The 112,810-nt window shown below is 69.0% G+C and carries 114 protein-coding genes and 2 pseudogenes (1 of these 116 cut by a window edge); 49 read left to right on the top strand and 67 right to left on the bottom strand.

Going from position 1 to position 112,810, the window contains the following annotated elements:
- The 4 genes in view from E4P42_RS14230 to E4P42_RS14215 are tightly spaced (each overlapping or abutting the next) and all read left to right on the top strand, a layout consistent with a single transcriptional unit that may run on beyond the window.
- Positions 1–777, top strand: partial view of an MCE family protein gene (locus tag E4P42_RS14230; RefSeq protein ID WP_135126714.1) — the 3' portion only. 306 nt of this gene lie to the left of the window's left edge; only the last 777 of its 1,083 coding nucleotides appear in the window; the start codon falls outside the window, past its left edge; it ends in the stop codon at positions 775–777.
- The gene (locus E4P42_RS14225; protein WP_135126713.1) at positions 774–2,249 is read left to right on the top strand and encodes an MCE family protein; all 1,476 of its coding nucleotides are present in this window, start codon (positions 774–776) and stop codon (positions 2,247–2,249) included. Before E4P42_RS14230 ends, E4P42_RS14225 begins: the two co-directional genes overlap by 4 nt.
- Positions 2,246–3,445, top strand: a complete 1,200-nt coding sequence (locus E4P42_RS14220; RefSeq protein ID WP_135126712.1) for an MCE family protein — start codon at positions 2,246–2,248, stop codon at positions 3,443–3,445. Before E4P42_RS14225 ends, E4P42_RS14220 begins: the two co-directional genes overlap by 4 nt.
- Positions 3,445–5,025: an MCE family protein gene (locus E4P42_RS14215; protein WP_135126711.1), complete on the top strand. Its 1,581-nt coding sequence runs from the start codon at positions 3,445–3,447 to the stop codon at positions 5,023–5,025. Before E4P42_RS14220 ends, E4P42_RS14215 begins: the two co-directional genes overlap by 1 nt.
- 70 nt (positions 5,026–5,095) lie before the next feature.
- Here E4P42_RS14215 and E4P42_RS14210 read toward each other — a convergent pair whose 3' ends face one another.
- Positions 5,096–5,611, bottom strand: a complete 516-nt coding sequence (locus tag E4P42_RS14210; protein WP_245234020.1) for a hypothetical protein — start codon at positions 5,609–5,611, stop codon at positions 5,096–5,098.
- Between the two features lie 169 nt (positions 5,612–5,780).
- On the opposite strand from E4P42_RS14210, the gene E4P42_RS14205 reads away from it, so the two are divergent.
- The 4 genes from E4P42_RS14205 to E4P42_RS14190 all read left to right on the top strand — a co-directional run bounded on the left by E4P42_RS14205 (position 5,781) and on the right by E4P42_RS14190 (position 8,119).
- Positions 5,781–6,113 carry a hypothetical protein gene (locus E4P42_RS14205; protein ID WP_135126742.1) on the top strand — a complete coding sequence of 111 codons (333 nt, stop codon included), beginning with the start codon at positions 5,781–5,783 and terminating at the stop codon, positions 6,111–6,113.
- Positions 6,110–6,523 carry a hypothetical protein gene (locus E4P42_RS14200; protein ID WP_167759487.1) on the top strand — a complete coding sequence of 138 codons (414 nt, stop codon included), beginning with the start codon at positions 6,110–6,112 and terminating at the stop codon, positions 6,521–6,523. The genes E4P42_RS14205 and E4P42_RS14200 overlap by 4 nt, the downstream gene beginning before the upstream one ends.
- Before the next feature lie 154 nt (positions 6,524–6,677).
- Positions 6,678–7,502, top strand: a complete 825-nt coding sequence (locus tag E4P42_RS14195) for a hypothetical protein (RefSeq protein WP_245234019.1) — start codon at positions 6,678–6,680, stop codon at positions 7,500–7,502.
- Between the two features lie 29 nt (positions 7,503–7,531).
- The gene (locus E4P42_RS14190) at positions 7,532–8,119 is read left to right on the top strand and encodes a twin-arginine translocation pathway signal (RefSeq protein ID WP_245234018.1); all 588 of its coding nucleotides are present in this window, start codon (positions 7,532–7,534) and stop codon (positions 8,117–8,119) included.
- A 19-nt stretch (positions 8,120–8,138) separates the two neighbouring features.
- Here the strand turns inward: E4P42_RS14190 and E4P42_RS14185 are convergent, their stop codons facing one another.
- The 3 genes from E4P42_RS14185 to E4P42_RS14175 are packed head-to-tail and all read right to left on the bottom strand — an operon-like array spanning position 8,139 to position 10,874.
- Positions 8,139–8,714, bottom strand: coding sequence for a PaaI family thioesterase (locus E4P42_RS14185; protein ID WP_135126710.1), 576 nt, complete (start codon positions 8,712–8,714; stop codon positions 8,139–8,141).
- A 47-nt stretch (positions 8,715–8,761) separates the two neighbouring features.
- Positions 8,762–10,342, bottom strand: coding sequence for an FAD-binding protein (locus E4P42_RS14180; RefSeq protein ID WP_135126709.1), 1,581 nt, complete (start codon positions 10,340–10,342; stop codon positions 8,762–8,764).
- The gene (locus E4P42_RS14175) at positions 10,335–10,874 is read right to left on the bottom strand and encodes a flavin reductase family protein (protein ID WP_135126708.1); all 540 of its coding nucleotides are present in this window, start codon (positions 10,872–10,874) and stop codon (positions 10,335–10,337) included. Before E4P42_RS14175 ends, E4P42_RS14180 begins: the two co-directional genes overlap by 8 nt.
- A gap of 152 nt (positions 10,875–11,026) precedes the next feature.
- Between E4P42_RS14175 and E4P42_RS14170 the strand changes: the two genes are divergently transcribed.
- The 3 genes from E4P42_RS14170 (at position 11,027) to E4P42_RS14160 (ending at position 13,468) form a co-directional block, all read left to right on the top strand.
- Entirely contained in the window at positions 11,027–11,665 is a 639-nt protein-coding gene (locus E4P42_RS14170) for a PadR family transcriptional regulator (protein ID WP_371287034.1), read from the top strand.
- A 73-nt stretch (positions 11,666–11,738) separates the two neighbouring features.
- Entirely contained in the window at positions 11,739–12,998 is a 1,260-nt protein-coding gene (locus E4P42_RS14165) for an NADH:flavin oxidoreductase (protein WP_135126706.1), read from the top strand.
- A gap of 83 nt (positions 12,999–13,081) precedes the next feature.
- Positions 13,082–13,468, top strand: a complete 387-nt coding sequence (locus tag E4P42_RS14160; protein WP_371287037.1) for a hypothetical protein — start codon at positions 13,082–13,084, stop codon at positions 13,466–13,468.
- Between the two features lie 28 nt (positions 13,469–13,496).
- On the opposite strand, the gene E4P42_RS14155 is transcribed toward E4P42_RS14160, so the two are convergent.
- Positions 13,497–15,209, bottom strand: coding sequence for a 3-ketosteroid-delta-1-dehydrogenase (locus E4P42_RS14155; protein WP_135126705.1), 1,713 nt, complete (start codon positions 15,207–15,209; stop codon positions 13,497–13,499).
- A gap of 108 nt (positions 15,210–15,317) precedes the next feature.
- On the opposite strand from E4P42_RS14155, the gene E4P42_RS14150 reads away from it, so the two are divergent.
- The 6 genes from E4P42_RS14150 (at position 15,318) to E4P42_RS14125 (ending at position 19,957) form a co-directional block, all read left to right on the top strand.
- Positions 15,318–16,211, top strand: coding sequence for an SDR family oxidoreductase (locus E4P42_RS14150; protein WP_135126704.1), 894 nt, complete (start codon positions 15,318–15,320; stop codon positions 16,209–16,211).
- 1 nt (position 16,212) lies between these two features.
- Positions 16,213–17,064: a TIGR03619 family F420-dependent LLM class oxidoreductase gene (locus E4P42_RS14145; RefSeq protein WP_135126703.1), complete on the top strand. Its 852-nt coding sequence runs from the start codon at positions 16,213–16,215 to the stop codon at positions 17,062–17,064.
- Positions 17,065–17,077: 13 nt separating this feature from the next.
- Positions 17,078–17,629, top strand: coding sequence for a nuclear transport factor 2 family protein (locus E4P42_RS14140; protein ID WP_135126702.1), 552 nt, complete (start codon positions 17,078–17,080; stop codon positions 17,627–17,629).
- A 79-nt stretch (positions 17,630–17,708) separates the two neighbouring features.
- Positions 17,709–18,851 carry a Rieske 2Fe-2S domain-containing protein gene (locus tag E4P42_RS14135; RefSeq protein WP_135126701.1) on the top strand — a complete coding sequence of 381 codons (1,143 nt, stop codon included), beginning with the start codon at positions 17,709–17,711 and terminating at the stop codon, positions 18,849–18,851.
- Positions 18,848–19,135, top strand: coding sequence for a ferredoxin (locus tag E4P42_RS14130; protein ID WP_135126700.1), 288 nt, complete (start codon positions 18,848–18,850; stop codon positions 19,133–19,135). The genes E4P42_RS14135 and E4P42_RS14130 overlap by 4 nt, the downstream gene beginning before the upstream one ends.
- A 9-nt stretch (positions 19,136–19,144) precedes the next feature.
- Positions 19,145–19,957, top strand: a complete 813-nt coding sequence (locus tag E4P42_RS14125; RefSeq protein ID WP_135126699.1) for an SDR family NAD(P)-dependent oxidoreductase — start codon at positions 19,145–19,147, stop codon at positions 19,955–19,957.
- On the opposite strand, the gene E4P42_RS14120 is transcribed toward E4P42_RS14125, so the two are convergent.
- The 13 genes from E4P42_RS14120 to E4P42_RS14060 form a co-directional block, all read right to left on the bottom strand.
- Positions 19,958–20,740, bottom strand: coding sequence for an SDR family NAD(P)-dependent oxidoreductase (locus E4P42_RS14120; RefSeq protein WP_135126698.1), 783 nt, complete (start codon positions 20,738–20,740; stop codon positions 19,958–19,960).
- Positions 20,741–20,743: 3 nt separating this feature from the next.
- Entirely contained in the window at positions 20,744–21,820 is a 1,077-nt protein-coding gene (locus tag E4P42_RS14115) for a hypothetical protein (protein ID WP_135126697.1), read from the bottom strand.
- Between the two features lie 92 nt (positions 21,821–21,912).
- Positions 21,913–22,896: an alpha/beta hydrolase gene (locus E4P42_RS14110; protein ID WP_135126696.1), complete on the bottom strand. Its 984-nt coding sequence runs from the start codon at positions 22,894–22,896 to the stop codon at positions 21,913–21,915.
- Positions 22,893–24,503 carry an FAD-binding protein gene (locus tag E4P42_RS14105; protein ID WP_135126695.1) on the bottom strand — a complete coding sequence of 537 codons (1,611 nt, stop codon included), beginning with the start codon at positions 24,501–24,503 and terminating at the stop codon, positions 22,893–22,895. The genes E4P42_RS14110 and E4P42_RS14105 overlap by 4 nt, the downstream gene beginning before the upstream one ends.
- A gap of 14 nt (positions 24,504–24,517) precedes the next feature.
- Positions 24,518–25,303, bottom strand: coding sequence for an SDR family oxidoreductase (locus E4P42_RS14100; RefSeq protein ID WP_135126694.1), 786 nt, complete (start codon positions 25,301–25,303; stop codon positions 24,518–24,520).
- A gap of 30 nt (positions 25,304–25,333) precedes the next feature.
- Positions 25,334–26,194, bottom strand: a complete 861-nt coding sequence (locus tag E4P42_RS14095) for an SDR family NAD(P)-dependent oxidoreductase (RefSeq protein WP_135126693.1) — start codon at positions 26,192–26,194, stop codon at positions 25,334–25,336.
- A gap of 4 nt (positions 26,195–26,198) precedes the next feature.
- Positions 26,199–26,681, bottom strand: coding sequence for a nuclear transport factor 2 family protein (locus tag E4P42_RS14090; RefSeq protein ID WP_135126692.1), 483 nt, complete (start codon positions 26,679–26,681; stop codon positions 26,199–26,201).
- A 63-nt stretch (positions 26,682–26,744) separates the two neighbouring features.
- On the bottom strand, positions 26,745–27,782 hold the full coding sequence (locus E4P42_RS14085) for an acyl-CoA dehydrogenase family protein (protein ID WP_245234017.1): 1,038 nt from the start codon (positions 27,780–27,782) through the stop codon (positions 26,745–26,747).
- Complete coding sequence (locus E4P42_RS14080; protein ID WP_135126691.1) at positions 27,779–28,930, bottom strand: acyl-CoA dehydrogenase family protein; 1,152 nt, start codon at positions 28,928–28,930, stop codon at positions 27,779–27,781. Before E4P42_RS14080 ends, E4P42_RS14085 begins: the two co-directional genes overlap by 4 nt.
- Positions 28,930–29,724 (bottom strand): crotonase/enoyl-CoA hydratase family protein, encoded by a 795-nt coding sequence (locus E4P42_RS14075; RefSeq protein ID WP_135126690.1) that lies wholly within the window; start codon positions 29,722–29,724, stop codon positions 28,930–28,932. The genes E4P42_RS14080 and E4P42_RS14075 overlap by 1 nt, the downstream gene beginning before the upstream one ends.
- Positions 29,721–31,139 (bottom strand): aldehyde dehydrogenase family protein, encoded by a 1,419-nt coding sequence (locus E4P42_RS14070; RefSeq protein ID WP_135126689.1) that lies wholly within the window; start codon positions 31,137–31,139, stop codon positions 29,721–29,723. Before E4P42_RS14070 ends, E4P42_RS14075 begins: the two co-directional genes overlap by 4 nt.
- 15 nt (positions 31,140–31,154) lie before the next feature.
- Positions 31,155–32,261 carry a zinc-binding dehydrogenase gene (locus tag E4P42_RS14065; RefSeq protein WP_135126688.1) on the bottom strand — a complete coding sequence of 369 codons (1,107 nt, stop codon included), beginning with the start codon at positions 32,259–32,261 and terminating at the stop codon, positions 31,155–31,157.
- A gap of 11 nt (positions 32,262–32,272) precedes the next feature.
- Complete coding sequence (locus tag E4P42_RS14060; protein WP_135126687.1) at positions 32,273–33,859, bottom strand: acyl-CoA synthetase; 1,587 nt, start codon at positions 33,857–33,859, stop codon at positions 32,273–32,275.
- Positions 33,860–34,024: 165 nt separating this feature from the next.
- On the opposite strand from E4P42_RS14060, the gene E4P42_RS14055 reads away from it, so the two are divergent.
- Together E4P42_RS14055 and E4P42_RS14050 are read left to right on the top strand one after the other, a co-directional pair.
- Complete coding sequence (locus tag E4P42_RS14055) at positions 34,025–35,926, top strand: NAD(P)/FAD-dependent oxidoreductase (protein WP_135126736.1); 1,902 nt, start codon at positions 34,025–34,027, stop codon at positions 35,924–35,926.
- Positions 35,904–36,791 carry an SDR family NAD(P)-dependent oxidoreductase gene (locus E4P42_RS14050; protein ID WP_135126686.1) on the top strand — a complete coding sequence of 296 codons (888 nt, stop codon included), beginning with the start codon at positions 35,904–35,906 and terminating at the stop codon, positions 36,789–36,791. Before E4P42_RS14055 ends, E4P42_RS14050 begins: the two co-directional genes overlap by 23 nt.
- On the opposite strand, the gene E4P42_RS14045 is transcribed toward E4P42_RS14050, so the two are convergent.
- From E4P42_RS14045 to E4P42_RS14005, 9 genes are all read right to left on the bottom strand, one after another.
- Positions 36,788–37,627 carry an SDR family oxidoreductase gene (locus E4P42_RS14045; RefSeq protein WP_135126685.1) on the bottom strand — a complete coding sequence of 280 codons (840 nt, stop codon included), beginning with the start codon at positions 37,625–37,627 and terminating at the stop codon, positions 36,788–36,790. The genes E4P42_RS14050 and E4P42_RS14045 overlap by 4 nt on opposite strands.
- 11 nt (positions 37,628–37,638) lie before the next feature.
- A complete protein-coding gene (locus E4P42_RS14040; protein ID WP_135126735.1) occupies positions 37,639–38,259 on the bottom strand; it encodes a Dabb family protein in 621 nt (206 codons plus the stop codon).
- Positions 38,252–38,599 (bottom strand): hypothetical protein, encoded by a 348-nt coding sequence (locus E4P42_RS14035; protein ID WP_135126684.1) that lies wholly within the window; start codon positions 38,597–38,599, stop codon positions 38,252–38,254. Before E4P42_RS14035 ends, E4P42_RS14040 begins: the two co-directional genes overlap by 8 nt.
- 18 nt (positions 38,600–38,617) lie before the next feature.
- Positions 38,618–39,592: an alpha/beta hydrolase gene (locus E4P42_RS14030; RefSeq protein ID WP_135126683.1), complete on the bottom strand. Its 975-nt coding sequence runs from the start codon at positions 39,590–39,592 to the stop codon at positions 38,618–38,620.
- Positions 39,589–40,440, bottom strand: coding sequence for an IclR family transcriptional regulator (locus E4P42_RS14025; RefSeq protein WP_135126682.1), 852 nt, complete (start codon positions 40,438–40,440; stop codon positions 39,589–39,591). The genes E4P42_RS14030 and E4P42_RS14025 overlap by 4 nt, the downstream gene beginning before the upstream one ends.
- 196 nt (positions 40,441–40,636) lie before the next feature.
- Positions 40,637–42,103, bottom strand: a complete 1,467-nt coding sequence (locus E4P42_RS14020) for an FAD-dependent oxidoreductase (protein ID WP_135126681.1) — start codon at positions 42,101–42,103, stop codon at positions 40,637–40,639.
- On the bottom strand, positions 42,100–43,008 hold the full coding sequence (bphC, locus tag E4P42_RS14015) for a biphenyl-2,3-diol 1,2-dioxygenase (RefSeq protein WP_135126680.1): 909 nt from the start codon (positions 43,006–43,008) through the stop codon (positions 42,100–42,102). The genes E4P42_RS14020 and bphC overlap by 4 nt, the downstream gene beginning before the upstream one ends.
- Positions 43,009–43,025: 17 nt before the next feature.
- Positions 43,026–44,207: an acyl-CoA dehydrogenase family protein gene (locus E4P42_RS14010; RefSeq protein WP_135126679.1), complete on the bottom strand. Its 1,182-nt coding sequence runs from the start codon at positions 44,205–44,207 to the stop codon at positions 43,026–43,028.
- Between the two features lie 88 nt (positions 44,208–44,295).
- The gene (locus E4P42_RS14005) at positions 44,296–45,351 is read right to left on the bottom strand and encodes a ferredoxin--NADP reductase (RefSeq protein WP_209305779.1); all 1,056 of its coding nucleotides are present in this window, start codon (positions 45,349–45,351) and stop codon (positions 44,296–44,298) included.
- Between the two features lie 123 nt (positions 45,352–45,474).
- Here E4P42_RS14005 and E4P42_RS14000 point away from each other — a divergent pair, with 123 nt between their 5' ends.
- The 3 genes from E4P42_RS14000 to E4P42_RS13990 are packed head-to-tail and all read left to right on the top strand — an operon-like array spanning position 45,475 to position 48,730.
- A complete protein-coding gene (locus E4P42_RS14000; protein WP_135126677.1) occupies positions 45,475–47,097 on the top strand; it encodes an NAD(P)/FAD-dependent oxidoreductase in 1,623 nt (540 codons plus the stop codon).
- Complete coding sequence (locus tag E4P42_RS13995) at positions 47,097–47,897, top strand: mycofactocin-coupled SDR family oxidoreductase (RefSeq protein ID WP_135126676.1); 801 nt, start codon at positions 47,097–47,099, stop codon at positions 47,895–47,897. Before E4P42_RS14000 ends, E4P42_RS13995 begins: the two co-directional genes overlap by 1 nt.
- Positions 47,894–48,730 carry a mycofactocin-coupled SDR family oxidoreductase gene (locus E4P42_RS13990; RefSeq protein ID WP_135126675.1) on the top strand — a complete coding sequence of 279 codons (837 nt, stop codon included), beginning with the start codon at positions 47,894–47,896 and terminating at the stop codon, positions 48,728–48,730. Before E4P42_RS13995 ends, E4P42_RS13990 begins: the two co-directional genes overlap by 4 nt.
- Positions 48,731–48,734: 4 nt before the next feature.
- On the opposite strand, the gene E4P42_RS13985 is transcribed toward E4P42_RS13990, so the two are convergent.
- Complete coding sequence (locus E4P42_RS13985; protein ID WP_135126674.1) at positions 48,735–49,589, bottom strand: alpha/beta fold hydrolase; 855 nt, start codon at positions 49,587–49,589, stop codon at positions 48,735–48,737.
- 98 nt (positions 49,590–49,687) lie between these two features.
- Between E4P42_RS13985 and E4P42_RS13980 the strand changes: the two genes are divergently transcribed.
- Genes E4P42_RS13980 through dmpG form a run of 3 tightly spaced genes read left to right on the top strand, consistent with a single transcriptional unit; the run spans position 49,688 to position 52,579 of the window.
- Positions 49,688–50,548, top strand: a complete 861-nt coding sequence (locus tag E4P42_RS13980; RefSeq protein ID WP_135126673.1) for an enoyl-CoA hydratase — start codon at positions 49,688–49,690, stop codon at positions 50,546–50,548.
- A 13-nt stretch (positions 50,549–50,561) separates the two neighbouring features.
- Entirely contained in the window at positions 50,562–51,491 is a 930-nt protein-coding gene (locus E4P42_RS13975) for an acetaldehyde dehydrogenase (acetylating) (RefSeq protein WP_135126672.1), read from the top strand.
- Entirely contained in the window at positions 51,488–52,579 is a 1,092-nt protein-coding gene (gene dmpG / locus E4P42_RS13970) for a 4-hydroxy-2-oxovalerate aldolase (protein ID WP_135126671.1), read from the top strand. Before E4P42_RS13975 ends, dmpG begins: the two co-directional genes overlap by 4 nt.
- On the opposite strand, the gene E4P42_RS13965 is transcribed toward dmpG, so the two are convergent.
- A complete protein-coding gene (locus E4P42_RS13965) occupies positions 52,539–53,165 on the bottom strand; it encodes a TetR/AcrR family transcriptional regulator (protein ID WP_135126670.1) in 627 nt (208 codons plus the stop codon). The two genes, dmpG and E4P42_RS13965, sit on opposite strands and share 41 nt — an antisense overlap.
- A gap of 153 nt (positions 53,166–53,318) precedes the next feature.
- Between E4P42_RS13965 and E4P42_RS13960 the strand changes: the two genes are divergently transcribed.
- The 5 genes from E4P42_RS13960 (at position 53,319) to E4P42_RS13940 (ending at position 58,756) form a co-directional block, all read left to right on the top strand.
- Positions 53,319–54,644 (top strand): MFS transporter, encoded by a 1,326-nt coding sequence (locus tag E4P42_RS13960; RefSeq protein WP_135126669.1) that lies wholly within the window; start codon positions 53,319–53,321, stop codon positions 54,642–54,644.
- Between the two features lie 185 nt (positions 54,645–54,829).
- Entirely contained in the window at positions 54,830–55,768 is a 939-nt protein-coding gene (locus E4P42_RS13955) for a methionyl-tRNA formyltransferase (RefSeq protein ID WP_135126668.1), read from the top strand.
- 11 nt (positions 55,769–55,779) lie between these two features.
- Entirely contained in the window at positions 55,780–56,706 is a 927-nt protein-coding gene (locus E4P42_RS13950) for an ATP-grasp fold amidoligase family protein (protein WP_135126667.1), read from the top strand.
- A gap of 47 nt (positions 56,707–56,753) precedes the next feature.
- On the top strand, positions 56,754–58,076 hold the full coding sequence (locus tag E4P42_RS13945; protein WP_135126666.1) for an MFS transporter: 1,323 nt from the start codon (positions 56,754–56,756) through the stop codon (positions 58,074–58,076).
- Positions 58,077–58,345: 269 nt separating this feature from the next.
- Positions 58,346–58,756 (top strand): hypothetical protein, encoded by a 411-nt coding sequence (locus E4P42_RS13940; protein ID WP_245234016.1) that lies wholly within the window; start codon positions 58,346–58,348, stop codon positions 58,754–58,756.
- A 15-nt stretch (positions 58,757–58,771) separates the two neighbouring features.
- On the opposite strand, the gene E4P42_RS13935 is transcribed toward E4P42_RS13940, so the two are convergent.
- Positions 58,772–59,743 (bottom strand): NADPH:quinone oxidoreductase family protein, encoded by a 972-nt coding sequence (locus E4P42_RS13935; RefSeq protein ID WP_135126664.1) that lies wholly within the window; start codon positions 59,741–59,743, stop codon positions 58,772–58,774.
- A 44-nt stretch (positions 59,744–59,787) separates the two neighbouring features.
- Here E4P42_RS13935 and E4P42_RS13930 point away from each other — a divergent pair, with 44 nt between their 5' ends.
- Both E4P42_RS13930 and E4P42_RS13925 read left to right on the top strand, forming a co-directional pair.
- The gene (locus E4P42_RS13930; protein ID WP_135126663.1) at positions 59,788–60,891 is read left to right on the top strand and encodes an NAD(P)-dependent alcohol dehydrogenase; all 1,104 of its coding nucleotides are present in this window, start codon (positions 59,788–59,790) and stop codon (positions 60,889–60,891) included.
- A gap of 43 nt (positions 60,892–60,934) precedes the next feature.
- The gene (locus tag E4P42_RS13925) at positions 60,935–61,891 is read left to right on the top strand and encodes an alpha/beta fold hydrolase (RefSeq protein ID WP_135126662.1); all 957 of its coding nucleotides are present in this window, start codon (positions 60,935–60,937) and stop codon (positions 61,889–61,891) included.
- A gap of 3 nt (positions 61,892–61,894) precedes the next feature.
- On the opposite strand, the gene E4P42_RS13920 is transcribed toward E4P42_RS13925, so the two are convergent.
- Positions 61,895–63,247, bottom strand: coding sequence for a flavin monoamine oxidase family protein (locus E4P42_RS13920; RefSeq protein ID WP_135126661.1), 1,353 nt, complete (start codon positions 63,245–63,247; stop codon positions 61,895–61,897).
- A gap of 151 nt (positions 63,248–63,398) precedes the next feature.
- On the opposite strand from E4P42_RS13920, the gene E4P42_RS13915 reads away from it, so the two are divergent.
- Positions 63,399–64,892, top strand: a complete 1,494-nt coding sequence (locus E4P42_RS13915) for an NAD(P)/FAD-dependent oxidoreductase (RefSeq protein ID WP_135126660.1) — start codon at positions 63,399–63,401, stop codon at positions 64,890–64,892.
- A 340-nt stretch (positions 64,893–65,232) separates the two neighbouring features.
- The gene (locus tag E4P42_RS13905; RefSeq protein WP_245234015.1) at positions 65,233–65,598 is read left to right on the top strand and encodes a DUF4345 domain-containing protein; all 366 of its coding nucleotides are present in this window, start codon (positions 65,233–65,235) and stop codon (positions 65,596–65,598) included.
- Here the strand turns inward: E4P42_RS13905 and E4P42_RS13900 are convergent.
- The gene (locus E4P42_RS13900; protein WP_135126658.1) at positions 65,595–66,734 is read right to left on the bottom strand and encodes a hypothetical protein; all 1,140 of its coding nucleotides are present in this window, start codon (positions 66,732–66,734) and stop codon (positions 65,595–65,597) included. The genes E4P42_RS13905 and E4P42_RS13900 overlap by 4 nt on opposite strands.
- Positions 66,734–67,864 (bottom strand): phosphotransferase family protein, encoded by a 1,131-nt coding sequence (locus E4P42_RS13895; protein WP_135126657.1) that lies wholly within the window; start codon positions 67,862–67,864, stop codon positions 66,734–66,736. Before E4P42_RS13895 ends, E4P42_RS13900 begins: the two co-directional genes overlap by 1 nt.
- Before the next feature lie 44 nt (positions 67,865–67,908).
- Between E4P42_RS13895 and E4P42_RS13890 the strand changes: the two genes are divergently transcribed.
- Genes E4P42_RS13890 through E4P42_RS13880 form a run of 3 tightly spaced genes read left to right on the top strand, consistent with a single transcriptional unit; the run spans position 67,909 to position 70,020 of the window.
- Positions 67,909–68,511, top strand: coding sequence for a TetR/AcrR family transcriptional regulator (locus tag E4P42_RS13890; protein ID WP_135126656.1), 603 nt, complete (start codon positions 67,909–67,911; stop codon positions 68,509–68,511).
- 4 nt (positions 68,512–68,515) lie between these two features.
- Complete coding sequence (locus E4P42_RS13885; protein WP_135126655.1) at positions 68,516–69,202, top strand: PIG-L deacetylase family protein; 687 nt, start codon at positions 68,516–68,518, stop codon at positions 69,200–69,202.
- Positions 69,199–70,020, top strand: a complete 822-nt coding sequence (locus E4P42_RS13880; RefSeq protein ID WP_135126654.1) for an ABC transporter ATP-binding protein — start codon at positions 69,199–69,201, stop codon at positions 70,018–70,020. The genes E4P42_RS13885 and E4P42_RS13880 overlap by 4 nt, the downstream gene beginning before the upstream one ends.
- On the opposite strand, the gene E4P42_RS13875 is transcribed toward E4P42_RS13880, so the two are convergent.
- The gene (locus tag E4P42_RS13875) at positions 70,017–70,790 is read right to left on the bottom strand and encodes an enoyl-CoA hydratase (protein ID WP_135126653.1); all 774 of its coding nucleotides are present in this window, start codon (positions 70,788–70,790) and stop codon (positions 70,017–70,019) included. The genes E4P42_RS13880 and E4P42_RS13875 overlap by 4 nt on opposite strands.
- A gap of 11 nt (positions 70,791–70,801) precedes the next feature.
- Between E4P42_RS13875 and E4P42_RS13870 the strand changes: the two are divergent.
- Positions 70,802–71,935 (top strand): annotated as a pseudogene (locus E4P42_RS13870) (FAD-dependent monooxygenase); the annotation flags it as partial.
- Positions 71,932–72,528: a TetR/AcrR family transcriptional regulator gene (locus tag E4P42_RS13865; RefSeq protein ID WP_245234014.1), complete on the top strand. Its 597-nt coding sequence runs from the start codon at positions 71,932–71,934 to the stop codon at positions 72,526–72,528. The pseudogene E4P42_RS13870 and the gene E4P42_RS13865, both read left to right, overlap by 4 nt.
- Here E4P42_RS13865 and E4P42_RS13860 read toward each other — a convergent pair.
- Positions 72,501–73,346 carry a helix-turn-helix transcriptional regulator gene (locus E4P42_RS13860; RefSeq protein WP_135126651.1) on the bottom strand — a complete coding sequence of 282 codons (846 nt, stop codon included), beginning with the start codon at positions 73,344–73,346 and terminating at the stop codon, positions 72,501–72,503. The genes E4P42_RS13865 and E4P42_RS13860 overlap by 28 nt on opposite strands.
- 88 nt (positions 73,347–73,434) lie before the next feature.
- Between E4P42_RS13860 and E4P42_RS13855 the strand changes: the two genes are divergently transcribed.
- On the top strand, positions 73,435–74,175 hold the full coding sequence (locus tag E4P42_RS13855) for an SDR family oxidoreductase (protein WP_135126650.1): 741 nt from the start codon (positions 73,435–73,437) through the stop codon (positions 74,173–74,175).
- Between the two features lie 22 nt (positions 74,176–74,197).
- On the opposite strand, the gene nuoN is transcribed toward E4P42_RS13855, so the two are convergent.
- The 16 genes from nuoN to E4P42_RS13775 form a co-directional block, all read right to left on the bottom strand.
- Positions 74,198–75,784, bottom strand: a complete 1,587-nt coding sequence (gene nuoN / locus E4P42_RS13850; RefSeq protein ID WP_167759485.1) for an NADH-quinone oxidoreductase subunit NuoN — start codon at positions 75,782–75,784, stop codon at positions 74,198–74,200.
- A complete protein-coding gene (locus E4P42_RS13845; protein ID WP_135126649.1) occupies positions 75,784–77,361 on the bottom strand; it encodes an NADH-quinone oxidoreductase subunit M in 1,578 nt (525 codons plus the stop codon). Before E4P42_RS13845 ends, nuoN begins: the two co-directional genes overlap by 1 nt.
- Positions 77,355–79,235: an NADH-quinone oxidoreductase subunit L gene (nuoL, locus tag E4P42_RS13840; protein ID WP_135126648.1), complete on the bottom strand. Its 1,881-nt coding sequence runs from the start codon at positions 79,233–79,235 to the stop codon at positions 77,355–77,357. Before nuoL ends, E4P42_RS13845 begins: the two co-directional genes overlap by 7 nt.
- 39 nt (positions 79,236–79,274) lie before the next feature.
- Positions 79,275–79,574, bottom strand: coding sequence for an NADH-quinone oxidoreductase subunit NuoK (gene nuoK, locus E4P42_RS13835; RefSeq protein ID WP_135126647.1), 300 nt, complete (start codon positions 79,572–79,574; stop codon positions 79,275–79,277).
- Positions 79,571–80,347, bottom strand: coding sequence for an NADH-quinone oxidoreductase subunit J (locus E4P42_RS13830; RefSeq protein WP_245234023.1), 777 nt, complete (start codon positions 80,345–80,347; stop codon positions 79,571–79,573). The genes nuoK and E4P42_RS13830 overlap by 4 nt, the downstream gene beginning before the upstream one ends.
- Positions 80,348–80,355: 8 nt before the next feature.
- Entirely contained in the window at positions 80,356–80,880 is a 525-nt protein-coding gene (gene nuoI, locus E4P42_RS13825) for an NADH-quinone oxidoreductase subunit NuoI (RefSeq protein WP_135126645.1), read from the bottom strand.
- Positions 80,873–82,111 carry an NADH-quinone oxidoreductase subunit NuoH gene (nuoH, locus tag E4P42_RS13820; protein ID WP_135126644.1) on the bottom strand — a complete coding sequence of 413 codons (1,239 nt, stop codon included), beginning with the start codon at positions 82,109–82,111 and terminating at the stop codon, positions 80,873–80,875. Before nuoH ends, nuoI begins: the two co-directional genes overlap by 8 nt.
- Positions 82,108–84,492, bottom strand: coding sequence for an NADH-quinone oxidoreductase subunit G (locus E4P42_RS13815; RefSeq protein WP_135126643.1), 2,385 nt, complete (start codon positions 84,490–84,492; stop codon positions 82,108–82,110). The genes nuoH and E4P42_RS13815 overlap by 4 nt, the downstream gene beginning before the upstream one ends.
- Positions 84,493–85,809: an NADH-quinone oxidoreductase subunit NuoF gene (gene nuoF / locus E4P42_RS13810; RefSeq protein WP_135126642.1), complete on the bottom strand. Its 1,317-nt coding sequence runs from the start codon at positions 85,807–85,809 to the stop codon at positions 84,493–84,495.
- Positions 85,806–86,642 carry an NADH-quinone oxidoreductase subunit NuoE gene (nuoE, locus tag E4P42_RS13805; RefSeq protein ID WP_209305773.1) on the bottom strand — a complete coding sequence of 279 codons (837 nt, stop codon included), beginning with the start codon at positions 86,640–86,642 and terminating at the stop codon, positions 85,806–85,808. The genes nuoF and nuoE overlap by 4 nt, the downstream gene beginning before the upstream one ends.
- Before the next feature lie 28 nt (positions 86,643–86,670).
- A complete protein-coding gene (gene nuoD, locus E4P42_RS13800; RefSeq protein ID WP_135126640.1) occupies positions 86,671–87,981 on the bottom strand; it encodes an NADH dehydrogenase (quinone) subunit D in 1,311 nt (436 codons plus the stop codon).
- The gene (locus E4P42_RS13795) at positions 87,981–88,607 is read right to left on the bottom strand and encodes an NADH-quinone oxidoreductase subunit C (protein WP_135126733.1); all 627 of its coding nucleotides are present in this window, start codon (positions 88,605–88,607) and stop codon (positions 87,981–87,983) included. Before E4P42_RS13795 ends, nuoD begins: the two co-directional genes overlap by 1 nt.
- A gap of 74 nt (positions 88,608–88,681) precedes the next feature.
- The gene (locus E4P42_RS13790; protein ID WP_135126639.1) at positions 88,682–89,236 is read right to left on the bottom strand and encodes an NADH-quinone oxidoreductase subunit B family protein; all 555 of its coding nucleotides are present in this window, start codon (positions 89,234–89,236) and stop codon (positions 88,682–88,684) included.
- Positions 89,227–89,607, bottom strand: a complete 381-nt coding sequence (locus E4P42_RS13785) for an NADH-quinone oxidoreductase subunit A (RefSeq protein ID WP_135126638.1) — start codon at positions 89,605–89,607, stop codon at positions 89,227–89,229. The genes E4P42_RS13790 and E4P42_RS13785 overlap by 10 nt, the downstream gene beginning before the upstream one ends.
- 192 nt (positions 89,608–89,799) lie before the next feature.
- Positions 89,800–90,201 (bottom strand): response regulator transcription factor, encoded by a 402-nt coding sequence (locus E4P42_RS13780; protein WP_135126637.1) that lies wholly within the window; start codon positions 90,199–90,201, stop codon positions 89,800–89,802.
- Between the two features lie 56 nt (positions 90,202–90,257).
- Positions 90,258–90,638, bottom strand: coding sequence for a nuclear transport factor 2 family protein (locus E4P42_RS13775; protein ID WP_245234013.1), 381 nt, complete (start codon positions 90,636–90,638; stop codon positions 90,258–90,260).
- Positions 90,639–90,699: 61 nt separating this feature from the next.
- Between E4P42_RS13775 and E4P42_RS13770 the strand changes: the two genes are divergently transcribed.
- On the top strand, positions 90,700–91,332 hold the full coding sequence (locus E4P42_RS13770) for a class I SAM-dependent methyltransferase (protein WP_135126635.1): 633 nt from the start codon (positions 90,700–90,702) through the stop codon (positions 91,330–91,332).
- A gap of 12 nt (positions 91,333–91,344) precedes the next feature.
- On the opposite strand, the gene E4P42_RS27425 is transcribed toward E4P42_RS13770, so the two are convergent.
- From E4P42_RS27425 to E4P42_RS13730, 8 genes are read right to left on the bottom strand one after another with little or no spacing between them, the layout of a single operon-like run.
- The gene (locus E4P42_RS27425; RefSeq protein ID WP_135126634.1) at positions 91,345–91,695 is read right to left on the bottom strand and encodes a DUF6285 domain-containing protein; all 351 of its coding nucleotides are present in this window, start codon (positions 91,693–91,695) and stop codon (positions 91,345–91,347) included.
- Complete coding sequence (locus tag E4P42_RS13760) at positions 91,692–92,651, bottom strand: phosphotransferase family protein (protein ID WP_135126633.1); 960 nt, start codon at positions 92,649–92,651, stop codon at positions 91,692–91,694. Before E4P42_RS13760 ends, E4P42_RS27425 begins: the two co-directional genes overlap by 4 nt.
- On the bottom strand, positions 92,648–93,895 hold the full coding sequence (locus E4P42_RS13755; RefSeq protein ID WP_135126632.1) for an acyl-CoA dehydrogenase family protein: 1,248 nt from the start codon (positions 93,893–93,895) through the stop codon (positions 92,648–92,650). The genes E4P42_RS13760 and E4P42_RS13755 overlap by 4 nt, the downstream gene beginning before the upstream one ends.
- A gap of 20 nt (positions 93,896–93,915) precedes the next feature.
- A complete protein-coding gene (locus E4P42_RS13750; RefSeq protein ID WP_135126631.1) occupies positions 93,916–94,530 on the bottom strand; it encodes a TetR/AcrR family transcriptional regulator in 615 nt (204 codons plus the stop codon).
- Complete coding sequence (locus E4P42_RS13745) at positions 94,506–95,435, bottom strand: hydroxymethylglutaryl-CoA lyase (protein WP_135126630.1); 930 nt, start codon at positions 95,433–95,435, stop codon at positions 94,506–94,508. The genes E4P42_RS13750 and E4P42_RS13745 overlap by 25 nt, the downstream gene beginning before the upstream one ends.
- Entirely contained in the window at positions 95,432–96,631 is a 1,200-nt protein-coding gene (locus E4P42_RS13740) for a CaiB/BaiF CoA-transferase family protein (protein ID WP_135126629.1), read from the bottom strand. The genes E4P42_RS13745 and E4P42_RS13740 overlap by 4 nt, the downstream gene beginning before the upstream one ends.
- Positions 96,631–97,818, bottom strand: coding sequence for an alpha/beta fold hydrolase (locus E4P42_RS13735; protein ID WP_135126628.1), 1,188 nt, complete (start codon positions 97,816–97,818; stop codon positions 96,631–96,633). Before E4P42_RS13735 ends, E4P42_RS13740 begins: the two co-directional genes overlap by 1 nt.
- Positions 97,815–98,957, bottom strand: coding sequence for a homogentisate 1,2-dioxygenase (locus E4P42_RS13730; protein ID WP_135126627.1), 1,143 nt, complete (start codon positions 98,955–98,957; stop codon positions 97,815–97,817). The genes E4P42_RS13735 and E4P42_RS13730 overlap by 4 nt, the downstream gene beginning before the upstream one ends.
- A 152-nt stretch (positions 98,958–99,109) precedes the next feature.
- On the opposite strand from E4P42_RS13730, the gene E4P42_RS13725 reads away from it, so the two are divergent.
- The gene (locus E4P42_RS13725; RefSeq protein ID WP_135126626.1) at positions 99,110–99,598 is read left to right on the top strand and encodes an SRPBCC family protein; all 489 of its coding nucleotides are present in this window, start codon (positions 99,110–99,112) and stop codon (positions 99,596–99,598) included.
- On the opposite strand, the gene E4P42_RS13720 is transcribed toward E4P42_RS13725, so the two are convergent.
- Genes E4P42_RS13720 through E4P42_RS13710 form a run of 3 tightly spaced genes read right to left on the bottom strand, consistent with a single transcriptional unit; the run spans position 99,595 to position 101,784 of the window.
- Positions 99,595–100,005 carry a nitroreductase/quinone reductase family protein gene (locus tag E4P42_RS13720; RefSeq protein ID WP_135126625.1) on the bottom strand — a complete coding sequence of 137 codons (411 nt, stop codon included), beginning with the start codon at positions 100,003–100,005 and terminating at the stop codon, positions 99,595–99,597. The genes E4P42_RS13725 and E4P42_RS13720 overlap by 4 nt on opposite strands.
- A gap of 6 nt (positions 100,006–100,011) precedes the next feature.
- On the bottom strand, positions 100,012–101,178 hold the full coding sequence (locus E4P42_RS13715; protein WP_135126624.1) for an acyl-CoA dehydrogenase family protein: 1,167 nt from the start codon (positions 101,176–101,178) through the stop codon (positions 100,012–100,014).
- Positions 101,179–101,217: 39 nt separating this feature from the next.
- Complete coding sequence (locus E4P42_RS13710) at positions 101,218–101,784, bottom strand: TetR/AcrR family transcriptional regulator (RefSeq protein ID WP_135126623.1); 567 nt, start codon at positions 101,782–101,784, stop codon at positions 101,218–101,220.
- 299 nt (positions 101,785–102,083) lie between these two features.
- Here E4P42_RS13710 and E4P42_RS13705 point away from each other — a divergent pair, with 299 nt between their 5' ends.
- A complete protein-coding gene (locus E4P42_RS13705) occupies positions 102,084–103,058 on the top strand; it encodes an esterase family protein (protein WP_135126622.1) in 975 nt (324 codons plus the stop codon).
- Positions 103,059–103,080: 22 nt separating this feature from the next.
- On the opposite strand, the gene E4P42_RS13700 is transcribed toward E4P42_RS13705, so the two are convergent.
- Positions 103,081–104,079, bottom strand: a complete 999-nt coding sequence (locus tag E4P42_RS13700) for an acryloyl-CoA reductase (protein ID WP_135126621.1) — start codon at positions 104,077–104,079, stop codon at positions 103,081–103,083.
- Between the two features lie 87 nt (positions 104,080–104,166).
- On the opposite strand from E4P42_RS13700, the gene E4P42_RS13695 reads away from it, so the two are divergent.
- From E4P42_RS13695 to E4P42_RS13680, 4 genes are all read left to right on the top strand, one after another.
- Positions 104,167–104,709: a hypothetical protein gene (locus tag E4P42_RS13695; protein WP_245234012.1), complete on the top strand. Its 543-nt coding sequence runs from the start codon at positions 104,167–104,169 to the stop codon at positions 104,707–104,709.
- Between the two features lie 156 nt (positions 104,710–104,865).
- Complete coding sequence (locus E4P42_RS13690; protein WP_135126619.1) at positions 104,866–106,311, top strand: PepSY domain-containing protein; 1,446 nt, start codon at positions 104,866–104,868, stop codon at positions 106,309–106,311.
- The gene (locus E4P42_RS13685; RefSeq protein ID WP_135126618.1) at positions 106,308–106,790 is read left to right on the top strand and encodes a copper chaperone PCu(A)C; all 483 of its coding nucleotides are present in this window, start codon (positions 106,308–106,310) and stop codon (positions 106,788–106,790) included. The genes E4P42_RS13690 and E4P42_RS13685 overlap by 4 nt, the downstream gene beginning before the upstream one ends.
- Positions 106,783–107,973, top strand: a complete 1,191-nt coding sequence (locus E4P42_RS13680) for a Dyp-type peroxidase (protein WP_135126617.1) — start codon at positions 106,783–106,785, stop codon at positions 107,971–107,973. Before E4P42_RS13685 ends, E4P42_RS13680 begins: the two co-directional genes overlap by 8 nt.
- 4 nt (positions 107,974–107,977) lie before the next feature.
- On the opposite strand, the gene E4P42_RS13675 is transcribed toward E4P42_RS13680, so the two are convergent.
- Both E4P42_RS13675 and E4P42_RS13670 read right to left on the bottom strand, forming a co-directional pair.
- On the bottom strand, positions 107,978–109,192 hold the full coding sequence (locus tag E4P42_RS13675) for an acyl-CoA dehydrogenase family protein (RefSeq protein WP_135126616.1): 1,215 nt from the start codon (positions 109,190–109,192) through the stop codon (positions 107,978–107,980).
- A gap of 26 nt (positions 109,193–109,218) precedes the next feature.
- Entirely contained in the window at positions 109,219–110,619 is a 1,401-nt protein-coding gene (locus E4P42_RS13670) for an acyl-CoA dehydrogenase family protein (RefSeq protein ID WP_135126615.1), read from the bottom strand.
- Between the two features lie 116 nt (positions 110,620–110,735).
- Between E4P42_RS13670 and E4P42_RS13665 the strand changes: the two genes are divergently transcribed.
- Complete coding sequence (locus E4P42_RS13665; protein ID WP_135126614.1) at positions 110,736–111,311, top strand: SDR family oxidoreductase; 576 nt, start codon at positions 110,736–110,738, stop codon at positions 111,309–111,311.
- Here the strand turns inward: E4P42_RS13665 and hisN are convergent.
- The gene (hisN, locus tag E4P42_RS13660; RefSeq protein WP_135126613.1) at positions 111,308–112,105 is read right to left on the bottom strand and encodes a histidinol-phosphatase; all 798 of its coding nucleotides are present in this window, start codon (positions 112,103–112,105) and stop codon (positions 111,308–111,310) included. The genes E4P42_RS13665 and hisN overlap by 4 nt on opposite strands.
- A 24-nt stretch (positions 112,106–112,129) precedes the next feature.
- Here hisN and E4P42_RS13655 point away from each other — a divergent pair, with 24 nt between their 5' ends.
- Complete coding sequence (locus E4P42_RS13655) at positions 112,130–112,534, top strand: hypothetical protein (RefSeq protein ID WP_135126612.1); 405 nt, start codon at positions 112,130–112,132, stop codon at positions 112,532–112,534.
- Here the strand turns inward: E4P42_RS13655 and E4P42_RS13650 are convergent.
- Positions 112,531–112,810: pseudogene (locus tag E4P42_RS13650) on the bottom strand (HNH endonuclease); the annotation flags it as partial. The gene E4P42_RS13655 and the pseudogene E4P42_RS13650 overlap by 4 nt on opposite strands.

Genomic DNA, 112,810 nt, shown 5'->3' with positions numbered 1-112,810 from the left:
CTGCTGGGCGAGCGGATGCTGACCGTGGAACCGCAGGGCACACAGACGCTCGTCCCGATGTCGGTGATCCCGTTGACCAGGACCGCCTCGCCGTATTCGCTGACCGATGCGGTCAGCGAGTTCACCGCCAACACCGCGGACACCGACACCGCGACGCTCAACCAGTCGCTGGACACGCTGTCGGAGACCATCGAGCGGTTGGCTCCGCAACTGGGGCCCACCTTCGACGGCGTGACCCGGCTGTCGCGGTCCCTCAACGACCGTGACGAGACGCTGGGCAACCTGCTGGCCAGTGCGGCCGACGTCACCGGAATCCTCTCGGAGCGCAGCCAGCAGGTGAACGCCCTGCTGCTCAGTGCCAACGATCTGCTCGCGGTGCTCGAGCAGCGGCGCTACGCGATCGTCAACCTGCTCGCCAACACCTCGGCGCTGGCCCAGCAGTTGACCGGGCTGGTACGCGACAACGAGCAGGAATTGGCGCCGACATTGGAGAAGATCAACTCGGTCTCCGACATGCTCGAACGCAACCGCGACAACATCGCCGAGGCGCTCGCCGGTCTGGCCAAATATCAGGTGACGCAGGGCGAGGCCGTGAACAACGGTTTCTACTACAACGCCTTCGTCGGAAACCTGTTGCCGGGCGCGGCCATTCAGCCGTTCCTCGACTATGCCCTCGGCTTCCGCCGCGGTGTCAACGCCGGACAGCCGCCGGACAATGCCGGCCCACGGGCAGAGTTCCCGTTCCCCTACAACGGTATTCCGGGTGGATCGCGATGAAGAACCGCACTCGTCTCGTCAAGGCGCTGGCCGTTGCGCTGGTGGCGCTGATCGTTGGCGGCGTCGCGGTGGTGGTCCGACAGGTCTACTTCGGACCGCGACACATCACCGCACACTTCACCTCTGCCACGTCGATCTATCCGGGCGACGAGGTCCGGGTGGCGGGCGTCAAGGTGGGCACAATCGAGTCGATCACTCCCGCGGGGGACCAGGCGGTGTTCACCCTGGCTGTCGACCGCGACGTGCAGGTGCCCGCCGACGCCCAGGCGATCGTCGTCGCGCAGAACCTCATCTCTGCGCGGTATGTGCAGTTGACCCCCGCGTACGAGAACACCGGACCGGTGATGGCCGACGGGGCGGTCATCGGGCTCGACCGCACCGCCGTGCCTGTCGAATGGGACGAGGTCAAAGAACAACTGGCGCGGCTCGCCACCGAACTGGGTCCGTCCGGCGGTGTGTCGAGCACCTCGGTCAGCCGGTTCATCGACAGCGCGGCCACCGCGATGGACGGCAACGGCGACAAGCTGCGGGAAACCATCGCCCAGCTGTCCGGGGTGGGCCGCATTCTCGCCGACGGCAGCGGCGACATCGTCGATCTGATCAAGAACATGCAGGTGTTCGTCACCGCGTTGAGGGACAGCAATACTCAGATCGTCCAGTTCCAGGACCGGTTGGCGACGGTCAGCAGCGTCATCGACGGCAGCCGCGCCGACATGGACGCTGCGCTGACGAACCTCTCCGAGGCGGTCGGTGAGGTGAGAAGGTTCATCGAGGGCAGCCGCAACCAGACCTCGGAGCAGGTGCAGCGGTTGGCGAACATCACCCAGAACCTGGTCGACAACAAGACCGAGCTGGAGAACGTGCTGCACGTCGCGCCCAACGCGATCGGCAACGGCTACAACATCTACAACCCGGACACCGGGTCGATGGTCGGCGCGTTCGCGATGGGCAACTTCGCGAACCCGGTGCAGCTGATCTGTTCGGCGATCGGCGCGGTGCGCAATGCGACGGCGCCCGAGACGGCGCGGATCTGCGCGGAGTACCTCGGGCCGGCGCTGAGGCTGCTCAATTTCAATTACCTGCCGTTGCCGTTCAATGCCTACCTGAAGAAATCGCCCAGTCCAGGAAATCTGATCTACGCCGATCCCAGCGTCGCTCCGGGCGGCACCGGTGGCAGCCCGGACGCTCCGGAGCCTCCGCCCGCGGTGTCCGCCTACACCGGTGCCGGGGACGTTCCACCGCCGGCCGGTTGGGGCACTCCGCCCGGTCCGCCGGGTGCCTACGCCCCCAACGGCCTGCCTGCCAACCCGACACCTGCGCTGTTCCCGGGCGCGCCCGTGCCGGCCGGCCCGCCGGTCCCCGGACCGCCCGCGCCGACCAGCCTGCCCGACATGCTGCTTCCCGCCGAGGCGTCGCCGCCGCCGGCACCCGCTCCGGCCGCACCGTCACAGGAAGGGAATCCGCCGTCATGACGGGTCGCCGTTCGATCACCCGCGTCCTCGCCGCGGCTTCTTGTGTCGCGGTCGTCGGAAGCGGTTGCAGTTTCGAGGGATTGAACTCGCTACCCCTGCCGGGCACGGTGGGAACCGGTGACGGGTCCACGACCTATCGCGTCCAGATGGCCAATGTGGGCTCGTTGGAATCGAATTCGCCCGTCATGATCAACGACGTCGTGGTCGGCGCGGTTGGGCCGATGACGGTGCGCGACTGGCACGCCGATGTCGAGATCAGCGTCGAGCCGGACGTCGTCATACCCGCCAACGCGACGGCCACGGTGGGGCAGACCAGCCTTCTGGGCTCCATGCATCTGGCGCTGGATCCGCCGCTGGGGCAGCCGCCGGCCGGCCGGCTGGCACCGGGATCCACCATCGGCCTGAACAAGACCTCGACCTATCCTTCGACCGAGGAGACCCTGTCCTCGCTGTCGGTGGTCGTCAATGGCGGTGGCTTGGGGCAGGCGGGGGACATCATCAGGGAGTTCAACGCGGCGCTGAGCGGTCGCGAACCTCAGCTTCGGGCGCTTCTGCTCCGCCTCAACACCTTCGTGGGACTACTCGATTCACAGCGCGAGGACATCAACGCCTCGATCGCGGCGCTCAACCGGCTCGGCGCCACCGTCGCCGGCCAGCGTGACGTCATCACCAGTGCACTGCAACGGATTCCGCCCGCACTCGACGTCTTGATCCGTGAGCGGCCCCGACTCACCACCGCGCTCGACAAGTTGCGCGTATTCAGTGACACCGCCACGGGGCTGATCAACGACACGCAGGCCGACCTCGTCCGAAATCTGCAGAATCTCGAGCCCACGCTCAAAGCGCTGGCCGATGTCGGACCGGACCTCGGCACGGTGCTGGCCTACGCGCCGACCTTTCCCTACACCCAGGGCTTCATCGACCGGGCCATCCGCGGCGACTACATGAACCAGTTCATCATCTTCGACTTCACGATCCCGCGGCTCAAGCGGGGCCTGTTCCTCGGCACCCGCTGGGGGCAGGAGGGGGCGCCCATGGTTCCGGCGCCCGGGGATCCGTGGTATCTGAACTACACCCTCGATCCGCTCAGCGCGCCGGTGGCGCCACCGACGGAGGTGGCGCCGATCCCGCAACTCTTCGAGACAGAGGACGGGGGCGCGACGGTGGACGACGCTTCCGGCGAAGGCGGGAACTGATGCTCACCCGTTTCGTTCGCAGCCAGCTCGTCATCTTCACGATCGCCGCGATCGTGGCGATGGGTGTGATGATCTTCGGCTATCTGCAGGCACCCCTGTTGTTCGGTGTGGGTCGCATGACGGTGAAAGTGGAACTGGCCGGCACCGGAGGCCTGTACCGGTTCGCCAATGTGACCTATCGCGGTGTCGAGGTCGGCAAGGTCACCGAGGTGCGTCCCACTCGATCGGGCGCGGAGGCGACGCTGTCGTTGGACACCTCCACCGAGATCCCGGCCGATCTGCACGCCGCCGTGCGCAGCGTGTCGGCGGTCGGAGAGCAATACGTCGACCTCCAGCCCCGCACCGACCGTGGCCCGTTCCTCGACGACGGCGCGATCATCAGGCGGGAGAACACCTCGATCCCGCAGCCGGTCGGACCGATGCTCGACCGGGTCAGCGCGTTGCTCGACAGCGTGCCGAAGGAGAAGATCAGCGGGCTGCTCGACGAGACCTTCAGGGGGCTCGACGGCGCTGCCTACGATCTCGGCTCACTGGCCGATTCTTCGGCCACGGTGGTCGGGGATGCGAACGCGGTGTCCGATCAGACGCGGTCGCTGGTCGACGACGGCCGGCCGCTTCTCGAGGGGCAGGCACAGACCGCCGACCAGATCCGCACGTGGGCACGCAGTCTGGCCGGCGTGACCGGACAGCTGGTCGCCAACGACCCCCAGTTCCGCACCCTGCTGGAAACCGGTCCCGGTGCGGCCGACGAGGCATCGCGACTGTTCAACCAGGTCAAACCGACGATGCCCGTGCTCCTCGCCAACCTCACCGCGGTCGGTCAGATCGCCGTCACCTACCACGCGTCGCTGGAACAACTTCTCGTGCTGCTGCCGCCCTACATCGCTGCGACGCAGACCGTCGGCGTGGCAAGGAACAATCCGACCGGGATGTCGATGGGCGACTTCACGCTCAGCATGAACGATCCGCCGGCGTGCACGGTGGGATTCCTGCCGCCTTCGTCGTGGCGGTCACCCGATGACGAGAGCGACATCGACACACCGGACGGTCTGTATTGCAAACTGCCCCAGGATTCACCACTCGCGGTCCGCGGTGCCCGCAACTACCCGTGTATGGAGCAGCCGGGTAAGCGTGCGGCCACGGTGGAGGAGTGCCGCAGCGATCGGCCCTACGAGCCGCTGGCGATGCGTCAACACGCGCTCGGCCCCTATCCCATCGACCCGAATCTGATCGCCCAGGGCATCCCGCCGGATGACCGGGTGGATTTCAGTGAGCAGATCCACGGGCCGCCCGGTGGTACTCCGATGCCGCCGGCTGCCGGCGCGCCGACCGCCGCGCCACCCGCAGGTGAGCCGGCTCCGGCTCCGGCTCCGGCGCCGCCCGGCGGCGGCGGTCCGGTGATCGCCCCCAGTGGCTTGGCTCCGGACGCCGCGGCGGGTCCGTCCGTCGCGATTGCCACGTACGACCCGGCGACCGGGCAGTACGCCACGCCCAGCGGGGCGGTGTTCCAGCAGTCGAACCTCGCGACCGAGACCGAGCCGAACAAGACCTGGCAGGATCTTCTGCCGACAGGCGGCTGACGGCTGGGGCGCGCCGGGGGAACAGGGACGGCGCGTCCCAGCCGTTCAGCTCAGCGAAGTGTGGACGCCTCTAGTCGCTCAGTTTCACCAATTTGAACGGCATCGTGATGAACAGCGGCTTGCTGATGCCGCATGCCCCGCTGGGGCCGGTGGTCTGGTCCTCGCCGACCAGCATGTCCGAGTCGGGGTCGGTCTGGCTGCCGTCCTCCACCGTCGGCACGAACCGGAACACCTGCAGTCCGTCTGCTGCCGTGCCGTCCGGACACGGCTCCCACCGCGGCACGGTGTGCTTGACGTACCAGATGCCGCCCTTCTGGTAGATCGGCGCCTCCCAGCCCTGATCGCTGACGACGGTGCCGGTGCAGTCGGTCGGGTAGCTGCACTGCGTGGTGATCGTCCAGGTGGCGCGCACGACGGCCTCGTCGCGGAAGACCTCGTTCTTCTTCGCCCATTCGCCGTTCGAGGTGGCGGAGTACGTGCCGTTGAGACCCCACTCGTCGTCGGCCGCCCATGCGAGCGCAGCCGGCGCGGCGGCCGCAGCGGCGACGACGGCTCCGGCGAGAGTCAACACGGGCACCAGACGCATGGCGGCTCCTTGGCTCGAAGAGTGTCCGACGGTAATCACCGGTGCGGGGTCCGTCGGGTCGACCGGCCACTGAGTGGGACGGTTCGGCCACCTCCCCGGGCGCGGGTGCCACAGTGCACCAGTGCGCACGCTGGCCATCGCCGTCACTGTCCTTGCGGCCGCAGCGGTGATGACGCCCGCTCGCGCGAGCGCCGAACCGCCGCCGTGTGACGAGCCGTCATGTGTGCCGGGCATCGCCGGACACGTCGTCCTCGGCGCGCCCTGTGCCAACCCCTCGCACTACGTGTTCGGCACCACCGACTGGGGCCGCCTGGTGTTCTGCGGGTCACCGCGGAGATATGCGCCGCGCTACTTCCGTTCCCCTCGGATGGAGGGGATCCGCGTGTTGGACACCAACTGCACGGGCTTCGAGAATTCGGTCGCCCAGGCACCGGACGGGTTGTTCCTGGCCTGCGTGTCGTCCAGCGGCGAGTCGCGCTGGGTGCGGGGTGACAACGCGTGAGTCGGCGCGTCACCGCCTCACTTCTGGCGGCGGGCACCGTCGTGGGCGCTGTCGTCGCGGCGCCCGCGGCCGCGCAGGGGCCGGTTGCGCACCACGTGCGCTACACCGTCACCGCCGACCAGCCGACGTCGGCCGACATCTACTACCGGGACATCGACCCGCCGAGCTGGGCGGACTACAGCCACAACCCGTACGTGTTCAGCCCCAAGGCCGAGGTCACGGTCGGCCCCGACCAGCCGTGGGTGCTCGACGTCATGCTGGTCGATCCGGCCCGCTGGGCGATGGTGACCGCCTCCAACGGCCGCGCAGCGGACCGGCCGAACTTTCGGTGCGAGCTGACCGTCGACGGCGTGGTGGTCGCCCAGAACGAGGGTCCCGGGGGCGCGCTGTGTTCACAGCGCTACTGGTGAGGTCCGGCCACCGCGTCGGGGATGACCGCTGAGCGGGACGACGGCAGAGGCCGCGGTGTGACGCCGATTACCGTGCGCGGGGGGCCCGACCGGGGGACATGGCGCGACGGTGGCGCGCAGGCCCACCAAGGCGGTTGATCGGAAGGAGGCCGTGGTGCCTCACAGCAGGAACACGTTGTTGACGCGCGGTGACGCACAGGACGACGGGACGCCAGACAGCGTCGAGCGGAAACGCGACGCCCTGGCGGCCAGGGCGCTGGCCGAGGAGGCCGAGGCGCAGGCCGCGGAGGCGCTGGCGGCGGCCGCGCAAGCCCGCGCCCGCGCGGCGCGACTGCGCGAACGAGCCGACGGCCTGACGACGCACGACGCCGTTGAAGCCGATGACGTCGCGGCCGACGAACCGACCGTCGGGGAGGCCGACGACGACGCCGACGAACCGGCCGGTGACGAGGAACGGCCGGAGGCAGTCGTTGCCGCCCGGCGGCGCTTCCCGCGTACCCGATGGGGCACGGTCGTGCTGACCCTGACGCTGCTGTGCACCGCCGCCTTCTCGGCGGCCGGCGCGTATGTGGTGTGGCAGCACCGTGAGGCCGTTGCGCACCAACAGCAGTCCGCCGAGTACGCCGCCGCGGCGCGCCAGATCGTCTTCACGCTGATGTCGATCGACGCCGCCAAGGCGAAGGACAACGTCGCGCAGATCCTGGACAACTCCACAGGTGAGTTCCACGACGAGTTCGCCGGTGCCGCGGAGGATTTCGTCAAGCTCGCCCAGGACGGCCAGGTGGTGACCGACGTCAATGTCAAGGCAGCCGCCGTCGAGAAGATGGCTGGAGACACCGCCGAGGTGCTCGTCACCGCCACATCGACGGTGACCAACGCGGCCGGTGCGGACAAGCAGCCGCGAATGTGGCGCTTGAGCGTGACAGTGGTTCGGGACGGCGACCGGCTCAAGATGTCGAAGATGGAGTTCGTGGCGTGAGCGACAGCGTGACGAAGGAGGACTCAGACGTGACGTCCGAAGCAAAGGCGCCTGTCGACGACGCCCGCGCCGAGAACACCGACGAGGCGCACGACGCGGCGCGACCCGCCGGCCCGCGGCGGGTCCGGTCGAAACTGCTGCGGTGGCGGGTCGTGGTTCCCGCACTGGCGCTGACGGCGTCCGCCACGGTGTTCGCCGTCCTGTACTTCACGCAGTACCGGGCCGATCAGCAGACCGGCGACGCCGCAGCAGCGTCGGCGGTACGGGCGGCCTCGGAGGCCACGGTGTCCCTGCTGTCGTACAAGCCCGACACTCTGCAGGCAGACCTGGCGGCCGCAAAGTCGCATCTGACCGGCGAGTTCCTCGACTATTACAGCAAGTTCAGCGACGAGATCCTCATGCCGGCAGCGCGCGACCGGGAAGTCATGACGTCGGCCTCCGTCGTCCGCGCGGCAGACGCCGAAATCCACGCGGACACGGCCAAGGTGCTGGTGTTCGTCAACCAGACGACGACGAGCCGGGAGCGCCCGGAGCCCGCGCAGAATGCCAGCAGCGTCATGGTCAGCTTGGCCAAAGTCGACGGCCGGTGGCTGATGTCGGCGTTCGATCCCATCTAGGTCGGTCCCCGAACTCCGGTCACTCGCCCGGCGTCGGCCGGATGAAGATGCCCTGGGCTTCCACGGTGGTGCGGCCACCGGTGAGCAGGCGCCCGCGGGCATAGGTCTTACGACCCTGCTCGTGCTCCACCCACGCCTCGGCGCGCAGGCGGCCGAGCGGGGTGGGGCGAAGGAAACGCATCTGCAGCGTGCCGGTGTAGGCAGGACGGCCTGCGCGGTGAGCGGTGGCGCCGAGCAGATGATCGAGCACCAATGCGCACACCCCGCCGTGCACGTGCCCTGCGGGTCCTTCGTATGCGGCGCCGAGGTGCACTTCGGTGCTGACCAATCCGGCTGCGTCGCGTTCGATCACCAGCGGGGGAGCGATCGCATTACGCCGCCCGATGGCCACGTTGCCCAACAGCCGCGGTTCGCCGTCGGATGTCCCACCGACACCGAACGAGCCGGACATCAGCTGCTCGCTGAGCAGATCGACGGCCGCTGCAACGTGCGCCTCGGCGGCCGCGATCGTGTCGTCGCCGACCTCGGTGCGGATCACCGCGTCGAGCAGGGTCCGCACCGACTGCGCCAGGCGCTCGTCCGCCGTGCGTGCCACCGCAGGGCCACCGCCGGGCGGATCGACCGCGGCCCGGACCCCCTCGGTCACTTCTTCCCCCGGCCCGCCATGTCCAGGGCGGCGAGATGGCTGAACACCATGGAGGCACCGATCGGGTTGCCGCCGCCCGGATACGTCGTCCCCGAGACCGCAGCCATGGTGTTACCGGCCGCGTAGAGACCGGGTATCGGCGCGCCCGTGTCGTCGAGCACCCGAGCTCGGCTGTCGGTGCGCAGGCCGCCCTTCGTGCCCAGATCCGACAGCCCGAAAGCGGCTGCGTGATAGGGCGGTCGGTCGATCGGCACCAGCGGTGAGCGGCCGCCGGAGAACGCGCGGTCGTAAGGCTCGTCCCCGCGGCCGTAATCAGCGTCGCGTCCGGCGGCGACCATCGCGTTGAAGCGGGCGACCGTGGCGGTGAGCGCTGCCGCGGGCACGCCGATCAGCTCGGCCAACCCGTCGAGGGTGTCCGCGCTGTGCCACAGGCCGGCCGCGCGGTACTGCGCCGGGTCGACCATCGACACATTGGTGGCCTTCACCGGAGGTACGTCACCCTCGCGGTTGTCGTAGACCATCCAGAAGGGTAGCCGCACCGACTCCGCGGCCATCTCGCTCAACACCGCTCGGCCGAGCCGGTCGTACGGCGCGGATTCGTTGACGAACCGCTCGCCGTCCTGGTTGACGAAGATGCCGCCGGTGAACCACAACGCGAACGCCGATCGGCCATCCGGATGGGTGAGGCCCGGAGACCACCAGGCCTGATCCATCAGGTCGGTGGCCGCTCCCAATCGGATCGCCGCCTGGTGCGCCGCACCGGTGTTGCCGCAGCACCCCATGCTGTCCTCGGCCCGTCCGGGCACGCCCCAGAACTGGCGCATGCGCGGGTTCTGCTCGAAGCCACCGGCCGACAACAAGACACCCCGGCGGGCCCGGATCCGGACGATCTCGCCGTCGCGGTCGACGGCGACGCCGGTGACCGCGCCATCCGAGCTGATCAGGTCTACCAACGGCGCATCACGGTAGAGGTGCGTTCGGGGGAAGGCGCCCAGGGCGGCAAGGAACCGGCCGATGAGGGCGCGGCCCCCGATGAGCAGCGACGGCGCGGGACTGCCGAGCCGGTCGGTGTCGAGGGGACCGCGGATCGTCTCCGCCAGGGCGCCCAGCTCGGCGGCCTCGAGTGGCGCCGGCACGATGTGACGTCGGCCATCGGCTCGTGCATCGGCAACCGACCCGTAGTAGTCCGGCCACGGCAGTTCGGCGAATTGGAAGTGCTCGTCGCGTTCGAGGTACTCGATGAGGTTCGGCCCACCGTACACATACGTCTGCTGCAGCTCGAACGGCGTGCGGTCTCCGACCACGGTGTGGAAGTAGTTCAGCGCGGCCTCGGGTGTGTCATCGAGTCCTGCCCGCTGCGCCACCGGATTGCACGGGAACCACATGCCTCCACCGCCGGAGTACGCGGTGGTTCCCCCGAACCTGTCCGTCGCCTCGACGAGGGCGACCGACATGCCTTCCCGCGCGGCCGTGTAGGCGCCCGCGACTCCGGCGCCGGACCCCACGACCACGACATCGACATCCAGGTCGGCGTCGAAGCCGCCCCGATCGTCGATGTCTGCGCTGCGCTCAGGCATCGCCGGCGCTCATCCTGTCGATGCCGCTCGCGAAGCCGCCGAAGTCGCCCCGGAAGAACAGCAACGGTTCCCGCTCCGGGTGGGCGCGCAGCGCCGTCACGCGGGCGACGACGATGGTGTGGTCACCGGCCTCGTGCTCGAACTCGATGTCGGCCTCGATCGAGGCGAGTGTCCCGGCGATGACGGGACTTCCGCCGGCCGCCGGAGCCCAATCGACGCCGGCGAACTTGTCCGAACCGCTCGTGGCGAAGCCAGCGCAAATGTCGCGCTGGTCCGCGGCCAGGACATTGACGCACACGGAGCCGGTCGCGCGAATCAATGGCCAACTGCTCGAGTTGTTCGAGGGACAGAATGAGATGTACGGCGGGTCGAGCGACACCGAGGTCACCGACTGGCAGGTGAAGCCCAGCGGTCGGTCACCGTCGTGTCCGGTGACCACGGCGACCCCGGTGCAGAAGTGACCGAGTACCCGCCGCATCATCGCGGGGTTGGGCGTGCGGTCTTCCGTCGCCGTCGAAACGCTCTCGCCCATTGTCGCCACCCTCCTGATCTGCCGGTCATCACACTGTCGAGCTCCGCGGACACCACAGCAAGGGGTGCTCCCGGTCAGCGGATCCGAGCAGCACAACATCGAGCACGTGTTGTTAGCCTGGAGAAATGTCCTCGCGCAGCGGCAGGTCGAGTGTGACCCCAACGGGTTGGGCGCTGCTCGGTGTGCTCTCCAACTCAGACGAGCTGTCGGGATACGACATCAAGAAGTGGACCGAATGGAGTCTTCGATTCCTCTACGGCAGTCCTGCCTACAGCCAGATCTACACCGAATTGAAGAAGCTGGAGGACGCGGGGCTGCTCACCTCGAGGGTCGCCGGCGACGGCGGCGCCCGCACCAAGCGGCTGTACAAGATCACCTCCGACGGCTCGGCGGCGCTGCGCGAATGGGCGGATGAATCGCCGGTCGACCCGCCTCAGCTCAAGCACAATCCCCTCTTGCGTGTCATCTTCGGTCACCTCACCAGTCCGCGCCGACTCAAAGAGATCATGCAGGAACACGTGGCCTTCGCCGATCGGATGCAACGGGAAGCCGCGGTCGAGGCGCGGTGGGCTGCTGAAGAACCCGCGTGGGCATTCGGCCGAGTAGCCCTGCAGTGGGCAGAGCGGTACTACGCAGCCGAACGCGAGTTGGCGTTGCGGGTGATCAAGGATCTCGACGAAGCGGAAGAGGCGGTCGCCAAGTCGTCCACCGAGACGGTCTGTGGCACGCCGCCGTTGATGCGCGAGCGGTGGTACGAGATCGAGCGCAGGGTCAAAGCCGAAGAGGGGTAGTAGCTCGGCACCGACCGTCCGGTGAGCGGAACACTTCCCCGCTCCCGCGTGCTCTCGACGGTAGGAACAAGCCATGCCGGCGCGCCCCTCGAGCGGACCCGATCCCTTCGCACCCGCCATGCTGGGCCCTGTCCGGCTCCGCAACCGCGTCATCAAGGCGGCGACATCAGAGGGGCGGTCACCGGACGGTCTGGTCACCGACGATCTCATCGACTTCCACAAGCGCTTCGCCGACGGGGGAGTCGGCATGACCACGGTCGCCTACTGCACCGTGGCGCCGGACGCCGCCAGTGCACCGGGACAGATCCTGATGAGTCCGAGGGCGATCCCGGGCCTGCGGAAGTTGGCCGACACCGTGCACGCGTCCGGGGCGGCCGTGGCCGCACAGCTCGGGCACGGCGGGGTCGTGGCTACGCGAAAGGTCAACCGCGTCACCCCGAAGGCGCCCAGCCGCTTCGTCAACCCCCAGTCGTTCGACTACTGCAGGCCCATCACCCGGGACGAGATCCGCGTGGTCGTCGATCAGTTCGGCGACGCCGCACAGGTGGCGGTCGACGCGGGGTTCGACGCGGTCGAGTTGCATCTGGGCCACCTGTATCTGCCCAGTTCGTTCCTCAGCCCACTGATGAATCGACGTAAGGACGAGTACGGCGGCAGCATCGAGAACCGTGCGCGCTTCGCGCGGCAGATCGCCCAGCGGGTTCGGGAAGTCGTCGGTGACCGCATCGGCGTGACGGCGAAGATCAGCATGGAGGACGGGATTCGCGGCGGCATCACGCTCGCCGAGTCGCTGCGTGTCGTGCAACTGCTCGATGTCGACCGGAATCTCGACGCCATCGAGTTGACGCAGGGCTCCTCGGTGTTCAAACCCATGTACCTGTTCCGCGGCGACACCCCAGTGGACGAGTTCGCTGCCGTGATGCCGCCGCCGATGAACCTCGGTGTCCGCGTGGTCGGCAAGTGGGCGTTGGGCACGTTCCCCTACGCGGACCTGTACATGCTTGAATCGGCCCGTCAGTTCGTGCCGGTGGTCGAACACACGCCGCTGATCCTGCTGGGTGGGGTCACCAACCGCGAGCACATGCTCATCGCGATGCGCGAAGGATTCGACTTCGTGGCGATGGGTCGCTCTCTGCTGAGGGAGCCGGAACTGATCAGTCGGCTCATGGCCGAACCGAACACCCGCAGCCTTTGCAACCACAACAACAAGTGCATGGTCACGGTTTTCGGTCGGACCCATTGCGTTCTGGACCCGAGTCAGCGGTACGGGCCGTCCGCCGAGACCTTCTCTCGCAGCGCCGATCCGGTCGGCGCTCCCACCGACATAGCGTAGGGGAGTACACCATGGTCGGTCACCGTCGCGCAGCCGTGAGAGCCGCACTGATCGGCGTCTCGATGGCGCTGGCCGGCGCGCTGATGCCCGCCGACGCCCAGGCCGAAACCCCGTACGGGAATTTCGAACTGAGGATCCAGGGCAGGTACGACTTCCACACCTGGCTGTGGGCCATCTCGAGGTGTCCCGGCGACTGCCTCGAGGTGCAGGCGATCCCGCAACCGATCGCGAAGGCGTTCGCCTATCGGGGCGATGCGAGGCTGATCGATGGCCGGTATACGTTGACCATCGACGTTCCGGACGGACTCCGTTGTGGCAACGTGTATTACGGTCCGGTGATCCCGACGCGCGACGTCTACTCCTGGGATCCAGGGACCCGGATGGGGACGCTCTCGTCGTCCTTTGCCACCGGCTGCGACGGTGCACCGGGCGGCACCTTCACCTATCCCTTTGCCCTGGTTCGGCTATAGCGGTCGGCGGGCTCTTCGAACCTGCCCGTCATCCGCGAGCCCGCGCAGCGTCGTGCGCAGCGATGTAGCCGTAAACCAGTCCTTGAGCGATCGTCGCGCCTGCGCCGGGGTACGTGGCTCCGAACGCGTTGGCGGCCGTGTTGCCGATCGCGTACAGGCCACCGATCGCCGTGCCGTCCTCCCGCAGCACCCGGGCGCGCTCGTCGGCGAGCAGGCCGCCGCAGGTGCCGAGGTCGCTGAGCACCATCTTGACGGCGTAGAACGGCCCACGGTCGAGCGCCCGCAGGTTCGGATTCGGCGTCACGGTGAGATCGCCGTAGTAGCGGTCGTAGGCGCTGCGACCGCGCTGGTAGTCCGAATCCTGCCCGGCGCGAGCCATCTCGTTGAACCGATCGACCGTGGCCGCGAACTGCGACTCGGGCACGCCCATCAGGCGGCCGAGTTCACCGAGGTCGTCGGCGCGGTGCGCGATGCCGGCGTCATACCAGGATTTCGGAATCGGCATCCGAGGGAAGAGCTCAGCCGCGAACACGTAGCCGTTGCGGTACTGCTGATCGAACACGATCCACATCGATTCGACGGGATTGCCTGCGCGATCGCGGTCGAGGACACGCTGTCCGAACGACATGTAGTCGGTGGCCTCGTTGACGAACCGGCTGCCCGTCTGGTCGACGATGAACGACCCTGGCAGCGATCGCTCGGCCAGCATCACCTTGGGATCGGCGCCCGGCAGCGCGGCCACCGCGGGGAACCACCAGGACTGGTCCATCGATTCGATCGCGGCGCCGAGATCCTGGGCGAGGCGAATGGCATCGCCGGTGTTGGACTCGGCGCCGAGGCTGACGTGTGCGCCGAGCCGCTCGGACTGGAACTTCCACCGCATGTCCATGCGGTGATCGAAGCCACCGGCCGCGAGCACGACGCCGCGGCGTGCCGTCACGGTGACCTCCTGCCCCCCGTGGTCGACGACGGCGGCGGTCACCTCGCCGTCGTCGTCGGTGATCAGGCGCTGCAGCGCTGTTCCGGTCCAGACCGGGATGCCGGCGCGTAGCACACCAGCGAAGAGACCGGCCGCCAGTCCCTGGCCGCCGGCGGCATACCGTCGGCCCAGCAGCAGGCCGCCGACGCCTTGTGCGAGCCTCTTGGCGATCAGCGGAAGACCTTTACTGGGCACTCGCGACATCAAGTTCAGCCAGCGGTAGTCGGCCCCGGTGGTCGGCATCGGGATCTTGACTTCCATGACCCCCGGACGCAGCCTCGACCGATATTCCCCGAGCACCGCAGTGTTGAGCGGTCGACATTCGCAGGTGCGGCCCGCAGCCGACCCGCCCGGCTGTTCGGGGTGGTAGTCGGAGTACTCGCGCGCCCAGAACAAGCGCATCGGTGTGGTGCGACGCAGCAGGTCGACGGTGGCGTCCACGTGCTCCAGGAACGCGGTGGACCGAGACCGCGGTGCGGTGCTGTCTACGACGGCGTCGAGGTAGGTCGCCGCCCGTTGCGGCGTGTCGCCACCACCGTCGCCGTTGATGATCTGGCTGGCGGGGAACCACAGCGCACCCCCGGACCGCGCCGTCGACCCGCCGACGAACTCCGACTTCTCGACGACGAGCACCGACATGCCTCGATCGTTGGCGGCCAGCGCCGCTCCGAGCCCGGTTCCCGAACCCACCACGAGCAGGTCGACGGTGATGTCTCCGACGGGAAGGCCGGCCGGGATGGTGCTCTGATACGCCGTGTTCACGGCCCGACGTTAAGCGGAACGAGCCGACTCGCACACCGTCTGTCCTGATGAGCGGAACAGCCGACCTAACGATGAGCGGTCCGGATGCATTGTCTCACTGAGTCGGACATGGCGCTCGACGCACCTCCACGCGACGTAGCGTCGGCAGTACCACGTATCGAAGAAGCGGAACGAACTGAAGGCGGTCAATCGGTGGCGGAGCGAACCAGAACGGATCTCGGGAAGTACGGCCCGTGGGCGGTGATCGCCGGAGGCTCTGAGGGCGTAGGCGCTGAATTCGCCGCAACGCTCGCCGAGGACGGGTTCGACCTGGTCCTCATCGCGCGCAAGCCCGGTCCGCTCGACATGACCGCCGAGCAGTGTCGCCGGCGCGGCGCCAATGTGCGCACTCTGGCTCTCGACCTGCTCGCCGTCGACGCCACCGACCGGGTGGTCGAGGCGACGGCCGACCTCGACGTCGGCCTGTTGATCTACAACGCGGGCGCCAGCACTTGCAACGAACCTTTCCTCGAGGCCGAGCTGACCGAGTTCAAGAAGGTCATCGATCTGAACATGACCAGGATGCTGGAGCTCACACAGCATTTCGGCCGGCGAATGGTTGCGCGATCCCGAGGCGGGATCCTGATGGTCGGATCGCTGTCCGGATACATGGGAGCTGTGCGTCACTCGGTCTACTCGGGGGTCAAGGCGTTCAGCAGAGTGTTCGCTGAAAGCATCTGGCTCGAACTGCGGGAGCACAACGTTGATGTGCTGGAACTGGTTCTCGGCGTGACTCGAACACCGGCCATGGAGAGGATCGGACTGAATTTCGACGCGCCGGGAATGATCGTCAACGATCCGGCTGAGGTGGCCCTGGAGGGCCTCGAACATCTCGGTGACGGACCGGTGCATGTCGCCGGTGGGAACGCAGCGCACGCTGCGCTCAACAGCGGACCCGATCGCGCGAACATCGTGCTCCGCTCGCACGAGGCGATTCAACGACTTACCGGGTCGCGGCACTAGTATGCGCCTCGGGCTCTCGACGCCCGTTGTTGTGCAGGTGCCCGGGGCGGCGTCGTCCTGGGAGGCTGCCGCCGGGCCCGACGACCTGGTGTCGGTCGCCGCGGCGGCCGACAAACTGGGCTTTGAGTTCCTCACCTGCTCTGAGCACGTGGCCGTCCCCGCCGATGCCGCCCCGGCACGGGGGGACGTCTATTGGGACCCGCTGTCCACTTTGAGCTTCATCGCGGCACACACCACTCGAATCAAACTCGCGACAGCGGTGCTGGTGCTGGGGTATCACCACCCACTGGAAATCGCCAAGCGGTACGGGACGCTCGATGTGCTCAGCGGTGGCCGACTGATCCTTGGTGTTGGGATCGGTTCCCTCGCAGAGGAATTCGACCTGCTTGGCGCGGCGTGGCAGCACCGCGCGGCGCGCGCCGATGATGCGATCCGCGCATTGCGCCTCTCCATGTCCCGTCCCGAACCGGAGTATCACGGGCCGTTCTACCGCTACAACGGGATGTCGGTCCGTCCGTATGCGCTGGCCGCCCGGGTTCCCATTTGGGTGGGCGGCAGGAGCATGCCGTCGTTGCGCCGAGCCGCGGATCTCGCCGACGGCTGGATGCCGTTCGGCATCCCTGCGATGAGGGTGCCGGAGATGCTGGCCGATGTCGAGGCGCCGGCAGGGTTCGAGATTGTCCTGCCGTCCGGCCCTCTTGATCCGGCCGCACAGCCGTCGGAGGTCCGTCAGCGGCTCGACCGGTTGCGGGCGTTCGGGGCTACCGTGGTGTCCTGCACCGTGACCGCACGGTCCGCCGCTCACTTCATCGAGCAACTCGAAGTTCTCCGCGAGATCGCCGACACCACGTGAGGAAGGGTGCGCGATGACAACCGTGCCGCAGGCAGACGACGACCGGATCGCCGCCCTCGAAGAACGGTTGTACCGGCTGGAGGCCGAGCGCGACATCCAGCGGCTGATCGCCAGCTATGGCCCGTGCGTGGACGCCGCGAACGCGGCAGGCGCCGCCGAACTCTGGTCGCAGGACGGCAGCTACGACGTCGAGGGCTGGCGCATGAACAGCCGCGACGACGTTCGCCAGATGGTGGATTCGGCGGGACATCGGGAACTGGTCGCGGGCGGCTGCTGCCACTTCCTCGGGCCGACGGTCGTGACCGTCGACGGCGACGACGCGGTCGCCCTCTGCGAGTCGCTGGTGTTGGTGCGCGCGTCCGAGGCCGACCCGCGGCGAGTGGATCGCGCCGCCTGGCGTAATGCGCCGTCGGAGTACGTGGTGTGGCGTGCGGCGGCCAACCACTTCCGGCTGCGGCGGGTTGACGGCCGCTGGCGGATCGCGGCGCGCACGAGCCGCCTGCTCAACGGCAATCACGAGGCCCATGCGCTGCTGACGGCAGGGATCGCCGGGAAATCTCCCTGACACGTCGTTCGCTGACAGGGTCTCCTGTTGAGTGGAACACCTCGCCGCTGGCAGGCGCCGCGCGCTGTAGAACAGCGGTATGACTGCGCATCAGGAATTCGAGCAGATTCGGCAGATCGAGGCCGAGGCGGCTCCAACGCGTTTTGCCCGTGGGTGGCACTGCCTGGGGTTGGTTCGTGATCTGGGCGACGGTCAGCCGCATTCGATCAACGCGTTCGGTCAGAAGTTGGTGGTGTTCCGCGGCGGTGATGGCCGGATCAACGTCCTGGATGCGTACTGCCGGCACATGGGTGGGGATCTGAGCCAGGGGCAGGTCAAAGGTGACGAGATCGCGTGTCCGTTCCATGACTGGCGCTGGGGTGGCGACGGTCGCTGCAAGCAGGTGCCCTACAGCAAGCGCGCGCCGCGCTTGGCGCGTACCGCGACCTGGACGACGCTCGAGCAGGACGGGATGTTGTTCGTGTGGAACGATCCGGAGCGCAAGGCGCCGCCGGAGGGTGTGACGATCCCGCGTATCGAGGGCGCCATTAGCGACGAGTGGACCGACTGGCATTGGTACTCCACGGTGGTCGACACCAATTGCCGCGAGGTGATCGACAACGTCGTGGACATGGCGCACTTCTTCTACATCCATGGATCGCTGCCCACGCACTTCAAGAACATCTTCGAAGGTCACGTGGCGATCCAGTACATGAACAGTGCCGGCCGCGGGGACATGCAGCCGTTGGAGGGGCCGAAGATGCTGGGGACCACCTCGGTGGCCGGGTACTACGGTCCGTCCTTCATGATCGACGACCTCACCTACCACTACGAGAACATCGACCATCGCACGGTGCTGATCAACTGCCACTATCCGATCGACGCGAATTCCTTCGTGCTCCAGTACGGCATCATCGTGAAGAAGTCCGAGGCGCTGACCGACGAGTTGGCCATGCAGACTGCGATCGGCCTCGGCGACTTCGTCAAGATGGGTTTCGAGCAAGACGTCGAGATCTGGAAGAACAAGGCTCGCATCGACAATCCGTTGCTTTGCGAGGAGGACGGGCCGGTGTACCAGCTGCGGCGCTGGTATGAGCAGTTCTACGTCGACGCCGCCGACGTCACCCCCGACATGGTGGACCGCTTCGAATACGAAATCGACACCACCCGCCCGCGCGAGGAGTGGATGAAGATCGTCGAGCAGAATCTGGCGGCGCGGGCGTCCGCCGGAAACACGACATGAGTATCCGTCCCGACAACCGGCTCGCCGACGCGCCGATGGTGCCGGTGTCCTGCCGCGCCTGCGGTGCCGACGTGCTGGCCCGCAAGAGCAGTTGGGAGCAGACCAGTGTGCAGTGGAGCGCCGAGGCGACCGAGACGTGTCCGCAGCGCCGCGAAGCCGAACGGCTCTCCGCGCACAGCAGGTCCGCACTGTTCTTGTCGTGCTCCGAGCTGACCGAGTCGATCCTGGACGCGGTGCGCAGGGGAGCATTGGGAATCGTCGACGAGACGCCGATAGCGCCCTAGCCTCACGGTGTGACTTCCCTTCCCGACCCACCCGTTGCCGTCGTGACCGGTGCCAGCCGCGGCGCGGGCCACGGCATCGCGCGGGCCCTGCTGACGTGCGGGTGGCGCGTGTACGTGACCGGCCGCACCGTGGTGGAGGCCGGCGGCGGTGCGATCGCGGTGCCGCTGGACCACCGTGACGATGCCGCGGTCGCCGCGCTGTTCGCCCGGGTGGAGCAGGAGGACGGTCGGCTCGATCTGCTGGTGAACAACGCCGCCGCGGTACACGACGCGGTCACTGGTCCGAAACCGTTCTGGGAGAAGCCGGTAGACCTGGCCGACATCCTCGACGTCGGTTTGCGATCGGCCTATGTCGCGTCGTGGCACGCCGCGCCACTGCTGCTTCAGAGCAGCGCGGGGCTCGTCGTGTTCACCTCGTCGCCCGGGGCCGTCTGCTACATGCACGGCCCGGCCTACGGAGCCCAGAAGGCCGGGATCGACAAGATGGCGGCCGACATGGCGGTCGACTTCCGCGACACCGCGGTCCACACCGCGTCCCTGTGGATGGGCATCCTGCTGACGGACAAGCTGCGGCGGGCGTTCGACGGCAATCCGCGGGGCCTGCACGAGATGGCACAGCATGCGGAGACCCCGGAATTCAGCGGCCGTGTCATCGATGCGCTCTATCGCGACCCCGACCGTGCGAGGATCAGCGGCCATGCCCTCATCGGCGCCGAGTTGGCGCAGCGTTACGGCATCACCGACGAGGACGGCCGGATTCCACCGTCGCACCGCGAGATGCTCGGGGCGCCGCGGATACCGAGCCAGGTGATCGTGCGCTGATCAGGCGTGCGCGCCGCCGTCGATGCGGATCTCCGTACCCGTGATGAATGCGCCGTCGTCGCTGGCCACCATCGCGATCACCGACGCCACCTTGGCCGGCTCGCCCAGCACGCCGCCGTCGGGCTGCGGCAGGATCGGCGTCTGCTTGGCCCACAGACCGAGGTCATAACCTTCCGGCATCTTGTCGAGCGTGCTCAGCGCCAGCGCGGTCGACACCCCACCCGGCTGGATGTTCACCACCCGCAGACCCTGTTTGGCGTATTCCAATGCGAGGCAATGGGTGAACGCCAGGATGCCGCCCTTGCTCGCCGCGTACGCCGACATGTAAGGGTGCGCGAACGATGCCGAAGTCGACGTGAAGTTCACCACGACGCCACGCCCCGATTCGCACAGCGCCGGCAGCGCTGACCGCACCATCAGGAACGTGCCGGTGAGGTTGACCGCCAACGTCGCGTTCCAATCCGCCAGCGTGTGTTCGTGCGTGTGCGCACACCGCTGGATGGCGGCGGCGTTGATCAGCACATCCAGTCCGCCGAGCTCGCTGACCGCCTGTCCGACAGCGGCATTCACCGCATCCTCGTCGGAGACATCGAGGACGGCGGTGGTGAGCCGCTTGGCCGTACCCGCTTCCTCGGCAGCCGCATATGTCGCCGCCAGCCCGTCGGCGGAGACGTCATAGGCGACGACGGTGCCGCCCTCGTGGAGCAGACGCGCCACGGTGGCCTGTCCAATGCCGGAGCCGGCGCCTGTGACCAGCACCCGGCGATCGCTGAATCGATCCATGACTCAGGCCATCTGGAACGCCGAGAGCGGCGCTTCGTCGGGGTAGGTGGCGGGGCCACCGAGGTCGTAGGCGGCGTTGAGGGTGCGGATGAACTCCGGATCGTGCAGCGGATTGTCCGGCATGGCGAGTTTTATGCCCTGGGCGTTGACGTCTTTGACCATCGTGTCGATGGCCTGCTCGATCGTCAGGTCGTCGGAGTGGTCCATGTTCTTCTTGAGCTCGTCGTAGTCGGCGAACACCTCCGCCGACCAGTGCACCAGGAAGCGCAATTCGTCGGTGTGGTGGCGAGCCACGACGTCGTCACCGTTCTTGAGTAGCCAGTGGTCGCGCGAGGCGGGGTCACCGGTGAAGACGGTGTCGAACGCCAGGCCCTTGGGAGTCTGCTGTTCGATCGGGCCGTTGGCCTCGCCGCGGTGCACCATCATCTCGTTCTGGACGACGACGCCGCGGTTGTTCACCGGCGGCAGCAGGCGCTGCGGCTCCTTGAGCGGGCCGTCGGGCCAGTAGGTGAATCCACTGTTTTCGTCGAGGGAGAACCACGTGATGACCTGAGCCATCTTGATCAGATAGTCCTGAAACAGACCCGACTTGCCCATGACACTGGTCAACCAGGTCGGCGCGTTCTCGTGGCGTACACCGCGGAAGCTGGGGGAGTCAAGGTGGCCCGGGTCGCGGTTGGCGCACGGGCCGTTGATGTTGAACAGCATCAGTTCCGGCTTGGCGTACTTGGCGTTCCAGTAGCTCTTGGCGTGGTTGAGGAACGTCTCGTTGTAGAAGACGTCGTGCAACTCGGGATACAGCACCGCGCCGTAGTTCGCCAGATAGCCCCGGAACGTCGGCGTCAGGAACAGGTCGAGCGACGGCTCGAAGCCCTCGGGGAACGCGCCGCTCATGGTGGCCATGAGCTCGTCGGCCGACGCGAAGTGCTGGGCGATGATGAGCTTCCACGGACCCTCGTTGCGCACCACGTCGAGCAGGCGCTCCCGTTGATCGTCGGCGTAGACGTTGTCGATTTCTTTCGGGGGTGACGCGGGGCGGAGCACATCGGACAGTTCCATGCGCCGATCGTCAGTCAGCATCGGGTCTCCTCTTGTTCCATCGGGCTCTCGGCAGCGCCGTCGATACGCCAATCTTGGGGTGGTGGAGGCCGTGGGGGACCCCACCTGTCCGGTCATCGGGAGGTGAATGCCCGCTCAGCCGGCCGGGCATGGACGAACTTCGCGGCCAGCAGCGCGCCGATCTCGGCGATCGCCAATCGGCCCCTGGCGGTGGCATCCGATCGCATCAAGAAGCCGTGATACGCACCGGGATACCGGGTGAGCGTGGTCTGCACACTCGCGTCGCGCAGTCGGTTCGCGTACCGCTCGCCCCAGTCCCGGATCGGGTCGCAGGCGGCCGTGACGACTACGGCCTGTGGTAGTCCGGTGAGATTCGCGGCGAGCGCGGGAAACCGGTACGGGTCAGGCGGAGTGGTCACTCCACGGTCCGCCAACTCGTGCATGTAGTCGATGTCCGCACGGGTGAGCATCGGCGCATCGGGCATGCTCAAGATTGACTCGCACGTCATGTCGCGGTCCAATCCCGGGTACAACAGCACCTGGCACAGGATCGACGGCCCGCCGCGGTCGCGGGCTGCCAGTGCCACCGCCGCCGCGAGCGAGCCGCCCGCGCTGTCTCCGACGACGGCGACTCGGTCGGCGTCGACACCGAGCGACTCCGCATGAGCGGCGACGTGGGTGGTGGCTGCGTAGGCGTCGTCGAACTGCGCCGGCGCCGGCGCCTCCGGGGCCAGCCGGTAGTCGACCGACACCACCGTGGCTCCGCTGACCGCGGCCAGTGCCCGGGCGAGCGGTTCGAATGAGTGGTTCGACCCGAGCACCATTCCGCCGCCGTGGAAGTAGACCAGGACCGGACCACCCACCGTCTCCGTCGGCCGGTAGATCCGCAGCGGAATGGGCTGGTCCGGGCCGGGTACGAGCCGGTCCTCGATCTCTGCCATCACCGGCATCGCCTCGGGATGCGGCGCTGACTCGATGCTCCGCCGCACCTCGTCGAGGCCACGCTCGCGCATCGGGGGAATCACGCCGAACGCCGCCACGCGCGCGGCGGCGTCGGGATCCAGATGGTAGGCGGCCGCCCCATCAGCCGACGTCATCGAACTCCCGGCGCCCGGTTGTATGTGGCTGCGGCATGAGCACCTGCGCGTCGGCCACTGAAGATGCAGTCCGCGATGGACAGTCCGCTGACGTAACTGTTGGAGCAGATTCCCACCGCATTGCGTCCCGCGGCGTACAAGCCCGGCACCGTGCCACCGGTGCGGCGCTTCACTGCGCCGGTCGCTTCGTCGATCACCAAGCCGCCGAGGGTCAACCCGGGGATCGGGTAGAACATCGAGGAGTCGGCCGAGATGTCGATCGAGTAGAACGGCGGGGTGGTCAGCGGCGGACTGAGATCGGGTTCCTTATGGGCAGGATCGCCTGCGCCGCTGTGAATACCAGCGTTGTACGCGTCGACGGTGCGACGTAAACCAGCGGGGTCGATGCCGTTCCGGGCGGCTATGCCCTCGATCGAGTCGGCCTTCTTGTGCCCGACGGTGAACAGATAGATCAGCTGTATCCGCTGAAACAGTTGCGTCTGCGTTCGGATCTGGTGCTTCACTTTCCGCCACGTCGGTGCGTCATAGATCGCCCACCCCGTACCGCCGAATTCCCGCATCATCACGTTGCCGTGAGTGGCGCCGTACAGGTCCTCGTTGATGATGCGCCGTCCGTCCCGACCCACGGTGACGCCCTCGAGGAAGGCGCTCGGCGGCGCGAGGAACCGCCATGCGGTGACGTTGCCCATCTTGTCGGTGATCCCGCCGGCCTCCACGCCCAGCCTGATGCCCGCGCCGTCGTCACCGGCCGTGCCCAGCGGTGAGATCTTCTTGAACTGAGGCGCGTGTCGCGCCACCCAGTCCCGGTTGAAGATGAAGCCACCGGCCGCGAGGATCACCGACCGCGCGTAAGCCTCGCCGTCGACGGCACCGGCATCCCACAGCCGATCAGCGCGGGCCACCGCGCCCTTGACCATCCCAGGCTGCCAGTTCCCGATCTTGCCGGTGAGTTTCGTCAGCACCCGGTGGCGGCGCGCATTCGGGTGATCGGAGTTCATCGCGCGGTAGCGCACCCCGGTGACGCGTCCGTCGGCGTTGGTGATGAGCTCATCCACGCGGGCAAGCGGGAGGATGTCGACCCCTTTGGCTCTCGCCGCGGAGGCCAGATGCTCGAACAGCACCCTTCCCGAACTCATGCCGGGAGCCAGCACGCGGTGCCCGCGGGGCACCGGCCGGGCACGCTGCGCATAGGGGTACGCCTTCTCGTTGCCCGAGAAGTACAGGTAGTAGTCGTCTGTCGGGTACGACGTCTTGTATGACGACACCTCGCCGCCGCGGAACTCGACGCCTTGAGCCTTCAGCCAGCGGATCATGGACGGGCTCTGCTCGCAGAAGCGCTGGAGGGTCTCGTCGGAAACGGCATCGCCCACCTCCTGCCTCAGGTAGGCGTGCATGTCCTCGGCGCTGTCGTCGTATCCGCCGGCCCGTTGTTCGTCGGTACCGGCGCCGGCATAGATGATGCCTCCCGACAGCGCCGTCGCCCCACCGCCGTACGCCCGGTCGAGCACGAGCACCCGTGCGCCGCGGTCCGCGGCTTCGATCGCCGCGGCAGCGCCCGCGGCGCCGAACCCGACCACGATGACGTCATACTCGTCGTGCGTTGGCATGCCCACTCCTGGCCTCAGAGGACCGATTTGATTTGCTTGGCCACGAAGCGGGTGGCGCGTTGGGGAGAGATGCGTGCCAGCGCGTCGAGCACGTGCGCATCCGTGCCGATGAGCATCCGGAAGCAATCGTTCGCTATGCCGTCGACGATTTTCCTGCCGGCAACTTCGGGCGGCGTGGAGCGAACCTTCCTGTCGCCGGCGTCGAGCATCGCAACGCCGGAGTTCCCGGTCAGATTGGTAGCGATGTTGCCGGGAAACACTGTCATCACATGGACATTGGTGTCGCAAAGTTCCGCGTACAACCCTTCGCTGAATTGTTTGACAGCGCCCTTGCTGGCGCTGTAAAGGGTCTGGCTGGCGAACGGTAGCAGCGCGGAGAGGCTGGACATGTTGGTCAAGTTGGCCTCGGGACGCGCCAGCAGCGTGGGCAGGAATGCGCGGCACATACTCACTGTGCCAATGAAATTCACGGCGATGATACGATCCGTGTCCGCCGCGGACAGCTCGGTGAACGGCGCGAAGCGATGGATGATGCCGGCGATGTTCACCAGTCCATCGATCTGTCCATGGACGTCCAGCAACTGGTCCGGCAACGCGGCGACCGCCTCGAGGTCGGTAACGTTCAGGACATGCGTGGACAAGGGCGCGCTACCCGCTAGTTCGGCCGTACGCGACAGGCCGGCCTCGTCCAGGTCGGCTGCGGCCACTGCGGCTCCGCGTCTGGCCAACTCGAGCGCCACCTGCCGGCCCATCCCGTTTCCGGCGCCGGTGACGACGAAGACCTTGTCGGCGATGTGCACGTTGGCTCCTTGCTGAGGTCGAAAGGCATGTCAGTGCCGCGCGGGGTCGAACCGCTGCTTGGCCTTGAGCGCCGGTGCGCGCTGCGCGCGCAGCACGTCGGCGCGTTCGGCCATCGCCGAGCCGACGTACTCCGGCTGGGTCAACAGGTAGAACCGGCCTTCAGCGGCCTGGTCGAACACCACCTCGGCGGCAGCCAGCGGATCCATCGCGGTGGCCTTGATGTCGAGCATCGCCGATCGTTGTGCCTCGGCCGCTGCGACATCACCGCCGTCGACACCGCCTGCGGACTCGAAGATGTTGGATGCGACGGCACCGGGCAGTACGGCCTGCACGTGGATGTGGCCGTGGCCCGCCAGTTGCACCTCGAGCTGCAGGCACTCGGTCAGCGCGAGAACGGCGTGCTTGCTCATGATGTACGGCGCCTGCAGTGGCACCACGGCGACGCCGCCGATCGAGGACAGGTTCCACACCCACGCCGGTGTGTCGGCGGAGATCATCGTCGGCAGGAACGCGCGCACCCCGTGGAACACGCCGGAGATGTTGATGTCCACCAGGCGCTGCCAGTTCGCGACCGGGGTGTCCCACAGGAAACCGAACTGTTCGACACCGGCATTGTTCACCAGCAACCGGACCGGTCCGGCGTCGCGACGGGTTCGATCGGCCAGTTCCTGCACAGCGTCGAAATCGCGTACATCACACACAATGTCGAGCGCCCGGGCGCCCTGTGCGGTGAGCTCGTCGCGCAGGGCGGCGATGGCGTCGGCGTCGATGTCGGCGAGCACCACCGTCATCCCGAGGCGGGCCGCATGGCGGGCCAGCCCGGCGCCGATACCCGCCCCGGCGCCGGTGATGACCGCGACGCCGCCCGAGAACGTGTCGCGAGCGCTCACCGGGTCAGGCATTGGCGCCGGCGGAATCCGCCGACATCTCGGACAGGAGAACAGAGTTCGTCGTGTCGAGAATGACCTCCATCTCGGTGAACTCCAGCCCGTTGGCGCCCCTACGGACGGTGACGTTGGCCACGCCGCTGGACACCCCGAACGGGACGAAGTTCGCGATTTGGTTGACGTAGATGTAGAAGCGCGCGCGGACGCCTTGGCCGTCCGCTCCGGTGCGGTGCACATTGGTGGCGTGGTGCCGCAGTGGATACGGGCTTTGCTTGCGGTGGTCGGCCAGCCACTCCATGACCGAGTCGCGCCCCTTCAGTTCCGGCGACATGAGTTCTTCGAAGGGGCTGGCGCCGGAGTCGCTACGGCTGATGTAGCGGACATCGTCGGCGTAGGCGAGCGCCATCTCGTCGTAGTGCGCTTCGTCATAGTGGTACCAGAAGGCGGAGATGAAGTCCTGCAGTTCGGCCAGCGTGATGTCGTTGCTCATGCCGGTCAGTCAATCGCCCGATCGCGCTGGTGGCAGCGGCGATGCCCGGTGAGCGGAACACCTTCAGTCGGCGATGAGGTCCCACAGTCCGGCGGCGCCTGCGCGCAGGGCGGCGTCGGTCACCTGCTCGTCCCAGTAGCGGACCGACCCGAATTCCGACCGCCACGCCAGCGCGGCACGGGTGAACTCGCCGAGGCGGTGTTCCCGGGTGGTGCCGATGGCGCCGTGGACCTGGTGGGCGTTGCGCACGACCACCGACGCGGCGTGGCCGGTACAGGAGCGCGCCACCGCGATACGGAAGCCGAGGTCGTCGGCCGACCAGTCCGTGCGCACCGCGACGCCCAGTGCGGCTTCGGTGGCCGCGCGGGCCAGCGCCGCCTCCGCCGCGATATCGGCGACGAGGTTCTGGATCGCCTGAAACCTGGCGAGCGGGCGGCCGAACTGCACGCGGGAGGCGGTGTGGTCGACCGACATCTCGGTGATCCGGTCGAGCACCGCGCAGACCTGGACCGCGCGGACGAGCGCCGCCTTCAGGCGCAGCCGGGTGACGGTGGCGCCGTCGACGGCTGTGCCGTCGAGCGCGGCGAGGTCGACGATCACCGTGTCGCGCGGTTCTCCGATCGTGTTGGCGCCGGGGGCGGTCTCGACGCGGGAGGCCTCGACGTCCGCCGCGCGGTATCCCTCGCCCGCCTGCCACACGACCACGATTCGGTCGGCGCTGGACGCCCACGGAACACCGCGCGCCACTCCCTGCTGGTCCGGTAGGCACACGGTGCGCACCGCGCCGTCGGCGGGCCAGCCCGCGGCCGTGCACACCCACCCGGCCAGCAGATCGTGTTCGGCCAGCGGAACCCGCACACCGTGGCGCGCGGCGGCGGCGATCAGCTCGGCGGCTTCGTACCAGCCGGCGCCGCTGCCGCCGGCCTCCTCGGCTCCGGTGAGGCGCACGAGCCCGAGTTCGTCGAGGTGACGCCACAGCGCCGGGTCACGGTCGGCCTGCCCCGTCGGTGGGTGGTCCTCGCGGTACTCCCGGAACACCGCGTCCATCATCTCGATCAGATCCGGGTCGACGACCCTCGTGTCGGTGCCGGTGGTCGTCATCGCATGCCCAATCCCCGCGCGATCACCCCACGCAGTACCTCGTTGGTTCCGCCGCGCATCGTGAAGCCGGGCCGCTGGTCGGCGGCGGTCGCCACCAGCTCGGCGAAGGCCGAATCGGTCGCGCTGTCGTCGCCGACGAGCAGATCGGCGAAGTCGACCACATCACCCTCGGTGGTGGTGCCGAGCACCTTCACCACCGCAGCGGGCACGTCGGCCGACTCGTGTCGCTCCAGGGCGCCGGCGACCGCGGTCGACATCTGGTGTAGCCCCGCGAGGCGCGCCACGAGGCGGCCGAGACCGGTGTCGGCGGGCAGCTGCTGGGCGGCCATGCGGTCGGCGGCGGCGCCGAGGAGCACGAACGTGGACAGGAACCGTTCCGGACCGCTGCGCTCGAAGCTCAGTTCGGACGTGACCTGCCGCCACCCCTCGCCGATCTCGCCGAGCACCATGGCATCCGGTACGAACACCTCGTCGAGGATGACCTCGTTGAAGTGGTGCGCACCGTTCATGGAGATGATCGGCCGGACATCGACATTCGCGCCGCGCAGATCGACGATGAACTGGCTGAGCCCGGCGTGCCGGTGCGCCGGATCCACCGGCGCGGTGCGGGCGAGCACGATGAACGCATGCGCGTGATGCGCGCCCGAGGTCCACACCTTCGTCCCGGTCAGGGACCAGCCGCCCTCGACCCGGACGGCGCGCGTGCGCACACTGGCCAGATCGGATCCGGAATCGGGCTCACTCATACCGATGCCGAAGAAACACTCACCCCGGACGATGCGTGGCAGGAACTCCGACTTCTGATGCTCTGTGCCGTATTTCAACAACGACGGCACGATCTGGCGGTCGGCGATCCAATGCGCCGCCACGGGCGCCCCGGCCGCGAGCAGTTCCTCCGTGACCACGAAGCGTTCGATGTGCGAGGCCCCGTGCCCGCCGTACTCGGCGGGCACCGTCATGCCGAGCCATCCACGCGATGCCAGTGTGGCGGTGAATTTCTCGTCCCACCCGGTCAGCCACGCATCGACCGAGGGCGTGAAGGCTCCCGCCGCGAGCTGTTCGGCGAGGAACTCGCGGACCTCATGGCGCAGGGCGGTGGTGACCGTGGGGTCGGTGGCCGCGGTCGGCACCAGTCGGGGAAGTGGCATCAGCGTGACCTCCAGCGTGTCAGGCGGTGCTCGTGTTCGGGATCGCGGTGCGCCAACGGCTGCATCGCGGCGGCCATGCCCAGCGTGGACTCGAGCGTTCCGGTGCGGGACTCCTGCAGCAGGCGTTTGGCCATTCGCAGCGCGTGCGGGGGGTTCTTGGTGATGCGTTCGCCGAGGGCGTGGGCCTCGGTCAACAGATCGTCGTGGGGTACCACCCGGCTGACCATGCCCCAGGCCAGCGCGGTCGCCGCATCGATGCGATCACCCGTCAGGGTCATCTCCGCCGCGCGCTCATAACCGATGGCGCGGGGTAGGAACCATGAGCCGCCGTCGCCGGGGATCAGGCCGAGTTGAACAAAACTCTCTGCGAAAGAGGCTTTTTCGGACGCGATGCGAATGTCGCACATCATCGCCAGATCGCATCCCGCCCCGATGGCCGGTCCGTTGACCGCGGCGATCAACGGAACCTCGAGCCGGCTCAGCGCGCGCGGAACCCGTTGGATGCCGTCGATGTAGGCGCGGCGTTGCGGTAGTGCGTCGAGACCGAACATGCCCTCGCGGTCGGCCATCTCCTTGACGTTTCCGCCGGCGGAGAAGATCTTGCCCTCGCCGGTGAGGATCGCCGCGCGCACGGCGGTGTCGGCGTTGGCGGCGTCGACAGCCGCTTCGAGCGCGGCGATGAAACCCAGGTCGGTGATCGCATTGCCGACCTCAGGCATCGCAATGGTCCAAACCTGCGTCGGTCCGGCGGCGGTGATGGTCAGCGGCGAGTTCTCCTCGCGAACGTCACTCATGCGGGCAGCTGCAGCGACTTGGTCTGCAGGAACTCCTCGAAGCCCGCGCGGCCGAGTTCCCGGCCGACACCGGACTTCTTGTACCCGCCGAACGGTGCGATGGGGTTGTACATGCCGCCGTTGAGATCCAGCTGACCGGTCTGCACGTGACGCGCGAAGTCGATCGCGGCGTCCAGGTCGCGCGCCCACACCGCTCCGGAGAGGCCGTACGGAGTGCCATTGGCGATCTGCAACGCCTCGTCGGTGTCGCGGAACGGGATGACGGCGAGCACGGGACCGAACACCTCCTCCTGCCCCAGTTCGGAGGCCGGGTCGACGTCGGCGAAGACGGTCGGGGCGACGTAGTAGCCGACGTCGCGGATCCGGTGGCCGCCGCCGGTGATCAGCCGGGCGCCGTCACGCTGGGCGCGCGCGATGAATCCGCGCACTGTCTCGCACTGCGACTTCGACGCCGACGGCCCGATCCGTGTCGCCGGATCGAACGGGTCACCCACGGTGTATTTCGCCGCCGCTGACTCGATGAGCTCGAGCGCCTCGCCGTAGCGAGACATCGGCACCAGCATCCGGGTCCACGCCATGCACGTCTGACCGCCGTTGAGGAACGCGTTACCCACACCCACCTTCACCGCGGTCGCCAGGTCGCCGCCGTCGAGGATGACGTTGGCGGATTTGCCGCCCAGCTCGAGCGCCACCTTCTTGATCGAGCGCGCCGCGAGCTCTGCCACCCGCTGTCCCACGCCGGTCGACCCGGTGAACGAGACGAGGTCGACGTCGGGGTGCTCGGCGATCCGTTCGCCGACCACCCGGCCGCTGCCGGAGACCAGATTCACCACGCCCGGCGGCAGGTCGGCGGCCTCGAGCGCCTCGACGAACTCGAACACCGAAAGAGGCGCCTCGTTGCTCGGCTTGAGCACGACCGTGCACCCGGCGGCAATCGCCGGCAACACTTTCGCGACGACCTGGTAGAGCGGGTAATTCCACGGGGTGATCGCCCCGACGACGCCGTAGGGCTCGCGCAAGATCAGCGAATTGCCCGCGCGCTCCTCGAATTCGAACGCGTCCAGCACGTCGGCGAAGCCACGGGCAACGGCCAGCGGCACCTTGGTCTGCACGCCCTGTGCGATGCGGATCGGGGCGCCCATCTCGCGTGTGATGGTCTCGGCGATGTCAGGCAAGCGCTTCTCCATCGCGGTGAGGACCCGGGCCAGGCGGTCGCGGCGCTCGGCCACGGAGATCAGTGGATCGAACGCGCGACGGGCCGCGGCCACCGCGGCGTCCACGTCGGCGACCGTGCCGTTGGGCACCGATCCGATCACCTGCTCGGTGGCAGGGTCGATCACCTCGATCACGTCATCACCGGCCGGGGCCACCCATTGACCGTCGATGAACAGGGTCTTACGCGTGTAGTCGTGCATGGGGTTCCTTCTGGGTCAGGGGACGATGCTGGCGCGAACGTCGCGCTTGCCCTCGGCGGCGGCGAATGCGTCGTTGATGTCGTCGAGCGTGTAGTGCGCCGCGGCCAGGCGATCCAGCGGCAACCGGTCCTGGTGCTGTTCGAGGAAGCGCAGCGCCCGGGACAGCACCGACGGTTCGTAGAGCGACACGCCCACCATCGTCTTGTTCCCGAACACGAACCGCGACGGATCGAACTCGAACGTCTTACCGATGTTGATGTTGCCGATCTCGACGTAGCGACCGAACTGGCCGAGCAGTTTGAGGCCCTCGTCGATGGCGGAGGGATGGCCGACCACCTCGACGACCACGTCGGCGCCGTGTCCATCGGTGAGTTTCCGCACGATCTTGGCGCGTTCCTTGACCGTGGTCGCCTCGTTGAGGTCCATCACCGCGTCGGCGCCGAAGGCCGTGGCCAGCTCCAGTCGCTCCGGAACCCCGTCGATGGCGATGACCTGCGCGGCTCCGCGGGCCTTGGCCACCGCGACCGCGTAGAGGCCGAGCGCGCCGGCGCCCTGCACCACAACGGTCTCGCCGAGTTGCTGGTCGACCCGCTCGAGGCCGTACATCACCTGCGAGAGTGCGCAGTTGGCTCCGGAGGCGGCCTCGTCGGACACGGCGTCGGGAACCCGGTACACCACCGCACCGGCGGGGAGTAGGAAGTAATCGCCGTAGCCGCCGACGAAGTACGGCGGCTCGTCGGCACGTCCGAGCATCGCCATCTTGAGATTCAGGCAGGCGTTGCGCCTGCCCACCAGGCAGTTGCGGCACCGGTGGCAGGAAAAGAAGTAGGGGAACACCACCCGGGTGCCTACGGCGAGCGGTGACCCGTTGGAGTCCGCGTTGACGCCGTCGCCGAGCGCCTCCACTGCACCGACCATCTCGTGGCCGAGAACGGTGGGCAGTTGACCGCCCAGTCCACCGGTGTTGAAGGTGCCGTGCCAGGCGTGGAGGTCGGATCCGCAGATGTTGGTCCGCGTGACCTTGATCAGGATCTCACCGGGGCCCACTTCGGGCAGGGTGACGGTCTCGATCTCGAACGGTTCTCCCGGCGCGTCGAAACGGGCGATCCTTCCCTTGAACAAGAAGGTTCCTTTCAGTGGCTGTGTTCGAGGCTGAACCGCTGGCGCAGATCGCGCTTGAGCAGCTTGCCGCTGGGGTTTTTGGGCAGTGTGTCGACGAAGAACACTCGCTTGGGCGTCTTGAAGCCGGCGAGGTGCTCGCGGCAATGGGAAATGACGTCGTCCTCGGTGAGGTGTACGCCGGCACGGGGCACGACCGCGGCGACGACGGCTTCGACCCAGACGGGGTGTGTCAGGCCGAACACCGCGACCTCTTGGATTCCGCTGTGCCGGTAGAGAACCTCTTCGACCTCCCGGCTGGCGACGTTCTCGCCCCCCGTCTTGATCATGTCCTTCTTACGGTCCACCACGTGCAGCAGGCCGTGTTCGTCGTAGTAGCCGAGATCGCCCGAGTGGAACCAACCTCCGCGGAACGCCTCAGCGGTCTTGGCGGGGTCGTCGAGGTAACCGAGCATCAGATGAGGGCTGCGATGGGCGATCTCGCCGACCACGCCGGTCGCGACCGGTTCGTCGTGCTCGTCGAGGATCGTCGTCTCGACGTTGACCACCGGCCGTCCGGCGGACCCGGCGTGCGTGTCCTGCTCGTCCGGGCCGAATGCGGAGGCCAGCGGCGCCATCTCGGTTTGACCGTAGAAGTTCCACAGCCGCAGATTGGGCAGGCGCTCACGGATCTCGGCGAGGATCTCCCTGGGCATCGCCGACGCGCCGTAGTAACCCTTACGCAGACTCGACAGGTCGACCTCGTCGAAGACGGGACACCGCAGCAGGCTGATCCACACCGTTGGCGGTGCGAAGTAATTCGTCACGCCGAAGCGCTCGATCGTGCGCAGCACCAACTCGGGATCCGGCCGAGGCAAGATGATGCTGGTCGCGCCCAGGTAGATGTCGGTGGCCAGGAAGTTGTCCAGCTGCGCGCAGTGATAGAGGGGCAGCGAGTGGATCTCGACGTCCTCGCCGGCCATCGAACCGGCCACGATCGTGCTGACGTACTGCCACATCAGGCTACGGCTGGTGTGCATCACCGCCTTGGGCCGCGATTCGGTGCCGCTGGTGTACATCAGCCGCAGCAGCTGTTCATCGTCGATGTGTGGGTTCGGGGCGGGCGTGTCGGTGCTCAGCCAGCGGCCGAAGTCGTCCCAACCAGGCGGCGGGTTCTGATCGGCGGCTGTCAACGCCACCCTGGTTGCAACTCTTCCGCCGTGGCGCATCGCGTCCTCGGCGGTCGGCGTCAGTTCGGTCTCCACGATGAACCCGGTCACCTTGCTGTGGTCGAGCAGGTAGGCGATCTCCTCGGCGGTGAGCATGAAGTTGATCGGCACCAGAACCACACCCGCGCGCGCGGTGGCGAACGCCAGCACGGCGTACTGCCAGCAGTTGTGAGCGAGCAGCGCGACGCGGTCACCGGATTCGAACCCGTTGTCTCGCAGCGCGGCTGCCGCGCGGTCGACGAGACGGTCGAATTCGGCGAAGGTGAGCACGACGTCGCCGTCGACGATTGCGGTTTTCTCCGGATGCTTGCGGGCTGATCGGCGTGGGATGTCACCGAGTGAGTGACTGCGAGCCCGCGCGATCACGTCATCGGTGTCGTGGTCCCCGTTCATGGCGGCAGCCTAAGCACGGACCGCGGGAAGGAACCGATCGCTGTCCCGCTCAGTAGGCACAGACGGTGCCTGCGACCGGAGGTTCGCTCGATACTCGGTGCCGTGACCATCAATGCCGCAATAAGGACACCTGACGCCCCTCAGCTGGATCTCGACGAGTTGAGGATGCATCTGCGGCAGGCTGACCCCGGCGTCCTGGTCGCGGTGCTAACCCAGATGACCGGCGACACCTCGGTGATCGATCGGTTCGCGCCCAAGATCTCCCACGAGCCCGATCCGCCGGAGCGCGTCGGCCGCACCGATTCCGACACCATGGAGGAGCTGGTGGCGGCTTTGGTGGAGGCGGTGACCACGCCTTCGCTCGGTCCCACAACGGAGCCTGACGACCCGGCACTGTTCGTCCGCCTGCTGCCGGTAGCCCTCGGATCCGAGGTCGACGACGAGTTCGTCCCACTGCTCATGGAGCAGGGCGGGTTCCAGCTGTCGCAACCGACCCTGCCACGGGATGTCCCGATTCCGGGGACCACCACGGTGGCGATCATCGGTGCGGGTATCGCCGGCATCGTCACCGCGCTCGCGGCGGCGGACGCCGGGGTGGCCTACGAGATCTTCGACCGTAACGAGGAGGTCGGCGGGACCTGGCTGACGACGACCTACCCCGGGATCGGGGTGGACACCCCGTCGGCGTACTACTCGCTGTCGCGGGAAGTGAATCCCGACTGGTCGAACTACTACCCCCAGGGTGCTGAATACCAGGCCTACCTGGTGTCGCTGGCCGACAAGCATGGTCTGCGTGAGCACACGCGCTTCGGCACTGAGGTCGAGGCGCTGTGGTGGGATGAGGATCGTCGGCAGTGGCAGATCCACTCCGTGGATCGGGCCGGCAATCGAGACATCGGCTATGCCCGGGTGGTGATCACCGCGGCGGGTTACCTGAACCGGCCGCGCTGGCCGGACCTGCCCGGCCGGAACACCTTCGCCGGCGTGAGCGTGCACTCCGCGCAATGGGATTCGACGCTGGATCTGACCGGCAAGCGGGTGGCGATCATCGGTGCCGGCTGCACCGCGGTGCAGATCGTCGACGCCTGTGTCGATCAGGTGGCGCATCTGACCGTCTTCCAGCGGCAGCCGCACTGGGTGGCGCCCCGCAGACGCCTCTCCGATGAGGTTCCCGAGTTCCGTCGTTACCTCGGGCGCCACCTGCCGTACTACGCGAATTGGCACCGGTTGAAGTCGTACTGGGGCACCGCCGACAACAACTATCCGGTGATCCTGCAGGACCCCGAGTGGTCGAAGAACCACCTGTCGATCTCGCCGGCCAACGATGTGCTGCTGCAGATGTGCACCGAGTACATCAACCGGATGTTCGGCGAGGGAACGGAGTTGGCGAAGAAGGTCACTCCGGACTTCGCGCCGTACGGCAAGCGGATCATCCGCGATCCGGGTGGCTACTACGCCGCGTTGACCCGCGATCACGTCGACGTCGAGGCCAGCGAACCCGCTGCGGTCAACCGCGAAGGGATCGTCACTCAGGACGGCCGCCAGATCGACCTCGACGTAATCATCTATGCGACCGGTTATCACCTCGACTTCCTGTCGACCGTGGACATCCGCGGACGCGGCGGACGGACCCTGCGCGAGGAATGGGGTGACAGCCCCCGCGCCTACCGCGGCGGCACGGTGCCCGGTTTCCCGAATCTGTTCATCACCTCGGCGCCGAACTACAGCCCAGGCCACGGGGCGGGCGCGAACTTCTCGATGGAGGTGCTCGCGCACTACATCACCGAGTGCCTGCAGCTGATGGCGCTGCGCGGCGCGACGACGATCGAGGTGACGCAGGAGGCTTACCAGGAGTACGTGGCGCAGATCGACGAGGCGATGTCACGCACGGTGTGGTGCCATACCCCCAACGCGCACACCTACTACCGCTCCGGCTCTGGGCGTGTCGTGGTGTCCACCCCGTGGCGCCTGGCCGACGTATGGCATCAGCACCGGGCGCCGATCGAGGAGCACTTCGTGCTCGGCGGGCAGGAAGGTGAGTCCGGTGGCGGATCTGCTGCGCGGTAAGACGGCCCTGGTCACCGGCAGCAGTCGGGGTATCGGCCGGGCCATCGCCCAACGGTTGGCCGCCGAGGGGGCGACCGTGGTGGTGACCGCCCGGTCCTACACCACCTCACCGTCGGTGCGGGCGGGGGCGGCGTCGGCCCTGCCCGGGACCATAGGAGAGACCATCGCGCTGATCGAGGCGGCGGGTGGCACGGCCATCGGGGTCGCGGCCGACCTCGAGGACGCCGAGCAGCGAGCGGCGCTGATCGGTGATGTCATCGATCGTACGGGCGGCCTCGACATCCTTGTCAACAACGCCGGCTACGCCGATTACTCGGTGGTCGAGAAGATGGCGATGGAGACCTTCGATCGCACCGTCGAGCACTATCTGCGCACACCGTTCGTGTTGGCGCAAGCCGCGATCCCGTGGATGCGTGAACGCGGGGGCGGGTGGATTGTCAACATCGGCTCGGTCACCGGGATGGCGCCGGTACGTCCGTTCCGGGAGTACAACAAGAGCTCTGGCGACGTGATCTACGCCTCGCTCAAGGCCGCGCTGCACCGGTTCACCCAGGGGCTGGCGGCCGAGACGCTCGACGACAACATCGCGGTGAACTGCGTCGGACCGTCGACCGCGGTGCGCACGCCGGGCGCCTCGGATCTGATACCGGACACGTTCCCGACCGAACCCGTCGAGTACCTGGCCGAGACCGTGCTGGCCATGTGCCATCTGCCCGCGGCCGAACGGACCGGCCTGGTGGCCTTCAGCCTGCACTATCCGTGGTCCCAGGACCTCCCGGTGCGCACTCTCGACGGCCTCGGCCTGCTGCCGCCGCTGGAGCCGCCGGCAACGGCCAACCCGAACATCCTGCCGGCCGGCGTCTAGTTCAGGAAGCGTCGCACATAGCCGACCAACCGGCGCGCCGGAACCGGACGCGGCCAGTCATCGGGCCGGAAGTGCGCATCGGTCCCGCCGTCGACGAAAATGACGCTGCCGCAGAGAAAATCAGCGGCGTCGGAGAGCATGAAGCGGATCCACTCGGCCAGTTGCCCGGGATCGCCGAAGCCGCCGACCGGAACCGGGAACCGGCGGACGGCGCCGGCCTGACGTGAATCGGCCAGCTGTTCCTCGAGCAGCGGCGTCATCACCGCGCCGGGCGCCAGCGCGTTGAGACGGATGCCCGCGCCGGCCCATTCCGGTTCAACGGCGTGCCGCCGCACCCATCGGGTCACCGCGGTCTTCGACGCCGCGTACATCATCGCCGCGCCGGCCGGGCCGTACACCCGGGTGGTGCGGACGGCCTTCTCGACGTCGCCGGCGATCAGCGCGCGCACCGCGCGGGAGGGCACCGCGGGAGTTGTCGTCGTCGAATTGCTGCCCACCACTACGACCTTGGATCGACCGGCGGCGGCAAGTGCCGGCCGCCAGCACATGAGCAGGTCGACCACGCCGAAGAAGTTGACCTCGGCGATCCGGTGCGGACGGTCGGCGCCGCGTCCGGGCCCGAGGCCGGCCGCGAGTACAGCCCCGTCCAGGCTTCCGTTCGCGGCGGTCAGCACGCGAAGCGCTGCCTTCGTGCGGCCGTCGGAGGTCGACAGGTCCGCGACGACATCCGCCTGCTGGATGTCCACGCCGATCACCGTGTGTCCGTCCTCCAGCAGCCGCTGAGCGGTCTCGAAGCCCATTCCGGATGCCGAGCCGGTGACCGCGTAGATGCCCATGTGACTCCAGATCAGTGCGGGGTGTTCGGACAAAAGCTGTGGCACACCCGATCGCGCACGATCACCTCTGGGCACTCCGGATCGAACCACCGGTCGACACGGGCCCAGTGGATCGGATGCATGAGGTAGGGGCCCATCAGGCCATCGAGGTCGGTGAACTCCTGCTCGAATACGTGTGTCCACGGCGACGTACCGATCGCGTCCTCGACGCGGCTGAGCTGCCATCGATGGATGGTGCGCACGTAACGTGGCAGCAACCGCAGATCGTCCTCGAAACGTTGTACGGTCGCGTCATCCGTGCCGGGCTGCACCCGGAGCAGCAGTGTCCGGTAGACGGTGCCCGTCCCGGCGGCGCCGATGACCGGCGTGCCGTCGTACGTGGCGCCGTTGCAGTGGCGGACTGCCGGGTGACGCAGCAGGTCGTCGATCGCGGCGACACCCGCGGACCGTGCCTGTCGCTCCGCGAAGCGCAGGTGGACCAGCACATCCCCGCCGTTGCGCACACCCGGCAGCGTGGGTTCCACGAGCGTGCGTTCGGCATCGAGAGTCTCTGTCACATCGCGGATTTCGTCGAGCAGCCGGTCCTTGCCGGCCTGGTCGACGGTGTCGATGAGCCGGATGGCATTAAACATCGCAGAGCCGGTCGACGTCATCGGCGGCCGCGGCCACGCTGCGGCTGCGCTCGAGGATGAGATCGTCCATCTCGGACCACCATTCGGCGATCGACGGATCCGGGCGACCCTGCCACGTCATCTCCCACCACGCTCTGGCGCTGGGCAGGGACCACGTCACAGTGACGGTATTGGGCTGGTCGTCGAACCAGATCGGTGGGCTCACCAGTAGCTGACGCAGGGTCATTCCGCGATTGCGGGCACCCGGCGCGTAGCTTTCGAGGTAGGCGTCGACGAACTCGCGCGCCGCACCCGGCCGGGTGACCACCCGATCGATCACGTACACCGCACCCTCAGTCATGGTGCTGACCCTAGGGATTCAAGCGGGATGGCCGACACCGCCGATCCCGGTTACCGGGACGGCCGAGTCTGCCAGCAGATCGGTGGCGTCACGGCACAACTGCGCGCGCGCGTCCTGCGCGATCGTGAGACTCGGCATCGTCATGAAACCGTGGATGCCTCCGTCGAACCGACGCACGCGCGTGGGGACCCCAGCCGCGCTGAGCGCCTCAGCGAAGGCCACTCCTTCGTCGCGCAGCGGGTCGCAGCCCGCGATGATCATCACGGCGGGCGGCAGCCCCCGCAGATCAGCGTGGATCGGGGAGACGTAGGGGTCGCTGCGGTCCGCCTCATGCGGCGCGTACTGGTCCCAGTACCAGCGCAACGCCGGGGCGGGGTTGTAGAAGCCGCGGCCGTAGAGCCGGTAGGACTCCGTGGTGAAATCCGGTGTGACCATGGGGTAGAGCAGCAATTGCGCACGCAGCGACGGACCACCGCGGTCGCGGGTCAGCAATGCGGTCACCGCCGCCAGATTCCCGCCGGCGCTGTCGCCCCCGACGGCGATTCGCGCGGCGTCGATGCCGAGGGCGATGCAGTTGTCGGCGACCCACCGGGTGACGGCGAAGACGTCCTCCGCGGCGGCCGGCCAGCGATGCTCCGGAGCCAAGCGATAGTTTACGGACACCACCACCGCGCCGAGACGGTTGGCCAGATCACGGCAGAGTCCATCGTGGCTGTCCAGGTCGCAGAACACGAACCCGCCGCCGTGGGCATACACCAGGCCGGGCAGCATCGCGTCCGGAGCGCCGGCCGGGTGATAGATCCGCACCGGGACACCTCCGCCCGGACCCTCGACGATCCGATCTGTGACACGGCGGACGGGTTCGGGATTCGTTGGCGCGACGAACCGGGAACGGATGGTCGCGCGTGCCTGTTCGCCGGTCATCGTCTGCACGGGCGGAAAGCCGCCGTCGAGAGTTTCGATGATGTCGGCGATCTGCGGGTCGAGCATCATGCGGGCTGCAGGGCGGCAGACTCGGTCAGCGGCCGCGGCGCGGGACCCCCGCGCAGCGGGCGCACCTGCTGCAGCGTGGGTGCGACGCGCTGCGGCCCGCCTTCCACGTTGCGCCAGATGCCCATGGCGGTCATCCGCACCGGGGCGGCGAGGCGCTGGTCGAACGCCATGCGGCTCATCGGACCGCAGACGGACAGCGCGGCCACGGCGTCGCCGGGGGCGCCGATGGGCGCGGCGACACAGCCGAACCCGGGCAGCGCCTCCTCACGGTCGAAGGCGACGCCGTGCGCCCGGACCTTGTCCAAGTCGCCGGCCAGCTGCGCCGCCGACCCGATGGAGTACTTCGTGCGGCGGTTCGACAGGTCGACGTCGTCGCACGCGTCGGCGTTGTACGCGAGCATGGCCTTACCGATCGCGGTGCAGTGCGCGGGCTGGCGCCCCCCGACCCGGCTGGGCAGCGCGGCCACCATGCGGTCGCCGATCTTCTCGAGGTACACGACGTCGGAGCCGTCCAGCACGGCAAGGTGCACCACGAGCCCGGTGGCCCGGTGCAGATCGTGCAGCAGCGGGGTGGCGGCGCGATGCAGGCGGTCCTGATGGACGGCGAGCGAGCCCAACTCGACGAGGCGCATCCCCAGTTCGTAATCGCGTCCGTTGCGGCGCAGCCAACGCAGCTGCACCAGGCGCTCGAGCATCCGGTGCGCGGACGACCGAGGCAGGCCAGTACGGCGCACGATCTGAGCCAACGTCAACCGCCCGGGGCCGTCGAAAGCGTCCAGCACCAGCGAGACGCGGTCGATGACCGCGCTAGGGGTGGCGGATTCCTGGGTGACTGGGGCCGCAGTCATAAAGCCTCCTTGGCTGAAGTACAGATCACATATTCCTAATAGGAATATGCCTGTTTGTACCATACGTTCGTGTGCCGTGTCACATACCTGGACAAGTGAGACTCACGCAGCCTGAGTGCACAGCGTGAAACACCGGCGCTTCACAGCGCCGGTGTTGCTCCGCCGACGATCTCGGCCGGTGTGTGCGAGGTGGTTCTCAGCCCTTGGCCGCGTGACGGCCGGCGCGGCGACCGTAGAAGCTGCCGTCGCCGAGCGAGATGCCGCTGGCATACCCCCAGGCGGCGAGGCCCGCCGTCGATCGGCCGGCGGCGAAGAGGCCCGGGATCGGCGCCCCGCCGACGTGGAGCACCTCGCCCTCGAGGGAGCACTTGAGGCCACCGAGGGTGAATCCGCCGGTCGCCTCCCGCAGATCGATCGCGCCGACCGGTGAGCCGATCGGCCGGAGCCACTCGGGCTTCTTGTGCAGCAGCGGATCCTCGCCGCGTTCGGCGCCGGCGTTGTAGGCCGCAACCGTCGCCTGCAGCGATCCCGGCGCCAGGCTCATCTCGGCCTCGAGTTCGGCTACGGTGTCGCACACCCAGGTGGGCGGGCGCAGCATGAGTTGCGGCGACAGCGACGCCATCGCCTCGTCCTGCGCCTCACCGTCGATGATCAGGTACGCGACATTGTCCTGCTGGTACAGGGTGAGCTGCCCGATCCGCCCGGGATACGTGTCCTCCGGGACGTAGCGCTGACCCCGGCCATTGACCAGGATGCCGCGCACCAGCTGCTGCGGGTCGGCGAAGATCGCCACCTCGGTCGCGTCCATGTGGGCGAGATCCGCGCCGAGCGCCTGGGCCATCCGGATGGCCTGCCCGTCGTGCTGTTCGATCGAGGCGGCAGGCCGCCCGGCGATCCGTGGCGCGTAGGCGGTCACCATCGCGTCGTTGTAGGCGAAACTCCCCGTGGCGAGCACCACGCCGCGCCGGGCGCGGATGGTGACGTCCTCGCCGTACTGGCGCGCGCAGATTCCGGTCACCCGGCCGTCGGACTCGGTGACCAGCCGTTGCGCCCGCACGTCGTAGAGCGATCGCGCGCCCGCCGCGGTGGCCGTGTCGACGAGCGGCTTCATGAGCATGTACCCGGCGCTGGCCTCGCCCTGCTTCTTGTCCGTCATCTGCGGCACGTGTCCGCGCGGAGCAGGGGCGGCGATGGTGTTGAAGGGGTAGGCATTCTCGCCGCCGCTGTACACCAGGCCCTGGTCGCCCATGGGTTCCCAACCCGGTTCGGCGAAGAACTCGGGTTTGAAGGGCACGCCACACTCGACGAGCCAGTCGAAGTGGGCGACGCTGCCGTCGCAGTAGTCGGCGATGCGCGCCGGGTCCGCACCCGGACCCATGGCGGCGTTCAGGAACGTCGCCATCGCCTCGACCGAATCATCGAAACCGCAGGCTTTCTGCAGGGCGGTGCCGCCGCCGAGGTAGATGATCCCGCCGGCCATCGCGGCCGCGCCGCCCCAGGAGCCCGTACGCTCGAGCACCAGCACGTCCGCGCCCGCTCGGGCGGCCTCGACCGCCGCGGCGGCACCGGCGACACCGTAGCCGGCGATCACCACATCGGCTTCGTGGTCCCAGTGGCCTATCGAGGACGCCGGTACCGGGGTGACGTCACTGACGGCGGTCACGGGCGCATCGCTGCGGGAAGGTCACCGACCCACTGGTGGCCCCAATAGCTGTCGGCGGTGATTTCCTCTGCGGTGTAATAGGTTTCGTCGACACGCATGCCCTCGGTGCCGAATTCGATGTCCCAGTCGCCGGGTGCGCGGACGTAGAAGGACACCATCTTGTCGTTGGTGTGGCGGCCCAGTGTCGACGACAACTGGTAGCCGTCCTTGTTGACGCGGTCCAGTGCCTGGCCCACCGTGTCGAGGCTCTCGACCTCGACCATGAGGTGGACCAAACCGGGGTCGCGCAAGGTGGAGGCGGGGCAGATTGCGAGGCTGTGGTGGCGCTCGTTGATGCCGAGGAAGCGGACGCGCACGGGGCCGAACTCGGGCGGGACCGGGACCCGGAAGGCGCCACGCGACTTGAATCCGAGTACGTCGGTGTAGAACTCGAAGAGGCTGTTGGCGTCGAGGGCCGGCAGCACGACGTGGCCCAGCCCCTGTGGGCCGGTGACGAACCGGGCCCCGAACGGCGTGACGACCGGGCTGTGGTCGAGCACCGGCCCGTGGAAGACCTCGACGGCCGTGCCGGCAGGATCCTCGAAGGCGATGACCTCCTCGACCCGGCGGGCGTCGGCCTCCTCCAGCGACAGTTGTTTGAACGGCACGCCGGCGGTGTCGAGCGCGGCCTTGACCTCTTCGAGGCCCGCATGGTCGCGCACTTCCCAGCCGACCGTCACGATCCGGTCGACATCCCCCGGGGTCACGATGATCCGAGCGGCCCGCTCATCCATACGCAGGTACAGCGACGACTCGTCGGGGCCGCTGCCCTCGGCGAAACCCAGGACCCGAAAAGCGAAGTGGCGCCAACGGTCGATGCCGGCGGTCTGAACGGTGACGTATCCGAGACTTTTGAGTGCAGTCATGGTCATCCCTTTCGCGGTCAGATCATCGCCCGCAGTGGCCCCTGCGGGTCGATCCCCAGCGAGCTGAGCGCCGAGGCGTGGTACACGGTGCCGGGAACATGGATGGCGTGGGCGACGCCGGCGTGCGCATCGCGCCAGTACCGCTGCAGCGGCTTGTCCATGCGCAGCGCGTTGCCGCCGGAGCGGGCGAAGATCTGGTCGACGGCGGCGACCGCACGCCACACCGCCTTCACCTGGCTGCGGCGTACGGCGGCGCGGTCGGCGAAGGAGACCTCCTTGCCGGAGTCCACCATGTCGTAGACCCGGTCGACGTTGGCCAGAAGCGCGTGGCGCGACGCCTCGATCTCGGCTGCCGCGTCACCGACGGCGTGCATGACGTACGGGTCGTCTTTGATCGCGGTGCCATTGGCTCCGACGCGTTCGCGTTGGTAGTCGAGGTGAGCCGCCAGCGCGCCCTCGCAGATGCCGATGGTGGCGGAGCTGATGCCCAACGGGAACATCGTCGACCACGGCATCTTGTACAGCGTCTTGGTCATGCCGGCCTCGATTTGCGCGGTGCCGTCCATGACCTTCATGCCGTCCATGGTGCGGTAGGCGGGGACGAACGCGTCCTTGACGATGACGTCCTTGGAACCGGTGCCGCGCAGGCCGACGACATCCCACGAGTCATCGACGATCTGGTAGTCGCTGCGCGGCAGAATCATGTGCAGGATCTGCGGAGGCATGACCGGTTTGCCGTCGGTGTCACCGACCATCGCCCCGAGGATGATCCAGTCGCAGGCGTCGGTGCCGGAGCTGAACTGCCAGCGCCCGGTGAAGAGGTAGCCGCCGTCCACCGGCTTGGCCACCCCCTGCGGGGCGTACGGCGAGGCGATCCAGGTGTCCACGTCGGTGGCCCACACCTCCTGCGCGACGCGGGGATTGGCGTAGGCGAGCTGATACGGATGCACGCCGACCACGCCGTTGACCCACCCGGCCGCTGGGTCCAGCGCCGCGGTGGCCATGACGGTCTCGGCGAATTCGCGGGGATGGACTTCGTAGCCGCCGTGCTCCACGGGCTGGAGGAGCCGGATGGAGCCGGCCGCCTTCATGTTCTTCACGGTGGCGTCCGACAGCTGGCCGAGCCTCTCGGCTTCCACCGCCTGCTCCTTGAACTGGTCGGCCAGTTCCATCACCCGGTCGATTACCCGCTCGGTCATGAGGCGTCCTTCTCTCGTGAGGCTGTCTTCGATGGTCTACCGCGATCGCGGTCAAGTCGTGAGCAGATCCCGGTGAATGGACGACCCGTCAGAACTCGACGTGGATGTCATCCGAGGCGGGCCGCGCCTGGCAGCCCAGAATGGTCCCGGCCTCGATGTCGTCGGGTTCGAGGATGTCGCTGGCAGGCATGTCGACCTTGCCGCGCACCAGCGTGGCCGCACAGGAACCGCACTGGCCCTCACGGCAGGAGAACGGCACGTCCAGGCCGGCCGCGAGCATGACGTCGACCAGTGTGGATTGCGCCGGCCAGCGCAACTTGTGCTGTTGGCCGTCGATGTCGACCGACACGGTGGCGGCGTCAGCGTCGTCGTCACCGTCGACGGCGGGTGGTTCGACGGCGGCGAAGGGGTCACCGGTCAGGGACTGGAAGACCTCGGTGTGCACGGCGGTGCGCGCGACGCCGGCATCGGCCAGCGCCGCCTGCACGGCGGCCATGAACGGGCCTGGTCCACACAGATACGATTCGGCGCCGCCCAGTCGGCGCGCCAGCGCTGCCAGTTGCGGTTGCTGCGGCAGTCCCTGCACGGATTCCAGCCAGTGCACCACCGTCAACCGGTCGGGATGGCGGGTGGTGAGGTCGCGCAGCTCTGTGGCGAAGATGACCGAACGTTCGTCCCGGTTGGCATAGACCAGCGTCACCCGGCCGGTTCCCTCGGCGAGCGCCGACTTCAGGATCGACATCACCGGGGTGATGCCGCTGCCGCCCGCCCACAGCAGCAGATCGATGCCGAGGTCACGGGGCGTGAAGACCCCCGACGGTGGCAGCGCCTCGATGACGTCGCCCGGACTGACGTTGTCGCACAACCAGTTCGAGCCGTAGCCGCCGTCGACCCGCTTGATCGTCACCTTGGGCGCCGGATCGGTGTGTGGTGAGCTCGCCAGCGAATAGCAGCGGGCCACCGACCCGCTGCCCTCGCCGGGCACACGGAGCGTCAGGAATTGCCCGGGCCGGTAGTTCAGCCGGTGCCGTTCGTGGTCTGCGACGGCGAAGACCAGCGAGCGGGCGTCGTGGCTCTCCTCGATGACATCGGTCACGGTGAGCTTCACGCTGCGGGACTCGGGTGGCGAAGACACAACGACGATGATGCTGTCGTGGCGCCCGGCGCGCGACTCTCGAGTCCGTTGGCTGGGACGGCATGATCACGACGTCCGGTGACCGGGATGGGCACATCCCGCCCGCGCGAGGGCCGCCTACGTTCACATGTCGTGGACACTGCCGCTGATCAGCTGCCCGAGGCCGTCGATGCCGTGGTCGTCGGCGCGGGCTTCGCCGGTCTGTACGCCCTGCACAAATTGCGTGAGCAAGGCTTGACGGTCCGCGTGTTCGAAGCGGCGCCGGACGTTGGCGGCACCTGGTACTACAACCGCTATCCCGGCGCCCGGTGCGATGTCGAGAGCGTCGACTACTGCTTCTCGTTCTCCGAGGAACTGCAGCAGGAGTGGACCTGGACCGAAAAGTATGCGACCCAGGGCGAGATCTTGCGCTACATCAACTGGGTCACCGACAAGCTCGACCTGCGCCGTGGTATCACGTTCAACACCAGGGTCACCTCCGCGGTCCTCGACGAGGACTCGCTGCGGTGGACGGTCACCACGGACACCGGCACGGTGGTGACCGCGCGATTCTGCATCATGGCCACCGGTCCGCTGTCGGCCGCGTTGACGCCTCGATTCGACGGGCTGGAGACGTTCGACGGCGCCATCTACCACACCGCCGACTGGCCCCACGAGGACGTCGACTTCACCGGCAAGCGGGTCGCGGTGATCGGCACGGGATCGTCTGGCATTCAGTCAATTCCGATCATCGCCGAACAGGCCGAGCAGCTCTACGTGCTTCAGCGTACGCCGAACTACAGCGTGCCGGCCGGTAACCGCCCGCTGACCGCCGAGGACGTCGCCGAGGTGAAGGCCACCTATGACGAGCGGCGCCGACTGTCGTGGCAGAGCGGTGGCGGCTCCCCGCACATCGCGCATCCGAAACTCACCATGGAGGTGTCGGACGAGGAACGCAGGGCGGCGTTCGAGAAGCGGTGGCAGCTGGGTGGCGTGCTGTTCTCCAAGACCTTCCGGGATCAGATGATCGATCCTGCGGCGAACGAAGAGGCCCGCAAGTTCTACGAGGAGAAGATCCGGTCCGTCATCGACGATCCCGAGGTCGCCGAGTTGCTGATCCCCAACGACCATCCGATCGGTACCAAACGGATCTGCACCGATACCAACTATTTCCAGACGTTCAACCGGCCCAACGTGAAGCTCGTCAGCGTCCGGAAGACCCCCATCAAGTCGATCGATCCGGACGGCATCAACACCTCCGACGCGCACTACGGCGTCGACGTCATCGTGCTGGCCACCGGCTTCGACGCGATGACCGGCGCGCTGGGCAAGATGACCATCGCCGGCCGCGGCGGCGAGACGCTGCGTGACGACTGGCGCGACGGTCCCCGGACATACCTCGGCTTGGGGGTCGATGGTTTCCCGAACCTATTCATCGTCTCCGGTCCGGGTGCCCCGGCAGTGCTGGCGAACATGGTGCTGCACGCCGAAGCGCACGTGAACTGGATCGCCGATTGCATCCGCTACCTCGACGACCACGGGTATGCGGCGATCGAGGCCACCGAGCAGGCCGTCGACGACTGGGGTGCCGAGTTGGCCCGCCGCGCCGACGCCACGCTCTTCACCCAGGCCAACTCCTGGTACATGGGCGCCAACGTGCCGGGTAAGCCCCGGGTGTTCATGTTGTTCATCGGCGGATTCGGGGTCTACCTCGACATCTGCGCTGAGGTCGCCGACGCCGGGTACAAGGGCTTCGCGCTGCTGAAAACCGATTGATGACGAGGTTGCCGGGCAGGGTCGTCATGGTCACCGGCGCCGCGCGGGGCACCGGTCGGGTGCACTGCGAGCGGTTCGCCGAGGAGGGCGCCGACGTCATCGCGCTCGACGTCGCCGCGGTTTCCGCCGACCTCGCCGAGACGGCGGCCGCGGTGACCGAACGCGGACGGCGTTGTGTCACCGGCGAAGCCGACGTTCGAGATGTCACGGCGCTCAGCGCCGCGGTCGAACGCGGCGTCGCCGAACTCGGCCGGTTGGACGTCGTCGTGGCGAATGCCGGCGTACACCCCGCGGGCGCGCCGGCGTGGGACCTCGCCGAAGAGGCGTGGCGCCGGGTGCTCGATGTCAACCTGACCGGCGTGTGGCACACCGTGAGAGCCGCGGTGGGGCACATGGATGCGAACGGCGGCTCGATCGTGATCATCAGTTCCACCAACGGTTTGCGGGGCACCGCGAACACCGCGCACTACACCGCCAGCAAGCACGCCGTGGTGGGTTTGGCGCGGACCCTCGCCAACGAGTTGGGATCGCGCAGCATTCGGGTGAACACCGTACATCCGGGCGCCGTTGCGACGCCGATGGTGCTCAACTCGGCGACCTTCAAACGGTTGCGACCCGATCTGCCCGAACCCACTGCCGACGACGCCGCGGAGGTGCTGACGGCGCGCAACCTGCTGCCGGTGCCGTGGGTCGATCCCGTGGACGTCGCCAATGCGGTGGTTTTCCTGGCCTCCGACGAAGCCCGGTACATCACGGGAACGCAGCTGGTCGTCGACGCCGGCCTCACGCAGAAGGCATGACGGTGGGACGGCTCGCCGGCAAGGTCGCGGTGGTCACCGGTGCCGCGCGCGGCATCGGACGCGCGCAGGCAGTGCGCTTCGCCGAGGAAGGCGCCGACATCATCGCCCTGGACATCTGCGGTCCGGTCGACACCGTCGTGGTTCCGCCGTCCACCACCGAAGACCTCGAGGAGACCGTACGCCTGGTCGTCGAGGCGGGCGGCCGCATCGCCGCCGACGTGGTCGACGTGCGTGACTGCGACGCCTTGCAGACGGCGACCGACGCGGCCGTCGCCGAGTTCGGGGGTCTCGACATCGTCTGTGCGACCGCCGGTATCACGTCGCGGGGCATGGCGGTCGAGATGCCCGAGGACATGTGGCAGACCATGCTCGACGTCAACCTGACCGGTGTGTGGCACACGTGCAAGGCGACCGCACCACATCTGATCAGCCGGGGCGGCGGCGTCATGGTGCTGGTCAGTTCCATAGCCGGCCTGCGCGGTCTGGTCGGCGTCGCCCACTACACCGCGGCCAAACACGGTGTGGTCGGGTTGATGCGCAGCCTCGCGCATGATCTCGCACCGCACGGCATCCGGGTCAACTCCGTGCACCCCACCAACGTCGACACCCCGCTCATCCAGAACGAGGCGGTGCGTCGCGCATTCCGGCCCGACCTGGACCGGCCCCCGACCCATGCGGAGTTCGCCGCGGCGGCCCGGCCGATGAACCTCCTGGACATACCGTGGGTGGACCCCGTCGATGTCGCCAACGCCGCGGTGTTCCTGGCGTCCGACGAGGCGCGCTACATCACCGCCGTCGCGCTGCCGGTGGACGCCGGCAGCACGCAGCGCTGAGCCGCTACCCCCGTCTGAGGAACGACAGCACCGTCGCCTCGAACGCGGCCTTGGCCTCGATCATCGCCCAGTGCCCGCAGTTCGGAAACACGTGCAGCTCCGCATTGGGAATGGTGCGCATGGGAATCAGCGCCATATCCAATGGGCTGACCCGGTCATCGCGCCCCCACGTGAGCAGCGTGGGTGCGGCCACCTTGTGCATCTGCGCCCACGGCAGCGGCGCATCGGAACTCCGCATGAACGCCATCATCTGGGCGAACGCCGCCTTACCGTACATGCGGCGGGCCGCGGCGAGGGTTTCCGGATCCGTCGCCAGCTGCCAGCGCTCCTCGATCAGCTGATCCGTGACCAACGCCGGGTCGTACACCATCGAGTGCAGCCAGTCGACGAGTCGCTGACGTGTCGGGTCCTCGGTGAACTCTTGCAGCAGCCGGATGCCCTCACTCGGCCCGGGGCTGAACACGTTGGTGCCGATACCGCCGATCGTGACCAGGCGTCGCAGCCGCTCGGGATGGTGGATGGCGAAGTTGATGCCGACTCCACCGCCCATGGAGTTGCCGACGATGTCGACGTGCTCCACCCCGATCGCATCGAGGAACGGCGCGACGACGCCCTGCGCGGTGACCATGGGATGACCGCCCTGGTCCTCGCTCACCCCGAACCCGGGAAATTCCAGAATCAGGCAACGGAATTCGCCGCTGAAGGCGGGAAGGATGCCGCGGAAGTTGCGCCATCCGGTGACGCCCGGTCCGGAACCGTGCAGAAAGAGCAGCGGTGCACCTTCACCGGTGTCGTAGTAGCGCAGCGTGCCGGACGGCGTCGCCACTTCCTGGAGGGGGATCTCGAGATCGGTGGTCATGGGTCAAGCCTGACACCTCACGTCGGTGTGAGGTGGGTGACGTCCGGTGAGCGGACGACGGGAATCTGCGGCATCGGCGGCGGTGCGACGATGGCCCGGTGCACGATGACCAGGATGTGGTGACCTATCGGGTGAGTGACGGGATCGCCGTCGTCACGATGAACCGGCCGCGTTACCGCAACGCGCAGAACTCCGTGATGACCTATGCGTTGGACGCCGCCTTCCAACGGGCCGTCGACGATGACGAAGTCGCGGTCATCGTACTGTCCGGGGCCGGAGATCATTTCAGCGCCGGACACGACATCGGCACACCCGACCGCGACCACCACGTGACCTACGACAATCGGGCGGTGATGTGGTGGGACCACGTCGACAAGTCCGGGGGAGACCAGCGCTTCGCCCGGGAGATGGAGGTCTACGTCGGGATGTGCCGCCGCTGGCGGGAGATCCCCAAGCCGATGATCGCCATGGTGCAGGGCGCGTGCATCGCGGGAGGGTTGATGCTCGCCTGGGTGTGCGACCTCATCGTCGCCGCCGACGATGCCTTCTTTTCGGATCCCGTTGTCCGTATGGGCATCCCAGGTGTCGAGTACTTCGCGCACCCGTGGGTGCTCGGTCCGCGGTTCGCCAAGGAGTTCCTCTACACCGGTGACCGGTTCGACGCCCGCCGTGCGTACGAGGTCGGGATGGTCAATCGCGTCGTGCCCCGTGAGCAGCTCGAGGAGCAGGCCCGCCGGCTCGCGTCACGGATCGCGGCCATGCCGAGATTCGGTCTGGCGCTGACCAAGAAGGCGGTCAACCAGTGCGAGGACCAGATGGGCCTGCGCAACGGGATCGACTCGGTGTTCGGGCTGCACCACTTCGCGCACGCACACAACGCCGAGGTCGGAACCGGATCGCTCGGCGGTATGGATGTCAAAGCGATGGCCGCGCCGCGGGGCGCGCAGATCTCGGATTGAACAGGGGAGGGACATGCCTACGAAGATGTCAGTTGCGATTGTCGGGTCGGGCAATATCAGCACTGATCTGCTCTACAAGTTGCAGCGCTCGGAGTATCTCGAGCCGCGGTGGATGATCGGGATCGATCCGGAGTCTGAGGGGTTGGCGCGGGCGCGCAAGATGGGGTTGGAGACCTCGCACGAGGGGGTGGATTGGCTGTTGGGGCAGTCGGAGAAGCCCGACATGGTGTTCGAGGCGACCAGCGCCTATGTGCACAAGGCCGCCGCGCCGCGGTATGCGCAGGCGGGTATCCGGGCGATCGATCTCACGCCGGCCGCGGTGGGTCCGGGGGTGATCCCGCCGGCCAACCTGCATGAGCATCTGGACGCGCCGAACGTGAACATGGTGACCTGCGGTGGGCAGGCGACCATCCCGATCGTGCATGCGGTCTCCCGCGCGGTGGTCGATAAGGGGGGAGTGCCTTACGGGGAGATCGTGGCGTCGGTGTCGTCGGCGTCGGCGGGTCCGGGGACCCGGGCGAATATCGACGAGTTCACCAAGACCACCAGCAACGGGGTGGAGGTCATCGGTGGCGCCAGGCGGGGGAAGGCGATCATCATCCTCAATCCGGCCGATCCGCCGATGATCATGCGCGACACCATTTTCTGCGCGATTCCCGAGGACGCCGACCGCGACGCGATCGCGCAGTCGATCCGCGATGTGGTGGCCGAGGTGCAGACCTACGTGCCGGGCTACCGGTTGCTCAACGATCCGCAGTTCGACGACCCGTCGATGAATTCCGGCGGCCAGGCGGTGGTGACCACCTTCATCGAGGTCGAGGGTGCGGGCGACTATCTGCCGCCGTATGCGGGCAATCTGGACATCATGACCGCTGCGGCGGCCAAGGTCGGCGAGGAGATCGCCAAGCAATCTCTCACGGTTGCGGCGGGAGGCCAATCATGAGCATCAGCGGGGACATCTATTTCGATCCGATGTGGGACATCCGGATGACCGACACGTCGCTGCGTGACGGGTCGCACCACAAGCGCCATCAGTTCACCACCGACGAAGTGGGCGCGATCGTCGCGGCGCTGGATGCGGCCGGGGTGCCGGTGATCGAGGTGACCCACGGCGACGGGCTGGGCGGGTCGAGCTTTAACTACGGGTTCTCCAAGACCCCGGAGCAGGAGTTGATCAAGCTCGCCGCCGAGACGGCGAAGAACTCCAAGATCGCGTTTCTGATGCTGCCGGGTGTGGGCACGAAGGAGGACATCAAGGAGGCGCAGAACAACGGCGGGTCGATCTGCCGCATCGCCACGCACTGCACCGAGGCCGACGTGTCGATCCAGCATTTCGGGCTGGCCCGCGAACTGGGCTTGGAGACGGTCGGCTTCCTGATGATGAGCCACACCATTCCGCCGGAGAAACTCGCCGCGCAGGCGCGGATCATGGCCGACGCCGGTTGCCAGTGCGTCTACGTCGTGGACTCGGCCGGGGCGCTGGTGCTCGAAGGTGTGCGCGACCGGGTCGCGGCGCTGGTCGCCGAACTCGGCGACGACGCGCAGGTCGGTTTTCACGGCCACGAGAATCTCGGGCTGGGTGTGGCCAACTCGATCGAGGCGGTGCGCGCGGGCGCCAAGCAGATCGACGGGTCGTGCCGCCGCTTCGGCGCGGGTGCGGGCAACGCGCCGGTCGAGGCGCTGATCGGCGTGTTCGACAAGATCGGCGTGAAGACCGGCATCGACTTCTTCGACATCGCCGATGCCGCCGAGGAGGTGGTGGCGCCCGCGATGCCTCAGGAGTGCCTGCTCGACCGCAACGCGTTGATCATGGGCTATTCGGGGGTGTACTCCAGCTTCCTCAAACACGCCATCCGCCAGTCCGAACGCTACGGCGTACCCGCCCACCAGCTGCTGCACCGCGCCGGGCAGCGCAAGCTGATCGGCGGCCAGGAAGACCAGCTCATCGACATCGCCCTGGAGATCACACGCGAACAGGCACTCGCGGGCGTCACGAGCAGTGAGGCAGCTCCTCGACCCGGTGACGGCTGAGCACAGCGATGGTGCGCTCGAGCCGGTGCCGTGCCTCGACTGCCGTGGCACGGCCCTGTACGAGGGCCAGCATGTTCGCCACGCAGAGATCGGCGATGAGGTCACCGATCTCTGCGTGCTGATCCGTGGCGCAGGTACCGGCCAGCGCCGCGGTCATCATCTGACTCAGCCGGTGACGCACCGAGTTTGCGTGTGCTGACGCCGCGCTGTCCGCGGACAGGTACGCCCGGGTGACCGCAGAGGCGAGCAGCGGTGCCGACAAGAGACCTCGCGTGACGGTGTCGGCGACGTGCAGCAGTCGGCGATACGGATCGCTGATCCGGCGCGTCTCCGCGCGGACGCTCAACTCCCAGGCGGCGACCATCTCGTCAAGACAGGCCACCAGCAGATGATCCTTCGACGAGAAGTACTGGTAAACGGTGCTGGCAGCGACACCGGCGCGCTCCGCAACCACCCGAATGTGCACCGCGTCGTAACCGTGCGCCGCCGAGTCAATTGCTACGGCGATGATTCGGGCACGGCGCTGCTGCCGAGCCGCCGTCAACTCCACCGTGGCGTTCGAATCGCCCGCGTGCCGGCTCACCATGCCCGAATTCCGTGCCTTGTCATCGGGTGACATGTTCCGCCCGATGACGGCCGGTCGAAGCGACACGTTCCGCTGATCGAGACGGCTCCACCGCCGGGCGACGGAGAAGGGTCAGGATGACACGACGCCTGCCGACCGCTCGAGGGACTGCGAATGACCGACACATTGCCGCAGGGGCAGGTGCTACTGCGCCGCGTCGCACTCTCCAGCCTGCTGGGGACGGCGATCGAGTACTACGACTTCCTGGTGTACGGAACGATGAGTGCACTGGTGTTCGGCCTGGTGTTCTTCCCGGAGTCGGATCCAGCGGTGGCCACCATCGCCGCCTTCGGGACACTGGCCGCCGGGTACGTCGCCCGTCCGGTCGGCGGCATCCTGTTCGGCCACTTCGGCGATCGGGTGGGCCGCAAATCGATGCTCGTACTCACGATGGCGTTGATGGGTGTGGCCAGCTTCCTGGTCGGCGTGCTCCCGACGTTCGCGTCCATCGGCATCGCCGCGCCGATACTCCTGGTTGCGCTCCGCGTCATTCAGGGCGTTGCGATCGGGGGTGAGTGGGGCGGAGCCACGCTGATGGTGACCGAGCACGCCGAACCTCATCGGCGCGGAACGTGGAACGGCGTGATGCAGATGGGCTCACCCATCGGTTCGCTGCTGTCCGTGGCGGCCGTCACGGTGATCACCCTGCTCCCGGACGAGGCGTTCCTGTCGTGGGGTTGGCGGATTCCGTTCTTCATCAGCCTGCTCCTGCTCGCATTGGGCATCTACGTGCGGTTGTCGGTCACCGAGAGCCCGGTGTTCGCGCAGGCGAAGAACGCCGACCGGCGCACCGATCGCATCCCTCTCGTCGACATCCTGCGGCGACCGCGAAATCTGGTGTTGGCCTGCGCGGTCGGGATCGGCCCCTTCGCGCTGACGGCGTTGATCAGCACCTACATGATCAGTTACGCCACGGCGATCGGCTTTCACCGCACGGATGTGATGACGGCGTTGATCTTCACCTCGACAACCGCTCTGGTCACGATCCCGCTGTTCTCGGCGCTGTCCGACCGGCTTGGCCGACGACCGGTCATCGTCACCGGCGCGGTCGGAATCGTCTGTTACGCCTGGCCGTTCTACGCACTCATCGACACCGGGTCGGTCCCTCTGCTGTTCGTGGGCATGGTCATCGCCCAGGTGCTGCAGTCGCTGATGTACGCACCGCTGGGAGCGTTGTTCTCGGAGATGTTCGGAACCAGGGTTCGCTACACCGGAGCCTCGATGGGTTATCAGCTCGCCGCACTCCTCGGCGCAGGATTCACTCCGCTGATCGCGAGTGGCCTCCTCGCTGACGGTCCGTCCAGCACGCCGCTGGTGGTGCTGGCCGCCGGATGCGGTGTCGTGACCATCGTCGCGGTCTGGCGGATCACGGAGACACGGGGCGTTGCGCTGGAAGACCTCGAGAGTGCTTCCCTCGCCGCGCGAGTCTCGGGAGAATAGGCCGCGGGCACGCTCGAACTCATCGCATGCAGATTCAGCAATGTGACGTACCTGTCAAATTCATTGCACGGTGAAGCATGCAACTTAGGTAAGGGTAACGTAACCTCTCTAGCTTGTGGCTAACGCTCGGACCTGGGCGTCGCACCTGCAGCCAGCACAAGTACCGAAACAGTGAGGTTTTCGTCATGCGCATCGTGTCGTTCGGTTTTCAGACCTGGGGGCGGGTGACCCTGCAAGCACTGATCGACCAGCAACACGACATTCCGCTCGCGGTCACCCATCCCGCCAGCGACGACTCCTACAAGGGGATCTTCTCCGACTCGGTCGAGGAGCTGGCGCGCGAACACGGCATCCCGGTCCACCTGACCGAGGGCATCGACAGCGAGACCATCGACCTGGTCAAGCGCGCCGAACCTGACGTCATCGTCGTCAACAGCTGGTACACGTGGATGCCGCCGGAACTGTACGAGCTGCCGCCGCACGGCACCCTCAACATGCACGACTCGCTGCTGCCCAAGTGCACGGGATTCTCCCCGGTGCTGTGGACGATGATCAGCGGCGAGTCCGAGTTCGGCCTGACGATCCACCGCATGGACGAGGGGCTCGACACCGGCGACATCCTCATCCAGCATTCCCTGCCGATCGGGCCGACCGACACCGGCACCGAACTGGTGCTGCGCGGTATCGATCTCATCCCCGGTGCGCTTAAGGAGGCGCTGGCGGCGCTGGAGTCCGGCACCGCGCAGTGGCGGCCGCAGGACAAGGCCGAGCGGACCTACTTCCACAAGCGTTCCGCGCGCGACAGCCTGATCGACTGGGATTGGCCGGCCGAGGATCTCGAGCGGTTCGTGCGGGCCCTGTCCGAACCGTACCCGCGCCCGTTCACCTTCTACCGCGGTGAACAGATCGAGGTGCTCGAGTCGAAGATTTCCGACGCCCGCTACGGCGGGACGCCCGGGCGGGTGATCGTGCAGGAGGGCGGAGGCGCGGTGGTGTGCGGCCCCGACGCCTACCGCGGCGGCAACCGCGGCCTGGTGATCACCCGCGTTCGTGGCGCCGACGGCGTCGAGCGCAGCGGCGCCGAGTTCTTCCGCCGCGGCGGCTATCTCACCAGCGCCGCCTAGGCGACGACGCGATGCCCCGCCGTCTCAACATCCCCGTCCCGGCGCCGCTGCTGGCCGCGCAGCGCAGGTTCTACAGCTGGATCCCGGTGCCGCTGCTGCGCCACGGCTTTCACCTGACGATGATCGGCTCGCCCGGCAACTTCCGCCGGCCGCGCACCTTCAACGAGAAGGTGAACTGGCGCATCCTCTATGACCGGCGCGACCGGATCGTCGCCGCGTGCGACAAGCTGCGGATGAAGGAGATGGCGCGCGCCGCGTATCCGGGAGCCGACCTTCGCATCCCCGAAACCTACTGGTATGGGCCGGATCTACGCGACGCGCCCGATCTCGCCGCCCTGCCGCCGTGGGTGCTCAAACCCAACCACAGCAGCGGCCACGTCATCTTCGGCCCGGAGGCCGGCACCGACGTCGACACGCTGCTGCGCCGTACCCGCGACTGGTGGACGCGCACCCCGCTGGAACTGGGGGAGTGGGGTTACAGTCAGGCCCGGCCGCTGCTGCTCGTCGAGGAACGCATCCCGACCTCCGACGGCCTGCCCCCGGCCGACTACAAGTTCTTCGTCTTCGACGGCCGCGTCGAGCTCATCCAGGTCAACCGGGGCCGCTTCGGCAAGCAGACCGCCACTTTCCTCGACACCGCGTGGAACCGGCTGCCGGTGCGGTGGCGGATCTTTCCGGTGGCCGACGAGCCGCGGCCGGCCGAGCTGGACACGATGCTGGAGATCGCCAGCGTGCTGGGCACTGGATGGGACTTCATCCGCGTCGACCTCTACGCCGTCGACGGCACCGTCTGGTTCGGGGAGTACACCCCATACCCCGGTGGTGGGCTACTGCGCTACAAGCCACGGCGATTCGACGCCGAGCAGGGTCTGCACTGGGAGCTGCCGACCGACGTGGAGGTGCCGGGCGCCCAGCCGCAGCGGGTGGCAGGCACCTAGCGCGATTCGCCGGTCACCGCTGGGACGCCCGTGCCACTATCGACGCCATGGCAACACGGGGGGTGGGCTCGGCGCGCCGCGAGCAGGCGGGCACCGGGCGGTCGCTGCGCCAGGTGGCGCGCGCCGGCTACGTCGGATCGGCGATCGAGTTCTACGACTTCTTCATCTACGGCACCGCCGCCGCGCTGGTGTTCCCCACGGTGTTCTTCCCCGACCTCGGCCACGTCATGGCGACCACCGCCTCGCTGGCCGCATTCGCGACCGCGTTCGTCTCCCGGCCGATCGGCGCGGCGGTGTTCGGCCACTTCGGCGACCGCATCGGCCGCAAGCAGGTCCTGGTCATCACGCTGCTGCTGATGGGTGTGTCCACGGTCGGGGTCGGGCTGATCCCGGGCACCGACACCATCGGGATCGCGGCGCCGTTGCTGCTGATCGTGTTGCGCCTCGTGCAGGGGTTCGCGGTCGGCGGGGAGTGGGCCGGTTCGGCGCTGCTGAGCGCCGAACACGCCCCTGCCGACCGGCGCGGGTTCTACGGCATGTTCACCCAGCTCGGGCTGGGCACCGCGCTGGTCATGGCCAACCTGGTCTTCCTCGTCGTGCACCTCGCCATGGACGAGACGAGTTCGGCCTTCCTGCAATGGGGTTGGCGCATCCCGTTCCTGCTGAGCGCCGGGCTGATCGCGACCGCGCTCTACATCCGGCTGCGCGTGCAGGAATCGCCCGTACACGCCGAGGCGACGACCGAGGACCATCACGGCCTGCCGCTCGCCGCGCTGATGCGCGAGCAGGGCCGCGGCGTCCTCCTGGCCGCCGGCGCCGCGACGTGCGTGCCGATGCTGGTGTACCAGGCGGGCACGTTCTTCACCCACTACGCCGAAGACCACATGGACTACCCCACAGGGCTGATCCTGCTGGTCGGCGTGATCGGCGGGGTGTGTGCGGTCGGGTGCGCGGCCGCGTCGGCGATCCTCAGCGACACCCGCGGGCGTCGCCGCGTCCTGCTGATCGGCGCGGCGGTGGCGCTGCCCTGGTCGGTCATGGTCTTCCCGCTCATCGGTGCGGGCAGCGAGATCGTCTTCAGCTCGAGCGTCGTGGCGACCTACGCCGTGATCGGCTTCTGCATGGGGCCGCTGGCGTCGTTCCTGCCCGAACTGTTCGCCGCCCGGTACCGCTACACGGGCGCGGCGCTGGCGCTCAACCTCGGTGGCATCGTCGGCGGCGCCGTCCCGCCGGTGATCTCGCCGACGCTGTACGCCTCGTTCGGCACGTGGGGGGTGGCGGCGATGATGGGCGCCGTGGCGCTGGTGAGCCTGGTGAGTCTCGTGTTGTTGCCCGAGACGGCCGGGCGGACGGCACCGGCCGCGAGCTGATCGGATCGGGTCGCCCGGAGCGTCCGTCGAGTTCTGTCACAAGGGCCGCGAGAGTGCTCGCCGCGGCCCTGACGGCGCCGTGAATTTGGCGGCATCCTCGCAGGTCAACGCCGTTGCCCGCCGCGTACGCAGGGCCGATGCGGTTTGCGGCCTCGAGCCCTCGGGTACAGGAGCCTCGACGCCGACGAGATAAGTGGAGTTGAGAGGTAATGAGTGGAAAGCATCGAGCACCTGCAGCGATAGCCGAACGCCGGCCGACGAACTGGCCCGTGGTGGTCGGCGGATCGCTGTCGTTCGCCGTCGCCTCGGCCGGTGTCCTCGCCGGAGCGTTCGTCCACTTCTCGACGCCCGAATCCGCGGCGACGCCCGCCGCGCAGGCCCCGCAGGCGTCCAGCGCGCCCGTCGCCCAGCACGGCACCGTCATCGCGGTCACCGCCGATTCGGTCACCACCCGCAGCGACAACGGCGTGGTGCAGACCTACCGCATCACCCCGGACACCACTGCGGTGACCGTCGACCGCCAGCAGGCGGCGACGCCGGCCGCGTCGTTCTCGGTCGACGACCGGGTCTCGGTGTTCGCCACCGTGCAGTCCGGCCAGCCGGTCGCCGCCGCGGTGGCCGACCAGGCGGCCGTCGGGCCGAACGGCCCGCCGATGGACTACCAGCTCACCGCGTCCTGACTCCCAGGCCGCCGGTCAGCGCAGCGCGACGACCACTTTGCCCTTGGCGGTCCGATCCTCCAGCGCGGCAATCGCGTCCGCGGCGCGGTCCAACGGATAGACCTCCGGCTGCGGGGCAGGCACCTGACCCGAGGCCAGCATCGGTTCCAGTTCGGCCCACTGCTCGCGCACATACCCCGGGTGACTGAATGTCCATGCGCCCCAGCCGGCGCCGATCACGTCGACGTTGTTGAGCAGCAGACGGTTCACCTTCACGGTCGGGATGTCGCCGCCCGTGAACCCCACCACCAGCAACCGCCCGCCGGGTGCCAGTGACCGGATCGAATCGGTGAACCGGTCGCCGCCGACCGGGTCGAGCACGATGTCGACTCCGCGACCGCCGGTGAGTTCCTTGACCGCGTCCTTGAATCCGTCGGCCAGCACCACCTCCGACGCGCCCGCGGCCCGCGCCACCGCCTCCTTTTCCGGGGTGCTCACCACCGCGATGGTGCGCGACGCGCCCAGCGCCGGCGCCAGGCGCAGCGTCGAGGTGCCGATGCCGCCGGCGGCGCCGTGCACCAGCACGGTCTCGCCCTCGGCCAGCCTGCCGCGGGTGCGCAGCGCGAAATGCACCGTCAGATCGTTGAACAACAACCCGGCGCCCGCCTCGAACGACACCGCATCCGGTAGCGGGAACACCCGATCCGCAGGCAGCGCAACCACTTCGGCCATTCCGCCCGACAGCATCGTCAACCCCGCGACCCGGTCGCCCGCAGCGAGCCCGCTGTCGGCGGGTGCGCTGCGGACCACGCCGGCGATCTCGGCGCCGGGGGTGAACGGCAGCTCGGGCTTGTACTGGTAGAGCCCGCGGGTGAGCAGCGCATCCGGGAAGGCGACGCCCGCGGCGTGCACGTCGATGAGCACCTGGCCGTCGCCGTCCGGTTCGGCGACGTCGACGACCTGCGCCGCACCAGGACCGTCGAGTTGGGCAATCTGGATCGCGCGCATGGCTGCCTTTCTGTCGCCGACTGCCGTTCATTTAACATCCCGGGGTGATCGACGCCCGTGCCGCGGTCCTGCTGGAAGCCGGTGCCCATCCCGTCCTGTCCGACGTCGCCATCCGGCCGCCGGTGGCCGACGAGCTGCTGGTGCGCATCGACGCGGTCGGCATCTGCCACACCGACGTCAGCGTCGCCGCCCGCTGGCCGCAACGCCGGACGCCGATGGTGTTCGGCCACGAAGGCGCGGGCACCGTCACCGCCACCGGCCCGGACGCCACGCTGTCTGCCGGCCAGCGGGTGGTGCTCACCTTCGCCAGCTGCGGGCACTGCCCGTACTGCGCCGCGCACCAACCCGCCTACTGCGTGCACTCCACCGACCTCAACATGCGCGGCGACGGGGGAGGGGAGACCAGCGCGCTGCGCCTCGACGGTCGTCCGGTCGCCGGCGGATTCTTCGGCCAATCCAGCCACGCCACGTACGCGCTGACCCGCCAGCGCAACGCCGTGCCGATCGGCGACGACCTCGACCCCGCGCTGGCGGCGCCGCTCGGCTGCAGCGTGCAGACCGGCGTCGGGACAGTCCTCAACGCGCTCGCCGCGCGGCCCGAGCAGTCGGTCGTCGTATTCGGCGCGGGCGCGGTCGGGCTGTCGGCGGTGATGGGCGCCCGGGTCGCCGGCTGCCGCACGATCGTCGCCGTCGACCCCGTCGCATCCCGGCGCGACCTGGCCGCCGAGTTCGGCGCCACCGCAACCGTCGACCCGGCCGACTCCGCCGCCGACGTCACCGCCGCCCTTACCGAGCTCACCGGCGGCGGTGCGCACGCCGCCGTCGACACCACCGCGGTGCCCGACGTGCTGATGACCGCGCTGACCGTGCTGCGGCCCCGCGGCACCCTGGCCCTGCTCGGACTCGGCGCGCCGGTCGCGCCGCTGCCCGTCGGCCTGATCATGGGCAAGGGCCTGACCGTGCGCGGTGTCGTGGAGGGCGACAGCGAACCCCACACACTCATCCCGCACCTGGCCGCACTGACCCGCTCCGGCGAACTCCCGCTGCACCGGCTGGTCACCACGTATGCGTTCGAGGACTTCGGTGCGGCCTGGTCGGCGGCCACCACCGGCGCGGTCATCAAGCCGGTCCTGGTGACGGCCAGCTAAGCTCGACAGACCCGGCACCGTCGCCGGGTGGAGGGAGCCCGCCGTGGGACGCGCCGCACCGCCCAGCCGATTCGCCGCCGCGCAGGCGCTGCCGCCGAGCCGCGTGGTCCCGGTCCGCTCCATCGACGGGGTGCGGCTGCACACCGAGGTCTTCGGCCCCGACGACGCCCCGCCGGTGGTGCTGGCCCACGGCATCACCTGCGCCATCCGAGTGTGGGCCTATCAGATCGCCGATTTGGCGACGGATTTCCGCGTCATCGCCTACGACCACCGCGGTCACGGCCGCAGCGGTGTGCCGCCGCGGCGCGGAAACTACAGCCTCGACTACCTCGCCGCCGATCTCGACGCCGTGCTCGACGCCACGGTGCGCTCCCATGAGCGCGCGGTCATCGCCGGTCACTCGATGGGCGGCATCGCAATCACCTCCTGGGCGCAGCGCTACCCCGAACGCGTCGCGCAGCGCATCGCCGCCGCGGCGCTGATCAACACCACCACCGGCGATCTGCTGCGCGATGTCCAGTTCCTGCCGGTGCCGCGCCGGCTGTCGGCCGCCCGCGTGCTGGCCGGCGGGCGCATGCTCAAGACGTTCGGGGCGGCGCCGCTGTTCGCCGCGGCGCAGCGGCCGAGCCGCCGGTTCGTCTCGGCGTTGGCGGTGGGCCGCACCGCCGATCCCGCTGTCGCGGAGTTCGTCTACGAGTTGTTCGCCGCCACACCGGCGGCCGGGCGCGGCGGATGGGCCGGGGTGCTGGTCGACAAGCTGGGACCGCGCCACATCGGGCTGGAGAGCCTCACGGTGCCGACGCTGGTCATCGGCAGCACCAAGGACCGCCTGCTGCCGATCACCTCGTCGCGCCGGATCGCCGAATTGGCGCCCGATCTCGCGGAGTTCGTCGAGCTGCCCGGTGGGCACTGCGCGATCCTCGAATGCCCCGCCGAGGTCAACCGCGCACTGCGGAGGCTGGCCACGTCGGCGACCGGCGGGCAGCGCGCCACCTCCTGACCGCTAGCCCGCCAACCGCGCGTGCGCCTCGGCCGCGGCGCGCCGGCCCGACCGCACCGCGCCGTCGAGGAATCCCGTCCACTCGTCGGCGGTTTCGGTCCCCGCCCAGAAGATGCCGTCGACCGGCGCCCGCAGCGACGGGCCGTAGTCCGTCCACGAACCCGGCGGCACCGCCGCGGTCGGGCCGCCGGGGGCGAACGCCTCGGCGCCCCACAGGTGGTCGACGTAGTCGATCGGATGGGCGGCCGGCTCGCCGAACAGCGCGGTGAACCCGGCCACCGCGCGCTCCCGGCGTTCCTGCGGCGCCAGCCCGTCGAAGGTGGCGGCGTCGGTGAAGCCGAGCAGGATGCCCGGACCGGCCTCCGACGGGCTGACATCGAAGGTGATGAACACCGGCCCCTCGTCGGACAGCGCCTCGCCCGAACATCCGCCGTCGCGCCAGAACGGCGTCTCATAGGCGGCGTAGGCCTTGCTCAACCGGCCCTGCGGCCAGTGCCCGGCCAGCTCGGCGTACCCCTCGGGCAGCGGCGGCTGGAACGTGATCGCCGACCGGTGCGCGGGCGCGATGGCGACGATCACCGCGCGCGCCGCGATCTGCCCGTGGTCGGTGTCGACGCACAGCGTGCCGTCGGCGTGGCGGTGCACCCGCCGCACCGGGGTGCCGAGCCGCACCCGCCCGCCGAGCTGTTCGGCGATCCGCAGCGCGATCTGCTGGGCGCCGCCGGGGAAGCGGTCCTGCTGCGCGCCGCCGTCCACGTCGAGCATCCGCCCGATGCCACCGGCCGCCTTGACGTAGCGCACCGCGTGCAGCATCGACACCGCGTCCGGCTCGCAGCCCCAGGTGACCCTGGACATGATCGCCATCAGGTCGCGGGTCGAGGCGTTGGCGTGCACCGATCGCAACCACTGCTCGAGGCTCTGCTCGTCGAGCCGGTGCGCCGAGGACGCCGTCCACGGCGCGGCGACGGGCACCTGCCGGCACAGCCGCTCGAAGCGCCACTGGATTCGCGACACGTCGAGCAGTTCGAGTATCGACAGGCGCGGGACGGTGCTGCGGTAGGAGCGCACCCGGCCGCGCCAGCGGATCAGGTTCTTGCCGCGGTTGTGGGTGCGCACGGTCTCACAGCGCAACTCGGCGGCCAGCGCCCGCACCGCGTCCTGGGTGGGGCCGATGAACGTTGCCCCCAGGTCGACCGGTGTGCCGGCGACGGTGCCGGTGAGCGCCCGCCCACCGACCCGGTTGCGGCCCTCGAGCACCGTGACGTCGTGGCCGAGCCGCACCAGCTCACGCGCTGCCGTCAACCCCGCGAAGCCGGCGCCCACCACGACGACGTCGACGTTGTCCCCCACGTTCATGGCACCAGGCTCTCACGCTGGGCAGATGATCACGGCGTTGTTCGGACCCGCGAGCGAGATCGACGGGGATCGGTTTGGCGGAGACCGTCGACTCGCTGTGCGACGGAGCCCTATGGTGGGGTCGGTACGGATGCGGACCAATGGAGGTTCCATGAGTGACGGCACGGCTGAGTACTCCGATGTGGTGATCATCGGCGCGGGCATCTCCGGGTTGGGGGCGGCCTACCGGATCCACGAGAAGAACCGGCAGCTCAGCTATACGGTGCTCGAGCGCCGGGAGCGGATTGGCGGGACGTGGGACCTGTTCCGCTATCCGGGGATCCGTTCGGACAGCGACATCTTCACGCTCAGCTACCCCTATGAGCCGTGGACGCGGCAGGAAAACGTGGCCGACGGCGAGCACATCCGCGAGTACCTCACCCGCACCGCCGCCAAGTACGGCATCGACCGCCACATCCGGTTCAACACCCGCGTCACCTCCGCCGAATGGGACTCCGCCACCGACACCTGGACCGTGCGCACGGTGGCTTCCGGCCCCGGCGGTGACGAGGAGAAGGTCTACCGGGGCCGCTTCCTGTTCTGCGGCACCGGCTACTACAACTACGACGACCCGTACCGCCCGGAGTTCCCCGGCATCGAGGAGTTTCGCGGCGAGGTGGTCCACCCCCAGTTCTGGCCCGAGACGCTGGACTACTCCGGGAAGCGGGTGGTGGTCGTCGGCAGCGGCGCCACCGCCATCAGCCTGATCCCGGCCCTGGCGGAGAAGGCCGCGCACGTGACCATGCTGCAACGCTCACCCACGTACATGATGTCGATGTCGCGGGTCGACCCGATGGTCGAGTTCATCCGCCGGTGGCTGCCGCAGCGGCTGTCGCATCCGGTGGTGCGCTTCCGCAACGCGATGATCCACATCCTGCTGTACACGATGTTCCGCAAGGCGCCGCGGTTCGGCCGCTGGCTGATCCGCAACCGGACCGTCGCCGCGCTCCCGCAGAGCTACCCGGTCGACGTGCACTTCAAGCCGCGGTACAACCCCTGGGATCAGCGAATGTGCCTCGTGCTCGACGGGGATCTCTTCGAGCACATCAGTGCCGGGGAGGCCGAGGTCGTCACCGACCACATCGAGCGCATCGACGCCGACGGCATCGTGCTGCAGTCCGGGAAGCGGATCGACGCCGACGTGATCGTCACCGCCACCGGCCTGCAGTTGCAGGCGCTCGGCGGTATCCGGATCTTCATCGACGGCAACGAGATCAAGCCCACCGACCGGTTCGTCTATAAGGAATACCTGCTCGAGGACGTGCCGAACCTGGCGTGGTGCATCGGCTACACCAACGCCTCCTGGACGCTGCGCGCGGACATGACCGCCCGCGCGGTCGCAAAGCTGTTGGCCTACATGGGCGAACACGGCTACACCCACGCCTACCCGCATCTGGGGCAGGTGCCGATGAGCGAGAAGCTGACGTGGGACCTCGAAGCCAACTACATCAAGCGCGCCCCGCACGCACTGCCGCGTTCGGGCACCCGCCGGCCCTGGAAGGTGCGGCACAACTACGTCCTCGACGCGATCGACCACCGCTTCGACCGGATCGAGGAGTCGATGGTGTTCGGCAGGGTGCCCGCCCCGGAACGGCAGCCGGCGTGATCACGGGGTCCGCACCACCACACCGCTGCTGAGCAGCGCGGTCGCGGACAGGCCGAACGTCGCGGGTGTTCAGGTGATGGATGGTCCGCGGCGGGATCAGCACGCTCACCGCCCGCACGATCACCGAGCCCATCGTCACGGTGAGGAGTCCGTCGACGGCCACCGCCAGGCAGGACACCGACCCCGAGTGTGGCGCCAACCCCAGTCCGGGCCCGGCGTAGAGGGCCTGCCCGGGCCACAACCACACCGTCGGGGAGCACGTTCGTGGAAGCGCCGAGGCGATGGCGTCCGACATGCTGACCCCCGACCCCAGCCGATGTGTCTTCTCCCGGAGGTTACCGTGGCCGCTGCCGTGATCGTCGTCGTCGCCGTGTTCTTCGCCGGTATGGGGTGTTACGCGCTCGCGGCGCCGGCGGCGCTCATCCGCCCATTCGGTATCGACGTCACAACCGGCACCGCACGGTCGGAGGTGCGCGCCGTCTACGGCGGCTTCGGCCTCGGGGTGACTGCCGTCCTGCTGGCGGCCCTCTGGCAGGACGGGCCGGTACGCACCGGCGTCCTGATCACCGTCGGAGCGGCGCTGGCGGGCATGGCCGGTGGTCGGGTGATCGCCGCCGTGCTCGGCGACCGGACCACGTTCTATCCCAACTGGTTCTACTGCGGGGTGGAGGCCGCGGCGGCCGCCGCGTTGTTCGCCATCGCCTAGGGCGCGACGGTCAGCCAGTCGGCGAAGCCGGACGGGTCGTGGCGGCCCAGCGCGCCGTGTTCGAACAGGCCCCAACCCTCGAGGGTGCGGCCGCCGACCTGGCAGGTGGCCCGGCCGACGTGGTCGATGACACCGAACATCGCGCGGCCGGACACCGCGGGGTCCGACAGGTCGTAATCGAGGCGCTCGGTGAACTTCTCGCCCTTCCAGACGCCGTGGATCCAGTCGCTGTCGCCGCCGTAACCGCCGCCGATGTGGATCGGCACGGGCAGCTTCGACTCGACTTCGAAGACGAGTGGGTCACCGTCGGGGGTGGCCGCCTCGATGGTGGCGCCGTGGGGGATGCGGGTTCCCGAGGTGTAGTGAACCTTCACCCGGGGCCAACCGAGCTGCTCGACCCGCCCGTCGGTGAAGACCCGCGTGCAGTCGTTGAGCGAGCGGAATCCGCTGGGGTCCTCCTGAATGATCAGCACGATCGCGAAGTCCTCGAACGCCATCGGCACATACAGCCACCACATGCCCTCGAACGGCGGATCGGCCGGGCGCCCGGCCGGTTCGGCCTCCCCGATGGGACGGATGCCCCAGGACCGGTCCCGGGTGCCGATCCAGGTCGACGGATCGACCACGATCTCCTCGCCGTCGACGGCGATGCGGCCGCTCCACGCGCCGACCTGGGCGAAGCGTTGCGCGTCCAGCGTCACCCGGTTGCCGGTGCGCAGGACGTGGGGCTGTTCCTGCACGACGCCGTACAGGCCCTCCCACGTGAGATCCACTGCGACACCTTCGGTCTCGTCCATCACGATGCGCAGCTTGTGCAGCGGCTCGTCGACCTCGACGCGGTATGCGCCGACGTGCTGGTGGAGCCGGTCGGAGTCGATGGCGTCGGACAGGTGCACCGCGGTGTGCGTGTCGCCGAGCAGGCCCCTCTCGCCGCCGCGGCGGCGCGACAGCAGCACGAACGCGTCCTTGACGCCGAGATTCGGGTAGTACCCGATGCCGGTGATGAGGAACAGGTCACCGGTGCGATCGTGGGCGTTGAAATAGGACCGGTCGTAGAAGTTGCGGTCCGACGAACCCGGCCAGGCGATCGGCTGCGGCACCTGGTGCACCGGGAATTCGTCCATGGGGCCGAGCATCACGGGTTCCTCTCGATGAGGCGGCGCAGCAACGCGCCGTGATAGAAGAGCGATTCGACGTCGGTGGGCGGTTCGATCTCGCCGAACCGCACCCGGCGGGCGCTGGTGCGCATGAACACACACGCCCAGATGACCCCGGAGTACACGTAGAACCAGTGCAGATCGCCGAGGTGTACACCGGTCATCTCGGCATAGGTGGCCTTCACCTCGTCCTCGCGCATGAAGTGCGGCATGCCCTCGAGGCCGGCGAGCCCGGTCAACTCCTGAAACACCATGTGGGCGAAGATCATCCACGCCACATCGAGCTCCCGCGGGCCGAGGGTGGCCATCTCCCAGTCGAGGACGGCCACCGGCGCGAAGTCGCGGTAGAGCACGTTACCGATGCGGGCGTCGCCCCAGGCCAGCACGGGGTCGCCGGCGGCGATGTCGGCCGGCCAGTGCTGTTCGAGCCAGGCCAGCGCCTGCTCGATCAGCTCCGAGCGGCCGATGTCGCGCACCGCGAACTCGTACCAGTCCTTGAGCCAGTTGAGGTTCCGCCGCAGCGCGGTGTCCCCGGGACCTCTCACCAGAAACCCGAAGGCGTCCTGCGGATCGGGGATCGCGTGCAGTTCGGCGAGCACCGCCACCGTGCGGTCCTGCAGCTCCCGCTGCCGTTCGGCCGGGGCGTCGTAGAACCAGTTCCCACCGAACGTGTAGGGCATGACGTCGGGCGGAACCAGCCCGTCGACGTACTCCATGAGGAAGAACGGCGTGCCCAGGACCGATCCCGTCGGTTCGAGCCAGCGCACCGTGGGCACCGGCACGCCGGTCTTCTCGGCGACCAGGCGGATCACCTCGAACTGGTGGTCCAGGCGGTAGTCGGAGAACACCGGCACGTCGTGCGCCGACGGCGCGACGCGCGCGACGAAGCGCTGCTCGGTGCGGCCCCCGGCGTCCTCCCAGCGCACGGTGAGCACGATGGTCTCCGAGGACATGCCGTTGGCGTCGATCCCGCTCTCCACCAACACTTCCGGCGCGGTGTCGGGCAGCTGGGTGGCCAGCCAGCCCGACAGGATGCCGGGCAGCGTTGTGACGTCGCGGCTGGCCCGCTGCAGGCGGCTGACCTCTTCGACAGCCGGTTCGTGAGGCATCCGTGCACCCTTTCGCCCGTAATTACGATACGGTGAGTAGCGATATGAAAGCAGACCCGTCATCGGTTGACAAGGCCCAGTCCGCGGGACGTCCCCGTGACCCGCGTATCGACGCTGCCATACTGCGCGCCACCGCGGATCTGCTTGCCGAAATCGGCTACTCGAACGTGACCATGGCCGCGGTGGCCGAGCGGGCCGGCACCACGAAGACCGCCCTGTACCGCCGGTGGTCCAGCAAGGCTGAGCTGGTGCACGAGGCCGCGTTCCCGGCCGCACCCACCGCGCTGTCCGCGCCGGCGGGGGACATCGCCGCCGACGTGCGCGCGATGGTCGCCGCGACCCGCGACGTGTTCACCAGCCCCGTGGTGCGGGCGGCGCTGCCCGGGCTGATCGCCGACATCGCCGACGACGCGGAGCTGGGGGCGCGGGTGATGGAGCGGTTCACCGGCGTGTTCGCCGCGGTGCGGGCGCGGCTGGCCGACGCGGTCACCCGCGGCGAGGTCCGCGGCGATGTCGACCCCGACCGGCTCATCGAGGTGATCGGCGGCGCCACGATGCTCGGCCTGTTGCTGCGGCCCGGAGTCGACCTCGATGAGGACTGGGTGGAGCAGACCAGCGCGATCTTGATCGGCGGTGTGGTGGCATAGGGCGGTGACCCTGCAACCGTTCCCGGCCGGCTGGCGCACCGCGCTGGTCCTGGTGCCGCATCCCGACGACCCCGAATACGGTATCGGCGCCGCGGTCGCGAAGTGGACCGCGCAGGGCCGCGTCGTGCACTACGCGCTCGCCTCCCGCGGCGAGGCCGGTATCGCGGGACTGGCGCCGGAGCAGGCCGGACCGCTCCGGGAGCAGGAGCAGCGCCGGTCGGCCGCCGTCGTCGGCGTGCACGACGTGCAGTTCTGGGACTTCCCCGACAGCCGCATCCGAGACACCCCCGCGCTGCGCGCCCGGATCGTCGACACCATCCGCACGGTGGCGCCGGACGTGGTGATCACGATCTACAGCGGCCCCGAGTGGGCGCCCGGCTCACCCAACCAGCGCGACCACATCGAGTTCGCCACCGCGGTCGCCGCGGCGTACGACTCGATGGCCGACCCGCCGGAGTGGCTGTTCGAGAACGGCCCGGACGCCACCCACGGCGAGACCGTCGACGGGTTCATCGACGCGGCGGTGGAATCGCTGGCCGCGCACGAGCGTTATCTGTCGGTGCTGGATCCCGCAACCCCGGTGCGCGAGCAGGCGCGCAGGCAGGTCGAGATGACCACCGGCCCACGCCCGGAGTTCGGGGGCCGGCCCACCGTGGAGTTCATCCTCAAACGCCCCAGGAGTGTGACGTGACCAAGACCGCCCACCGGCCCGACCTCCTGCGTGCCGAGGCGGTCGGCGTGGTGCGCAGCGGACGGCATCTGCTCGCCGACGTCACCGTGCACATCGAAGCCGGGCAGAGCTGGGTGCTGCTGGGCCCCAACGGCGCCGGCAAAAGCACGCTGCTCAGCCTGTTCGGCGCGATCGCGCATCCCAGCAGCGGCACCGTCGAGGTGCTGGGCCACCGGCTCGGCCGGGTCGACATGCGGGAACTGCGCACCCACATCGGTCATGTCGACCCGCGCCACCGCGTCGACGCACCCCTGTCGGTGCGCGAGGTGGTGCTGACCGGCCTGACCAACACCCCCGAATTCGTCCCGCGCTGGACGCCGACGGCCGAGCAGGCCGACCGTGCCGAGGAACTGATCGGCTCTCTCGGGCTGACCGGACGCGCCGACGCCCGCTGGCAGGTGCTGTCACAGGGTGAACGCGGACGCGCGCTGATCGCCCGCGCGCTGATCGGTGAGCCGCATCTGCTCATCCTCGACGAGCCGGCCACCGGTCTGGATCTGGCTGCGCGCGAACAACTCCTGGCCGCGATGGACGGGTTGCGGCGTACCGATCCGCAGCTGGCGACGGTGCTGGTGACCCACCACATCGAGGAGATTCCGTCGACCACCTCCCATGCGTTGCTGCTACGGGACGGTCGGGTGATCGCCCAGGGCCCGGTGCACGGCGTGTTGACCTCCGACGCGATCAGCGCCTGCTTCAATCATCCGATCCGCATCGGCAGCCACGGCGGGCGGTGGTTCGCCCAGTCCGACACCGGACCGCAGCGGCAGGTCGGCTAACCCGGCGTGATCTGCGACCGGTTCCGCGCGATCACCTTCTCGAAACGCTCCCCGAGGCCGATGAAGTCGCGCACCTGGGCCGACGCGATGTCGCGTTCGGCGGCCAGCGCGGGGGAGAGCGCCGGACCGGTTCCGCGCGAGTAGATCTCCTTGAGCCCGGCCATCGTCGCGGCGGGGACCTCGGCGATCTGGGTCGCCAGCTCGAGCGCCCGGGTCAGCAGCCGGTCGTGCGAGACGACCTCGGTCACCAGCCCGATGCGTTCGGCCCGCGCGGCGTCGACCACCTCGCCGGTCATCGACAGCCGCCGGGCCATCGCCGCGCCGACCACCTGCGGCAGCCGGGCGGTCATGCCGCCACCGGGCAGGATGCCGACGCGGGCGTGGGTGTCGGCGAACACCGCGCGGTCGGAGGCGATCAGGAAGTCGCAACCCAGCGCCATCTCCAGTCCACCGGTGAACACCGCGCCGTTGACGGCGCCGATGATCGGGGTGGTCATCTCGGCGACGCGGGTGATACAGCTGCGGGAGGCGAATTCGCCGAAGTAGCGAGCGCCGTCGCGGGCGGCCTCCTTGAGGTCGACGCCCGCGCAGAACGCCGGATCGGCGCCGGTGAGCACCACCGCGCGCACCGCCTCGTCGGCGTCGGCCTCGGACAGCGCGTCGTACAGGGCACCGAACAGCGCACGGCCGAGCGCGTTGCGTGCCTCGGGACGGTTCATGGTGAGGACGCGGACGGCGCCGTGGTCGGCCTGCATGACGAGCGAAGTCATGGGTCGAACTTAGCGCCGCCAACTTCCTGCATGCCCGCGGATCCGAGGTGCTCGACCGCATCGGCGCGCTCGGTGACCTGCCCGAGCGGTCGGTGCCTGCCATGCGCATCACCACCTACCTCGGGGACAAGCCGGTCATGCGGGTGCGGTTCGGTGATCCGCAGCTGCACACCGCCGCCCCGCCGATGGTGATCTCACAGGCCGCCGTGGAGAGCGTGCTGCGAGCCAGGCTCACCGAACTGGGCGGCGAAATCTCCTGGGGCGCAGCGTTGACCGAGTTCGGCCAAGACGGCAGCGGGGTGTCCGTCACGCTGGGCACGCACGAACGCGTCCGCGCGTAGTGGCTGCTCGGCTGCGACGGTGCCGCCAGCACCACACGCCGCTGTGCGGGCATCGATTTCCCGGGAGTGCGGCTCTCCGAACGGTTCCTGCTGGCCGACGTGCGACTGGACTGGGATCTCGACCGGACCGGTACCACCGGGTGGATCCACCCCGACGGCATGGTGGGCGTGATGCCGATGCCCGACGGTCTGTGGCGGGTGATCGCCTACGACCCCGGCCGGGCGGACCGGCCCACCGATGCCCAGATCCTGACGCGGCTGCGGCGCATCCTGCCCGAGCGCACCGGGCGCGATGTGCACGTGACCGCCGCTGAGTGGCTTTCGATGTTCAGCGTGCATCGCCGGCTCGCCGATACCTATCGCCGCGGTCGGGTGTTCCTCGCCGGCGACGCCGCGCACACCCATGCGCCGTTCGGCGGTCAGGGGATGCTGACCGGCCTCGGTGACGCCGAGAATCTGGCGTGGAAGCTGGCGCTGGTGGTCGACCGGCGCGCCGAGCCCGCGCTGCTCGACACCTATGAGGCCGAGCGGCGACCGCTTGCCACCGAGGTGCTGCGCGGCACCAGTTTCGCCACCAAGATCAACGTCGCGCAGAGCCCGGTCGGCCGTATGATCCGGGACCACGTCGTCGTGCCGCTGGCGAACCGCCCGTCGTCGCTTCGCCGCCACCTGCGACCGGGCGACCGCGTTCCCGGCATCCCCGGTGCGGAACTCGCCGGGGGATGGGCGCTGGTGTCCGCCGACGACGCCCACGGCCTGCGGCACTGGCTGCAGTCGGCATTGACGACCGGATCCGTGCGGTGACCGCGAGCCGTGGACGTCCCCGGGACCCGGCGCTGGACGCCACGATCCTGTCGGCCGCACTCGACCTGTTCATCGCGCACGGCATCACCGGCATGAGCATCGAACAGGTGGCCAAGCGGGCGGGCGTCGGGAAACCCACCGTCTACCGGCGGTGGCCCACCAAGGAGCGGTTGGTCGCCGATGCGATCGAGGCGCACGTCGCCGCCGACGTCCGGTGGCCGACGGCCGAGGAGATCGCCGCCATCGCGCCGCGCGACCTCGTCGCCCGCAATGTGGCGGCCGCCGCCCGAACCGCCGCCGACCCGAGATTTCGCGCGCTCGTCGCCCAGGTCTACGGGTCGGCCGTCACCCATCCGATGCTCATGCAGACCTACTGGACCCACCACATCGCACCGCGCCGGGCGCTGACCATCGCGATGCTCGAGCGGGCGCAGACCGACGGCACGATCGCCGCCGACGCCGACCTGGATGTGCTGGTCGACATGCTCGCCGGCGCCACCACCTACCGTGTGCTGCAACCGGATCCGCTCACCGCACGGCAGATGAAGCGCTACCTCGAGGCGCTCTACCGGCAGGTCGGACTGCTGGCGTAGCGCGACAACCGGGACAACGCGTCATGCGACGGCGTTCCCGCGTCGGCGGTGAACAGGATCATCAACTGATCGCGATCCGGGATCGACAGCAGGTCGCAGTGCAGGTCGATCGGCCCGACGACGGCATGGGTCATGGATTTGATCTGGTGGCGCGGGACGACGACGTCGACCCCATGCCACAGTGAGTCGAATCGAGGGCTGGTGCCGCGTAGTTCGGCGATCAGCGCCTGTAGATCGCGGTCGCGCGGATAACGCTCGGTGACGGCGCGTAGCTGGCTGACGGCGAACCGTGCGAAATCCTCGCTGCCACTGACGCCGTGGTGGCGCCGGGCCGGGTCGGGTTCGAGGAAGAAGGAACGCACGAGGTTGCGCTGACGACCCGGGATTGCGGACAGGTCCCCGAAGACCGCGGTCGCCAGACTGTTCCACGCCAGAATGTCGTACTTCGCATCCAGGATCAGTGCCGCCGTGTCGGGCATTCGATCGATGAGGTCGATGACGCTCGGCGCGACATCGCGTCGCGTTTGCGCATTGTCCTCCTCGGGTGAGCGGCCCGAGAGCGTGAACAGCAAGGTGCGCTCGTCATCGCTGAGTTTGAGCGCCTGGCTCACGCTGCTGAGGACCTCTGACGACGGCCGCGACGCGCGAGCCTGTTCCAGCCGCGTGTAGTACGACGCGGAGATGTGCGCCAAGGCGGCGACCTCCTCGCGCCGCAGACCCGCCGTCCGGCGGGGTCCGTCAGAAGGCAGGTCGACGTCGCTGGGCCGAAGCCGGGCCCGACGGTCGCGCAGGAAACGCGCCATGGGCCGTTGATCCATGCCCCCGAGTATGCCGCCCACGCGGGGATTCGTGGCTGACACAATGTGTGTCTGGCACCGGTCCGACGCGCGGGCAACTGTGGGAATCATGAACGTGAACGCCGGCGTCGCCCTTGTCACTGGTGGCAACAGGGGAATCGGATACCACATCGTCAGCCAGCTCGCGGAGCGCGGAAACCACGTCTACCTCGCCGCGCGAGACGTCAGCCGCGGCCGGGCAGCCGCCGGTGTCCTGACCGAGCAGGGACTCGACGTTGAGTTCCTCCGGCTCGACGTCACCGATCCGGCATCCGTTTCCGCGGCTGCCGAGCACGTCGACCGCGCCACCGGACGGCTCGACATCCTCGTCAACAACGCCGCCATCACCAGCGGACTCGACCCCGCATCGGCGATGACCGTCGACGATCTACGCCGCACGTTCGACACCAACGTCTTCGGGGTGGCCGCGGTGACCAACACGTTCCTCCCTCTGCTGCGCAGGTCGAGCTCCCCGCGCATCGTGAACGTCTCGAGCGCGATGGGGTCGATCGCGCTGATCGCCGACCCCGACGTCGAGGTGACGAAGCTGAACCAGGCCGCCTATCAGACCTCCAAGGCGGCGTTGAACGCGCTGACCGTGCTGTACGCCAATGAGCTGCGGGCCGACAACGTCAAGGTCAATGCCGTCTGCCCGGGCTACCGCGCCACCGAACTCAACGGGGGACTGCCCACCCCGGGGGCCGGTGACCCGGCCGAGGGCGCCAAGGTGGCGGTCGCCATGGCCACGATCGGCGACGACGGCCCCACTGCTCAGTTCCGCGGCGACACGGGCGCCGTCTACCCGTGGTGAGGCGCGAGGTCCCGTCGCCTGGCTAGCCCGCGAAGAGGTCGGCGCTGTTGGCCAGGTCCAGCAGCGGCTGCGGCAGCGCGCCCAGTGCGAGCGTCACCGCGGCGGTGACCGTCACCGCCGCCGTCGTCAGCCCACTGGGCACCATCACCTGCGGCGCGTCGGCCGGCGGCTCGGTGAAGAACATCAGCACGATCACCCGCACGTAGAAGTAGGCGGCGATGGCACTGGCGATCACGCCGACCACCACCAGCGGAATCGCCCCACCCTCACCGGCGGCCTTGAACACCGCGAACTTGCTGACGAACCCGCTGGTCAGCGGAATCCCGGCGAAAGCCAGCAGAAACAGCGAAAACACCGCGCCCACGAGCGGATTGCGCCGACCCAGGCCCGCCCAGCGCGCCATCGCCGTGTCCTCCTGACCGTCGGCGTCGCGGACCAGACTGACCACCGCGAACGCGCCGACGGTGCTGAACCCGTAGGCGAACAGGTAGAACAGGGTCGAGGACAGCCCGGGCCGGTTCTCGGCGATCACGCCGGTGAGGATGAACCCGGAGTGTGCGACCGCCGAATACGCCAGCATGCGTTTGACGTCGGTCTGGGTCACCGCGGTCACGGTGCCGATGACCATCGTCAGGATCGCGATCACCCACAGCACCGGCCGCCAATCGGCCCGCAGTTCGGGCAGCGCCACGTAGAAGATGCGCAGCATCGCGCCGAATGCCGCGATCTTGGTGGCGGCAGCCATGAACGCCGTCACCGGCGTGGGCGCGCCCTGGTAGACGTCGGGGATCCAGGAGTGGAACGGCACCGCCCCCACCTTGAACAGCACCCCGACCAGCAGCAGGCCCGTCCCGATCAGCGCCAGCGACGTCTTGCCGGATCCGTCGGCCACCGCGGCGGCGACGCCACGCAGGTCGAGGGTGCCGGCATAGCCGTAGAGCATCGCGACGCCGTAGAGGAAGAACGCCGACGAGAACGCGCCCAGCAGGAAGTACTTCAGCGCCGCCTCCTGCGAGAGCAGACGCCGGCGCCGGGCCAGGCCGCACAGCAGGTACAGCGGCAGGGACAGCACTTCGAGCGCGATGAACATGGTGAGCAGGTCGTCGGCGGCCGGGAACAGCAGCATCCCGCCGACCGCGAACATCGTCAGCGGGAACACCTCGGTCTGCATAGCGCCCGCCCGGGTGGCCACCTGTTCGGCGACGCTGCCCGGCACCACCGACGCCTGCGGTGTGAACCCGTCCATCCCCCTTGCGGCGGAACGCGCATCGGCGGGGGCGTCGGCGGCCACCGGGATTCGGCGCTCGGCGATCAGCAGGAGGCCCAGCACCGCGACCAGCAGGATGGTGCCCTGCAGGAACAGGGCGGGCCGGTCGATCATCACCGAGCCCATCACCGCGGGCCTACCGATCTCACCGGACATTGCGCGCGCCACCAGCGCCACCGCGACCAGCGCGGCCGCCGACCCGGCCAGCGCCAGCGTGACCTGGATGCGGTACCGAATCGCGCGCGGCGCCAACGCCTCGACCAGCACGCCCGCGATGGCCACGCCCAGCACGATGAGCATCGGGGACAGCAGACCGTATTCGACGTTCGGGGTGGGGATCATCAGCGGCTCCCTTCGGCCAGACCGGGTGCCGGGTCGCGCTGGTCGATGGTGGTCAACGTGTGGCCGACGGCCGGATCGATGACGTCGAGCGCCGGCTTCGGGTACACGCCGAGGACCAGCAGCAGCGCGATCAGCGGAGCCACCACGGCGAGTTCGCGGGGCAGCAGGTCGCGCAGCCGCTCGTTGCCGTCGGTGACGGGCCCGGTCATCATCCGCTGGTACATCCACAGCACGTACACCGCGGAGAGCACCAGCGCGGTCGCCGCGAGCACGGCGAGCACCGGGTAGCGGGTGTATGTGCCGATCAGCACCAGGAATTCACTGATGAACGGCGCCAACCCGGGCAGCGACAGCGTCGCGAGACCGGCGACGAGGAACGTGCCGGCCAGCACCGGCGCGACCTTCTGCACCCCACCGTAGGACGCGATCAGCCGAGATCCACGGCGCGACACCAGGAATCCGGCGATCAGGAACAGCGCGGCGGTCGAGATGCCGTGGTTGACCATGTACAGCGCCGACCCGGACTGTCCCTGGCTGGTCATCACGAAAATGCCGAGGATGATGAACCCGAAGTGCGAGATCGACGTGTAGGCGATCAGCCGCATGACGTCGGTCTGCCCGATCGCCACCACGGCCCCGTAGACGATGCCCACCACCGCCAGCGTGATGATGACCGGCCGGAACAGCGTGGCCGCGTCGGGGAACAGCTGCAGGCAGTAGCGCAGCATGCCGAATGTGCCGACCTTGTCCATGATCGCCATCATCAGCACCGCACTGGCCGGGGTGGCCTCGACCGCGGCGTCGGGCAGCCAGCGGTGCAGCGGCCACAGCGGCGCCTTGACCGCGAACGCGAACATGAAGCCGAGGAACATCATGTTGAGCACGGCCGGGTTGACCGCGAACTCGCCGGCCGAGACCGCCGCGACGATCGCGCGGAAGTCGAACGTGCCGCCACCCCCTGAAGCACTGAAGGCGTCGCTGCCCGCGGTGGTGACGTACAGCCCGATGACGGCGGCGAGCATGATCAGGCCGCCGAACAGGTTGTACAGCAGGAACTTCACCGCCGCCTTCGACGAGGCCGCCCGGTCGGCGCCGAACCCGCCGATGAGGAAGTACATCGGGATCAGCATCGCCTCGAAGAACACGTAGAACAGCAGCACGTCGAGGGCCACCAGCGACATGAACACCATGCCCTCGACGACCAATGTCAGCGCCAGGTAGGTGTGCACCGACCGGCCCTGCGGTGCGGCGTCGGCGTCGTTCCAGCCGGCCACGATGAGCAGCGGTACCAACACGGCGGTCAGCACGATCAACGCCAGCGCGATGCCGTCGACGCCGAGGATGTAGCCGGTGCCGAACGACGGGATCCAGCGGCGGTTCTCGACGAACTGGTACTGCTCACCGCCGGGGTCGAAGCCGACGGTGATCACCGCGGTGACGGCGAGCGCGACCAGCGACACCGCCAGCGCCACCCACTTGGCCGGCACCCGGCCCGACGCGGGGATCAGCATCACCACACCGGCGCCGACGATTGGCGCCGCCCACAGGATGCTCAGCCACGGCACCGTGCTCACCACAGGTTCACCGCCAGGATCGCCGCGACCACCAGTGCCGCGCCACCGAGCATCTCCAGCGCGTAGGACCTCGCGAATCCGGTCTGCATGCGCCGCAAGCCTCCTGACGCCCCGGACACCAGCGCCGCCAGTCCCGTGGCGGCGCCGTCGACCGCGCGGTCGTCCACGGTGATCAGGGTGGAGGTCAGCGCCCGGCCGGGCCGCATGAACACCCGTTCGTTGAGGGCGTCACCGTAGAGGTCGCGGCGCGCGGCGACCGTGAGCGCCGACCCGCCCGGCACTTCGGTGGGCACCTCGCGGCGGGCGTACATGCGGTAGGCGATCGCGACGCCGACCGCGACGACGGACAGGATGAGCACGGTGGCGACCACCACCGGCACGGCGTGCGCCTCCTCGTGGGCACCGACGACCGGTTCCAGCCAGTGCGACAGCGTGCCGCCGATCGCCAGCAGCCCGCCCGAGGCGACCGAGCCGACGGCCAGCACGATCATCGGCGCCGTCATCACCGCCGGCGCCTCATGCGGATGAGCAGTGGAGTCCCAACGCTTTTCACCGAAGAACGTCATCAGCATCACCCGGGTCATATAGAACGCGGTGATGCCGGCGCCGAGAATCGCCGCGCCGCCGAGGATCCAGCCGCGCACGCCGCCCGCGTTGAGCGCCGCCTCGATGATGCCGTCCTTGGAGAAGAACCCGGCCAGCGGCGGGATGCCGATGATCGCCAGGTAGCCGAGCCCGAAGGTGGCGAACGTGATCGGCAGTGCCTTGCGCAAGCCGCCGTAGCGGCGCATGTTCACCTCGTCGTTCATCGCGTGCATCACCGAACCGGCGCCCAGGAACAGGCCGGCTTTGAAGAATCCATGGGTGAGCAGGTGCATGATCGCGAACGCGTACCCGGCGGGTCCGAGCCCGGCCGCGAGCACCATGTAGCCGATCTGGCTCATGGTCGACGCGGCGAGCGCCTTCTTGATGTCGTCCTTGGCGCAACCGATGATCGCGCCGAACAGCAGCGTCACCGTGCCCACCACGACGACCCCGAGCTGCGCGGTCGGGGCGAGGTCGAATACGGGGCCCGACCGCACGATCAGGTACACACCGGCGGTGACCATCGTCGCGGCGTGGATCAGCGCCGACACCGGCGTCGGGCCCTCCATCGCGTCGCCCAGCCAGGACTGCAGCGGCACCTGCGCGGACTTACCGCATGCGCCGAGCAGCAGCAGCAGGCCGATCGCGGTCAGCGTGCCCTCGCCGAGTTGCGGTGCGGCGCCGAACACCCCGGCGAACGACACCGAGCCCACGGTGGCGAACATGATCATCAGCGCGATCGCCAGGCCCATGTCGCCGACGCGGTTGACGATGAACGCCTTCTTCGCCGCGGTGGCCGCCGACGGCTTGTGCGACCAGAACCCGATCAGCAGGTAGGACGCCAGGCCGACACCCTCCCAGCCGACGTAGAGGCCGAGGTAGTTGTCGGCCAGCACCAGCAGCAGCATCGCGGCCAGGAACAGGTTGAGGTAGGCGAAAAACCGTCTGCGGCCGGGGTCGTGGGCCATGTAGCCGATCGAGTAGATGTGGATCAGCGAGCCCACACCGGTGATCAGCAGCACGAAACACATCGACAGCTGGTCGAGTTGCAGGCCGAAGTCGACCCGCAGCTCACCGACCGGCACCCAGGAGAACAGGGTCTCGTGGACGGCCCGCTCCTCGGCGGGACGGCCCAGCATGCCGGCGAACAGCACCGCGCCGACGGCGAACGACGCCACCGCCGCGGCGGTGCCCAGCAGGTGCCCCCACCGGTCGGAGCGCCGCCCGGCCAGCAGCAGGATCACCGCGCCCGCCAGCGGCAGCGCGATCAGCAACCACACCGGAATCGTCATCGCGGCCTCAGTGCATTCTCTTCTTCGCGCAAGCGCTCATCAGTGCCTCAGGAGGCTGGCGTCGTCCACCGAGGCCGACCGGCGGGTGCGGTAGATGGTCATGATGATGGCCAAACCGATCACCACTTCGCACGCGGCGACCACCATGGTGAAGAACGCGACCACCTGACCGTCGAGGTGCCCGTGCATGCGGGAGAACGCCACGAACGCGAGATTGCAGGCGTTGAGCATCAGCTCGACGCACATGAACATCACGATGGCGTTGCGGCGCAGCAGGACTCCGGCGGCGCCGATGCTGAACAGCAACGCGGACAGGTAGAGGTAGTTGTCGGGGTTCACCGCTGACCGTTCCTCCCGTTCCCGTTGGCGTCACTGTTCCCGTTCGCCGTCACGTCCCGCGCCTGCAGGATGGCGCTGACCGACAGCTCCGAGGCGCGGCCGTCGGGCAGCCGCGCGGCGACATCGACGGCGTTGTGCCGGGCGTACACACCGGGGTTCGGCATCGGCGTCGGGTGGCCGGTCCCGCTGAACCGTTCGACCGCCAGCTCACGCTGGGTCTTGCGCCGGTCGAAGCGTTCCCGGTGCGCGAGCACCATGGCCCCGAGTGCGGCGGTGATCAGCAGCGCGCCGGTGAGTTCGAAAGCCCACAGGTACCGGGTGAAGATCAACACCGCGAGCCCTTCGACGTTGCCGCCGCTGTTCGCCTCGGGTAGTCCCGTGAAACCCCCGGTGGACACCGTGCCGATGCCCGCGATCAGCAGCACACCGAACCCGGTGCCCGCCACGATCGCGGCGACGCGTTGTCCACGCAGCGTTTCGACCAGCGACTCCGAGGAGTCCACCCCGATCAGCATGAGCACGAACAGGAACAGCATCATCACCGCGCCGGTGTAGACCACCACCTGCACCACGCCGAGGAACAAGGCCTCCTGCGCGATGTAGAGCATGGCCAGCACGATCATGGTGGCGGCCAGAGAGATCGCCGAGTACACCGCCTTCGGCGCGGCGACCACGCCGACCGCCCCGAGTAGCGCGATCGCCCCGAGCGCGTAGAACACGACGGCTTCAGTGGTCGAGGTGCGCGCCGCGCCCTCGGCGGCGAGCAGGAACAGGTGGGGGGTCACCGGGCGTCCTCGGCGACCGGGCCGACCCGGCCGAGGTAGTAGTCGTCGTCGCTGGCGCCCGGCGCCATCGGATGCGGCGGGGCGAGCATGCCCTCACGCAGCGGTGCGAGAAGCTTGTCCTTGCCCCAGATCAGATCGGCGCGGTTGTCGTCGGCCATCTCGTATTCGTTGGTCATGGTCAGCGCCCGGGTCGGGCACGCCTCGATGCACAGACCACAGCCGATGCACCGCAGGTAGTTGATCTGGTAGACGCGACCGTAACGCTCACCGGGGGAGAACCGTTCATCCTCGGTGTTGTCCGCGCCCTCGACGTAGATCGCGTCGGCGGGGCACGCCCACGCGCACAGCTCGCAGCCGATGCACTTCTCCAACCCGTCCGGGTAGCGGTTGAGTTGATGCCGGCCGTGATAGCGCGGAGCCACGGGCCCGGGCTTCTCCGGATACTCCTCGGTGATCGGCTTCTTGAACATGGTGCCGAACGTCACCGCGAAACCGGCGACGGCGTCCCACAACTTAGGCATCCGTGGTCTCCCTCGGGGTGTCGGCGGCGCGCCCGGGCAGCGGTGGCACCGGGAACGCACTGGTGCCGTCGGACGGTGATGCGGCCTGCTGTGGGCGGTAGCGCAGGGTGCGCCACAGCGCGGCGGCCAGCAGCAGCGTGGCGACGGTCCCGGCGATGAGCAGACCGGTCGCCCACGCGCCGGAACCGTGCACGCGCAGGCTGTGCGCGGTCGCGACGACCATGATCCAGGCCAGCGAGACGGGGATCAGCACTTTCCAGCCCAGCGCCATGAACTGGTCGTAGCGCAGCCGCGGCAAAGTGCCGCGCAGCCAGATGTAGAGGAACAGGAACGCCCACACCTTCGCGGTGAACCACAGCAGCGGCCACCACCCGGTATTGGCGCCGTCCCAGATGCTGATCGGCCACGGCGCGTGCCAGCCGCCGAGGAACATCGTGGTGGCCAGCGCGGAGACCGTCGTCATGTTCACGTACTCGGCGAGCATGAACATCGCGAACTTCAGCGACGAGTACTCGGTGTGGAATCCGCCGACCAGTTCGCCCTCGGCCTCGGGCAGGTCGAAGGGCGCGCGGTTGGTCTCACCCACCATCGCGGTGAGGTACACCAGGAACGACGGCACGAGCAGGAAGATGTACCAGGTGCGGTCCTGGGCGGCCACGATGCCCGAGGTGGACATCGTGCCGGCGTAGAGGAACACCGTGGCGAACGACAGCGCCATCGCGATCTCGTAGGACACCACCTGCGCGCTCGACCGCAGGCCGCCCAGCAGGGGATAGGTGGATCCGGACGCCCAGCCGGCGAGCACGATGCCGTACACGCCGATCGAGGTGACGGCGAGGATGTAGAGCACCGCGACCGCGAGGTCGGTGAGTTGCAGTGCGGTGCGGTGGCCGAACACCGACACCGCGCCGCCCATCGGGATCACGGCGAACGCCAGGAACGCCGGGATCACCGAGATCACCGGCGCCAGCAGGTAGATCGGCTTGTCGACGCCGGCCGGGGTGATGCCCTCCTTGAGCGCGAGTTTGATGCCGTCGGCCAGCGACTGCAGCAGGCCCTTGGGTCCGACCCGGTTGGGGCCGAACCGCATCTGCATGCGGCCCAGCACCTTTCGCTCGATGAGGATCGCCGTCAGCACCGTGAGCACCAGAAACACGAAAATCCCGACGGCCTTGGCCAGGATGAGCCACCACGGGTCATGGCCGAACAGGGTCGGATCCGGATGGGTCATGCCTCGGCCCGCCCGACCATCACGGTGGCTCCGACGGTGACCGCGAGCGAGCGGTGCACCTGCGAGCCGGGCGAGTTGAGCGGCAGCCAGACCACACCGTCGGGCATGTCGGTGACCGACAGCGGCACCGTGATGCGGCCCCGTTCGGTGCTCACGGCGACCAGATCGCCGTCGGCGACGCCGATCTCGCCGGCGGTCGCCGCCGACAGGCGGGCCACGGCGGGGCGCGCGGTGCCCGCGAGGTGGGGTTCACCGTCCTGCAACCGGCCGGCGTCGAGCAGCAGGCGCCAGCCGGCGAGCACGGCTTGTCCCGGACCCGGTGGGGCCGCCGGCGCGGCGTCGACGTCGAGGTCCGGGCGGGGTCCGTCCCAGAGGCCGAGGCGGGCGAGTTCCTCCCCGGCAGCCTGCGGCGTCGGCAACCCGAGGTCCACACCCATCTCGTCGGCCAGGAAATTCAGCACGCGCAGATCGGGTATCGCGTTGCTGGACAACGCCGGTCCGAACGGGCGCAGCCGGCCTTCCCAGTCGAGGAACGATCCCGCCTTCTCGGCCACCGGCGCCACCGGGAACACCACGTCGGCCGCCCGGGTGACCTCGCTGTCGCGCAGCTCGAGGCTGACCACGAACGGCGTCGCGTCCAGGGCGGCGCGGGCGGCGTGCGGGTCGGGCAGGTCGGCGAGTTCGACACCGCCCATGACCAGCGCGCCGACCGCGCCCCGGCGTGCGGCATCGAGGATCGCTGCGGTGTCACGGCCCGGTGCGTCGGGCAGGGCGTCGGTGTTCCAGGCCGCCGCGATCTGCGTGCGGGCGGTGCCGTCGCCGACCGGCCGGCCGCCGGGCAGCAGCGTCGGCAGCGCCCCGGCTTCCACCGCGCCGCGCTCACCGGCCCGTCGCGGGATCCACGCCAGACGCGCACCGGTGGCGGCCGCCAATCGTGCCGCCGCGGTCAGTGCGCCGGGGGACGTGGCCAGCCGCTCCCCGGCCAGAACGATCGCGCCGGGCATCCGCAGGAGGTCCTCGCCGGCCAGGCCGTCGAGGGCGGCGGCCTCCCCGCCGGGCCGGGCGGCGATGAGCCGGCCGGCCAGCTTGGCCAGGCCGCCGCTCACGAACGGCGCGATGGCGAGCACCTGCAGACCGCGGTTGCGCGCGGCCTTGCGCAGCCGCAGGAACACGATCGGCGATTCCTCCTCGGGTTCGAACCCGGCCAGCAGCACGGCGGGCGCGTTCTCGAGGTCGGTGTAGGTGACGGCCATCGGTCGGCCGGCGACGTGCGCGGCGAGGAAGTCGGCCTCCTCGGCGCTGTGCGGCCGCACCCGGAAGTCCACGTCGTTGGTGCCGAGCACCAGCCGCGCGAACTTCGCGTAGGCATAGGCGTCCTCGACGGTGGCGCGCCCGCCGACCACCACCCCGGCCCGCTCGGCGGCGGCCAGTCCGGCGGCCGCGGTGGCCAGCGCCTCCGACCACGACGCCGGCCGCAGCGCACCGTCGTCACCGCGCACGAGTGGTGTGGTGAGGCGATCGCCGACGCCGGCATAGGTGAAGGCCCACCGGCCCTTGTCGCAGTTCCACTCCTCGTTGACCTGCGGATCGTCACCGGCCAGGCGCCGCAGCACCTTGCCGCGCCGGTGGTCGGTGCGTTGCGCGCACCCCGACGCGCAGTGCTCGCACACGCTCGGACTGGACACCAGGTCGAACGGCCGCGCGCGGAAGCGGTAGGCGGCGCCCGTGAGCGCGCCGACCGGGCAAATCTGCACGGTGTTCCCGGAGAAGTAGGACTGGAACGGCTCGCCGGGTGCGATGCCGACCTGTTGCAGGGCACCACGTTCCAGCAGTTCGATGAACGGGTCACCGGCGATCTGCTGCGAGAACCTGGTGCAGCGGGCGCAGAGCACGCAGCGCTCCCGGTCCAGCAGCACCTGCGCGCTGATGTTGATCGGCTTCGGGAAGGTCCGTTTGACGTCGGTGAAGCGGGTCTCGGCACGCCCGTTGGACATCGCCTGGTTCTGCAGCGGACACTCGCCGCCCTTGTCGCAGACCGGGCAGTCCAGCGGATGGTTGATCAGCAGCAGCTCCATCACCCCGCGCTGCGCCTTGTCGGCGGCCTCGGAGCTGAACTGCGTGCGCACGACCATGTCCGGGCTGACTGTGGTGGTGCACGACGCCATCGGTTTGCGCTGACCCTCCACCTCGACCAGGCACTGGCGGCACGCGCCGACCGGGTCGAGCAGCGGGTGGTCGCAGAACCGGGGGATCTGAATGCCCATCAGCTCCGCGGCGCGGATCACCAGCGTGCCCTTCGGCACGCTGACCGCGACACCGTCGATGGTGAGCTCCACCATCTCCACCGGCGGCGCCTGGCTCGAAGGCTCGGTGACCGTCACTTACACCCCCACCTCCTGTCCGGCCATCAGCGTGGACGCGTGCGGATCGAACGGGCAGCCGCCGTCGAGGTGGGCGAGGTACTCGTCGCGGAAGTACTTGATCGACGAGATGATCGGGCTGGCCGCCCCGTCACCCAGCGCACAGAACGACTTGCCCAGGATCGCGTCGGAGATGTCGAGCAGCTTGTCGAGATCGGCCTCCGACGCACCACCGGTCTCGAGCCGCGCGTAGATCTGCGCCAGCCAGTACGTGCCCTCCCGGCAGGGCGTGCACTTCCCGCACGATTCGTGGGCGTAGAACTGCGTCCAGCGCCGCACCGCCCGCACCACACACGTGGTCTCGTCGAAGATCTGCAGCGCCTTGGTGCCCAGCATCGAACCGACCGACGCCATGCCCTCGTAATCCAGTGGGACGTCGAGGTGTCCCCCGGTGAGCAGCGGCGTCGACGACCCGCCCGGCGTCCAGAACTTCAGCATGTGACCGGCGCGCACCCCGCCGGCGTAGTCGAGCAGTTCGCGCAGCGTGATGCCCAGCGGCGCCTCGTACTGGCCCGGCCGGGTGACGTGCCCGGACAGCGAGTACAGCGTGAAGCCGGGGGACTTCTCCGAACCCATGGACCGGAACCAGTCGATGCCGCGCAGCAGGATCGGGGGCACGCTGGCGATCGACTCGACGTTGTTGACCACCGTCGGGGACGCGTAGAGGCCGGCGACGGCCGGGAACGGGGGCCGTAGCCGCGGCTGGCCGCGGCGGCCCTCCAGCGAGTCGAGCAGCGCGGTCTCCTCGCCACAGATGTAGGCGCCCGCACCGGCGTGCACGATCAGGTCGAGATCGAAGCCCGACCCGCGGATGTCGGTGCCGAGGTAGCCGGCATCGTAGGCCTCGGCCACCGCGGCCTGCAGGCGCCGCAGCACCGGCACCACCTCGCCGCGCACGTAGATGAACGCGTGGTGCGCGCGGATCGCGTAGGCGGCGATGATCGCGCCCTCGACCAGAAAGTGCGGCGTTGTCAACAGCAGCGGGATGTCCTTGCATGTCCCGGGTTCGGACTCGTCGGCGTTGATCACCAGGTAGTGCGGTTTGGCGCCCGCCCCGGTATCGCCCTGCGGAATGAACGACCACTTCGTGCCCGTGGGGAACCCGGCCCCGCCGCGGCCGCGCAGGCCGGAGTCCTTGACGGTGGCGATCACCTCGTCGGGGTCCATCGTGAGCGCCCGCTCCAACGCCCGGTAGCCGTCGTGGCGGCGGTAGGTGTCGAGCGTCCACGGCTGCGGTTCGTCCCAGAACCGGCTCAGCACCGGTGTCAGCGCGGTCATGAGGCCGACCCGTTCGTTCTCGGCCCATCCGACTCCGGGGCGGGAGCGGGTTCGTCCCTGGTCGAGTCGGCCGCCTCGGTGAGCTCCGGATCCGGCGGTGTGGCCGTGGCGTCGGCCGCATCGGGAGCCGACATCCCGTTCGCGCGGGCCACCCGCAGGCCGGCCAGCGTGGCCTCCCCGGTGGGTCCGGGGTTGGTGACGGCTCGGGGATCGCCGAGCCCGGCCAGTGTCCTGGCGGTGTCGCGGAACGTGCCCAGCGGGGCGCCGCGGGTCGGGTCCGGTGGCTGGCCGGCGCGCAGGGCGTCGACCAGATCCCGGGCGGACACCGGTGTCTGGTTGTCGTAGAACTCCCAATTCACCATCACCACCGGGGCGTAGTCGCACGCCGCGTTGCACTCGATGTGTTCGAGCGTGACCCGTCCGTCGGCTGTGGTGTCGCCGGCGTGCACGCCGAGGTGGTCGGTCAGCGCGTCGAGGATCGCGTCGCCGCCCATGATCGCGCACAGCGTGTTGGTGCAGACGCCGACGAGGTAGTCCCCGGTGGGGGTGCGCCGGTACATCGAGTAGAACGTCGCGACGGCGGTCACCTCGGCGTCGGTCAACCCGAGATGCCTGGCGCAGAACGCGATCCCCGCCGAGGTGAGGCAGCCGTCCTCGGCCTGAACGAGGTGCAGCAGCGGCAGCAGCGCCGAGCGTGGCTGCGGATACCGGGCGATGATGCGGGCGGCGTCGGGGTCCAGGCGCGCCGCCACCTCGGGCGGGTAGGACGCGGAACCGCCGATCGGCGGGCCTGATTCGTCGGGCCGCTGACCGAGATTGAGGAATACCGTCACAAGCCGACCTTCTTCGCGCAAGCGCTCATCAGCGGTCCACCCCACCCATGACCGGATCGATCGACGCCACCGCCGAGATCGCGTCGGCGACCATGCCGCCTTCGCACATCGCCGCCACCGCCTGCAGATTCGTGAACGACGGATCGCGGTAGTGCACGCGGTAGGGGCGGGTGCCGCCGTCGGAGACCATGTGCACACCCAATTCGCCGCGCGGCGATTCGACGGCGACGTAGACCTGCCCCGCCGGCACGCGGATGCCCTCGGTGACCAGTTTGAAGTGGTGGATCAGGCCTTCCATCGAATGCCCCATGATGCGGGCGATGTGTTCGGGGGAGTTGCCCAGCCCGTCCGGTCCGAGTTTCAGATCGGCGGGCCACGCCAGTTTGCGGTCGTCGATCATCACCGGGCCCGGCTTGAGCTTGTCCAGGCACTGCTCGACGATCTTGAGGGATTCGCGCATCTCTTTTACACGGATGAGGTAGCGCCCGTAGGCGTCGCAACCGTCGTCGGTGATCACGTCGAACTCGTAATCCTCGTAGCCGCAGTACGGTTGGGCACGGCGCAGGTCGTGGGGCAGCCCGGTGGAGCGCAGCACCGGGCCCGTGATCCCCAGCGCCATACAGCCGGCCAGATCGAGGTAGCCGATGCCCTGGGTGCGCGCCTTCCAGATGTAGTTCTCGTTGAGCAGGTTCTCCAGGTCGCGCAGCCGCCCGGGCAGCAGACCGAGCAGGTCTCGGATGCGGGGCACCGCATCGTCGGGCAGGTCGGCCGCCAGCCCGCCCGGCCGGATGTAGGCGTGGTTCATCCGCAGCCCGGTGATCAACTCGAACACCGACAGGATCTGTTCGCGTTCGCGAAAGCCGTAGAACATCGCGCTCATCGCGCCGAGTTCCATCCCACCGGTGGCCAGCGCCACCAGATGCGAGGAGATGCGGTTGAGTTCCATCATCATCACGCGGATCACGTTGGTGCGCGCGGGGATGTCGTCGGTGACGCCGAGCAGCTTCTCCACGCCCAGGCAGTAGGCGGTCTCGTTGAAGAACGGCGACAGGTAGTCCATCCGGGTGACGAACGTGACGCCCTGGGTCCAGTTGCGGTACTCCAGGTTCTTCTCGATCCCCGTGTGCAGATAGCCGATACCGCACCGCACTTCGGTGACGGTCTCGCCCTCGATCTCGAGGATCAGCCGCAGCACCCCGTGCGTCGACGGATGCTGCGGGCCCATGTTCACGACGATGCGCTCGCCGGCCTGGGCGGCTTCGGCGGCCGCGACCACCTGATCCCAGTCGTCGCCGCCGACGACGACCACCCGTTCGGGCGGTGTGACCGAAGCGCTCATCAGTTGTACGCCCTCCGCTCGTCGGGCGGCGGAATCTGCGCCCCGTGGTATTCGACGGGGACCCCGCCCAGCGGATAGTCCTTGCGCTGCGGGTGGCCCACCCAGTCGTCGGGCATCTCGATGCGGGTCAGCGCGGGGTGGCCGTCGAAGATCATCCCGAAGAAGTCGTAGGTCTCCCGCTCATGCCAGTCGGTGGTGGGATACACCGCGAACAGCGACGGGAGGTGCGGATCGCCGTCGGGTACGGCCACTTCCAGCCGGATGCGCCGGTTGTGGGTGATCGACATCAACGGGTACACCGCGTGCAGTTCGCGGCCCGCGTCGCCGGGATAGTGCACGCCGCTGACACCGAGGCACAGCTCGAACCGCAGCGCCGCGTCGTCGCGCAGTGTCCGTGCCACGACGGGCAGTTGGCTGCGTTCGACCTCGAGGGTGAGTTCGTCGCGGTGGACCACGACACGCTCGATGGACGCGTCGTAGCCGTCGGCGCCCAGCGCGGCGGCCAGCGCGTCGACGACGTCGTCGAAGTAGCCACCGTAGGGCCGGGGCGAACTCCCGGGCAGCGCCACCGGCCGGATCAGCCGCCCATAGCCCGACGTGTCGCCCGTGCCCCGCGCGCCGAACATGCCGCGCCGAACGTCGATGACCTCGGAATCGTTCGGGCCCACGGCGGGACCCGACGTGGCGTCGTGGGAACCCGTCACCGCAACAGACCCTTCAACTCGATGGTCGGTGTCACCGCGAGCGCGGCCTGTTCGGCCTCGCGCACCGCCTCGTCGCGGTTGACGCCGAGCGGCATCTGCTGAATCTTCTCGTGCAGCTTGAGGATCGCGTGCAGCAGCATCTCCGGCCGCGGCGGGCAGCCCGGCAGGTAGATGTCCACCGGGACGACGTGGTCGACGCCCTGCACGATCGCGTAGTTGTTGAACATCCCGCCCGACGACGCGCAAACCCCCATGGCGAGCACCCATTTCGGCTCCGCCATCTGGTCGTAGATCTGGCGCAGCACCGGCGCCATCTTCTGGCTCACCCGGCCCGCGACGATCATCAGATCGGCCTGCCGGGGGGTTGCGGAGAACCGTTCCATCCCGAAGCGCGAGATGTCGAAGCGCGGTCCCGCGGTCGCCATCATCTCGATTGCACAGCACGCCAGCCCGAACGTCGCCGGCCACAGCGACCCGGCGCGGACATACCCTGCCACCTTCTCGACCGTCGACAGCAGGATGCCGCCGGGCAGCCGTTCCTCTAGTCCCAATTGAGCCCTCCCCGGCGCCACACGTACGCGTAGGCCACGAACACGGTGAGCATGAACAGCAGCATCTCCACCAACGCGAACAGGCCGAGGCTGTCGAACGCCACCGCCCACGGGTAGAGGAAGACGATCTCGATGTCGAAGACGATGAACAACATCGCGGTCAGGTAGTACTTGATCGGGAACCGCTGCACGGTGGCGGCGCGCGTCCCGCCGTCACCCCCCGCGGCGAGCGGTTCGATCCCGCACTCGTAGGCCTCGAGTTTGGCACGGTTGTACCGGGTGGGGCCGATGACGACAGCGATCACCACCGAAACCACCGCGAACACCGCGGCGATGGCGCCGAGCACCAGGATCGGTGTGTACAGGTCCATACCGGCCGAACGCTCCCTCGAGGCTGACGATGTGAGCTGACCCACAGCCTAGCCACATTTGCGATCTGCGCCACACATTCGGATAGGATCGGCGAGTGTGGCGGCAGGTGCCGTCGGCGACGTCAGCCATGCGCCAACGGCGCAGAGCACCAGGGGATTTGACCGGTCGACTACCGGGACAGCACGGGGCGGCTACTGGGCGGTCAGGCGCAGCAGCGAGACCACGGCCTCACCGAGCCGGATCGGGTCGATCGGATGCGGTACGGCGGCTTCCGCGCGCGACCAGCTGGCCAGCCAGGCGTCGTCCGGGCGGCCGGTGAGCACCAGGATCGGCGGCGCGCCCGTCACCTCGTCCTTGATCTGCTTGGCGACGCCCATCCCACCCGCCGGCGTCGCCTCCCCGTCGAGGATCGCGAGGTCGAAGCCGCCCTCATCGAGTTGCTTGAGCACCATGGGTGCGGTGGCGACGTCCAGGTAGGTCAGCTCGGGCAACTCCGGGTGCACCCGCGTGCCCAGCGCCAGCCGCACCGCCTCACGCGTCCGCGGGTTGTCGCTGTAGACGAGGATCCGCAGCGGTCGGGACGCCGAAGCCATGGGCCGATGCTACTGGTTGCGGCCGCGCACACGGCGCAGTCACGGAAAGCGTCTGATCATGTCCGGTCCAGCAGTGGGGCCAGGTCGGTGGTGTCGAAGTACTCGTCGATCCGGGTGATCAGCCCGTCCTCGCCGACCATGATCACGATGCAGACGCGCATGGCGACCACCTCGCCGCCGGTGCCGGTGGCGTGCAGGATGTGCTGCTGGACGAAGCCGCCGTCGAAGAACCGGCGGTCGAGCACCTCGTAGCGGCGCTCGACGGTGCGGCCGACGAACCATCCGATCACCCGCAACGCCCGGGCGCGTTCGTTGTCGCGGCGGTCACCGGAGTGCCAGACCCGCACGTCGGGCGCCCACAGCGCCTCGACGGCGGCGATGTCACTGTCCGCGATCGCCGCGAACAACCGGTCCGCCACCTCCTCAACGGCTGCCACCGCGAACCTCCTTCCTGTGCCGGCTTGACCTCGAGCGCACTTGAGGTACGAGACTGCCGCCATGCCCGAGACGACACCTTCCCTGACCCGGTTCGATGACATCTACGCCGGCGGCGCCGCCCCCTGGGTGATCGGCGAACCGCAACCCGCGATCGTCGAACTGGAACGCTCCGGCGGCATCAGCGGCGCGGTGCTCGACGCCGGCTGCGGCGCCGGGGAGCACACCATCCTGCTGGCGACGCTCGGCTACGACGTCGTCGGCGTCGACTTCGCGCCCCGTGCCGTCGAGCTGGCCCGCCGCAACGCCGCCGACCGGGGCGTCGCCGCCCGCTTCGAGGTCGCCGACGCGCTTGCCCTCGACGGTCCACCGCGCTACGACACCGTCGTCGACAGTGCGTTGTTCCACGTCTTCGACGCCGGCGACCGGGCGCGCTACGTCGCGGGACTGGGCCGTGTGTGCCGGTCGGGCGGGACCGTCCACGTGCTGGCCCTCTCCGATGCCGGGCATGGCTTCGGCCCGCAGGTCAGCCAGGTCGACATCCGCACCGCGTTCACCGACGGTTGGCAGGTCGAGGCGCTGGAGACCACCACCTACCGCGGCGTGGTGGGGCCGGCGCACACCGACGCGCTCGGGCTGCCCGTCGGCGCGCGTGTCGACGAGCCGGCGTATCTGGCCCGGATCCGGCGGCGCTGAGCTGGGCATCGCTCACTCGGCCCGGTCGTAGCCGGGATGGGCGACCGCCAGCCGGTGTCCCACCAGCGCCCGCAACCCGGTGAGCAGATCGTCGGCGCGGTCGTCGAGGTCGCCGGCGCGGATCGCCGCGACCAGCGCCGCCTCGTCGGGGTAGCCGAGGCCGGTCAGCGACGCGACGGCGTCGGCGGCGGTGGCGTCGCGCAGTTCCCGCTCGACGGTGCGCAGCACGTTCGCGGCCACCCGCGCGTGGAAGTTCACCTGGCCCTCGGTCGCCGCCCGCACGTCGTGGTCGATGAAGTCGGCGACCGCTGCGACCAGTTCGGCGGCGGTCGGCCTGCCGTAGAGCCACTGCGGTCCGCTCATCGTGGTCCCTTCCCCTCGAGCAGGTCGAGCAGATCCCATTCGGTCTCGCAGACGCGCCGCCCGATCGCGGCGAGCTCCACCGACGGCGTCTGCCCGCTGAGGTGGCGTTCGGCCTGGAACCGGCAGATGACGCCCCAGCGCAGCGTCGCGACGATCAGCCACCACCGGAACGCCGCGCGGTCCACGGCGGTGCCGCTCGCGTCCTCGTAGGCGGTCAGGAATTCCTCGACACCACCCAGCCCGCCCGCACCGAGCCGTTCGGGGGCGCCGAACCGCCACGCCCGGATGCAGAACCAGGCCAGATCCTCGTAGACCTCACCGATGTGGACGAGCTCCCAGTCCAGCACCGCGGCCAGCCCGCCGTCGTCGACGATCAGGTTGCCCATCCGGAAGTCGCCGTGCACCAACCGGTGCGGCGAGGGGTCGGGCCGGTGGGCGGCCAGCCACCGGAACGCCCACTCGAATGTCGCGATGGTGTCGCCCATCTCGCCGAGGCGGTCGCGCCACTCGGTGAGCTGATCGGTCTCGGTCAGCCCGATGCCGTGGGGTTCGGCACGGTGGATCGCGGCCAACGCCTGCGCGCACTGTTCGAGCAACCGTCGGCGGCGGTCGTCGTCGAGCGTGCGGTAGATGCGCCGCACGATCGTCTCGCCACCGATCGCCTCACAGATCAGATACGGTTTGCCCAGCGGGGCAACGGAATTGTCGGCGGTCACGATGTGCGGCACGGGGGCGCCGGCGGCTGCGGCGCGCTGCTGGGCCCGCGCCTCGAGCTCCATGCCTGCGTGGACCTCGTCATCGGGTCCGGTGCGCAGGATCAGGGCCTGCCTGCTGTCGGGTGTGACCGCGTCGAACGCCCACGTGGTGCGGCTGGCGCCGCCGGTCAGCGTGACCAGGTTCTCGACCGTGACCGTGCCCAGTACCGGTTCGAGGACCGCTTCGAGCTGATCCCTCACTTGCGCCCGAACCCGAACAGCCGCTGGGCGACCCGGCGGATCTGGATCTCCTCGGCCCCCTCGGTGATCCGGTAGCGCCGGTGGTGCCGGTAGATGTGCTCGAACGGTTCGTGGCGGCTGTAGCCGACGCCGCCGTGCACCTGCATCGCTCGGTCGGCGGCCTCGCACACCAGGCGGTTGGCCCGGTAATTGGCCATCGACACCTTGTCCGAGACCTCCATGTGGTGGTTGCGGTCCAGTTCGGACGCGGCGTAACGCACCAGCAGCCGCACCATCTGCGCCTCGGTCTGCAACTCGACGAGCGGCCACTGCACCGCCTGGTTGACCGCCAGCGGCTTGCCGAACACCGTGCGCCGCCCGGCGTAGTCGACGGCGCGGTCGATGCAGTGCTGGGCGGCGCCCAGGCTGCTGGCGGCCTGGCGGATCCGGTTCTCGTGCAGGAACGTCTGCCCCACTTCCAGGCCCCGGTCGACCTCGCCGAGCACGGCGTCCTCCGGCACCCGAACGTCCTGCAGCACCACCTCCCCGTGATCGGTGGGCATGTTGAAGGTCCACCAGTAGTACGGGACCGTGAAGCCCGGGGTATTGGTGGGCACCAGGAACGCGGTGATGCCGCGCGCTTGGCCGGGTTCCCCGGAGGTCCGGGCGAAGATCAGGTCGTGAGTTGCGCGGTGCACCCCGGTGTTCCAGCGTTTGGTGCCGTTGATGACCCAGCCCCCATCTCCTGAGCCGTCGCGCACCGCCCGGGTCTCCAGCCAGGTGGCGTCGGAGCCGTGGTCGGGTTCGGTGAGCCCGAAGGCCATGGATCGCTGACCGGTGAGCATCGCCTCGATCCACTCGGCCTTCTGGGCCTCGGTGCCGAACCGGTCCATCATGATCACCTGGGGGAAATTCCCGACGATCGACGACTCGTCCTGCAGGTCGTTGTGCAGTCCGAGCCCCCTGTGCGCGAGGTGTTCCCGGATGACGGCCATGTCGAGGTTGCTGCCGTCGCGGCCGCCGAACTGCGACGGCAACCCGTAGCGCAGCCAGCCGGCCTTATCGGCCCGCCGACGCATCTCGTCGAGCAGATCCTCCCATTCGCGGCGGGGGATGCCCCCGTTCTCCCAGTCCGTGCGCGCGTGTTCCCGGCGGTGGTCGAAGTACTGGATGTGGTCGCGCTCGAGCGGCTTGATCTCCGCTTCGATGAACGCGTCCATCTCCTCGAGCAGCCCGGGCAGGTGGTCCGGGAGAGCGAAATCCACGGTGAGGTCTCCTTCGTCAGCTAGCGGCCGTAGAGCGTCTTCTGCCAGATCGTCGACAGCGTCCTGATGGCGTCGGCGTCGCTCATCGCCGGTTCGGGAGCCGGGGTCCCGACCATCACGACGGTGAAGTTCTCGAACAGCAGCGCAATCGCGGCGGCGATGTGCTCGGCGTCGAGGTCGGTGCCGAACCCCTGGTGCTGGGCGTGGCGCACCGACGCGGCGACGATGTCCATCCCGAAGCGGCGGAACTCGTTCTGCACGTTGGCGAACCGCTGCTTGGACGCGGCGAGTTGCGCCACGGCGATCATGATGCCGATGTTCTGCTTGAACATGTTCCAGTAGCCGGTCACCACGGTGGTGAAGTACTCGCCGTCGTCGGGCGACTCGGGCAGCGACACGGTCGCCGACGGCGCCACGATGTCGTGCAGGAACGATTCGGCCAGTGCGGCCAGCAGATCCTCTTTGTCGTCGAAGTAGCGGTAGAACACCGCCGTCGACTTTCCTGCCGCCGACGTGATGTCGGCCAGCGTGGTGCCGTGAAACCCCCGTTCGGCGAACAGCTTCCGGGCGGCCTGCTCGAGGGCCAGCCGGGTCTGGCGGCCCTTACTGCTCAGGCTCGTGGATTCCGGGGCCATGGCGGGTTCAGTCGGTCGCCGGCGCGCAGCAGCGCGCTCGGCAGGTCGTGCCCGACGACCGTGCGGGCGACCTCGGCGGCCGCGATCGCCGCCTGCAGGTCGACGCCGGTGTCGATGCCGCTGTCGCGCAGTAGGTACACCAGGTCCTCGGTGGCGATGTTGCCGCTGGCCCCCGGGGCGAACGGGCAGCCGCCCAGCCCGCCGACCGACGCGTCGAGCCGGGTCACGCCGCTGCACACCGCGGCGTACGCGCTGGCCAGTCCGGCGCCGCGGGTGTTGTGGAAATGCGCGCCCAGCGGGATGTCCCCGATCCGCGGGCGGACCGCGGCCACCAGGTCGCTGACCCGCCGGGGTGTCGCGGTGCCGATGGTGTCGGCGATCGCGATGCGGTCCGCGCCGAATCCGACGGCGGCATCGACGATGTCGAGCACCCGCTGCGCCGGGGTGGGGCCGTCGAACGGGCAGTCCCATGCCGTGGCGACGATGACCTCGACGGTGGCGCCGTTGTCGCGGGCGATCGCGGCGATCTCGGGGATCTGCGCGGCCGCCTCCGCCGACGAGCGGCCGACGTTGGCGCGGCTGTGCCCGTCGGCCGCCGACACCACGTACTCGATGGAGCGCAGTCCGGCGGCGAGAGCCCGCTTGGCCCCGTTGGGGCTGGCGACCAGCGCGGAGAACTCGACGTGGTCGAAACGCGCCAGTTCCGCGGCGAGTTCGGCGGCATCGGCCAGCGCGGGCACCTTCGACGGTGACACGAACGCGGTCGCCTCGACCTCGCGCACCCCCGTGGCGACGACGGCCTCGAGCAGGCGCACCTTGGCGGCCAACGGGATCGGCGCCTCGATCTGCAGACCGTCGCGCAGCGAGACCTCACGGATCGTGACCTCGCGCGGCAATTCGTTCACAGCACTCCCTCGGCGCGCAGATCGGTGAGCTCCTCGGGCGTCATACCGAGCAGCCCGGTGTACACCTCGTCGTTGTGCTGGCCGGGCCGGGCCGGCCCGGCATTGCGGATCGCGCCGGGGGACTCCGAGAGCAGCGGCACGATCCCCGGGCCCAGCACCGGCCGGTCGACCCGCTCGTCGTGGTGTTCGGCGATCATGCCGCGCGCCCGCAGTTGCGGATCCTCGACCACCTCGGCGACGGTGTTGATCGGCCCCGCGATCACCCCGGCCGCCGACAGAACGTCGATGATGTCGCCGGGCTGCCGGTCGGCGGCCCAGGCGCCGATGATCTTGTCCAGTTCGTCCTGGTTGCGCCCGCGCGCGACGTGCGTGGCGAACCGGTCGTCGGTGGCCAGCTCCGGCTGTCCCATCGCGGCGCACAAGCGGCGGAACACGGTGTCCTGGTTCGCCGCGATCACCACCCAGCTGCCGTCGGCGGACCGGTAGATGTTCGACGGGGCGATACCCTCGAGCCGGGTGCCCGACGGGCCGCGCACCACGCCGCCCACGTCGTAGTCGGGGATCGTCGACTCCTGCACGGCCAGACAGGATTCCGTGAGCGCGGTGTCGACCACCTGACCCTCGCCGGTGACGGTGCGCCGGTAGAGTGCCGCGAGCGCCCCCTGGGCGGCGAACATGCCGGCCAGGCTGTCACCCAGCGACAGCGCCAGCCGCGGGGGTGGGCCGCCGGGAAAGCCGTTGAGGTGGCGCAGCCCACTGGCCGCTTCGGCGACCGACGCGTATCCCGCGCGGTGCGCATCCGGGCCGGTCTGCCCGTATCCGGACACCCGGACCAGGATGATGCCCTTGTTGCGGGCGTGCAGTACGTCGTAGCCGAGGTGCCAGCGCTCCAGCGTGCCGGGCCGGAAGTTCTCGACGATGACGTCGGTGCGCTCGACGAGGTCGAGGAAGATCTCGCGGCCGCGCGGGGTGCGCATGTCCAGCGTGATCGCCTTCTTGTTGCGCGCGTGGACGGTCCAGAAGAAGTGGTGGCCGTCGACTTCGGCCTGCCCCCAGGTGCGCAGCGGGTCGGGTGCACCGGGGAGCTCGATCTTGAGCACCTCGGCGCCCATGTCGCCGAGCAGCCGACCGGCGAAGGGTCCGGAGATCAGCGTGCCGATCTCGATGACCCGAATACCGTCGAGCGCGCCTGTCATCACACCTCCGTGCCGAATCCGTGTCGGTGCAGCCAGTCGGTGCAGATGCCGACCGCCTCACGCAGGGTCTCACGTTGGTCGGGTCCGGAGTAGTAGTGGTTGGCCCCGGAGATCTCGTGCATCTCCTTGTCGGGGTGGCCGATCGCCTCGAACAGCCGCCGGGTGTGGCTCGGCGTGCAGGCGTCGTCGGCGAGGTTGCCGATCACCAGCGCGGGCACGGCGATGTCCGGACCCGCTTTGACCGCGTCACCGTTGGCGTCGTCGTAACTCCACTGCGACAGCCAGCTGCGCAGCGTGCAGAACCGGGCCAGCCCGACCGCGCTGTTGTTCACCACCTGCGGGTCACCCAGATAGCAGGTGCCGGGCGTACGTTCGTTCGGATCGACCGTCGGGTCGAGCCAGCGGGGGTCGGCCATGGTGCCGTGCACGACGAACGCGAATTCGTCATCCGGGCGGCCGCCGGCTCGCAGTTCGGCGAGTTTGTCCTTGACCCATGCGGTGATTCGGCGGTTGCGGTCGATCTGCGCCTGCCGGTAGCGCTTCAGGAACTCCGGCGTATACGGCGGCTGGTTCGGATTGTCGGGGTCGTAGAGGTCGAGGTCCGGATCGCGCTTCGTCGGGTCGGACTCGTCGAGGATCGACGCGTCGAGCCATTCGGTGAGCGTGCCGTGGCGGCTGATGTGCGCGGCCAGCAGCATGATCCCGTCGGCGGGGATCAGCCCGAGCGTGGTCAGATCCGGACCGTCACCCGACGGGCTGGCCGTGATCGTCGGGTGCTGCGCCTGCTGCTGATAGAACACCGACAGCGACCCACCGCCGCTCCACCCCGCGAGCACCACCTTCTGGTAGCCCAACCGGTGCTTGGCGTCCTTGACCGCCTCGCCGAGGTCCTCGACCACCTTCTCCATCAGCAGCGCGGAGTCGGTGCCGCGAAACCGGCTGTTGCAGTAGATGACATGGTGGCCGGCCTTGGCCAGCGCATTCATCATCGGCAGGTACGCACCGCCGCCGATCGGGTGCATGAACATCAGCACGGTGTCGCTCGGCTTGTTCCTCGGCCGCAGCAGATGGCTCTCCAGCACGACGAGTTCGGCGACGCCGCCGTAGACGTCGCGCACCGCGGAGGTGTTCTGGTAGGCGACGAGATAGGGGATACGGTCGTAGTCGTAGCGCACGGCGGTGGTCACGCGTGCTGCCCCAGATCGTTGGCCAGCACCGCGGGCGACGGGTTCAGCCGTCTGCGGGTGTCGACGGCGATCACCGACCAGTCCACCCGGTCGAACTCGTCGAACTTCCGCCGCGCCCGCTCGCGGGCCTTCTCCGGGGCGCCGTGGTGAACGCCCTGCGGGGCATGGGAGATCAACCCCGGCGGCATCGGAATGCCGTAGAGCGAGCCGCCGTGGAAGAACGCGATCTCGTCGTAGTCGACGTTGCGGTGATACCACGGCGTGCGCTCGGTGCCGGGGACGCCCTCGGCTGGTTTGGGCAGGAAGTTCATCACCGCGACACCGGTGGCCTGCATGAACAGGTGTGCCGTGGCGGGCAGGTGCACGCTGTCGGAGGTGATGACGTTGTAGTCGGCGATGTTGAAGGTGAACGGGAAGTTGTCGCCGCGCCAGCCTTCGACGTCGAGCGGGTGGTGTCGGTAGAACAGGCTGGTGGGGCCCCCGTCATGGAACAGCCGCACCTCGTACTCGCCGTCGACCTGCGGTCCGGCTCCGTCGTCGATCGGTTCCGGGTCGGGCACCGTGATCAGTGTCGGATCGAACGGGAACTGCCTGCCGAGCGGACCCGCCGGCGGCAGCCGGAAGTCCTCGGCCGCCTGCACCATCAGCCACATCGACTCGGCGTGATCGCTCCCCGGGTCGGCCCCCTGCCCCCGGGGATCGGGCACCTGCCGCCACGTGCACGCCTTCGGGATGTACACCCAGTCGCCCGGGCGGTACCGCATCGGGCCGAACTCCGTCTCGAGCAGACCGGAGCCGGTGTGCACGAACGACAGCAGGTCGCCGTCGACGTAGCGGGCGAAATACGGCATCGCCTCGGTGCGGCGGGACAACAGCACCTGGCAGTCGGGGTTGGAGAACATCAGCAGCGGCGCGCCCGCCGCGTCGGTCGCGTCGGCGGGTTTGAGTTGGTCGCCGAGGACGTCGAGCGGGCGCAACGGGCCGGCGGCGCGGAAGGCTGTCGGGTCGTTGCGCCGGTACAGGTTTGCGGTGCGCCCGGTGAACCCGCCGCGGCCGAGCTCGTCGTCTTTCTGGCCGTCGAGGTCGGCGTGCGGACGCCGCGGCGTCTTGCCTTTGTGCAGGTGGACGAACGATTCCATCGGGGTCTCCAGTGACATGCGACGGGCGGGCAGAGCCGGAACTGAAACTGACGTTACTTTTATCTATGTGCGGGCACAACCCCCGGCGATGAGTTCTCGCGCTGCGCCCGGTCGGATCTGGTGACAGCAGATCAGATGTGGAGGCAACGCCGATGACGAACGACGTGATGACGGCGACCATGACGGTCGACGCCCCGGCCGCGGCGGTCTTCGCCGTGCTCGCCGACCCCGCGACCCACCAGGCGATCGACGGAACAGGGTGGGTGCGGGAGTCGCTCGACGGCGCCCGGCTGGAACGGTCCGGACAGACGTTCCGGATGGCGATGTACCACTCCAACCCCGCGTATCCCGAGAAGGACTACGAGGTGGAGAACAAGGTGGTGGCCCTCGACCCGCCGCGCACCATCGCGTGGCAGCCGGGGCAGCGGACCGCCGAGGGTGAACTGGAACTCGGCGGATGGACGTGGCGGTACGACCTCGTCGCGGACGGGCCGTCGCAGACCGTGGTCACGCTGACCTACGACTGGTCGGCGGTGCCGCCGTTCCTGCGTGAGCAGATCGCGTTCCCGCCGTTCGGTCGGGAGCACCTGGAGAACTCACTGGCGCATCTGGCCGACCTGGCGGAACGGGCTTCCGCCTAGTCGTCCCGGTCGTCGTCCCGGTCGTCGTCCAGGTCGACCCGGACGGTGAGCAGGTCGGTGCCGAATGTGCGGACACCGACACTGTTGAACCGGGGTAGCTCGCGCAGGCGGGCGTGTGCGTCGTCGTCGGGTAGCAGGTGGGCGGTGCCGCTGCGCCAGCGTCCGCGGAGCCGGACCCGCACCCGCGGGTTCGCCGTGATGTTGCGGATGTACTGGGAGCGTTCGCCGAATTCGGAGACGAACCAGAACTGGGTGCCGATCAGACTGCCGCCCAACGGAGTTCGGCGAGGCTGTCCCGACGTCCGGCCGGTGGTCTCCAGCAGGGTCTGGAACGGCAGCCGGCGCATCAGGGGATTGGCGATGCGCCTCTGGAAAGTGCGGGTCACGGTGTCGCGCAGGCCGGCCATGCCTCATCACACCATGGCGAACGGCGGGATCTGCATCCCGATGGCCAACGCGCCGGCCAGTTCCCGGCTGGTGTCGTAGTCGAAGATGACGTGGCCGGACAGCACGTCGACGTCGCGTTTGATGCGTTGCAGCGGGTTGTCGACGAAGTGGGCACTGGCGCCGGACGCGGCGAGCAGCATGCCGATCACCGAGCGGGCTTCGTACACGATGTGCGCGGCGGCCATCCGCGCGTCGCCGCGGACGGCGCGCGGCACCGCATCACCGGCGCGCACGAGCTCCTCGATCCGGCCGACGGTGTCGTCGAGCAGCCCGTGCAGCGCGCGCAGCCGCACGCGGGCCTCGCCGAGGTGCGCCTGGGCGATCGGCTTGTCCTTCTGAGTCACGCCCTCGTAGGCGAGGACCCGCTCGCCGAGTCGTTCGGCGTACAGGTCGGCGGCCCGTTCGGCGCTGCCCAGTGCCGGCATCGCGGCCAACAGCGCCAGCGCGGGCACCATCGGCCAGCGGTAGGTCGCCGCATCGTGCAGTCCGGCCCCGGGTGCGGTGCCCGCATAGATGTCGGTGACCCGTACCAGCCGGTGGCCCGGCACGAACGTCTTTTCGATGACCACGTCGTTGGAGCCGGTGGCGCGCATCCCGACGGTGTGCCACACGTCCACGACCGTGACGTCGCCGATCGGCAGCAGGGCGAGCGCGGGAAAGAGGTCGTCGTCGGGTCCGCACAGGGCGCCGACCATGATCCAGTTGCCGTGCATCACCCCGGTGGCCCATGACCAGCGGCCGCTGAGCCGGACGCCGTCACCGTCGGGACGGCCGCGCCCGGTCGGCGCCAGCGGCGCCGGCGCCAGGAAGGGCCGGTGTGCGAAGGCCTCGGTCTGCGCCTGCTCGCCGAACAGCGCGAGCATCCAGTTGTGCAGCGCGTAGAAGCCGATGGTCCACGCGCTCGACGCGCAGCCGTGTGCCATCTCCCGCACCGGCCGCAGCAGCTGCGGGAACGGCGCCTGTTCGCCGCCGAAGCGCGCCGGGACCAGCAATTCGGTGAACCTCGAGGCGGCCACTTCGTCGACCGTCGCCTGGGGGAGCCGCCGCAAGGCCTCGGCCTCCTGCGCTCGGGCGGCGAGGCGGTCGACGAACCCCGGGCCGAGCCGGGCGCCGGCGACGTCGGTTGCGGTCATGGCGTCGACGTTAACATACCTTTTAGTATGGAACGCAGGTCAGCGGCGCAGCATGAGGTCGAGGAAGCGTTCGCGGCGATCGGCCTGCCGGTCACCCGTCGCGGGCCCGGACAGATGGATGAGTCCCACGCCGGCGGCGAACAGAGCGTTGGCTCGCAGGTCGGCGTCCTCGTCGTCGAAGCCGTCGTCGATCAGCGCCCGGCGGACGGCGCCGACCAGGGCGCGGTCGGCGGCCCGCATCCGGGCGGCGACCTCCTCGTCGGCGCGGGCCCACTCGCGCATTGCGCGCTCCATGGTCCAGTGATGCGCGCTGACCAGTTCGGTCATCATGTGCGACAGGCGTTCCCGCGGCGGGAGGCCGGCCATCGCGGCGAGGCGTTCGTGATCGGCGTCGCGCATCCGCCCCCATGCGGTCACCAGCGCCGCGCGGTAGCCCGGCATATCGTCGAAGTGCCAGTAGAAGCTGCCCTTGGTGACGCCCAGACGTCGGCAGAGCCGGTCGATCTTCAACGCGGCGAGTCCCTCTTCGGCAACGATCGCGTATCCCTGTTGTATCCAGTCGTCGACGGACAGGCGGTGACCGCCGGTCGAGCGCGGGCTCGGCATGGCCACCGACAGTAGCCGTTTGCGCTGGTGACAAGACTTTCGTCCGCATCGCGTCGCGCGCCGCGCCACCTCAGCTTTTGCTCGGCACCGTCACTGCCAGCGCGTTTTCGGGGTTTTCTCGTCATGACGGCCATGTTTTACTCAGTGCGCGACAACTGAATTCTCTCGGTCCGCTCGCTGCCACAGCCAGTCGAGCGGGCGCGGACAACCCAGTGCAGAAAACGCTGCGGCGCCGAAGGCGATGTGTCCGCAGGGTGTGTGCGTGTGACGCGGTAACCGGAAGATGGACGGATTGCTATATGACGATCGTTGACAAGATTCGAGGCCGTTGGGCTCGCCGGTTCACGGTGGCCGCCGTCATTGCGGCGATGCTACCCGGACTGATCGGGATGACCGGGGGGTCGGCACTCGCGGGGGCATTCTCGCGGCCGGGTCTACCCGTCGAGTACCTGATGGTTCCGTCGCCGGCAATGGGGCGTGACATCAAGGTCCAGTTCCAAAGCGGCGGCCCCGGATCTCCGGCGGTGTACATGCTCGACGGTCTTCGCGCCCGCGACGACTTCAACGGCTGGGACATCGAGACCCAGGCCTTCGAGTGGTACCTCGACTCGGGCCTGTCGGTGGTCATGCCGGTCGGCGGTCAGTCGAGCTTCTACACCGACTGGTACGCCCCCGCGTGCGGTAAGGCCGGCTGCCAGACCTACAAGTGGGAGACGTTCCTGACCTCTGAGCTGCCGAACTGGCTGGCGGCCAACCGGAACGTCAAGCCGACGGGCAGCGCCGCGGTGGGTCTGTCGATGGCGGGTTCGGCCTCGCTGGTCCTGTCGATCTACCACCCGCAGCAGTTCATCTACGCCGCCTCGCTGTCGGGCTTCCTGAACCTGTCCGAGGGCTGGTGGCCGTTCCTGGTCGGCCTGGCGATGGGTGACGCCGGTGGCTACAAGCCCGAACCGATGTGGGGTCCCGGCGGCAGCGAGGCCTGGCTGCGCAACGACCCGATGGTCAACATCGACAAGATCGTCGCCAACGGCACCCGCATCTGGGTGTACTGCGGCAACGGCAAGCCGGGTGAGCTCGGTGGCGCCGGCCTGCCCCAGGAGTTCCTGGAGAGCCTGACCCTGCGCACCAACATCACGTTCCAGGAGCGCTACATCGCCGCGGGCGGCACCAACGGGGTGTTCAACTTCCCGGCCGGCGGTACGCACACCTGGCAGTACTGGGGTCAGCAGCTGCAGCAGATGAAGCCCGATCTGCAGCGGGTGCTGCTGGGCTGAGCCCGCGGCGCGGGGCCGGCGGTCAGAAGCCGCCGGCCACGCGCACGACGGCCCGGCCCGAGTACCTGCCCGCCCGCACCTCGTCGATCACTCCCGCGACGTCCTTGACGTCGACGTCATGGGAGATGTCGGCGAGGTGTCGTGGTTTCAGGGTCCCACCCAGTTCCGCCCACAAGTCGCGGCGTGCGCCGATGGGCAGCTGCACCGAGTCGATGCCCAGCAGGGCCACCCCGCGCAGGATGAACGGCATCACGGTCGTCGACAGAGCGGGACCGCCGGTCAGTCCGCTGGCCGCGACGGCGCCGCCGTAGGCCAGCGTGCTCAGCACATCGGCCAGGGTGGCGCCACCGACGCAGTCGACCGCGGCCGCCCACCGGGTCTTGCCGAGCGGCCGGGGTTTGGCGTCCGGGTCTTCCGGCAGCCGCCCGATCACCTCGGCCGCGCCGAGCTCGCGCAGCAGGTCGGCCTGCTCGGCCTTTCCGCTCGACGCGACGACCCGGTAGCCGAGGCCGGACAGCAGGTCCACGCTGACCGACCCGACCCCGCCGCTCGCGCCGGTGACCACGACGTCCCCGTGGTCGGGCCGGATACCGCGCGCCATCAACGCCTGCACGCTCATCGCGGCGGTGAACCCGGCCGTCCCGATCGCCGCGCCCTCCCACGGGCTGAGCGCACCGAGCGCCACCACCTGGTCGGCGGGCAGCCGCGCGAATTCCGCGTAGCCTCCGTGCTTTCCGGTGCCGATGTCGTACCCGTGGGCCACCACGAGATCGCCGACGGCGAAGTCACCGGACTCCGACGCCACCACCTCACCGGTCAGATCGATGCCGGGGACGATCGGATAGTCGCGCACCACACCACCCTTCGGGGTGACCGCCAGCGCGTCCTTGAAGTTCACGCTGGAGTAGTGCACCCGGATCGTGACCTCGCCGGGCGGCAGCGCCGACTCCTCGAACGTCTCGACCGCCGTGTCGATGCGATCGTCGGTCTGCCGGGCCACCAGCGCGCGAAATGCCTCCATGCCCGCTCACGCTAGTCACCGCGTCCTCGCGGCCGCGGCGCAACGCCTACTAGGTTCTGTAGTACTGGCGGCGGTATGGTCCAAGACGTGAGCACGGCGGCCTCCCGAGCCGGCGCCCTATGCGGCGTCCTCGTCGGCGCGTGCTCGGGACTGCTGGCGGTAGGGGCGCACGCGGCCGCCGGAGGCGGGGTGCCGACCGGCCCCACGCTGGTGCTCGTCGCACTCGCCTGCGCCACGGTCGGTGCGGTCGCCGGCGTCGATGCCGCCGTCCACGGGACCGGCCGCACGGCCAGCCTGGTGGCGGCCGTGGGTGGTGGCCAGCTGCTCGGCCACGTGCTGCTCGGCCTGTCCGGCGGCCATCACGGCGGCCATGGTCTGGTGCCGTCGGCGCCGATGCTGATCGCCCACGCGCTGGCCGCCCTGGGACTGGGTCTGTTGATCGGCCTGGCCGGTCACCTGTACGTGGTGTGCGCGTCGCTGCTGTGCTGGCTGTCGCTGACGCTGGTGCACCGCGGCCGTCCCCCGGGGCCGCCGGTCCGGACCGCGGTTTCGCTTGTCGTGCAATCGGTCCGGTTGTGCTCGGGGTTGGGGATGCGGGCGCCTCCGCAGGCGGTGGCGATCGGCGGCTGAGGCCGCCCGTGGCGCGGCGCGCGGACCGGATGACCCGGTCGCGGCTGCGCTGAATTCACCCACGTCTGCGCCTCCGCGGCGCCGCCGCCGGCGTTCTGTTGTGCCGGCACCCTCACGCACCCCCGCGTGCGCCCCTTCGGCCCGAAAGCCATCAGCATGACCACGACACCTGACGGTGTGCTCGATCCCGACGCGCAACCGTCCGTCCCGTCCGCTCCGTTTACTTCCTCCCGACGCCCCCGTGCGCTCACTGCGCTGCTGCGGCGGCTGCACTTCTACGCCGGCATCTTCGTCGGCCCCTTCCTGATCGTCGCCACCGTCAGCGGCGGTCTCTACGCGATCGCCCCCACGCTCGAACAGGTCGTCTACCGCGACTACCTTCACGCCGACACCACCGGCGACCCGCGGCCGGTCACCGAGCAGATCCGCGCCGCCCAGCAGGTCCGCCCCGACCTCACCGTCGCGGCGGTCCGCCCGGCGGCCGAACCGGGGGCGACCACCCAGGTTCTGTTCGCCGATCCCACGCTGGGCGAGTCCGAGCGCCGCGCCGTCTTCGTCGACCCGGTCACCGCGGCGCCGCAGGGCGATCTGGTGATGTACGGCAGCAGCGGCGCACTGCCCGTCCGCACCTGGATCAGCCAGCTGCACCGCCACCTGCACCTCGGGGAACCGGGGCGCCTCTACAGCGAGCTGGCGGCCTCCTGGTTGTGGCTGATCGCGCTGGCCGGGCTGTGCCTGTGGATCGCCCGGCGCCGGCGCACCGCGGCGGCCCGCCTGTTCACGGTCGACCGCACGACGCGGGGCCGGGCCCGGACGCTGAACTGGCACGGCGCCGTGGGACTGTGGCTCGTCGGCGGCCTGCTGTTCCTCTCGGCGACCGGGCTGACCTGGTCCCGGTTCGCGGGGGAGAACATCACCGACCTGCGCGCGGCGCTGGCATGGACCACGCCGACCGTCTCGACGGCGCTGACCGGCGGGGCGGCGGCCGGCGCGACCGACCACGGTGACCACGGCGCCACCGCGCACGGCGCCGAGGGTCACCGCGGGGCGCCGCGCGTCGACGACGTCGACCGCGTGCTCGACGCCGCGCGCGCCGCCGGCGTCGGTGGCCATGTCGAGGTGACCGTTCCCGCCGACCCGGCCACCGCGTTCACCGTCGCCCAAACGCGCCAGCCGTGGGTGATGTCGAACAACACGGTCGCCGTCGACGGGGCCACCGGGCGAATCACCGACCTCTCGTGGTTCGCCGACTGGCCGCTGGCCGCCAAACTGGCCGCCTGGGGCATCCAGTTGCACATGGGATTGCTGTTCGGCGTGGCCAATCAGCTGGCGCTGGTGGCGCTGGCGGTCGCGCTCGGCACCGTCATCGTGCGCGGCTACCTGATGTGGTGGCGGCGCCGACCCACCCGGGGTGCGAGCCCGGTCGGCCGCGCGCCCGCCCGCGGCGCGCTCCGCGACCTGTCACCGGTCACCGCGGTCACGCTGGTGGCGGCGATCGCGGTGATCGGCTGGTGCGTGCCGCTGCTGGGCGTGAGCCTGGCCGCGTTCGTCGTCGTCGACGCCGTGGTCGGGGCCGCCCGCCGAAAGGGAGGCGCCGCATGAACCGCATGCTGTCCGTCCTGCTCGCCGCCGTCCTGCTGGCCGGGTGTTCGCCGGGCAGCGGCCAACCGGCCACTCAGGCCGACGCCGTGCAGGTCCGCGACGCCTGGGTGAAGGCGGCCGATGAGGGAATGACCGCGGCGTTCGCGCAACTCACCAACGACAGCGCCGAGGAGGTGCGGATCGCCTCGGCGAGCACACCCGCCGCCGCGCGGGTGGAGTTGCACGAAGTGGTGCCCGACGGCGGCGGCGCGATGCAGATGCGGCAGAAGCAGGGCGGATTCGTCATCCCGGCGCATGCCGACATCGGTTTGACCCCGGGCGCCGACCATCTGATGCTGATGGAGCTGACGGCACCGCTGCAGCCGGGCACGGATGTGGAGATCATCGCCACGTTCGACGACGGGTCGACGCTGCCGATCACCGCTCAGGTCCGCGACTTCCCCGGCGCCGACGAGCATTATGGCGACGCCCATGGGTGAGCGGTTCAACCGGCGCGCGCTCCTCGGGGCGGGCGCCGTCGCCGCGGGTGTCGCGGGGGTGGGCCTGACCGCCACCGCCGGCGCCCGGAGTGCCGGCACCGAGGCGCGCCCGGTCACCGAGCCGTTCCACGGGGTGCACCAGGCCGGAGTCGCCACGCCGCCGCAGGCGTACGCGACATTGATCGCGCTGGATCTGCGGCGGGAACACACCGACCGGGCCTCGGTGCAGTCGATCATGCGGCTGTGGAGTGAGGACGCCGCGCGGCTGACGCAAGGTGTTGCGGCGCTGGCTGATACGGAGCCGGAACTGGCCGCCGACCCGGCGCGGCTGACGGTCACCGTCGGATTCGGCCGGGAGGTGTTCGACGCGGTCGGGATGGCGGCGGCGCGGCCGCCGCAGCTGCGGCCGCTCCCGCCGTTTGCGGTCGACCGGCTCGAATCCCGCTGGAGCGGCGGGCATCTGCTGCTGCAGGTGTGCGCCGACAATCTGCTGACGATCAGCCACGCGTGCCGGGTGCTCACCAAGAACGTCCGCACGCTGACCATGGTCCGCTGGGTGCAGCGCGGCTACCGAAATCCGGCGCACTCAACGGCGCCCGGTGCGTCGATGCGCAACCTCATGGGGCAGGTCGACGGCACGGTGAACCTCGACACCGCTGCGGCACTCGACGCCCACGTGTGGGACCACGGCCAGGCACAGCCGTGGTTCGCCGGCGGCACCACGCTGGTGGTGCGGCGAATCCGGGCCGAGATGGACACCTGGGAGGAAGTCGACCGGACGTCCAAGGAACTATTCGTCGGGCGCCGGCTCGACACCGGCGCCCCACTCACCGGCACGCGGGAGTCCGACGAACCGGACTTCAGCGCCGCGGTCGGCGGGATCCCGGTGATCCCGCCCAATTCGCATATCGCGCTGGCCCGGCACCGGTCCGAGGACGAGCAGTTCCTGCGCCGGCCGTACAACTACGACGACACCCCGCCGACCGGGGAGATCTCCGACAGCGGTCTGCTGTTCCTGGCCTACCAGCGCGACCCCGCGCGCCAGTTCGTGCCGGTCCAGCAGCGCCTTTCGGACGCCGATGCGCTCAACGAGTGGATCACCCCGGTGGGATCGGCGGTGTTCGCGATCCTGCCCGGCGTGCCGGAGGGCGGGTACCTCGGCCAGTCGTTGTTCGAGGGGTGAGTCGTTACTTGAGCTGGGCCGAGGTCAGCCCCAGCAGGCGGCGGGCCACCACGAGCTGCTGGATCTGCTGGGTGCCCTCGAAGATGTCGAGGATCTTGCTGTCGCGGGCCCACTTCTCCAGCAGGGTCTCCTCGGAATAGCCGGTGGTGCCGGCCATTTCGACGACCTTCAAGGTGATGTCACTGCCGACGCGGGCCGCCTTCGCCTTGGCCATCGACGCTTCCTTCGAGTTGGGAATCGCGTTGTCGGCCTGCCAGGCCGAACGCACCGTGAGCAGGTAACCGGACTCCCAGTCGGCTTCCATGCGCAGGAATTCCGCGGCCGCGGCGCTCTGCGCGTGGGCGGGCTTGTCGTAGGAGATCTCCACCCCGGCGTCGGTGAGGATCTTGCGGAGCTCCTCGAGCGCGGCGCGGCCGATGCCGACCGCCATCCCGGCCACCACGGGGCGGGTGTTGTCGAAGGTCTCCATGACCCCGGCGAACCCCTTCTCGACGTGGATCTCCGGGTCGCCGAGCAGGTTGTCCTTCGGGATGCGGACGTTGTCGAAGCGGATCGCCGCGGTGTCGGAGGCCTTGATGCCGAGTTTGTCCTCGAGGCGCTCGACGGTCACGCCGGGATGGTCGCGCGGCACGATGAAAGACTTGATCGCGGCGCGGCCCAGCGTCTTGTCCAGCGTCGCCCACACCACGATGTGGGTGGCGCGCGAACCGGCGGTGACGTAGATCTTCTCGCCGTTGATGACGTACTCGTCGCCGTCGAGCTTGGCCGTCGTCGACACCGCCGCGGAGTCCGAACCGAAGCCGGGCTCGGTGATCGCCATCGCCGCCCAGACGCCCTTGCCGAGCCGCTCGAGCTGTTCGTCGGTCGCGACGCCGGAGATCGCGGCGTTGCCGAGGCCCTGTCGGGGCACCGACAGCATCAGGCCGACGTCGCCCCAGCTGATCTCGGTCACGTTGAGCACGGCGGACATGTTGCCGCCGTTGATGTTTCCCTTGGGGCCGTCATCGGAGTCGCGGAAGGCCTCCGCCCCGGCGAACGAGATGGTGTTGGCCTCCGAGATGCCCTCGAAGAGGGTGGCCAACGTGTCCAGCTCGACGGGGTAATCATGTTCGCGCAGATCGTATTTCCGCGAGATCGGCCGCAGCATCTCCGCGGCGCCCTGATGCGCCTTCTCGATGACCGCGTGCAGTTTCTTGGGGAGTTCCAGATTGATGGCCATGACGGGTTCCGTTCTCCTCGAGTCTGTTAAAGGACCACGACGCCCTCGGCGACGCCGATGGCGCGCAGGTCGCGATACCAACGCTCGACGGGGTGTTCCTTGGTGTAGCCGTGGCCGCCGAGCAGCTGGACGCCGTCGAGGCCGATCTGCATGCCCTTGTCACTGCCGAGCCGCTTGGCCAGGGCGGCCTCCCGCGCGAACGGCAGGCCCTGTTCGGCGCGGGACGCGCCGCGCCAGGCGACCAGTCGCAGACCGTCGAGTTCGATCGCGATGTTGGCGCACATGAACGCCACCGCCTGGCGGTGGGCGATCGGTTCCCCGAACGCCTCACGCTCTTTGACGTAGGGCACCACGTAGTCCAGGACGGCGTGGCAGGTGCCGACCGCCAGGGCGGCCCAGCCCAGGCGGGACAGTGCGATGGCCTCCGAGTAGTCCCGGTCGGTGGCCCCGTCCTCGCCGAGCCGGTTGTGCAGCGGCACGGCGACGTTGGCCAGTTCCACCCGGCCCAGGGCCGCAGCGCGCACCCCCATGCTCGGGTCGGGCGTCACGCTGACGCCCTCGGTGGACGCCTCGACGATGAACAACGCCGGCTTGCCGTCCAACTGGGCGGCGACGATGAACAGTTCGGCGTGGGCGGCGGCGGGCACCAGGGACTTCACCCCGGTGAGGCGGTAGCCGCCGGGCGTGCGGACCGCGGTGGTCCGCAGCGCGGTGGGGTCGAACAGCGGGTGCGGCTCGGCGATCGCCAGGCACGCCTGCGGCACGTTCTCGCCGGCGAACTCCCGCAGGTAGGTGGCCTGCTGATCGGCGCTGCCCCAGTGCGTCAGGGCCGACGCCACACCGCCGGGCGCGAGGATCGGCAGGGCCAGACCCATGTCGCCGTAGGCCAGCGCCTCGCTCACCAGCGCATTGGTGATCGTGGATCGGTGTTCGGCGATGCCGTCGAAATCCTCGGGGATGTTGATGGCGGTGATGCCCAGTTCCGCGGCCTTGGCGATGAGGTCGGCGGGGTAGGCGGCGGCCTCGTCGGCATCCCGGGCGGCCGGGCGCAGCACCTCCTCGGCGAACTCCTTGACCGTCTCGACGATCATCTTCTGGTCGTCGTCGGGGGTCAGGTCGAAGTAGCCGGCGCCCTTGTCGGCGGAGCTGAGGCGGGTGGGCGGCTTGCCGAGGCCCTGGATGCGCTTGAACTGACGGGTCGAGGCGCCCGCGGCCGAGAAGACCTGCTTGACGCCGTACTTCAGGCCGCGGTTGAGCGGGTCGCGCAGGTTGTAGCGGTCGAGGAATTCCTGACCCACCAGCGGAGTGATCAGCGCCAGGCCGATGTCGGTGGCGGTCCGCTTGTGCCGCTGCAGGCCCACCGCGCTTTCATGCCCGGTGCGCGGGGGACGGGAGGAGCCGTTCTTGGCCGGCAGGGTGTTCGTCATTGCAGCTGCCTCACTTGGTCGGGGTGATGGCTTCGACCGTATCTTACTCCGGAGTAAGGTAGATGGCGCCTGTTAGGTAGTTCACACCCGCGAGCCGGTCGCGCGACAATGCGCCGATGGGTAGGTCACCCGCATCGCTGGACCGGCTCCGCGGTGGCTGGGCGCTGGTGAGCGGCTCGGCGCGGGCCGAAGGGCTCGGCTTCGCGTTCGCGCGCGACCTGGCCGGGCGGGGATTCAACGTGGTGCTCACCGATGTTCTCGACGCCGAGCTGCGGGACCGGGCGGCCGAGTTGCGCGAGCGCTTCGGCGTCGAAGTGCGCACCGCGGCTTGCGATCTGGGGCAGCCTGCCCCGTACCTGGCCCTCGAGGAGGCGGTCCGCGGGATCGCCGTCGACGTGCTGGTGTGCAACCACATGTACACCCCGACCGACACGCCGCCGATCCTCGACATGCCCCTCGACACCCACAGCCGCATGGTCGACATCAACGCCCGCGGCTACACCAACCTGATCCACCGTTTCGGCACCGCGATGCGCGAACGCGGTCGCGGCGCGATCGTCATCGTCTCGTCGGGCGCCGGGCTGACATTGAACCGGACGTTCCTGCTCGCCCAGACCCGGCTGGTGTCGCGGCGCCGGGCCGTGCTGTCGATCGGCCGGTTCATGGCGCGCGGTCTGGGAAAGCCCAGCTAATCGGACAGCCGGGCCAGCACGGCGTCCTGCAGCAATCCGTTGGAGGCCACCACGCTGCCGCCATGTGGGCCCGGGGCGCCGTCGAGATTGGTGAAGGTGCCGCCGGCTTCGCGCACGAGGATGTCGAGGGCCGCCAGATCCCACAGCGACACCTCGGGCTCGGCGGCGACGTCCACTGCGCCCTCGGCGAGCAGGCAGTAGGACAGGAAGTCCCCGAAGCCGCGCACCCGCCACACGCTGTCGGTCAGGTCGATGAATCGGTCGCGGATGCCGCGCTTCGCCCACCCGGACAGGCTCGAGAACGACAGGCTCGCCGATTCCAGGTCGCCCACCGACGACACCGACACGCGCCGCGCCGGCTCGCCCGACATGGCGGCGAACGCGCCCTGGCCCGCGCCGGCCCACCAGCGACGGCGCAGCGCCGGCGCGCTCACCACACCGACCACCGGGACTCCGTCCTGCAGCAGCGAGATCAACGTCGCCCAGATCGGGACGCCGCGCACAAAGTTCTTGGTGCCGTCGATCGGGTCGATCACCCACTGCCGGCCGGTGAACGTCGCACTCCCGCCGAATTCCTCGCCGAGGATCGGGTCGTCCGGCCGCTCCCGCGAAAGTGCCTCGCGCAACTCGGTTTCCGCCGAGCGGTCGGCGTCGGAGACCGGGGTGAGGTCCGGTTTCGTGTCCACCCGCAGATCCAGTGCGCCGAAGCGGTCGGCGGTCACGCCATCCGCGAGATCGGCCAGCCGCAACGCCAGCGCGAGATCGTCAGCCACATCGAACGAAGCGGTGCCCATGACTGCAAGTCCTACCATGGCCGTGTGTGGGAATTCGGCGTGCTCCTGTTGCTCATCGGTGCCATCGCGTTGTTGGCCGCGCCCTGGATCATGCGCAGCCGCGGTGTCCGCGGCGAGGTCGCGCAGGGCACGCTGCTGGTCACCGGGGTGAGCCCGCGCCCGACCGACGTGACGGGGGAGCAGTTCGTGACGATCAGCGGCGTGATCAACGGCCCGACCGTCAACGAGCACGTCGTCTACCAACGCATGGCGGTCGACGTCGACAATTGGCCGACGATGGGCGCCCTGTTCCCGGTGGTCTACTCCCCGAAGAACCCGGACAACTGGAACTTCGCGCCACCGGAGCAGCCGCCTATGCCGGACCGGCCGCCGATGCCGCCGCCCCCTCCGCCGCCGTACCAACCGCCGACTCCGCCCTCGTCGAACTAGGCGGCCTGCGCCTCTGGTGGCGCGGTGTCATCGGCGGGTTCGATCGCTGCGCGGGGTAGGGGTGGGGCGGTGGAGGTGTAGGTGGCTCCGGTGGGGGTGGTGATGGTGGCGCGGTGGGTGCCGTCGGCGTCCTGGTCGGTGGTGACCTCCCAGCCGTCGGCTTCTTTGGCGTAGTTGCAGGCTTCGCAGGTGCCGAGGCCGTTGCGGGCGCTGGTGGGGCCGCCGCGCTGATGCGGGTCGGCGTGATCGTGGTGGCGGATCGGGGCGTCGCAGTAG

This window comes from Mycobacterium sp. PS03-16 (genome assembly GCF_004570325.1).
In the GTDB taxonomy this organism is placed as follows: domain Bacteria; phylum Actinomycetota; class Actinomycetes; order Mycobacteriales; family Mycobacteriaceae; genus Mycobacterium.
The sequence above is the reverse complement of the archived record's forward strand: the minus strand, read 5'-3'. Positions and strand labels throughout refer to the sequence as shown.

Bases quoted from the DNA above. Each gene is read 5' to 3' on its own strand.
- E4P42_RS14225 (WP_135126713.1), top strand. From the start codon at position 774: ATGAAGAACCGCACTCGTCTCGTCAAGGCGCTGGCCGTTGCGCTGGTG.
- E4P42_RS14220 (WP_135126712.1), top strand. From the start codon at position 2,246: ATGACGGGTCGCCGTTCGATCACCCGCGTCCTCGCCGCGGCTTCTTGT.
- E4P42_RS14215 (WP_135126711.1), top strand. From the start codon at position 3,445: ATGCTCACCCGTTTCGTTCGCAGCCAGCTCGTCATCTTCACGATCGCC.
- E4P42_RS14210 (WP_245234020.1), bottom strand. From the start codon at position 5,611: ATGCGTCTGGTGCCCGTGTTGACTCTCGCCGGAGCCGTCGTCGCCGCT.
- E4P42_RS14205 (WP_135126742.1), top strand. From the start codon at position 5,781: ATGACGCCCGCTCGCGCGAGCGCCGAACCGCCGCCGTGTGACGAGCCG.
- E4P42_RS14180 (WP_135126709.1), bottom strand. From the start codon at position 10,342: ATGCCTGAGCGCAGCGCAGACATCGACGATCGGGGCGGCTTCGACGCC.
- E4P42_RS14175 (WP_135126708.1), bottom strand. From the start codon at position 10,874: ATGGGCGAGAGCGTTTCGACGGCGACGGAAGACCGCACGCCCAACCCC.
- E4P42_RS14165 (WP_135126706.1), top strand. From the start codon at position 11,739: ATGCCGGCGCGCCCCTCGAGCGGACCCGATCCCTTCGCACCCGCCATG.
- E4P42_RS14160 (WP_371287037.1), top strand. From the start codon at position 13,082: ATGCCCGCCGACGCCCAGGCCGAAACCCCGTACGGGAATTTCGAACTG.
- E4P42_RS14150 (WP_135126704.1), top strand. From the start codon at position 15,318: ATGGCGCTCGACGCACCTCCACGCGACGTAGCGTCGGCAGTACCACGT.
- E4P42_RS14145 (WP_135126703.1), top strand. From the start codon at position 16,213: ATGCGCCTCGGGCTCTCGACGCCCGTTGTTGTGCAGGTGCCCGGGGCG.
- E4P42_RS14140 (WP_135126702.1), top strand. From the start codon at position 17,078: ATGACAACCGTGCCGCAGGCAGACGACGACCGGATCGCCGCCCTCGAA.
- E4P42_RS14135 (WP_135126701.1), top strand. From the start codon at position 17,709: ATGACTGCGCATCAGGAATTCGAGCAGATTCGGCAGATCGAGGCCGAG.
- E4P42_RS14130 (WP_135126700.1), top strand. From the start codon at position 18,848: ATGAGTATCCGTCCCGACAACCGGCTCGCCGACGCGCCGATGGTGCCG.
- E4P42_RS14120 (WP_135126698.1), bottom strand. From the start codon at position 20,740: ATGGATCGATTCAGCGATCGCCGGGTGCTGGTCACAGGCGCCGGCTCC.
- E4P42_RS14115 (WP_135126697.1), bottom strand. From the start codon at position 21,820: ATGCTGACTGACGATCGGCGCATGGAACTGTCCGATGTGCTCCGCCCC.
- E4P42_RS14110 (WP_135126696.1), bottom strand. From the start codon at position 22,896: ATGACGTCGGCTGATGGGGCGGCCGCCTACCATCTGGATCCCGACGCC.
- E4P42_RS14105 (WP_135126695.1), bottom strand. From the start codon at position 24,503: ATGCCAACGCACGACGAGTATGACGTCATCGTGGTCGGGTTCGGCGCC.
- E4P42_RS14090 (WP_135126692.1), bottom strand. From the start codon at position 26,681: ATGAGCAACGACATCACGCTGGCCGAACTGCAGGACTTCATCTCCGCC.
- E4P42_RS14085 (WP_245234017.1), bottom strand. From the start codon at position 27,782: ATGACGACCACCGGCACCGACACGAGGGTCGTCGACCCGGATCTGATC.
- E4P42_RS14080 (WP_135126691.1), bottom strand. From the start codon at position 28,930: ATGCCACTTCCCCGACTGGTGCCGACCGCGGCCACCGACCCCACGGTC.
- E4P42_RS14075 (WP_135126690.1), bottom strand. From the start codon at position 29,724: ATGAGTGACGTTCGCGAGGAGAACTCGCCGCTGACCATCACCGCCGCC.
- E4P42_RS14070 (WP_135126689.1), bottom strand. From the start codon at position 31,139: ATGCACGACTACACGCGTAAGACCCTGTTCATCGACGGTCAATGGGTG.
- E4P42_RS14060 (WP_135126687.1), bottom strand. From the start codon at position 33,859: ATGAACGGGGACCACGACACCGATGACGTGATCGCGCGGGCTCGCAGT.
- E4P42_RS14055 (WP_135126736.1), top strand. From the start codon at position 34,025: ATGCATCTGCGGCAGGCTGACCCCGGCGTCCTGGTCGCGGTGCTAACC.
- E4P42_RS14045 (WP_135126685.1), bottom strand. From the start codon at position 37,627: ATGGGCATCTACGCGGTCACCGGCTCGGCATCCGGAATGGGCTTCGAG.
- E4P42_RS14040 (WP_135126735.1), bottom strand. From the start codon at position 38,259: ATGTTTAATGCCATCCGGCTCATCGACACCGTCGACCAGGCCGGCAAG.
- E4P42_RS14035 (WP_135126684.1), bottom strand. From the start codon at position 38,599: ATGACTGAGGGTGCGGTGTACGTGATCGATCGGGTGGTCACCCGGCCG.
- E4P42_RS14030 (WP_135126683.1), bottom strand. From the start codon at position 39,592: ATGATGCTCGACCCGCAGATCGCCGACATCATCGAAACTCTCGACGGC.
- E4P42_RS14025 (WP_135126682.1), bottom strand. From the start codon at position 40,440: ATGACTGCGGCCCCAGTCACCCAGGAATCCGCCACCCCTAGCGCGGTC.
- bphC (WP_135126680.1), bottom strand. From the start codon at position 43,008: ATGACTGCACTCAAAAGTCTCGGATACGTCACCGTTCAGACCGCCGGC.
- E4P42_RS14010 (WP_135126679.1), bottom strand. From the start codon at position 44,207: ATGACCGAGCGGGTAATCGACCGGGTGATGGAACTGGCCGACCAGTTC.
- E4P42_RS13995 (WP_135126676.1), top strand. From the start codon at position 47,097: ATGACGAGGTTGCCGGGCAGGGTCGTCATGGTCACCGGCGCCGCGCGG.
- E4P42_RS13990 (WP_135126675.1), top strand. From the start codon at position 47,894: ATGACGGTGGGACGGCTCGCCGGCAAGGTCGCGGTGGTCACCGGTGCC.
- E4P42_RS13985 (WP_135126674.1), bottom strand. From the start codon at position 49,589: ATGACCACCGATCTCGAGATCCCCCTCCAGGAAGTGGCGACGCCGTCC.
- E4P42_RS13975 (WP_135126672.1), top strand. From the start codon at position 50,562: ATGCCTACGAAGATGTCAGTTGCGATTGTCGGGTCGGGCAATATCAGC.
- dmpG (WP_135126671.1), top strand. From the start codon at position 51,488: ATGAGCATCAGCGGGGACATCTATTTCGATCCGATGTGGGACATCCGG.
- E4P42_RS13965 (WP_135126670.1), bottom strand. From the start codon at position 53,165: ATGGTGAGCCGGCACGCGGGCGATTCGAACGCCACGGTGGAGTTGACG.
- E4P42_RS13960 (WP_135126669.1), top strand. From the start codon at position 53,319: ATGACCGACACATTGCCGCAGGGGCAGGTGCTACTGCGCCGCGTCGCA.
- E4P42_RS13955 (WP_135126668.1), top strand. From the start codon at position 54,830: ATGCGCATCGTGTCGTTCGGTTTTCAGACCTGGGGGCGGGTGACCCTG.
- E4P42_RS13950 (WP_135126667.1), top strand. From the start codon at position 55,780: ATGCCCCGCCGTCTCAACATCCCCGTCCCGGCGCCGCTGCTGGCCGCG.
- E4P42_RS13945 (WP_135126666.1), top strand. From the start codon at position 56,754: ATGGCAACACGGGGGGTGGGCTCGGCGCGCCGCGAGCAGGCGGGCACC.
- E4P42_RS13935 (WP_135126664.1), bottom strand. From the start codon at position 59,743: ATGCGCGCGATCCAGATTGCCCAACTCGACGGTCCTGGTGCGGCGCAG.
- E4P42_RS13920 (WP_135126661.1), bottom strand. From the start codon at position 63,247: ATGAACGTGGGGGACAACGTCGACGTCGTCGTGGTGGGCGCCGGCTTC.
- E4P42_RS13915 (WP_135126660.1), top strand. From the start codon at position 63,399: ATGAGTGACGGCACGGCTGAGTACTCCGATGTGGTGATCATCGGCGCG.
- E4P42_RS13900 (WP_135126658.1), bottom strand. From the start codon at position 66,734: ATGCTCGGCCCCATGGACGAATTCCCGGTGCACCAGGTGCCGCAGCCG.
- E4P42_RS13895 (WP_135126657.1), bottom strand. From the start codon at position 67,864: ATGCCTCACGAACCGGCTGTCGAAGAGGTCAGCCGCCTGCAGCGGGCC.
- E4P42_RS13890 (WP_135126656.1), top strand. From the start codon at position 67,909: ATGAAAGCAGACCCGTCATCGGTTGACAAGGCCCAGTCCGCGGGACGT.
- E4P42_RS13875 (WP_135126653.1), bottom strand. From the start codon at position 70,790: ATGACTTCGCTCGTCATGCAGGCCGACCACGGCGCCGTCCGCGTCCTC.
- E4P42_RS13860 (WP_135126651.1), bottom strand. From the start codon at position 73,346: ATGGATCAACGGCCCATGGCGCGTTTCCTGCGCGACCGTCGGGCCCGG.
- E4P42_RS13855 (WP_135126650.1), top strand. From the start codon at position 73,435: ATGAACGTGAACGCCGGCGTCGCCCTTGTCACTGGTGGCAACAGGGGA.
- nuoN (WP_167759485.1), bottom strand. From the start codon at position 75,784: ATGATCCCCACCCCGAACGTCGAATACGGTCTGCTGTCCCCGATGCTC.
- nuoL (WP_135126648.1), bottom strand. From the start codon at position 79,235: ATGACGATTCCGGTGTGGTTGCTGATCGCGCTGCCGCTGGCGGGCGCG.
- nuoI (WP_135126645.1), bottom strand. From the start codon at position 80,880: ATGCCTAAGTTGTGGGACGCCGTCGCCGGTTTCGCGGTGACGTTCGGC.
- nuoH (WP_135126644.1), bottom strand. From the start codon at position 82,111: ATGACCCATCCGGATCCGACCCTGTTCGGCCATGACCCGTGGTGGCTC.
- nuoF (WP_135126642.1), bottom strand. From the start codon at position 85,809: ATGACCGCGCTGACACCGGTGCTGAGCCGGTTCTGGGACGAACCGCAG.
- nuoD (WP_135126640.1), bottom strand. From the start codon at position 87,981: ATGAGCGCTTCGGTCACACCGCCCGAACGGGTGGTCGTCGTCGGCGGC.
- E4P42_RS13795 (WP_135126733.1), bottom strand. From the start codon at position 88,607: ATGTTCGGCGCGCGGGGCACGGGCGACACGTCGGGCTATGGGCGGCTG.
- E4P42_RS13785 (WP_135126638.1), bottom strand. From the start codon at position 89,607: ATGGACCTGTACACACCGATCCTGGTGCTCGGCGCCATCGCCGCGGTG.
- E4P42_RS13780 (WP_135126637.1), bottom strand. From the start codon at position 90,201: ATGGCTTCGGCGTCCCGACCGCTGCGGATCCTCGTCTACAGCGACAAC.
- E4P42_RS13770 (WP_135126635.1), top strand. From the start codon at position 90,700: ATGCCCGAGACGACACCTTCCCTGACCCGGTTCGATGACATCTACGCC.
- E4P42_RS27425 (WP_135126634.1), bottom strand. From the start codon at position 91,695: ATGAGCGGACCGCAGTGGCTCTACGGCAGGCCGACCGCCGCCGAACTG.
- E4P42_RS13750 (WP_135126631.1), bottom strand. From the start codon at position 94,530: ATGGCCCCGGAATCCACGAGCCTGAGCAGTAAGGGCCGCCAGACCCGG.
- E4P42_RS13740 (WP_135126629.1), bottom strand. From the start codon at position 96,631: ATGACAGGCGCGCTCGACGGTATTCGGGTCATCGAGATCGGCACGCTG.
- E4P42_RS13730 (WP_135126627.1), bottom strand. From the start codon at position 98,957: ATGGAATCGTTCGTCCACCTGCACAAAGGCAAGACGCCGCGGCGTCCG.
- E4P42_RS13725 (WP_135126626.1), top strand. From the start codon at position 99,110: ATGACGAACGACGTGATGACGGCGACCATGACGGTCGACGCCCCGGCC.
- E4P42_RS13720 (WP_135126625.1), bottom strand. From the start codon at position 100,005: ATGGCCGGCCTGCGCGACACCGTGACCCGCACTTTCCAGAGGCGCATC.
- E4P42_RS13715 (WP_135126624.1), bottom strand. From the start codon at position 101,178: ATGACCGCAACCGACGTCGCCGGCGCCCGGCTCGGCCCGGGGTTCGTC.
- E4P42_RS13710 (WP_135126623.1), bottom strand. From the start codon at position 101,784: ATGCCGAGCCCGCGCTCGACCGGCGGTCACCGCCTGTCCGTCGACGAC.
- E4P42_RS13705 (WP_135126622.1), top strand. From the start codon at position 102,084: ATGACGATCGTTGACAAGATTCGAGGCCGTTGGGCTCGCCGGTTCACG.
- E4P42_RS13700 (WP_135126621.1), bottom strand. From the start codon at position 104,079: ATGGAGGCATTTCGCGCGCTGGTGGCCCGGCAGACCGACGATCGCATC.
- E4P42_RS13690 (WP_135126619.1), top strand. From the start codon at position 104,866: ATGACCACGACACCTGACGGTGTGCTCGATCCCGACGCGCAACCGTCC.
- E4P42_RS13685 (WP_135126618.1), top strand. From the start codon at position 106,308: ATGAACCGCATGCTGTCCGTCCTGCTCGCCGCCGTCCTGCTGGCCGGG.
- E4P42_RS13680 (WP_135126617.1), top strand. From the start codon at position 106,783: ATGGGTGAGCGGTTCAACCGGCGCGCGCTCCTCGGGGCGGGCGCCGTC.
- E4P42_RS13675 (WP_135126616.1), bottom strand. From the start codon at position 109,192: ATGGCCATCAATCTGGAACTCCCCAAGAAACTGCACGCGGTCATCGAG.
- E4P42_RS13670 (WP_135126615.1), bottom strand. From the start codon at position 110,619: ATGACGAACACCCTGCCGGCCAAGAACGGCTCCTCCCGTCCCCCGCGC.
- E4P42_RS13665 (WP_135126614.1), top strand. From the start codon at position 110,736: ATGGGTAGGTCACCCGCATCGCTGGACCGGCTCCGCGGTGGCTGGGCG.
- hisN (WP_135126613.1), bottom strand. From the start codon at position 112,105: ATGGGCACCGCTTCGTTCGATGTGGCTGACGATCTCGCGCTGGCGTTG.